Source organism: Mucilaginibacter sp., from assembly GCF_039925265.1.
GTDB lineage: Bacteria > Bacteroidota > Bacteroidia > Sphingobacteriales > Sphingobacteriaceae > Mucilaginibacter.
Map to the genome: position 1 here is coordinate 169844 of NZ_JBDSZG010000013.1, position 111550 is coordinate 281393.

General features: G+C 45.4%; 99 protein-coding genes, 1 tRNA gene and 2 riboswitches (1 of these 102 only partly in view). Of the genes, 53 read left to right on the top strand and 47 right to left on the bottom strand.

The window, feature by feature from the left end; genetic code table 11:
* From ABIX36_RS05835 to pyrE, 7 genes are all read right to left on the bottom strand, one after another.
* On the bottom strand, positions 1-218 hold the beginning of the coding sequence (locus ABIX36_RS05835) for an SRPBCC family protein (RefSeq protein ID WP_348081220.1). 679 nt of this gene lie to the left of the window's left edge; the window shows 218 of its 897 coding nt (coding positions 1-218); the start codon lies at positions 216-218; its stop codon lies beyond the left edge, outside the window.
* 68 nt (positions 219-286) lie between these two features.
* Positions 287-1576: a serine hydrolase gene (locus tag ABIX36_RS05840; RefSeq protein WP_348081221.1), complete on the bottom strand. Its 1290-nt coding sequence runs from the start codon at positions 1574-1576 to the stop codon at positions 287-289.
* A 609-nt stretch (positions 1577-2185) separates the two neighbouring features.
* Positions 2186-2261, bottom strand: a tRNA-Lys gene (locus ABIX36_RS05845).
* 58 nt (positions 2262-2319) lie between these two features.
* Positions 2320-3135: a carboxypeptidase-like regulatory domain-containing protein gene (locus tag ABIX36_RS05850; RefSeq protein ID WP_348081222.1), complete on the bottom strand. Its 816-nt coding sequence runs from the start codon at positions 3133-3135 to the stop codon at positions 2320-2322.
* A gap of 30 nt (positions 3136-3165) precedes the next feature.
* Positions 3166-4794 (bottom strand): ATP-binding cassette domain-containing protein, encoded by a 1629-nt coding sequence (locus tag ABIX36_RS05855; protein ID WP_348081223.1) that lies wholly within the window; start codon positions 4792-4794, stop codon positions 3166-3168.
* A 505-nt stretch (positions 4795-5299) separates the two neighbouring features.
* Positions 5300-5695, bottom strand: coding sequence for an SRPBCC family protein (locus tag ABIX36_RS05860; protein ID WP_348081224.1), 396 nt, complete (start codon positions 5693-5695; stop codon positions 5300-5302).
* A 3-nt stretch (positions 5696-5698) separates the two neighbouring features.
* Positions 5699-6340 (bottom strand): orotate phosphoribosyltransferase, encoded by a 642-nt coding sequence (gene pyrE, locus ABIX36_RS05865; protein ID WP_348081225.1) that lies wholly within the window; start codon positions 6338-6340, stop codon positions 5699-5701.
* On the opposite strand from pyrE, the gene ABIX36_RS05870 reads away from it, so the two are divergent.
* Positions 6339-6971 (top strand): NUDIX domain-containing protein, encoded by a 633-nt coding sequence (locus tag ABIX36_RS05870; protein WP_348081226.1) that lies wholly within the window; start codon positions 6339-6341, stop codon positions 6969-6971. The two genes, pyrE and ABIX36_RS05870, sit on opposite strands and share 2 nt — an antisense overlap.
* On the opposite strand, the gene coaD is transcribed toward ABIX36_RS05870, so the two are convergent.
* The 4 genes from coaD to nudK form a co-directional block, all read right to left on the bottom strand.
* Positions 6946-7407, bottom strand: a complete 462-nt coding sequence (gene coaD, locus ABIX36_RS05875) for a pantetheine-phosphate adenylyltransferase (protein ID WP_128534952.1) — start codon at positions 7405-7407, stop codon at positions 6946-6948. The genes ABIX36_RS05870 and coaD overlap by 26 nt on opposite strands.
* 44 nt (positions 7408-7451) lie before the next feature.
* Positions 7452-8462 carry a hypothetical protein gene (locus ABIX36_RS05880; RefSeq protein ID WP_348081227.1) on the bottom strand — a complete coding sequence of 337 codons (1011 nt, stop codon included), beginning with the start codon at positions 8460-8462 and terminating at the stop codon, positions 7452-7454.
* Between the two features lie 75 nt (positions 8463-8537).
* Complete coding sequence (locus ABIX36_RS05885) at positions 8538-8912, bottom strand: DUF4406 domain-containing protein (RefSeq protein ID WP_348081228.1); 375 nt, start codon at positions 8910-8912, stop codon at positions 8538-8540.
* On the bottom strand, positions 8909-9487 hold the full coding sequence (gene nudK, locus ABIX36_RS05890; protein WP_348081229.1) for a GDP-mannose pyrophosphatase NudK: 579 nt from the start codon (positions 9485-9487) through the stop codon (positions 8909-8911). Before nudK ends, ABIX36_RS05885 begins: the two co-directional genes overlap by 4 nt.
* A gap of 60 nt (positions 9488-9547) precedes the next feature.
* Here nudK and ABIX36_RS05895 point away from each other — a divergent pair, with 60 nt between their 5' ends.
* Entirely contained in the window at positions 9548-10300 is a 753-nt protein-coding gene (locus tag ABIX36_RS05895; protein WP_348081230.1) for a DeoR/GlpR family DNA-binding transcription regulator, read from the top strand.
* Here the strand turns inward: ABIX36_RS05895 and ABIX36_RS05900 are convergent.
* The 3 genes from ABIX36_RS05900 to ABIX36_RS05910 form a co-directional block, all read right to left on the bottom strand.
* The gene (locus tag ABIX36_RS05900; protein ID WP_348081231.1) at positions 10297-12645 is read right to left on the bottom strand and encodes an alpha-L-rhamnosidase C-terminal domain-containing protein; all 2349 of its coding nucleotides are present in this window, start codon (positions 12643-12645) and stop codon (positions 10297-10299) included. The two genes, ABIX36_RS05895 and ABIX36_RS05900, sit on opposite strands and share 4 nt — an antisense overlap.
* A gap of 227 nt (positions 12646-12872) precedes the next feature.
* Positions 12873-13421: a 16S rRNA (guanine(966)-N(2))-methyltransferase RsmD gene (gene rsmD, locus ABIX36_RS05905; protein ID WP_348081232.1), complete on the bottom strand. Its 549-nt coding sequence runs from the start codon at positions 13419-13421 to the stop codon at positions 12873-12875.
* The gene (locus tag ABIX36_RS05910; protein WP_348081233.1) at positions 13397-14209 is read right to left on the bottom strand and encodes a DUF3822 family protein; all 813 of its coding nucleotides are present in this window, start codon (positions 14207-14209) and stop codon (positions 13397-13399) included. The genes rsmD and ABIX36_RS05910 overlap by 25 nt, the downstream gene beginning before the upstream one ends.
* Before the next feature lie 66 nt (positions 14210-14275).
* Between ABIX36_RS05910 and ABIX36_RS05915 the strand changes: the two genes are divergently transcribed.
* Entirely contained in the window at positions 14276-15691 is a 1416-nt protein-coding gene (locus ABIX36_RS05915; protein WP_348081234.1) for an AAA family ATPase, read from the top strand.
* 92 nt (positions 15692-15783) lie between these two features.
* On the opposite strand, the gene ABIX36_RS05920 is transcribed toward ABIX36_RS05915, so the two are convergent.
* The gene (locus ABIX36_RS05920; RefSeq protein ID WP_348081235.1) at positions 15784-17115 is read right to left on the bottom strand and encodes a HAMP domain-containing sensor histidine kinase; all 1332 of its coding nucleotides are present in this window, start codon (positions 17113-17115) and stop codon (positions 15784-15786) included.
* A 187-nt stretch (positions 17116-17302) separates the two neighbouring features.
* On the opposite strand from ABIX36_RS05920, the gene clpB reads away from it, so the two are divergent.
* Positions 17303-19894 (top strand): ATP-dependent chaperone ClpB, encoded by a 2592-nt coding sequence (gene clpB / locus ABIX36_RS05925; RefSeq protein WP_348081236.1) that lies wholly within the window; start codon positions 17303-17305, stop codon positions 19892-19894.
* 145 nt (positions 19895-20039) lie between these two features.
* On the opposite strand, the gene ABIX36_RS05930 is transcribed toward clpB, so the two are convergent.
* Entirely contained in the window at positions 20040-20978 is a 939-nt protein-coding gene (locus ABIX36_RS05930; protein WP_348081237.1) for an alpha/beta hydrolase, read from the bottom strand.
* A 123-nt stretch (positions 20979-21101) separates the two neighbouring features.
* Here ABIX36_RS05930 and ABIX36_RS05935 point away from each other — a divergent pair, with 123 nt between their 5' ends.
* Positions 21102-21257 (top strand): hypothetical protein, encoded by a 156-nt coding sequence (locus ABIX36_RS05935; RefSeq protein ID WP_348081238.1) that lies wholly within the window; start codon positions 21102-21104, stop codon positions 21255-21257.
* A 154-nt stretch (positions 21258-21411) separates the two neighbouring features.
* On the opposite strand, the gene ABIX36_RS05940 is transcribed toward ABIX36_RS05935, so the two are convergent.
* The 3 genes from ABIX36_RS05940 to ABIX36_RS05950 form a co-directional block, all read right to left on the bottom strand.
* A complete protein-coding gene (locus tag ABIX36_RS05940; RefSeq protein ID WP_348081239.1) occupies positions 21412-22611 on the bottom strand; it encodes an MFS transporter in 1200 nt (399 codons plus the stop codon).
* 125 nt (positions 22612-22736) lie between these two features.
* Complete coding sequence (locus ABIX36_RS05945; protein WP_348081240.1) at positions 22737-23102, bottom strand: hypothetical protein; 366 nt, start codon at positions 23100-23102, stop codon at positions 22737-22739.
* Positions 23103-23419: 317 nt separating this feature from the next.
* Entirely contained in the window at positions 23420-24289 is an 870-nt protein-coding gene (locus ABIX36_RS05950; RefSeq protein WP_348081241.1) for a YitT family protein, read from the bottom strand.
* Positions 24290-24536: 247 nt separating this feature from the next.
* Between ABIX36_RS05950 and ABIX36_RS05955 the strand changes: the two genes are divergently transcribed.
* The 5 genes from ABIX36_RS05955 (at position 24537) to ABIX36_RS05975 (ending at position 33173) form a co-directional block, all read left to right on the top strand.
* On the top strand, positions 24537-28085 hold the full coding sequence (locus ABIX36_RS05955) for a two-component regulator propeller domain-containing protein (RefSeq protein ID WP_348081242.1): 3549 nt from the start codon (positions 24537-24539) through the stop codon (positions 28083-28085).
* A 143-nt stretch (positions 28086-28228) separates the two neighbouring features.
* Positions 28229-29533 carry an ATP-binding protein gene (locus ABIX36_RS05960; RefSeq protein ID WP_348081243.1) on the top strand — a complete coding sequence of 435 codons (1305 nt, stop codon included), beginning with the start codon at positions 28229-28231 and terminating at the stop codon, positions 29531-29533.
* Positions 29534-29544: 11 nt separating this feature from the next.
* Positions 29545-31722: an ATP-binding protein gene (locus ABIX36_RS05965; RefSeq protein WP_348081244.1), complete on the top strand. Its 2178-nt coding sequence runs from the start codon at positions 29545-29547 to the stop codon at positions 31720-31722.
* 21 nt (positions 31723-31743) lie between these two features.
* Positions 31744-32127, top strand: coding sequence for a response regulator (locus tag ABIX36_RS05970; protein WP_348081245.1), 384 nt, complete (start codon positions 31744-31746; stop codon positions 32125-32127).
* 2 nt (positions 32128-32129) lie between these two features.
* Positions 32130-33173: an adenylate/guanylate cyclase domain-containing protein gene (locus ABIX36_RS05975; RefSeq protein ID WP_348081246.1), complete on the top strand. Its 1044-nt coding sequence runs from the start codon at positions 32130-32132 to the stop codon at positions 33171-33173.
* A gap of 78 nt (positions 33174-33251) precedes the next feature.
* On the opposite strand, the gene ABIX36_RS05980 is transcribed toward ABIX36_RS05975, so the two are convergent.
* A complete protein-coding gene (locus ABIX36_RS05980) occupies positions 33252-34340 on the bottom strand; it encodes an AI-2E family transporter (RefSeq protein ID WP_348081247.1) in 1089 nt (362 codons plus the stop codon).
* Between the two features lie 103 nt (positions 34341-34443).
* Positions 34444-34878 (bottom strand): hypothetical protein, encoded by a 435-nt coding sequence (locus ABIX36_RS05985; protein WP_348081248.1) that lies wholly within the window; start codon positions 34876-34878, stop codon positions 34444-34446.
* A gap of 33 nt (positions 34879-34911) precedes the next feature.
* On the opposite strand from ABIX36_RS05985, the gene budA reads away from it, so the two are divergent.
* A complete protein-coding gene (budA, locus tag ABIX36_RS05990; protein WP_348081249.1) occupies positions 34912-35691 on the top strand; it encodes an acetolactate decarboxylase in 780 nt (259 codons plus the stop codon).
* Between the two features lie 51 nt (positions 35692-35742).
* Here budA and ABIX36_RS05995 read toward each other — a convergent pair whose 3' ends face one another.
* The 4 genes from ABIX36_RS05995 to ABIX36_RS06010 form a co-directional block, all read right to left on the bottom strand.
* Entirely contained in the window at positions 35743-36666 is a 924-nt protein-coding gene (locus ABIX36_RS05995) for a bestrophin family ion channel (RefSeq protein ID WP_348081250.1), read from the bottom strand.
* 37 nt (positions 36667-36703) lie between these two features.
* Positions 36704-37204: a hypothetical protein gene (locus ABIX36_RS06000; RefSeq protein ID WP_348081251.1), complete on the bottom strand. Its 501-nt coding sequence runs from the start codon at positions 37202-37204 to the stop codon at positions 36704-36706.
* Positions 37205-37828: 624 nt separating this feature from the next.
* Complete coding sequence (locus ABIX36_RS06005) at positions 37829-39244, bottom strand: HAMP domain-containing sensor histidine kinase (protein WP_348081252.1); 1416 nt, start codon at positions 39242-39244, stop codon at positions 37829-37831.
* A gap of 4 nt (positions 39245-39248) precedes the next feature.
* Positions 39249-39920 carry a response regulator transcription factor gene (locus ABIX36_RS06010; RefSeq protein WP_348081253.1) on the bottom strand — a complete coding sequence of 224 codons (672 nt, stop codon included), beginning with the start codon at positions 39918-39920 and terminating at the stop codon, positions 39249-39251.
* Between the two features lie 208 nt (positions 39921-40128).
* On the opposite strand from ABIX36_RS06010, the gene ABIX36_RS06015 reads away from it, so the two are divergent.
* The 7 genes from ABIX36_RS06015 (at position 40129) to ABIX36_RS06045 (ending at position 51978) form a co-directional block, all read left to right on the top strand.
* Positions 40129-41517, top strand: a complete 1389-nt coding sequence (locus ABIX36_RS06015; RefSeq protein ID WP_348081254.1) for a serine/threonine-protein kinase — start codon at positions 40129-40131, stop codon at positions 41515-41517.
* A gap of 170 nt (positions 41518-41687) precedes the next feature.
* Positions 41688-43082, top strand: coding sequence for a protein kinase (locus ABIX36_RS06020; protein WP_348081255.1), 1395 nt, complete (start codon positions 41688-41690; stop codon positions 43080-43082).
* Positions 43083-43166: 84 nt separating this feature from the next.
* Positions 43167-44129: a hypothetical protein gene (locus ABIX36_RS06025; protein WP_348081256.1), complete on the top strand. Its 963-nt coding sequence runs from the start codon at positions 43167-43169 to the stop codon at positions 44127-44129.
* A gap of 95 nt (positions 44130-44224) precedes the next feature.
* Positions 44225-45691, top strand: coding sequence for a protein phosphatase 2C domain-containing protein (locus ABIX36_RS06030; protein WP_348081257.1), 1467 nt, complete (start codon positions 44225-44227; stop codon positions 45689-45691).
* A complete protein-coding gene (locus tag ABIX36_RS06035; RefSeq protein ID WP_348081258.1) occupies positions 45678-49754 on the top strand; it encodes an FtsW/RodA/SpoVE family cell cycle protein in 4077 nt (1358 codons plus the stop codon). Before ABIX36_RS06030 ends, ABIX36_RS06035 begins: the two co-directional genes overlap by 14 nt.
* Positions 49755-49815: 61 nt before the next feature.
* On the top strand, positions 49816-50604 hold the full coding sequence (locus ABIX36_RS06040) for an FHA domain-containing protein (RefSeq protein WP_348081259.1): 789 nt from the start codon (positions 49816-49818) through the stop codon (positions 50602-50604).
* Positions 50605-51978: a serine/threonine-protein kinase gene (locus ABIX36_RS06045; protein WP_348081260.1), complete on the top strand. Its 1374-nt coding sequence runs from the start codon at positions 50605-50607 to the stop codon at positions 51976-51978.
* A 39-nt stretch (positions 51979-52017) separates the two neighbouring features.
* On the opposite strand, the gene ABIX36_RS06050 is transcribed toward ABIX36_RS06045, so the two are convergent.
* Positions 52018-52440, bottom strand: a complete 423-nt coding sequence (locus tag ABIX36_RS06050; protein ID WP_348081261.1) for a hypothetical protein — start codon at positions 52438-52440, stop codon at positions 52018-52020.
* A gap of 113 nt (positions 52441-52553) precedes the next feature.
* Between ABIX36_RS06050 and ABIX36_RS06055 the strand changes: the two genes are divergently transcribed.
* From ABIX36_RS06055 to ABIX36_RS06070, 4 genes are read left to right on the top strand one after another with little or no spacing between them, the layout of a single operon-like run.
* A complete protein-coding gene (locus ABIX36_RS06055) occupies positions 52554-53243 on the top strand; it encodes an amino acid racemase (protein ID WP_348081262.1) in 690 nt (229 codons plus the stop codon).
* Positions 53244-53295: 52 nt separating this feature from the next.
* Positions 53296-54615 carry an MFS transporter gene (locus ABIX36_RS06060; RefSeq protein WP_348081263.1) on the top strand — a complete coding sequence of 440 codons (1320 nt, stop codon included), beginning with the start codon at positions 53296-53298 and terminating at the stop codon, positions 54613-54615.
* Between the two features lie 10 nt (positions 54616-54625).
* The gene (locus tag ABIX36_RS06065; protein ID WP_348081264.1) at positions 54626-55354 is read left to right on the top strand and encodes a (Fe-S)-binding protein; all 729 of its coding nucleotides are present in this window, start codon (positions 54626-54628) and stop codon (positions 55352-55354) included.
* A complete protein-coding gene (locus tag ABIX36_RS06070; RefSeq protein ID WP_348081265.1) occupies positions 55351-55776 on the top strand; it encodes a hypothetical protein in 426 nt (141 codons plus the stop codon). The genes ABIX36_RS06065 and ABIX36_RS06070 overlap by 4 nt, the downstream gene beginning before the upstream one ends.
* A 53-nt stretch (positions 55777-55829) precedes the next feature.
* On the opposite strand, the gene ABIX36_RS06075 is transcribed toward ABIX36_RS06070, so the two are convergent.
* The 3 genes from ABIX36_RS06075 to ABIX36_RS06085 all read right to left on the bottom strand — a co-directional run bounded on the left by ABIX36_RS06075 (position 55830) and on the right by ABIX36_RS06085 (position 60201).
* Complete coding sequence (locus ABIX36_RS06075; RefSeq protein ID WP_348081266.1) at positions 55830-57230, bottom strand: MBL fold metallo-hydrolase; 1401 nt, start codon at positions 57228-57230, stop codon at positions 55830-55832.
* A gap of 185 nt (positions 57231-57415) precedes the next feature.
* Positions 57416-59248, bottom strand: a complete 1833-nt coding sequence (locus tag ABIX36_RS06080) for an ABC transporter transmembrane domain-containing protein (protein WP_348081267.1) — start codon at positions 59246-59248, stop codon at positions 57416-57418.
* A gap of 176 nt (positions 59249-59424) precedes the next feature.
* Positions 59425-60201 (bottom strand): SAM-dependent chlorinase/fluorinase, encoded by a 777-nt coding sequence (locus tag ABIX36_RS06085; protein WP_348081268.1) that lies wholly within the window; start codon positions 60199-60201, stop codon positions 59425-59427.
* A 101-nt stretch (positions 60202-60302) separates the two neighbouring features.
* Here ABIX36_RS06085 and ABIX36_RS06090 point away from each other — a divergent pair, with 101 nt between their 5' ends.
* From ABIX36_RS06090 to ABIX36_RS06105, 4 genes are all read left to right on the top strand, one after another.
* A complete protein-coding gene (locus ABIX36_RS06090; protein WP_348081269.1) occupies positions 60303-61268 on the top strand; it encodes a PhoH family protein in 966 nt (321 codons plus the stop codon).
* Positions 61269-61408: 140 nt separating this feature from the next.
* Entirely contained in the window at positions 61409-62353 is a 945-nt protein-coding gene (locus ABIX36_RS06095) for a phosphoribosylaminoimidazolesuccinocarboxamide synthase (RefSeq protein WP_348081270.1), read from the top strand.
* A 54-nt stretch (positions 62354-62407) separates the two neighbouring features.
* Complete coding sequence (locus ABIX36_RS06100; RefSeq protein WP_348081271.1) at positions 62408-62785, top strand: STAS domain-containing protein; 378 nt, start codon at positions 62408-62410, stop codon at positions 62783-62785.
* 17 nt (positions 62786-62802) lie between these two features.
* Entirely contained in the window at positions 62803-63720 is a 918-nt protein-coding gene (locus ABIX36_RS06105; RefSeq protein ID WP_348081272.1) for a ribonuclease Z, read from the top strand.
* Positions 63721-63846: 126 nt separating this feature from the next.
* On the opposite strand, the gene ABIX36_RS06110 is transcribed toward ABIX36_RS06105, so the two are convergent.
* Together ABIX36_RS06110 and ABIX36_RS06115 are read right to left on the bottom strand one after the other, a co-directional pair.
* On the bottom strand, positions 63847-64791 hold the full coding sequence (locus ABIX36_RS06110; protein WP_348081273.1) for an MlaD family protein: 945 nt from the start codon (positions 64789-64791) through the stop codon (positions 63847-63849).
* A 17-nt stretch (positions 64792-64808) separates the two neighbouring features.
* Entirely contained in the window at positions 64809-65729 is a 921-nt protein-coding gene (locus ABIX36_RS06115; RefSeq protein ID WP_348081274.1) for an N-acetylmuramoyl-L-alanine amidase, read from the bottom strand.
* A 103-nt stretch (positions 65730-65832) separates the two neighbouring features.
* Between ABIX36_RS06115 and ABIX36_RS06120 the strand changes: the two genes are divergently transcribed.
* Genes ABIX36_RS06120 through ABIX36_RS06130 form a run of 3 tightly spaced genes read left to right on the top strand, consistent with a single transcriptional unit; the run spans position 65833 to position 71387 of the window.
* The gene (locus tag ABIX36_RS06120; protein ID WP_348081275.1) at positions 65833-68508 is read left to right on the top strand and encodes a putative LPS assembly protein LptD; all 2676 of its coding nucleotides are present in this window, start codon (positions 65833-65835) and stop codon (positions 68506-68508) included.
* Position 68509: 1 nt separating this feature from the next.
* Entirely contained in the window at positions 68510-69757 is a 1248-nt protein-coding gene (locus ABIX36_RS06125; protein WP_348081276.1) for a competence/damage-inducible protein A, read from the top strand.
* Positions 69758-69800: 43 nt separating this feature from the next.
* A complete protein-coding gene (locus ABIX36_RS06130; protein ID WP_348081277.1) occupies positions 69801-71387 on the top strand; it encodes a dihydrolipoamide acetyltransferase family protein in 1587 nt (528 codons plus the stop codon).
* Between the two features lie 74 nt (positions 71388-71461).
* Here ABIX36_RS06130 and ABIX36_RS06135 read toward each other — a convergent pair whose 3' ends face one another.
* From ABIX36_RS06135 to ABIX36_RS06145, 3 genes are all read right to left on the bottom strand, one after another.
* Complete coding sequence (locus tag ABIX36_RS06135; protein WP_348081278.1) at positions 71462-72697, bottom strand: homoserine dehydrogenase; 1236 nt, start codon at positions 72695-72697, stop codon at positions 71462-71464.
* The gene (gene metX, locus ABIX36_RS06140; protein WP_348081279.1) at positions 72697-73752 is read right to left on the bottom strand and encodes a homoserine O-acetyltransferase; all 1056 of its coding nucleotides are present in this window, start codon (positions 73750-73752) and stop codon (positions 72697-72699) included. Before metX ends, ABIX36_RS06135 begins: the two co-directional genes overlap by 1 nt.
* Positions 73753-73847: 95 nt before the next feature.
* Complete coding sequence (locus ABIX36_RS06145; RefSeq protein WP_348081280.1) at positions 73848-75161, bottom strand: O-acetylhomoserine aminocarboxypropyltransferase/cysteine synthase; 1314 nt, start codon at positions 75159-75161, stop codon at positions 73848-73850.
* 233 nt (positions 75162-75394) lie between these two features.
* A riboswitch (SAM riboswitch) is annotated at positions 75395-75506 on the bottom strand.
* A 117-nt stretch (positions 75507-75623) separates the two neighbouring features.
* On the opposite strand from ABIX36_RS06145, the gene ABIX36_RS06150 reads away from it, so the two are divergent.
* The gene (locus ABIX36_RS06150; protein WP_348081281.1) at positions 75624-76433 is read left to right on the top strand and encodes a hypothetical protein; all 810 of its coding nucleotides are present in this window, start codon (positions 75624-75626) and stop codon (positions 76431-76433) included.
* Between the two features lie 297 nt (positions 76434-76730).
* On the opposite strand, the gene ABIX36_RS06155 is transcribed toward ABIX36_RS06150, so the two are convergent.
* Positions 76731-77846, bottom strand: a complete 1116-nt coding sequence (locus tag ABIX36_RS06155; protein WP_348081282.1) for an aminotransferase class I/II-fold pyridoxal phosphate-dependent enzyme — start codon at positions 77844-77846, stop codon at positions 76731-76733.
* Between the two features lie 100 nt (positions 77847-77946).
* Here ABIX36_RS06155 and ABIX36_RS06160 point away from each other — a divergent pair, with 100 nt between their 5' ends.
* The 15 genes from ABIX36_RS06160 (at position 77947) to ABIX36_RS06230 (ending at position 92513) form a co-directional block, all read left to right on the top strand.
* A complete protein-coding gene (locus ABIX36_RS06160) occupies positions 77947-78471 on the top strand; it encodes a hypothetical protein (protein WP_348081283.1) in 525 nt (174 codons plus the stop codon).
* Positions 78472-78687: 216 nt separating this feature from the next.
* Positions 78688-79881, top strand: a complete 1194-nt coding sequence (mqnE, locus tag ABIX36_RS06165; protein WP_348081284.1) for an aminofutalosine synthase MqnE — start codon at positions 78688-78690, stop codon at positions 79879-79881.
* A 90-nt stretch (positions 79882-79971) separates the two neighbouring features.
* A complete protein-coding gene (locus tag ABIX36_RS06170) occupies positions 79972-80625 on the top strand; it encodes a histidine phosphatase family protein (RefSeq protein WP_348081285.1) in 654 nt (217 codons plus the stop codon).
* Positions 80597-81340: a menaquinone biosynthesis protein gene (locus ABIX36_RS06175; RefSeq protein ID WP_348081286.1), complete on the top strand. Its 744-nt coding sequence runs from the start codon at positions 80597-80599 to the stop codon at positions 81338-81340. The genes ABIX36_RS06170 and ABIX36_RS06175 overlap by 29 nt, the downstream gene beginning before the upstream one ends.
* A gap of 286 nt (positions 81341-81626) precedes the next feature.
* Positions 81627-82436 carry an SDR family oxidoreductase gene (locus ABIX36_RS06180; protein ID WP_348081287.1) on the top strand — a complete coding sequence of 270 codons (810 nt, stop codon included), beginning with the start codon at positions 81627-81629 and terminating at the stop codon, positions 82434-82436.
* Between the two features lie 288 nt (positions 82437-82724).
* Positions 82725-83201 carry a hypothetical protein gene (locus ABIX36_RS06185; RefSeq protein ID WP_348081288.1) on the top strand — a complete coding sequence of 159 codons (477 nt, stop codon included), beginning with the start codon at positions 82725-82727 and terminating at the stop codon, positions 83199-83201.
* A gap of 246 nt (positions 83202-83447) precedes the next feature.
* Positions 83448-83645, top strand: coding sequence for a cold-shock protein (locus ABIX36_RS06190; RefSeq protein WP_348081289.1), 198 nt, complete (start codon positions 83448-83450; stop codon positions 83643-83645).
* Positions 83646-83763: 118 nt separating this feature from the next.
* Complete coding sequence (locus ABIX36_RS06195) at positions 83764-85008, top strand: MFS transporter (RefSeq protein ID WP_348081290.1); 1245 nt, start codon at positions 83764-83766, stop codon at positions 85006-85008.
* Between the two features lie 91 nt (positions 85009-85099).
* Entirely contained in the window at positions 85100-86008 is a 909-nt protein-coding gene (hemF, locus tag ABIX36_RS06200) for an oxygen-dependent coproporphyrinogen oxidase (RefSeq protein WP_348081291.1), read from the top strand.
* A 1-nt stretch (position 86009) separates the two neighbouring features.
* Entirely contained in the window at positions 86010-86414 is a 405-nt protein-coding gene (locus ABIX36_RS06205; protein WP_348081292.1) for a hypothetical protein, read from the top strand.
* A 173-nt stretch (positions 86415-86587) separates the two neighbouring features.
* Positions 86588-89215 carry a DNA gyrase subunit A gene (gene gyrA, locus ABIX36_RS06210; protein ID WP_348081293.1) on the top strand — a complete coding sequence of 876 codons (2628 nt, stop codon included), beginning with the start codon at positions 86588-86590 and terminating at the stop codon, positions 89213-89215.
* A 4-nt stretch (positions 89216-89219) separates the two neighbouring features.
* The gene (locus tag ABIX36_RS06215) at positions 89220-90329 is read left to right on the top strand and encodes a hypothetical protein (RefSeq protein ID WP_348081294.1); all 1110 of its coding nucleotides are present in this window, start codon (positions 89220-89222) and stop codon (positions 90327-90329) included.
* A 59-nt stretch (positions 90330-90388) separates the two neighbouring features.
* Entirely contained in the window at positions 90389-91639 is a 1251-nt protein-coding gene (locus tag ABIX36_RS06220; RefSeq protein WP_348081295.1) for a tetratricopeptide repeat protein, read from the top strand.
* A 353-nt stretch (positions 91640-91992) separates the two neighbouring features.
* On the top strand, positions 91993-92349 hold the full coding sequence (locus tag ABIX36_RS06225) for an SDR family oxidoreductase (RefSeq protein ID WP_348081296.1): 357 nt from the start codon (positions 91993-91995) through the stop codon (positions 92347-92349).
* Positions 92350-92378: 29 nt separating this feature from the next.
* Complete coding sequence (locus ABIX36_RS06230) at positions 92379-92513, top strand: hypothetical protein (protein WP_348081297.1); 135 nt, start codon at positions 92379-92381, stop codon at positions 92511-92513.
* Between the two features lie 90 nt (positions 92514-92603).
* Here the strand turns inward: ABIX36_RS06230 and ABIX36_RS06235 are convergent, their stop codons facing one another.
* A complete protein-coding gene (locus tag ABIX36_RS06235) occupies positions 92604-92810 on the bottom strand; it encodes a coproporphyrinogen III oxidase (RefSeq protein ID WP_348081298.1) in 207 nt (68 codons plus the stop codon).
* A 172-nt stretch (positions 92811-92982) separates the two neighbouring features.
* Here ABIX36_RS06235 and ABIX36_RS06240 point away from each other — a divergent pair, with 172 nt between their 5' ends.
* From ABIX36_RS06240 to ABIX36_RS06255, 4 genes are all read left to right on the top strand, one after another.
* On the top strand, positions 92983-93462 hold the full coding sequence (locus ABIX36_RS06240) for a DUF4442 domain-containing protein (RefSeq protein ID WP_348081299.1): 480 nt from the start codon (positions 92983-92985) through the stop codon (positions 93460-93462).
* Between the two features lie 16 nt (positions 93463-93478).
* The gene (locus ABIX36_RS06245; protein WP_348081300.1) at positions 93479-93919 is read left to right on the top strand and encodes a GNAT family N-acetyltransferase; all 441 of its coding nucleotides are present in this window, start codon (positions 93479-93481) and stop codon (positions 93917-93919) included.
* Between the two features lie 10 nt (positions 93920-93929).
* Positions 93930-94553 carry an ATP-binding protein gene (locus tag ABIX36_RS06250; RefSeq protein WP_348081301.1) on the top strand — a complete coding sequence of 208 codons (624 nt, stop codon included), beginning with the start codon at positions 93930-93932 and terminating at the stop codon, positions 94551-94553.
* Positions 94554-94668: 115 nt separating this feature from the next.
* Positions 94669-96036: an MATE family efflux transporter gene (locus ABIX36_RS06255; RefSeq protein ID WP_348081302.1), complete on the top strand. Its 1368-nt coding sequence runs from the start codon at positions 94669-94671 to the stop codon at positions 96034-96036.
* On the opposite strand, the gene ABIX36_RS06260 is transcribed toward ABIX36_RS06255, so the two are convergent.
* The 7 genes from ABIX36_RS06260 to ABIX36_RS06290 form a co-directional block, all read right to left on the bottom strand.
* Positions 96033-96935, bottom strand: a complete 903-nt coding sequence (locus tag ABIX36_RS06260) for a histone deacetylase (RefSeq protein ID WP_348081303.1) — start codon at positions 96933-96935, stop codon at positions 96033-96035. The genes ABIX36_RS06255 and ABIX36_RS06260 overlap by 4 nt on opposite strands.
* Positions 96936-96942: 7 nt before the next feature.
* Positions 96943-97800, bottom strand: a complete 858-nt coding sequence (locus ABIX36_RS06265) for a bestrophin family protein (protein WP_348081304.1) — start codon at positions 97798-97800, stop codon at positions 96943-96945.
* Positions 97801-97806: 6 nt separating this feature from the next.
* The gene (gene kynU / locus ABIX36_RS06270) at positions 97807-99093 is read right to left on the bottom strand and encodes a kynureninase (protein ID WP_348081305.1); all 1287 of its coding nucleotides are present in this window, start codon (positions 99091-99093) and stop codon (positions 97807-97809) included.
* A gap of 283 nt (positions 99094-99376) precedes the next feature.
* Positions 99377-99874, bottom strand: coding sequence for a pyridoxamine 5'-phosphate oxidase family protein (locus ABIX36_RS06275; RefSeq protein ID WP_348081306.1), 498 nt, complete (start codon positions 99872-99874; stop codon positions 99377-99379).
* Between the two features lie 39 nt (positions 99875-99913).
* Positions 99914-100516 carry a DNA-3-methyladenine glycosylase gene (locus ABIX36_RS06280; RefSeq protein ID WP_348081307.1) on the bottom strand — a complete coding sequence of 201 codons (603 nt, stop codon included), beginning with the start codon at positions 100514-100516 and terminating at the stop codon, positions 99914-99916.
* The gene (locus ABIX36_RS06285; protein WP_348081308.1) at positions 100513-101169 is read right to left on the bottom strand and encodes an alpha/beta hydrolase; all 657 of its coding nucleotides are present in this window, start codon (positions 101167-101169) and stop codon (positions 100513-100515) included. Before ABIX36_RS06285 ends, ABIX36_RS06280 begins: the two co-directional genes overlap by 4 nt.
* On the bottom strand, positions 101169-101645 hold the full coding sequence (locus ABIX36_RS06290; RefSeq protein WP_348081309.1) for a GAF domain-containing protein: 477 nt from the start codon (positions 101643-101645) through the stop codon (positions 101169-101171). The genes ABIX36_RS06285 and ABIX36_RS06290 overlap by 1 nt, the downstream gene beginning before the upstream one ends.
* A 73-nt stretch (positions 101646-101718) precedes the next feature.
* Here ABIX36_RS06290 and ABIX36_RS06295 point away from each other — a divergent pair, with 73 nt between their 5' ends.
* Both ABIX36_RS06295 and ABIX36_RS06300 read left to right on the top strand, forming a co-directional pair.
* The gene (locus ABIX36_RS06295; RefSeq protein ID WP_348081310.1) at positions 101719-102462 is read left to right on the top strand and encodes a DUF3291 domain-containing protein; all 744 of its coding nucleotides are present in this window, start codon (positions 101719-101721) and stop codon (positions 102460-102462) included.
* Positions 102463-102479: 17 nt separating this feature from the next.
* Positions 102480-102728, top strand: a complete 249-nt coding sequence (locus ABIX36_RS06300; RefSeq protein ID WP_348081311.1) for a hypothetical protein — start codon at positions 102480-102482, stop codon at positions 102726-102728.
* 207 nt (positions 102729-102935) lie between these two features.
* On the opposite strand, the gene ABIX36_RS06305 is transcribed toward ABIX36_RS06300, so the two are convergent.
* From ABIX36_RS06305 to ABIX36_RS06320, 4 genes are all read right to left on the bottom strand, one after another.
* A complete protein-coding gene (locus tag ABIX36_RS06305; protein ID WP_348081312.1) occupies positions 102936-103652 on the bottom strand; it encodes a diphthine--ammonia ligase in 717 nt (238 codons plus the stop codon).
* A 79-nt stretch (positions 103653-103731) separates the two neighbouring features.
* A complete protein-coding gene (locus ABIX36_RS06310) occupies positions 103732-104415 on the bottom strand; it encodes an NAD-dependent deacylase (protein ID WP_348081313.1) in 684 nt (227 codons plus the stop codon).
* A 117-nt stretch (positions 104416-104532) separates the two neighbouring features.
* A complete protein-coding gene (locus ABIX36_RS06315; protein ID WP_348081314.1) occupies positions 104533-105105 on the bottom strand; it encodes a DUF6580 family putative transport protein in 573 nt (190 codons plus the stop codon).
* Between the two features lie 50 nt (positions 105106-105155).
* Entirely contained in the window at positions 105156-107105 is a 1950-nt protein-coding gene (locus ABIX36_RS06320) for a TonB-dependent receptor (RefSeq protein ID WP_348081315.1), read from the bottom strand.
* Positions 107106-107204: 99 nt separating this feature from the next.
* A riboswitch (cobalamin riboswitch) is annotated at positions 107205-107399 on the bottom strand.
* 320 nt (positions 107400-107719) lie between these two features.
* Here ABIX36_RS06320 and ABIX36_RS06325 point away from each other — a divergent pair.
* Together ABIX36_RS06325 and ABIX36_RS06330 are read left to right on the top strand one after the other, a co-directional pair.
* Positions 107720-108829, top strand: coding sequence for an AAA family ATPase (locus ABIX36_RS06325; protein ID WP_348081316.1), 1110 nt, complete (start codon positions 107720-107722; stop codon positions 108827-108829).
* Positions 108830-108962: 133 nt separating this feature from the next.
* Positions 108963-111550, top strand: a 2588-nt coding sequence (locus ABIX36_RS06330; RefSeq protein ID WP_348081317.1) for a COR domain-containing protein, incomplete at its 3' end; no start/stop codon positions are given.

The following is a 111550-nucleotide window of genomic DNA, read 5'->3' on the forward strand; positions in this document are numbered from 1 at the left end:
AGCGCGCAATGCCCGGTGATACCGCGGTTAAGCAGGTAGCCGCCAGCGCCAATTTTAATGATGCTTGCAAAGGGACTTTTGAAAATGCCTTTTAGGCCGGACAGCGCCAGTTTAGTGCCGCCGGCTATTGACAGTGTGCGCTCAGCGCTGGATAAATTGATGCTTTCGCCCTGGTCTTTTGCCGGGCCTTTATATCTGTTTATGGTAGCTGTTGTCATATAGGTAATAATTGTTTCCCCATTTAACAGCTACAATAGCCCGAAGTTTGCTTTTAGTTAAATAAAATTCACTTAGTGTAAACAAATTTAAATTTCGACAGGTCGGGGAGGTGCTTTTTAGGGCGTGTTAATTCGTACTGCATAATTACCCGGCCAAGGTTTTTCATAAAGGGCAGGCACGCGGTTTTGTATTCGTATTTATTATCGTTCAGGATGCCGTCCTCGTTGGATTGCACTACGGCGCTCAGCATAAACTCTACCTTGTTTTTAGTATCTATAATGTAAGCGTTATCAATATCGTACCCATACGAATCGCCTATCTTATTGAAGATCCGCACATCGGGGTTTATTACCGCGAGGCTATCGCTGCCATAATAAAGGAACTTGCAGTACGCGGGGTAGTATTCGGGTGGGCTGTAAGTCGGTTTACTGTTTTCCGTCGGGAACATACTCATGTATTTGTAAATGAACTTGTAATCATCTTTTGTGAGATTAAAGCGCTGCGCTGCCGGGAAAGTCTCCGGGAATAATAACCGGCGCAATACCATTTGCTGGTTTTCGATGGTATAAACGTTCAAATTAGCAAAGCTGAAGGGCTGCAGAATGAGGCTGTCTTTACGGTTGAGGTAGCCTTTGCCTTGTATCATATTCTCCAGCGTCATGGGGTAATTAAGGCTGTCGCGCATCAGCGGCTTGCTGTAGAGTAGTTTTTTGCCATCGTAAAAGCTTACCGGGTTGGTATTGCGGGCACTTTCACCACCATCGCCAACGGCTAAACGACCAATAATGCGGGTATTGTTCAATTCATATTTCTTTAGTTTTTTGTTGATCTCGTCGCGGCCAATAAATTCATAAAGGCGGTTGTACGCATCATTATCGCTTACCAGCAGTATTTTTTTGATGTAATTATTAACCGATGGCAGCCCCGTTAGCGACGAGGTATCCGTAAGTACTTTGCTTTGCCCTGTGAAAGCGCTATCTGTGATCATGTCGGCAGCCTTTAGTTTTTTTAGGCCAAGCTCGTTTATTTTCTCCAAGGCGAAGATGGCGGTCGGCAGTTTTACCGTGCTGGCAGGGTAGAAGTATCGATTTGCATTCAGGCGATAACTGTAGGTAGTAAAGTGCGGTACGTTGTTTTTATCGCGGTCTATCTGCGTGTACAGTATCTGCACTTCGTTTTGGGTAGGGTGGTTGAGGATGCCGCTGAAAAGTTCGGGGTGCGATTGAAGCATCTTCTTTAAAAATACCGTGTCTGTTTGTTGTGCCGAGACGGAGATGCCGGTTATTAGCATAAAAAACATCACTAATGCTGGTATTTTGTTAAATTGATCTTGGCAAATGGCCTTAAGTTGAATCATATTATTGTTGAACAGGTATATCGATTTATAGTGGTGAACCGCTCGCAGTGGACTCACCCCGACGGCACTATGTGCGTCGACCCTCTCTGCTTCGCAAAGAGGGTGAGGAGGTGTATTTCACTATAGCGATGGGTTTGAAACCCATCGCTATTTTTTCCAGTATTTTTAACCCTCTTTACCGCAGGTAGAGAGGGTCGAACAGAGTAGGCCCAACTATTGTTGGGAGGGTGAGTCAACCGCCAGTAGTTGTCATACGCTAAATATACACCAAACAAACACATCCCAATAATTTTTCGGATCTATCTATTTTATCAAGAGGCCATTCGGATTTCACCAAATTGCGCTGAGGCAACTGACATAGGGTGTGCCAAAAAAAGTGTTTCATCTTGTTTTGAGTTGAATTTCTATTCTGGTTAAACGCTTTATTGTCAGAAACTTATAAAGATTACTTAACGTACAGGGGTGTTCCAAAGTGTTTCACTAAAAACTGTAAAACGCTGATGGTCAATATTGTTTTAAAAATAAGTGTTCCACATTTAAAAGTGGAACACCCTGCAAAAAAAGGCATGAAAAAAAGCCTCCCAACGTAAGTTGAAAGGCTTTTTAATATGGTGACCTGGGAGAGGATCGAACTCTCGACCCACTGATTAAGAGTCAGTTGCTCTACCGGCTGAGCTACCAAGTCGTTTTTTTCCGGGTTGCAAATATACGCCTTTATGTGATGTTACAAAATGGATTTGTACTTAATACTCTGCCAGCACATTAAACCCTACACCTGCTATACCTTCTTTTTCCCATTTTGCCTGGCTGGTTTCGCGCGATATCACAGCGCTGCTAAACAAACTTGCCGAAAACATAATGCCGTGCCCGCGCGAGTTTTGGATCCATTCCAAGCTTACAAAAAACTTATCCTCCACCACTATAAAATAGGGTTCAAGGTCTACGGCTATTTTTTTGTCGCCTTTTTTTAAGGTAACAAAAATGCTTTGCAGCTGTAGGGGCTTATCGGGCAAACCATCCTTCACCGTGTAAAAGTTAAGACGAAGCTTTACGGAATCGGTGACATCGCCGGCTATTGAAGCGTTGAATTGTTTAAGGTAACTCGGCGCACGTTTTATTTTAATGATGGCACCGATCTCGTTACCCAGCTTATTGCTGGTGAACCCTGCATTGGTAGATTGCGATTTGGTGGTATTACCCAACACCACCTGTTTCCATTTGTGGTTGGTAACACGCACCTCCTTTATTTCGCGCAGATCGGGCTGTAGGCTGATAATTTTATAGGTGCCGTACTCTTTTCTGAAATCGGCAACTAAAAACGATTGCGGGCGATAGCCTATCATCGAAATACGCAAGCTGTCGGCATCACGACCTGTTAAGGAAATACTGTATTTACCCTCCGCGTCAGAAACGGTACCTATCGCCTTGCCAATAATCCCTACGTTAACATAGGGCAGGGGCTGGTTGGTTTTCCCATCTTTTACAATGCCATCAAACACCTGCGCATTGGCAAATAATGCTGTAAAAACAAACAGGACAACAAAACCTAAATATTTCATACTTGCAAGACGGATCAAAACAGAAAATAGTTACGCCAAAGCATACATTTCTTCGCGTTGTTTTTGTACTACATCACTGTTGATGTATTCGTCGTAAGTCATTAGTTTATCTATTACGCCGCCCGGTGTTATCTCAATGATACGGGTTGCAACGGTTTCCACCAGTTCATGATCCCGTGAGGTGAACAGGATAGTGCCACGGAAGTCTTTCAGGCCATTATTAAGCGCTGTGATCGATTCCAGATCGAGGTGGTTGGTTGGTTCATCAAACATCAATAGGTTGGCTTGTTGCAGCATCATACGGCTAAACATGCAGCGCATCTTCTCACCACCCGATAGTACGTTGCTTTTCTTCAACACTTCTTCGCCGCTGAAAAGCATCCGGCCTAAAAAACCGCGGATGAACTGATCGTCCTTTTCGCCTGGCGAATACTCGCGCAACCAGTCGATCAGGTTCATGTCTTTACCCTTAAAGTATTCAGCGTTGTCGATAGGGATATCGGCAGCGTTAATGGTAACCCCCCATTTAAAGGTGCCTTTGTAATCATTGTCGCGGCCGGTTAAAATATCGTACAGGGCCGATGTTGCCAAGCTGTTGTTGGAAAGGATGGCAATTTTATCGCCTTTGTTTACCAACAGGTTTATGTTTGAGAACAACACCTCGCCATTGAGGCTTTTACTCAGCTTCTCAACCTGCAATATCTGGTCGCCTGCCTCGCGGCCAAGATTGTTGAAGATAATGCCCGGATACTTGCGGTTTGATGGTTGGATCTCATCCAGGTTTATTTTATCCAAAGCCTTTTTACGACTGGTAGCTTGTTTTGATTTTGATGCGTTGGCGCTAAAGCGGCGGATAAATTCCTGCAGTTCTTTCACGCGGTCCTCGGTTTTCTTATTCTGGTCGCTGCGTTGTTTCAGCGCCAGTTGGCTCGATTCGTACCAGAATGTGTAGTTACCGGTATAAATGGTCATTTTAGAGAAGTCGATATCCACCACGTGGGTACAAACGGTATCCAGGAAGTGCCTGTCGTGCGATACCACCAAAACAATGGCCTCGTACGATGCCAGGAAATCTTCCAGCCAGGTAACGGTGTGGATATCCAAATCGTTGGTAGGCTCATCCAGCAGCAAAATATCGGGTTTGCCAAATAAAGCCTGCGCTAACAGCACACGTACTTTTTGGGTGTTATCCAGATCTTTTACCAGTTGGTAATGGAATTGCTCTTTAATACCCAAGTTGCTCAGTAGGGTAGCGGCATTGCTTTCTGCGTTCCAGCCATCCATTTCCGCGAACAGGTTTTCCAGTTCGCCGGCGCGTTCGCCGTCGGCATCGGTAAAATCCTCCTTCAGGTAAATGGCGTCTTTTTCCTTCATCACGGCGTACATCTCTTTGTGCCCCATCATAACGGTTTCCAAAACGGTGTACTCATCAAAAGCGTAGTGGTTTTGGCTTAGCACAGCCATGCGTTCACCAGGCGTAAAACTCACCGATCCGCTGCTTGGATCGATCTCTTTTGATAGTATTTTTAAAAAAGTTGACTTACCCGCGCCGTTTGCGCCGATTATACCATAGCAGTTACCCTGTGTAAACTTAAGATTGACGTCTTCGAACAGCGTGCGTTTGCCATAACGAAGGGATAGATTAGAAACCGTGATCATTGCACTTATAATTTCGGCAAAAATACGGTTAAATACTTAATTTATTAGCATGAATATGTGTAGTGTATTGCTAACATGAAGAGATTTTAATGCGTGTGAATAGTACACTTTTAATTTCGATAAAAATTCAGCTAAAAATCCTCGCATTTAGCATAAAAATCATCCGTAGATTGCTAAGAAAAAAGTTTTTTAAGGTTCCTGCTGAAATTCCCCAAAAAGTGATGTTTTGTGTGTAACTTATTACACAAATTACTTTTGATATTGAAAACTAAATGTATTTTTAGGTCGTTATTAAACACATAAACCAATCTACCTTTTTGGAACAGCCTTTGACTTGTAATTGTAAGAGTGTACTTAATTTAAACCGATTTTATTTAAAAGTTATGGGATCTGTGATTATCTGTTTAGTTGTCATCAACATTGTGATGGCCTTGCGCAACAACCAAGAACGAGAAGTATATTAATATCATATAATACACTTTGTGCCCCCAAGCAAGCCCAAAGATCAGCTGAAAATCTCAGTTAGTCTTTGGGTTTCGTTTTCTGCAAGCTTTTGTAACGGGCCCGATGCCATCATTTTCATCAGCATGTTTAAGTTAGCTGTTATGGTAAAGGTGGCTTCTGTATCGGCACCGCTCTCGGCGAGCAGCCATTTCAACTCCATATCGAACGGTGGTTTTTCGGCAGGGATAATGATGATTTCACGATTAGTTATCCGGTGGTGTATTTTGAGGCTTAGCTTAGTGATGTTTTGGATCTCAAAACTCGCCACGTCGGCGTCCGATGTCCAGCCAATCACGTTCTCGGGCATTAGCTTGCCATGATTATTCATATCTGCCAGGAAGGCGTACACATCGCTTACCGGTTTTTTTACCAGCACTTTACTCTCAAATACACTCATGTGTTATTGTCCCCAGGTTGACGGCTCTTCACGCCATTTTTTTAATATTGCTATATCGCTTTCAGAAATATATTGCTTCTCTTGGGCGTACTTCAGTAGAGCGCTGTAGTTAGATAAAGTTACGAACGGACATTTTGCATTTTTAAAATTCTCTTCCGCCAGGTCGAAACCGTAGCTGAATATGGCAGCCAGGCCTGCAACGTTATAACCGGCATCGCGCAGGGCGGCAACAGCCTGTAAGCTGCTTTTACCTGTAGAAATAAGGTCCTCAAGTACCACAACGCGTTTATCGGTTGATATTTCGCCCTCTATTAAGCTGCCTGTGCCATGTTCTTTTGCTTTAGCACGAACATAAATAAACGGCAAACCCAATTCCTGGGCTACCAATGCCCCCTGTGGGATACCCGCGGTAGCTACACCGGCTATACAGCCCACAGCACCAAATTTCTCCTGGATAACAGATGATAATTGCTGCCTGATATAGGTACGGATAGTAGGGAAAGAAAGGGTGATACGGTTATCGCAGTAAATTGGCGATTTCCATCCCGAGGCCCATGTAAAAGGATTATTAGGTTGTAATTTTATTGCTTTAATTTGCAGCAGGAACTCGGCAACCTGCTGTTCGGTCTCACTATTGGTAAACATGGCTCAAAAATACAGAATTTATATTAACGAAAAAGTGATTTTGCTAACCGCTGAGGCGCCTGAGCAAACAGAAAAATTTCAACAGATTGATGCTGAGCATTTTGATCTGAAATTAATTTATCCGTGGGTGGATAATCATCCCGGAGCGTACTTTTATGTGCTGACGGATGACTCGAAGGATTTCCTTAAAAAAGCGACCAAAACGGTTAAGTTGGTAGAGGCTGCGGGCGGTTTGGTGCAGCATGAGGATGGTACCCACTTGTTCATCTATCGGAACGAAAAATGGGACCTGCCCAAAGGAAAAATAGAAAAAGGTGAGAAAACCAAAGTTGCCGCCGTGCGCGAAGTAGAGGAGGAGTGCGGTATCAAGGTAAGCAAGATGGAAGATAAGATCTGCAAAACTTACCACATGTACCAATGGAAAGGCAATACCGTGTTAAAGAAAACACATTGGTATTTAATGAAACATAAAGGCAAAGCCAAATTGGTACCACAAATAGAAGAAGGCATTACCGCCGTGCGCTTTTTTAACCGCGAACAGGTGGCTGCCATTGTAAGCAATACTTTCCCATCTATTATGGATGTATTGGAAAAAGCGGAGCTGATTAAAGAAAGGGAAGTGCCTCTTTAGGCATAAACTGAGTAACATCGCCGTTGTAGCGGATAATTTCGCGTACGATGCTGGAACTGATAGACGAGTAGCCCGGCTTGCTCACAATAAAAATGCTTTCAATTTCGGGCTCCAGGGCGTGGTTCATCTGGGCGATGGCTTTTTCGTATTCAAAATCGCTTACGGTACGTATCCCGCGGATCATATAGTCGGCGCCAATGCTTTTGCAAAAATTTACGGTAAGGCCTTCGTAAGCGATAACATGGATGCGTTCATCATGAGCGAAAACAGCTCGCAGCATATCTTCGCGCTTGCCTACGCTAAGCAGGCCTTGTTTATTGGTATTTACCCCTATACCAATGTAAAGCTTATCAAACAGACTTACGCTCCGTTTTACAATATCCACGTGGGCCTTGGTAACAGGATCGAACGAACCGGGGAAGAGCGCAATTTTCATAAGCGGGATTTACGCAGGCAAATATAAGCGATACTTTATTATCCTTATTTTAATTTTTGTATGAAGCCATAATGCTTTACCAAGGTTTTGCCATCGGGTATTTGGTTAAAGGCCTGGTAAATTACATAAGCCTTATCTTCGTCAATCCCTTTAAATGTGCCGCCGATAACTTTCTGTATTGCGTTGTTCTCTACCTTCAGGGCTACTGTATCGGCAATATTTATGGCCGATTGGTATTTAATGATAGGGTATACGCCTTTGTATTGCTCTTCGCCTAAAAATTGCGGACTGATAGCAAAAACCTTCGGTGCAGTTTTCACCTGCGTTAGACTTACCGGGAATTTATATTTGGTGTTGGCCTCATCGAGCATCTTGTTATAAAAAGGCTGCATTTGAGTTTGCACTTTATAGGTAAGGTACTTATCGCCCGGTGCCCTCAACTCGGCCGCCATAAACATTGTATTAGCTGCATCAATTATACTTCCTTTATTATAAAGCTTTAGTGCCTCGGCGTAATAATCGGGGGCGGTTTTGCCCAAAATAGTATATTCACCAACATGCAGGATGTTTACTTTCCAGCCATCATCATACTTGCCGTAAATAGCCAATATCATACAGTTTACCGAAAGGCCTTTGGGTGCCAGTAGCGAAACGTACATCTCCTTGTTTAATGCCGTATAATTAAGCGTGTAATCGTTATTATTACCCTTGTTGGATGGTAGCACAGTGTTGATGCCGGTAGTGGTGTTTTTCGTGTAATATTCGTCTATAACATCATAATTCGCGGCCTGGAATGACTCGCCTACGGCATTAATGATGGTATCAATTTTTACGCCCGTTTGCGCAAGCAGCGCGGGCGACATTAGTTGTTTCCCTGCCGCTATATCTCTGGCCATAAATGCTTGGAAAAGTTTTTTGTTCAGCGCGTGGATCTCGGTGCGTACGCTCTCGTCTATATGGTCGTTAGCCCAGGTTCGGTTGCCGCCGAGATAGCAGCTTTGAAAAACGATACAGGTTATAAAGGCAAATAAAATGAGGGCAAAGCTTTTTTTCATTACTGAGTTAGATGTGTTTTAAATAAAGGAATGAAAAAAATGCTTTCCGTGCTAATGTTTTAACAAATAATGGGGTCAGGCTTCGATACAGTTTAAAATATCATCCAAACTATAATAGACTTTCAACCCTATACCTTCTGCAAACTTCACATCGCCATCGGCGCCTTTGGATGCGCCTTCAATTCTCAAAATGGCATCACAACGGGTAATTAAGCGGCGGGCAATAGGATAGGAGATCTCTTCATAAATTTCATCACCGGCGTATTTACAACCTGCTTGCTTTAGTAAGGGCAGCGCAAACCATTCGCCAATGATAGGAATATGCCCCGCACGGAATAAGGGTAAAGCAGCTTCTTCCATACGCTGTAAGTTTTGTGCCATCAGAATCGGGTCGTCATTGGTGCCGGAGCGATAGGGGCCTGCAATAAGGATTGTTAAGGATTTTTTCATGATAGTAAATTATTGATCTGTGCGTATTGTAAAAGCATTATGGTCTTGGCATCGCGGATCGCCCCGGTTTTGATCATCGCTAAAGCGTCCGCAAAAGGCAGTTCCATTACCTCTATGTTCTCGTGTTCATCAGCGGCGCCACCGCCTTCGTTCACCTTCATACCGCTGGCGTATTCGGCAACAAAAAAATGAAGGATCTCGGTAACCGAACCGGGCGACATGTACACCTCAAATACCTTTTTTGCCGATGATAATTTATACCCCGTTTCCTCTTCCGTTTCGCGCCTGATGCATTCCTCCGGGTTATCATCATCCAGTAAACCGGCACAGCACTCTATCATCATGCCGTCTTCATTTCCATTAATGTATGTTGGGATCCTAAATTGTTTGGTGAGAATGACTGTACCTTGCAGCTTGTTATAAAGCAGTATGGTAGCGCCGTTACCGCGGTCGTAAGCTTCGCGTACCTGCGTAATGGTGGTGCCATCATTTTGGGTAGCCTCAAAGGTAAGTTTCCTGAGCGTGTACCAGTTATCGGAAAGGATCTCGGTTTTAAGTATATTGATATTTTTCATTTACAAAATGACCAATTATGATTGATATTGATTATATTTGAACAAATTAATGCAAATAAAATGAACTTTCAAAAAAGGAAGCAAAAAATATTGGTGGAGCTGGAAAAGCAGGGCGAAGTAGATATAAAAAAACTGGCTACAGAGCTTGCCATATCAGAGATCACCGCCCGGCGCGACCTAAACCAACTGGCTGCCGACGGTCTGCTTTATCGTACGCACGGAGGGGCCGTTAAAGTAAATCCAAACGAAAAGCCGCATACCTTCGCCAACAAAACCGCGCAGAACGCAGCCGTAAAAGACGCCATTTGCCGCGTAGCCGCAGCGCAGATACAGGATGGCGATATCATTTTTATGGACTGTGGTAGCACCGTTTTCCGCCTGTGCCAGTTCATTAAAAACAAGAGGATAAAGGTAATAACAAACTCGTTGCCTGTAGTTTATGAATTACAGGATAGCGCTGTGAGTCTTAATATTATAGGTGGCGAGCTGGATGCCGAACGGCAGGCCATACACGGCACAACCGCCAATGAGCACATTGCCAAATATCGCGCAACCAAAGCGTTCTTAGGGGTAGATGGGATCTCCCTTAACGGTCTTTTTGCCAACAGTGAGAAAGAGGCGGGTATCACCACCACCTTCGCTACCAATAGCGCTTATACTTATATGCTGTGCGACGCGGCAAAGATCGGTAAGGAAACCTATTTAAACTTTGCCGGGCTCGATCTTATTAATGCCGTCGTCACCAACGCAAGTGCGGATAAACTCGCCGGGTTCGAAGAGCAGGGCATAGCGCTGCTCTTCGAACGATTTTAAATCACAAATGAGTTGTTGCCGGCTTTTAAAGGGTATTGCTTTGCCTTCCACACAAACATTCCTGTTGTTGCTTTTGGTAGGCTGATATTTATCGTCCACTTGCCCTTCTCCAATTTATAACCGGCGGCAACTTTACCGTTAGGGTGCGGAATCTCGCCGCTGATATCGGTAAGCATACCTAAATGCGGTTCTATCTTTACTTTGCTAAAACCCGGCGCATAACTGTCTATCCCTAATACCGTTCTGAAAAACTCAATGTTTGGGCTTGCGCCCCAGGCATGGCAATCTGAGCGGGAGGTGTTTACGTCCGAGTATTCGGCCCAGGTAGTAAGGCCCATGGCCATATTTTCGCGGTAGATGCCCAGCCAATTCATGTAATCGTTGCCCAAACCGGCCTTCACCAACGCCTGGTTCAGGTAATATTTAAAGTAAACCGAGCATTGGGTTAAGCTGGTATCTTTCAATAGGCCATTTGCCACGGCTTGCATGGTAGTGCCGCTAACCATACCGGTTAGTATCGCCAATGAGTTGGCATGTTGCGAGTAAGCTCTTTTTCCTATGTTATCGGCATATAAGTTTTTAGCAGCGACCCAATATTTGCGCTGTATGGTAACTTTTAACTGTGTAGCTTTTTGCTTGTATAGCTTGGTATAATCGGCCAGGCCAATTTTTGCTTCCATGTCTGCCGCCCATTGATATGCTAACAGTAACTGCAGATCGTAAATGGCAGCGCTGCCGTCCTTGCCGTTTATACCGCCGGCCATATTGCCCGCCCAGTCCACAAAGGCCCAATAAGGGGTGTCTTTTAGCGAACCATCCGCCTGTTGGTACTTGCTGAAAAAATCCAGCACGCCGCGTTCGCCAAGGAGTTTGTTACGGATAAAATCGTTGTCGCCGCGGTACATCCAGTAATCGTGCAGCATCCCGATGTACCACAACGAGAATGGAGAGATCACCTGCGTGCCCCTTGAGGGGTAGCAACTGGCGGTGATGCCTTCCGGTAAGCGCGAATGATCCATCTGGTTGAGGGCATTACGCGCCAGCCGGTCGTCGCTGGTGTTGTAGTAGGATACCATGGCTTGGATGCGGGTATCGCCAATGTATTGCAGTTGCTCGTAGTAAGGGCAGTCGGTATAGGTTTCCCAGGCGTTAAGCCTTGCCGTTAGCCAGCCGATATCCAGCATTTTCGTCAATTCGGTATTATCGGTATTTAAAACAGCGGTGCGTTTAAACGGATAACCGGTAAAAGTGCCGTAGAGATCGTCAATAACCAGCGGCTCATCTTTGGTTCTAACGATGAGTCTGATATACCGGTACGTACGAAAGTTTAATGTAGTGAACGATTGCTCCGCGCTCCCGTCTGCTGTAAGGCTGTCTACCCTCGCTACAAATTCTTTTCCTTCCACATCATTACGGTTACCTTTAATAACGCCGTTGCTGCCTTTTTTATAGAGCGATTCCGCATAGCCAAGGGAGATCCCGGCATCCTTGCCACCGCTAAAATTTAAGGTGACGTATGCGTTTGTTAAAAAAGTTTGGTCGAGTATTAAGGTTGCAAATGTGTTTGCCGGAATGGTTACTGGTGCTTTTTCCGCAGGAAATGCAGTCGGCGCGTTTACACTAACGGCATGGCGCACTTTAACGAGGCGTTGGTACACCATATCCCTTGCCGGGAGCGAAGAAGGCACCAACGCCCATTCTATTCCCCAAGCCGTGCCTTTAGCCCTTCCATCGGCCAGTTTCGAGGTCGACGGCCAGGCAGCATCAACAAATGCCGGGGCCGTCCAATCGCCTTTAACAGCCTTATTCATATCTACCATCTCGCCTTTGCTGGCAGCAAAAAAGTAACCCGGAACGGGCTGATGGCCAATATCTCGTATTCCTTTCCAGGTATCATTCGTATTCAGTATTTCCTCTGTTGGTGAATTGCCCTGCAAAATAAAACCTGTACGTACACTGATCTGCGCCGCGGGACTATAATTAGCCTCGTTCCAAACCAGTGCGGCTACGGTGTTTTTTCCCGCCGAGAGATACGGGGCGAGGTCTACCGTTTCATAGTTCCAGTAATAAGTATCGCCGCGCGCGGGGCCCAGCGAAACCAGCTTACCGTTCACATACAGCTTATAGCGGTTATCTGCCGATACGTGCACAACGAAAGAACCCGGCTTTGCAGCCAGTTCAATATTCTTCCTGAAATAGAAAACGCCGTAGCTGGTACCGTTGTCGCCCTGCGCGGCTATCCAGTACGAGTGCCATTGTTTTGGGGCGACAGGTGTACCGGCTGTTTGCGCAACAGAGAATTGAACCGAAAAAACTAATAATAGTAATGTATATAAGGCTCTCATGGAGATTATGAATTGGATTGACAATAATAAGAAAAGATTTGATAAATCGATTTAGCAAAATGAAATATTTTATTTGAATCAGAATTCACAGAATTAGAGGATTTCAGAATAAGAACTCCTATGCAATTTAAAGCCTTTTATTTATAATGCTACTGCGGCTTATTCTCATCTAACCTTACCATGCGTGGCAAAGCATTCTGTGATTCTAAAATTCTGCCAATTCTGATTCAGACAGACAGCTCCGCTGACTTAAAAAAGGAAAAGGAAGAATGCCCGTACTTACGCTGCTCTACAAAAGCAGGGTGGTTGCTCAGATTCTGCATAGATTGGTGCTCCACAATAAGCAAACCATCTGGTTTCAGCAGGTTTTTTGCGAAAACTATTTTGGGGATCTCGGGGATCTTATTGAGGTCGTAAGGCGGGTCGGCAAATATAAGGTCGTATTGCTCGGTTTCCATCTCCAGGTATTTAAATACATCGGCTTTAAAGGTTTGTACCTGGGTTAAGCCGTGCTGGCGGGTGGTATCCTTCAAATAAAAAACACATTGCTGGCTGCGGTCTACACTGGTTACCTGTGCGGCTCCGCGCGAGGCAAATTCCATGGAGATGTTTCCCGTGCCGCTAAAAAGGTCGAGCACGGTGATATCTTCAAACTCTATTTGATTGAGCAGGATATTAAAGAGCGCCTCCTTGGCCATATCGGTGGTTGGGCGTACGGGCAGATTCTTTGGCGGGTTAAGCCGCAGTCCCTTTAGTTTTCCTCCGATGATGCGCATAGCGATAAAGCGGCAAGGCTGAGTATTTTGTGAGGAACAACCTGCTCGGGCAATACAAGTACTTGGGTATCGTTTATTTTCACCTTGCCAAAAAACTCTGCCAGGTAGGTAAAGCTTTTATCAGAGGCATTTACATCGCCGCTAAGCACCAAGGTGAGGCTTTCGGGACTCATTCCCAACTCATCAGCAACAAAGGCGCTGAAATAGGCCAGTTCCTCGTGGTTTTTATAGGGGAACAGGTTGTAAAAACGCAGTTTATCGTAGTTGAAATTCAAAATTTCTACCGTACCGTTCTCAATATTCAGGTAAAGATCGGTGCTGGTGGGGTAGTTGTTGGCAACGGCGATTATCCAGCCTTTTGCCCGGTATACAATGGTTTCATTCTCAAAAACGCCCTGCGCGGCGGAAGCGGTTTGGTCAACCTTGTAAATAATGGTGTTTTTGCTGTCCAGAGGCTGCGCGTAAACACTGTCGGTTTCGGCAACATCCAGCAGGCGGGCAATATTGGCGGCGTACTCGTTATCAAACAATGCCTCGGGCATTAGAGTAAAGGCACCGGATGTTAAGCCGGTAATTACCTGTTTGTAGTTGGCCGTTAAAACCTCCTGTAGTTCCTGGGGATTAGCTAACTCGCCAAGCGGACAATTTTCGGCCCAGGCTAAAAGCTTCTTTTTATAGGCAATAGCGTAACTAAAGCTATGCGGATCAACTTGTAATAACAAATTGTAGTTAGCGGCCTCGTTAAGGCTCAGTTGCTCGTCGGTGTATTTGTAGTTATGCTCGCTCATGCAGGTTTAACAAAAGTAATATTTTTTCGCAGTACTTAATTAAGATACTTATCAGCATTTTTGCGCGTGCCTTCATCAGAACAAATATCCTCTTCCTTCCCGCATCAGCCTAATGCCCAGCAGGCAGAACTGTTTGGTAAGCTGCACCGCTTTCTATTAAGCGATGATGGCGACGAGTGCTTTATCCTGCGTGGTTATGCCGGTACGGGTAAAACAACCGTGGTGGGGGCACTGGTGAATGCATTAAGGAATTATGAATATAAATCCGTACTACTCGCGCCCACGGGCCGTGCTGCCAAGGTGATCACCAATTACAGCGGGCGCAAGGCTTTTACCATTCACAAGCGTATCTACCGCAAAAAATCGGCAGTGAATATGGATGAAGCCTTTAAGCTGAACGACAACCTGCAAACCAACACCCTTTTTATTGTGGATGAGGCCTCCATGATCTCTGATGAGCATAGCGGCTTCAACGGCAGCACCTTATTGCAGGACCTCGTAAGCTACGTGTACAATGGCCGCAATTGCAAATTGATGTTGGTTGGCGATACCGCCCAACTGCCGCCCGTTGGCTCTATAGACAGTCCGGCGCTGGATGCCAAACTGATGAAGGATAAATTCATGATGGCTATCCACGGTTACGAACTAACCGATGTATTACGCCAGCAGCAGGACTCCGGCATCCTATTCAACGTTACCGAAGTGCGCGATATCATCCGCCGCGAAGGAGAGGAATATCCGCAAATTGTTACCGATGGCTTTAAAGACGTGATCCGCATGACCGGCGCCGACCTGGAGGAGGAGTTAAGCACCGTTTATCACAAATACGGTTACGACGGCACGCTCATCATTTGCCGCAGCAACAAAAACGCCAACCAATATAATATGCAGATCCGCAACCGTATTTTAATGCGGGAGGAAGAGCTCACCGGCGGCGATCAGCTGATGATCGTGCGCAACAACTACTTTTGGCTGCAAACCGAGGAGGAGGGCAGCACCGCCTTCATCGCCAATGGCGATATAGTGAAATTGCGCAAGGTGCGCCGCATGGAAGAAATGTACGGTTTCCGTTTCGCGGATGTGCAGCTGGAGTTTATAGATTATGCCGAAGACCCGGTGCTGGATTGCAAGATATTGATAGATACGCTGTATTCTGAAGCGCCCGCGCTAACGCCGGATAAGCAAAAGCAGCTGTACCTGGAGGTGATGAAGGATTATGACCATATCCACAACAAACGCGAAAAACACGAACAATTAAAGCTAAACCCATATTACAACGCCTTGCAGGTGAAATTTGCCTATGCCATTACCTGCCACAAAGCCCAGGGCGGCCAATGGGAAGCCGTTTTTGTAGACCAGGGCTACCGCACCGAAGAAATGGTAAACACCGATTTCCTCCGCTGGTTCTACACCGCCTGCACAAGAGCGACCGAGAAATTGTATTTGGTGAATTTTAATGAGAAGTTTTTTGTTAGTTCATAGATGATGGTTGATAGTTCATAGCAGCGCTCTGGAGGATGTTATGGTAGCTCAATCCGGCTATGAACCATGAACTATCACCCATGAACCAAAATCTATTCCGCCTGCGGCAGCTCTATGGTGAACATACTGCCTTTGCCTTCTACGCTTTGCACGTATATTTTGCCGTTGTGGCTCTCCACTATCTGTTTTACAATACTGAGCCCGATGCCGGTAGATTGCTCGCCGTTTAAGCCGGTACGGCCAGCGCCGCTAAAGCGGTCGAAGATTTTGGGCAGCATCTCTTTTGGGATTCCTAAGCCGTGGTCAATTACTTTGATAATCACACGTTCTTTTATCCTGTTGAGGTAAATCTCCACCTTGTCGTTCTCCTTAGAAAATTTGAGGGCGTTGCTCACCAGGTTATCAATCACCCGTGGGAATTTTTCGTGGTTGATCATCACGTGAACGGCCTTAATGTCGCTATGTAAAACCACTGTATTTTTACCTTTTTGCTGTATGTGCCAGGTGTTTACAATTTCCTGCAGCATTTGGTTAAGTTCGGTACGGCGGGTATCAAAACCAGCCTCACCATCGCTGCGCGCGGCTTCCAGCAGGTCGTCAATAATGGTACGCGCCTTCACGCAGCTTTCGCGCATCATGTTCAGGTTATCCTGGGTATCCTCATCTATATCCTCCAGTTCCATCATCATCGCCAGCGATTCTACTGCGGCAATAGGGTTACGCAGATCGTGCGCAACGGTGCCCAACACCTGGTTCTTAAAGATGTTGGCTTTTTCAATAACCGTATTCTTCTCGCGAATCTCGACGATCTGCAGGTAATAACTTGCCTTGTAGGAGAAAAAATACCGCGACGTTAAAAAGAAACCCGCCAGCAATATCATGGATATCATTTGGTTATAGGTCATCTCGGTAGCATCGGCCTGCGCGTGGAAAAGCAGAATGGTAAACAACAGCTCAATACTCACCAACAACACTACTGTTTCGTAATACTCAAACACAAAAAGTACGCTAACCATACTCAGTGCAAGCAGGTAAAGGGTAAGGGCGTTGCTTGGGTCGGCAGTGGCAATAAAGCTGGAGTACATGCCGCAGATGACGATATAAAGCGAAAATGAAAATACGAACAACGCCATCCCTGCAGATCCTCGTTTGGTTTCCCGAAACCTGTTGACAAGCAGGTGGCTGGTTAGGTAAAAGAAAGGCGTAATAATAATATAGATCCAATTGGTAAAACTAAATTCGGGGAAGTTTTGGGCCTTTGTTAAGCTTTCCGGGAAGATGTGATAAAGGATCCTGAGGATGAGGTTCAGTATCAGGAAAATAAAACTTGCGGTACGCACGCCCAGCAAATTCTGATACGTGTAATAATTGCGATAAGCATTACCATACCTGGCCGGCAGTTTAGAAAAAAAATGAGTATCCAAGATTAAATTAGTAAGGGTTCCCCAAAAGTACCATTTTGTAATCAAAAATAATATTTTTCCGTTTAAAGCAATACAATATGGCCGATTATGAGCATAGTGGTTGCCAAAATGACCGACCGCAACAAATTTCAATGTCAAATTTTCCTGAACGCATCCGTGGCAATAGTTTTGAGCTTACCTTGATACCATGAATTTCAACAATTTTACCATAAAAGCACAGGAGGCCGTGCAAAAGGCATCCGAAATAGCAACCGGCAACCAGCAGCAGGCCATAGAGACCGCGCACCTGCTAAAAGGGCTGCTTTTGGTTGATGAAAACGTAATAACCTACCTGCTTAAAAAGCTAAACGTTAACTTAAACCGGTTAAACGAAACGCTCGACGCGCAGATCGCATCGTTCCCAAAAGTGAGTGGGAGCAATGTATATCTGTCCTCAGCAGTGAACGGCGCTTTACAAAAAGCGCAATCATATCTTAAAGAATTTAAAGACGAATTTGTATCGGTGGAGCATTTATTGCTGGGCGTATTAGCTGCCGGCGATAAAACGGCATCGACATTAAAAGATTTCGGCGTAAACGAAAAAGACCTGAAAAAGGCTATAGTTGAACTACGCGGCGATAATAAAGGTACCGACCAAAACGCCGAAGCCACCTACAACGCGCTTAACAAATACGCCCGCGATCTGAACGAGTACGCCGAAAGCGGCAAGCTCGACCCGGTGATCGGCCGCGACGAGGAGATCCGCCGCGTGATCCAGATCTTATCGCGCCGTACCAAAAACAACCCGATACTGGTTGGTGAGCCCGGCGTTGGTAAAACCGCCATTGCCGAGGGTATTGCCTTCCGCATCATCAAAGGAGATGTGCCCGAAAGCCTGAAAACCAAAACCGTTTTCTCGCTGGATATGGGCGCTCTGATAGCCGGTGCCAAGTATAAAGGTGAGTTTGAAGAACGCCTTAAAGCTGTTATTAAAGAAGTTATCCAGAGCGATGGGGAGATCATCCTTTTCATCGATGAGATCCATACCCTGGTTGGTGCTGGCGGTGGCGAAGGTGCCATGGATGCGGCTAATATATTAAAACCGGCCTTAGCCCGTGGCGAATTAAGGGCCATTGGCGCAACCACGCTAAACGAATATCAAAAATATGTAGAGAAAGACAAAGCGCTCGAGCGTCGTTTCCAAAAGGTGATGGTGGGCGAGCCGGACACTGCCGATGCCATTTCTATTTTGCGTGGCTTAAAGGAGCGTTACGAGGCACACCACAAGGTACGCATTCGCGATGAGGCTATTATTGCTTCGGTAGAGATGTCGCAACGCTATATATCCGACAGGTTTTTGCCGGACAAAGCTATCGACCTGATGGACGAAGCAGCCTCTAAACTGCGTTTGGAAATGGATTCGGTACCGGAAGCGGTAGACGAATTGGAGCGCCGCATAATGCAATTGGAAATTGAGCGCGAGGCTATTAAACGCGAGAAAGACGACCGAAAGGTTGCTGAACTGAGCGAAGAAATTGCTAACCTGTCCGCCCAGCGCGATTCGCTGCGTGCCAAATGGCAGGGCGAAAAGGATATTGTGGATGGCATTAACCAAAAGGTTGAGCAGATAGAGAATTACAAGCTGGAAGCTGAGCAGGCAGAACGTGCGGGCGATTACGGTAAAGTAGCCGAACTGCGCTACGGTACCATTGTGCAGGCCCAGCAGGAAGTTGAAAAACTAAAAGCTGCCCTTGCCGAAAACGACGACGACAGCCGGATGCTGAAAGAGGAAGTTACTGCCGACGATATTGCCGGTGTGGTAAGCCGCTGGACAGGTATCCCGGTGAGCAAAATGATCCAGAGTGAGCGCGAAAAGCTGCTGCACCTGGAAGAAGAACTGCACAAACGCGTAGCGGGGCAGGAGGAAGCCATAGAGGCCATCAGTGATGCTATTCGCCGTAGCCGTGCCGGTTTACAGGATAAACGCAAGCCAATAGGTTCGTTCATTTTCCTGGGCACTACGGGCGTTGGTAAAACGGAACTGGCCAAGGCTTTAGCCGAGTATTTGTTTAACGATGAAAACTCGCTGGTGCGGATAGATATGAGCGAGTACCAGGAACGACACTCGGTATCGCGGTTGATAGGAGCGCCTCCGGGTTATGTTGGGTATGATGAAGGCGGGCAGTTAACCGAAGCTGTACGCCGCAAACCGTATAGCGTGGTATTGCTGGATGAAATAGAGAAGGCTCACCCCGATGTATTCAATATTCTGCTGCAGGTTTTGGATGACGGACATCTGACCGATAACAAAGGCCGTGTGGTGAATTTTAAAAACACCATCATCATCATGACCTCCAACATCGGCTCCAATATTATCCAGGAGAATTTCCAGGATCTGGAGGACAAGAACCGCGACGAGGTGATCGCCAAAACGAAGAGCGACCTGTTCAACGTATTACGCTCCACCATTCGTCCTGAGTTTTTGAACCGGATAGATGAGATCATCATGTTTACCCCGCTTAGTCGCGACGAGATAACCGACATTGTGAAACTGCAGTTTAAACAATTGCAAAACACATTGGCCGAACTGGGCATCACCATAGAAGCATCCGAAGAAGCTTTAGACTGGCTGGCGCAGTTAGGTTACGATCCGCAATTTGGCGCAAGGCCATTGAAAAGGGTGATACAGAAAAAGATAATGAACGAACTGTCGAAACAGATCCTATCCGGTGCGGTAGATCGCGACAGCAAAATAAAACTGGATATGTTTGATAACAACTTTGTGTTTATGAATTCCTGAGGCGGAGTTGTAAGTGGTAAATAGTGAGTGGTGAGGAGCTGCGAACACCAAGGTTCAAAATAAGTTCAGAATGGAGAGCTGCCTGTGAGGGTGGCTCTTTATTGCATGAGGACACGTAAGGCAAAGAGACGATTAGAGTGCTGCATTAGTTTTTTCCAGCTTCCTTTAAAAAGAAATCCGTCATCTTTTTAAAAGTATTTTCATTGAATGTGATCGGTCCGTGCTGACCTTGAGAAACAGTAATAAACTCAGTTAATATTCCCCGTTCTTGCAACGCTTTGGCAAAAAGTTCACTTTGGCAATAGGGTACAACATTATCCGCATCGCCATGAATTACGATAAAATGAGGATCCGTTTTGTCCAGAAAGCTGATGGGGTTGAGAAGAGCTATCATATCAAGATTTTCGACCGGATTGCCTCTAATAAGTGCTCCTTCGGGAGAGTCTGCTCCTTTAGGTTTATTACACCCATCCATGAGGGCCATGTCTATAGGGCCGAACCAATCCACTGCCGCATTCACAGAACTGCTGGTTGCGGTATAATTTCCAACATTTCCTTCTATATCAACTTTTACTTTTCCTATTGTAAATTCTTTAACAGAATTTGATGTAGCGGCGAGCGAGGCAAGATGTCCACCTGACGAATAGCCTGTAATGCCAATAAATGAAGCATCAATTTGATATTTACCGGCATTTGCCCTCACATACCGTACCGCAGCTTTTACATCATTGATTTGAGCCGGATAAGGAGCATCGCCACTTGACCTGTGGTTAATGGCTATAACCGCAAAACCGCTGTCAAGCAATGATTTTCCAAAAGCATCAAATGCAGCTTGTTTCAAATTATTGCCATACCATGCGCTACCGTATATTACAATAATTGCCTTATAGGTGGGTTTTGCTACTGTGGGCAAATGGATGTCGAGGTTATGATACTCTTTGCCATCATCGGCATAATTCAAATTGAGCCATTGCTTAACTACAGAAGATGGAACAATTACGCTATCTTTTGTTAATTGCTGATTTTTTTTGCAGCTAAGAAGTAATACAACAAGAGTTGAAAAGGCTAATCTTAAAGTGGTCATTTAATCTGGTTTAGGTCAAACATAGGATTAGTATTTTATATGCTCAAGCTTTACCAAAAAATAAGGCAATCCATGGCCAAATACTTAAAGAGGTCACTGAAACGTTTGATGTAGAAAAAGATCATGAACGAACTATCGGAAAAGATATTGGCCGGTAAGGTAGATCGCGACGACAAGATAAAACTGGATATGAGGAACGAAAAGCTGGAATTGGTCGACGCGCCCCAAAGGGATGCCCTATTCTCAAAAGAATATGTATGGTTACGCCATGGTAGATAAGGACCTATTTGTTAATGTGCACCTTTCAAAAAATGGGGTATACAGCAGCCGACTACATAGAAATGATGGGGATATTAAAGTCGTTAACCTTAAAAAAGCTGGCGGGTTCAAAATAACCGAGTTCTTGAGCTGTCTTTGTAAGTGATGGAAAACCCTACGCCAGCACCTCGTTCTCCACTGCTTCCACCTTTTTAACAGGTTCGCGGCGCAGGAACATGTAGGCGAGCGCTATTACGGTAATACCGGCAGTGGCGTAGATGATGTACGGTACCTGGCTTATCACATCCTGGTAATACCAGCCGGCAACCCATGCACCAAGTCCGATTCCGGCTTCTAAGGATATATACATGGTGGCTATGGCTTTGCCACGGTGGTTGGGTTGGCTCATGTCAATTGTCCAGGCGTTGAGGGCAGGGGATAGTATACCCTGTGACACCCCATAAAGCGCCGCGCCAAGCATTAAACCGGTAACTGTATGCGCATAGGCAACTAATACCAGCGCCAGCACAAGCAACACTAACCCGACCTTTATAACCACTAAGCGACCGTATCTATCAGATACCTTGCCGGCCACAAAACGGATGATAAGCGAAGCAATGGTGAACACCATAAAAAACAAACCTTTATTAGCGATGCCGAGGTGATGGCTCCAGTCCGGGATTAGGGTAAGGATAGCGCCGTAAGACATATAGGATAACAGCGTTACGATGGCCGCAGGCAAAACCTCCACGGCGATGATATCCTTACGGGAGATCTTAAACATGCCCAGGTTAAAACGCTCCCGACTTTTCAGGGTCTCGCGCATGTTCATTAATATCGCTATCGACATCAACGCAAAGAACGACGATGTATAAAAAAGTGTATTCAACGAATGCGACATCCGAATAGCGCTGCCTATGGCCGGGCCAATAGCCATGCCGGTGCTAAAGCAAATACCGTGCATGCCCAAAGCTTCGCCCCAGCGTTCTTTTGGTACTATGTCGGCTACGTAAGCAGCCGTGGCTGTAGGTTTAAAGCCGGTAGAAAAGCCATGCAGTAATCTCAAAAACAAAAAACCCGAAACTGTGCTGAGCACAGGGTACAAAAAGCCGCAGATAAAACAAACCACACTGCCTACAGCCATTACCGGTACACGGCCAAGCTTATCGGTAAGGCGACCACTGAATGGGCGCGATATGCCCGCAGTAAGCGTGAACAAGGCGATGATAAGGCCTTTATGTTCGCCACCGCCCATACTGCTGAGGTAGGCCGGCAACTCGGGGATGAGCATGTTATAACTCGCGGAAAACAAAAGCGAACTGAGGCAAACCAACCCGAAATGAATAGTATAGATAGAATTTATGGATTTAGCCATCAACCTTTATGCGTGTAATGGCGCAATTTAACCTTTCTGTTTTATTATTGACGATTGAAATTCGTGCAAAAATAAAAAACGCCCCTGCTTTCGGCAGAGGCGTTCGCCATTATTACACTTAATAATTACTGCAAAAACACAAAGGTCTTTTCGCCGAATTCTTTGTAAACACTCAGTTGTTTGGTAACCACTTTGTTATTTGATGTTACCGCCATAGTGTAATTACCATAAGGCAATTGCGACAGGTTGTAACCTTTTTCTATTGATTCCTTACTTGGCAGGTAATCGGTCATTACTTCGTTGTTATCGCTATCGTAAAACTTTACGTAAGCGCGGCCGGATGTTTCTTTTTGGATGGTAACGCCAACCACTAAGTTTTTAGCAGATGCCTGTACGGTTATTTCGTCTTGTTTGGTTTTTGCAGGGGTTGCAGCAAAAACACTTGTGCTTACTAATAATAAAAGGGTTGCTAATTTGATTGAATTTTTCATGATATTTCTTAATTTTTGATTGTTAAATAAACTGTTTTCGTTTGTTTCAATAGCCAAAGCAACAACAATAAATTCAACCCCAAAAACCAAATAGACCAGCGCGGGGAATATATAGACGTACTGCCGATAACAGTCGTTAAAGCTTAATTATCAGCATTTAGGATGTAAAATTGCTTTTATCGACCGCTTTTAGCGGTTCGTCGGGCAGGAGCAGGGACTCATCGAATTTAGGGCGATTTTCATCAACTTTTAATGCAAAAAAGCCGGAAGTATTTTTACATCCGGCTTTCCATATTCTTATACAATAATTTACAAACTTAGTGCCTTGCCCGTTTCTTGAGCACGCCGCCGGCAGCTTCTTTAATAGTGCTGGTAAAGATGAAGGCTTTAGGGTCTATCTCGTGTACCAGGTTGCGCAGGCGCCTTACCTCTAAACGGGTTATTACGGTAAAAACAATATCTACCGGCTGGCTGATGTCAAAGCTATCCTTTAAAAAACCGCGCTCGCCTTTGTAAACGGTGATACCGCGGCCAAGTTCCATTACCAAACGTTCTTTTACAAACTCGCTTTGGGCAGATATAATAGTCACCCCGGTATATTCCTCCAAACCTTCTATCACAAAACTAATGGTTTTGGATGCCGTGTAGTAGGTCATGATGGAATAGAGCGCGGTTGGCAGCCCCAGTTCAAATGCGGCTATCAGGAAGATGACGATATTGATACCCAGGATAATTTCGCTGATGGTAAAACTGATGCGCTTGCCGGTATAAAGCGCCAAAACCTCAATACCGTCCAGCGCGCAGCCCCCGCGAATGGCCAGCCCAACACCAATCCCCATAAATACTCCTCCGAAGATAGATACCAGCAATTTATCGGATGTTATTTGCGGGTAAGGCATAAACTGCAAACATAATCCAAGCAGAATAATAGCCGCCAGTGTTTTGGCCGCGAAGGTTTTATTAACCTGGTAAGCCCCCATAATTATGAAAGGAATATTGGCCACTACAATAACCCAGGCTATGTTAAAGTGGTTAAGCTCGTGCACCAAAAGCGAAATTCCCGTTACGCCACCATCAAAAAACTGGTTAGGAATTAAGAAACTTTTAAGGGCAAAACCGCAGAACAAGATCCCCGTTAAGGTGTATGCAATATCGGTTAGCCATTGTGCAGTAGTAGAGTTCTTCATTCAGTATGCTGATTTACTTAACCTTAGATGTGATAATTAAAGCGTTTAAACCAAAAGGGTATTGGGTAATTGCCCTGTAAGTTTTAAGGGCTAAGATATTAAATGTTTATTTCTTTGCCTTGTTAAGTTTTCAGTTTTCATAAATTAGAAAAATATAGCCTTCCGCACAGTGTATTAGACCAGCACCATTTGATATTTACCATATTAATTAGTTAATTAACCAATTAATTAAAACCAATTCTTTCCCATGAAAAGAACCTTGTTGATCGTATTGCTGCTCGTAGTGTGTGTTTACAGCAAGGCGCAAACTTCTCATGTTTATTTTGATAAGTTGGATATCAAAAAGGGGCTGCCCGAATCGTATGTACGATCGATGGTGGAGGATAGCGAAGGTTACATGTGGATAGCTACGCAAAACGGGCTGGTGCGTTACGATGGGTACAACTATAAAGTTTATAACCTGGGCAGCGATAAGCTTAATGTTGGGGCCGTAACCAATGTACTAAGCATTGCCAAAGGCGCTGATAAAAGCCTTTGGGTTAGTGTAACAGCCAACGGGCTGTTTAAATACAACAGGGCTAAAGACAGTTTCGACCAGTTTATTTACCCGCCCAGTAACACTTATCAATATTTTGGTATAAAGTTTATAGATAATGATGGAAACGTTTGGGGCAATGTGAATGATCTGAACGGGGTGAGTATTGCGAAATTTAGCCCTCAAACCAAAAAGTACGAGTTTTTTGGCAATAAAGTTAAAGGAAACAACCATATAGACGCCGACCTGTTGATGAACGTGCAAAAAACTGCCGACGGTAAAATATGGATAGGCACCACTAACGGTTTATTTAATTACATGGGGCCGGGCAGGCCATTTAAAGCGTACCTCTCCACTACCGATACCTCAAAAATGGTTGGTGCGAACCCTGTTTATGAAGCACCGTCGCAGCCCGGGCTTTTATGGATAAACCTTTTTCATGGCAACAACATCAACCTAAGGGAGAGTTGCTTCGACACAAAAACCGGTAAGATCATCAAAGAATACCACGCGTCGAAAAACCTGGACAGTATTTTAGACGCCGGTATAAATACTATTTATGAAGATAAGAAGCAACGTTTGTGGTTTAGTACCGAGACGGGACTGTCAAAACTGGATAGGCAAACCGGTAAATTCACCAATTATTTAACCAACGATACCGCGATAACACAGTTAAGCAGAATTGTAGAAGATAAAAACGGCAAACTGTGGATCTCCCCATTAAGCAGCTTGCTCTATTTCGACCCGGAGACAGCGCATTTTGAATATTACAAGCCAAAACTTGCGCAACCCGGCGCGCTGATATCCGACGATGTTACCGTAAAACTGGTAGACCGCGCGAATAACTTATGGCTTGGATTTGGGTACGGCGGCGTAAACAAAATCAGCAAGGTAAAAAGCGCTTTTGAGAATATTACACAGAGTAACGATAACCTTAATGGCTACCCGGGCGGTTCGGCGCATGTTGTTTCATCAACCAAATTGCGCACAAAAATAAAAACGATTAAAGGCGTATTCAACTGGGATATGGCAACAGGGCGCTTTACTAAACTATACGCCGCTTTACCCGGGCAGGTGATCAGCACTGTTTGGGAAAACGGTAATATACTTTATATCGGCACCAGCACGGGTTTTGTGGTTTACAATGTGGCAACCGGTGTAAAAGTAACTTACCGCAACAACCCGGCAGACGCCTCAAGCATACCCGGTGATTTTATATCCACTGTTTACCAGGATCATACCGGCACAGTTTGGCTGGCCATAAATGACAAAGGGGGCCTCGGGGTTTGTTCATTTGAGCCAACTACCAAAAAGTTCACCCGGTATCCCTTTCACAGCGATTTTAACAATCCGTTTAAAGTCAACGATGGGGCGCTGGACGATGCGCGTGCAATTACCATCTACGAGGATATGCAAAACACGCTGTGGGTAGGTACCAACGCCGGGAGTTTGAATAAATTCGATCGTAAAACCGGCAAGTTTTTCTCGTACCTCAATGTGCAAAACAAAAAAATGACCTGCGTATCTGAGATATTTGAGGACCGGGCAGGCAGGCTGTGGGTAGGCACCTACCAATCGGGCTTGTTCGAGTTCGATCGTAAAAAGTGTACCTATACCCGGCAGATAAACGAAAAGTCTGGTCTGTTATATAACGGCATCATCGGTATAAAAGAAGATTCGGCAGGACGCATATGGATAGGCACCGATAGAGGGCTCACCCGTTTAGACCCTAAAACAATGGTGCTAAGGAATTATATGCTGGATGATATACTCCCCGGTGCAGAGCTGGCGCACCTGGAAGCCAACAATTTGGCCGATGGCCGTTTTGCGTTATCAACGAGGACCGGGCTTGCCTTGTTTAACCCTAAAGATCTCGATGATGACGAGTACCCGCCCGTGGTACATATCGAAAGCATCAGGTATAACAGCCCCGGTACAAACGATAGCCTTGCCACACAAACCCTAACTTATGGGCTTGGCAAATTGGAACTTGCCCATAACCAAAACAGCGTGCAGTTTAACTATATAGCACTCCATTACGAAAACCCGGCAGCCAACACTTACGCCTATATGCTGGAAGGTTACGATAAACAATGGGTACAGGCAGGCACCAGCCGTACCGTAACTTATAACAACCTGCCGGCAGGCGCTTACACTTTTAAAGTAAAAGCCGCCAATAGTTCTGGCGTGTGGGGCGAAAAAGGAGACAGCGTTGTAGTGGTTATTAGTCCCCCGTGGTGGTTTACCTGGTGGGCATGGGCGCTTTACGCGGTACTTTTGGCTGCGGCCATTTACGCGTATGTACAGTACAGATCGCGTCATCTAAAAGAGGAAAACCAGCTATTGGAAGAAAAAGTACAGGAGCGTACCGACGAACTACAGGTTGTTAATAAAGAACTAAGCGAACAGCAGTTAGAGATCACCTCGCAGCGCGATCAACTGGCAGCTACCGTAAACGAACTGAAAGCGGCGCAACAGCAGCTTATCCAGTCGGAAAAACTGGCCTCGCTTGGTGAGCTTACTGCCGGTATTGCCCACGAGATACAAAACCCGTTGAATTTTGTAAACAACTTTTCTGAAGTAAGTATTGAGCTGGCCATTGAAATGAAGCAGGAACTGCGCAGCGGCAGTAAAAAGGAGGCTCTATCCCTTGCTGACGATATTGTACTAAACCTGGAGAAGATAGTCCTCCATGGCAAACGTGCGGATGGCATCGTAAAGAACATGCTGCAGCACAGCCGTACCAACACAGGCGAAAAGCACGAAACGGATATGAACGCCCTTGTTGATGAGTACCTGCGTCTAAGCTATCACGGCCTGCGTGCCAAGGATAAAAACTTCAATTCCGAAATGGTGCTGGATCTTGATCCCGACCTGCCAAAACTGAAGGTTATACCACAGGATATTGGCCGGGTGATGCTCAACTTGTTCAATAATGCATTTTATGCCGTGCAACTGAAAAAGAAAACCGGGGGCAAAAAGTATAAGCCGTTAGTGGAAGTATCAACCAGTTTATTTACCCCGCCAAAGGGCAAAAGCGAGATCCGCATCTACGTGAAGGATAATGGCAACGGCATCCCAGAGGCAAATAAGGAGAAGATAATGCAGCCATTTTTCACTACCAAGCCGGCAGGCGAAGGCACTGGGCTGGGCCTATCGTTAAGTTACGATATTGTAGTAAATGGGCATCGCGGTAAAATGGATATGAGCAGCAAAGAGGGGGAGTACACCGAGTTTACTATACACTTGCCGGTAGCGTAACGACGCTATCGGCAAGGCCAAATTTCAGCCGGGTGATGCAAATCATCAAGATTGCCCGTGTGCTTATTTAGTGGAATGCGATAGCGTAACCTTTTACTAAAAATATTATCTTTAGTGCCATAACTTAATCCATTTGCCTAAGCATGTTTATTTTTCTCTTTTTAGCGGCGTTTTTACTTTTAAGACGCATTATTAAAGTAATCAAATTCACGCCCTTAAAGCCTAAGTGGTCAACCATCCTCAATGTTAGTAGTGGGGCCATTTGGATAGTTGTTTATTTGGTGAATTCTGAATTGGAAGAACCTTACCAAACACTGGTAGGCACTGCTGTTTTAGGCGGGATGCTATATTATATTAGGAAAGAGCCGGATTTTGACATGATGCGTTTTTACGCGGAATCGCATTATCCCTTAGTTGCAGTTTGTTTGATAGACGTATTTTTTGAGTTCTTTTTCCCCACAATTGTAGATGCGCACGAAAGCATTTTTGTAATAGCCATCCTCCTCGCATTCTCCTGGATCTTTGTGCGTTGGGCCAGTTCAAAAAAGCAGGAGGAAGAGTTTAGGGCCATTAACCAGCAAAACGTTATTTTAGATAAGCTGGTAGCCGAACGCACTGCCGAACTTACCAAACAAAAAGACGAGTTACAGGAAGCTGTAAAACTGCTGCAAACCACTCAGCAGCAGCTGATCCAATCAGAAAAACTGGCTTCGCTTGGCGAGCTTACCGCGGGTATCGCGCACGAAATTCAAAACCCGCTCAACTTTGTCAACAATTTCTCTGAAGTGAGTATGGAACTGATAGACGAGATGGGCGAGGAGCTTGCCAAAGGCGATACCGAAGAAGCGATGGCGATAGCTAACGATATCAAACAAAACCTGGAAAAGATACGCCACCACGGCAAACGGGCAGATGGCATTGTAAAAGGCATGTTGCAGCATAGCCGCGCCAGCAGCGATATACAGGAACCAACCAACGTGAACAACCTGGCCGATGAATACCTGCGCCTGGCCTACCACGGCTTACGTGCAAAGGATAAAAGCTTTAATGCCGAACTGGTTACCCATTTTGATGACACACTGCCATTGATAAAGATCGTTCCGCAGGATGTGGGCAGGGTATTGCTTAATATGTTCAACAATGCTTTTTATGCGGTACAGCAAAAGCAAAAAACAGGCCTTGCTGGCTATAAACCAACGGTAGAGGTAAACACGTTAAAAAGCGGACAGTTTTTAGAAATAAAGGTAAAAGATAACGGCATCGGCATCCCCGAAGAAATAAAGGACAAAATTTTGCAGCCCTTTTTCACCACAAAACCTACCGGTGAAGGTACCGGGCTGGGCCTTTCTTTAAGTTATGATATTATTGTGAAAGCGCATGGAGGCCAAATAGATATCGACTCGGTTGAGGGCGAGTATACCACGTTTATTATTAAATTACCGCTGTAAACGAGCCAGTTATGACGAAACTTTATCGACTGTGCTTTTTATTTATCCTGTTACCGCTTTGCCTGCGAGCTCAAACGGTACTACCTCTGGCTTATAATATTAAAACCGACAGCGCAGAAAATACCTGGCTTGGCAAACAGTACTTCCAGATACTGCCAGATCCATCAGAAAAACTCACCCTGCAGCAGGTTAGATCCATGCAGTTTCAGCAGGTTAAAACTGAGGGATTCCGCGTTAAGGATTTTAACACGAGCGCATATTGGTGCAAATACAGTTTCAAAAACACGCTGCCCACACCGGTAAATCTGGCCATCACAGGGTCCATATCCCAACTGGATGTTTTTGCAATTGACAGCGCAGGCGCGGTTACCCGAAAAACGACCGGGTATGATGTACCGTGGTCGCGGAGATCTGGTTTAAAGCGCTTTAAACAGGCCGTTTTTACTTTGCAGCCGGGGCAGCAAATGGCCTTTTACGAACGGCAATCCATCGACTTTAAATTAGACAGGCGTGCCACAATAGTCCCCGTATTTAAATTATTGAAAAACGAACAGCGGGACGCGATTGATTTTTATGAAGACAGGTTAAAAGATGTTGGCATCATATCATTCCTGTGCGGCATCCTCATCCTTGCGGCACTGGTAAACCTGTTCTTTTACAGCGTAAGCCGCGAAAAGGTCTACCTGTATTTTGCCCTGTTTGGTTTTTTTTATACGCTGCTGGCAGGGAATTTTACGTTATACGACGTTTTTCTGAAAGAAATACCGGTGCTTGCGCGGTTCAGCCAATTGCTGGCCCTGTTTTGCTGCTTTTTCCTCTGGAAATTCCTGTCGATATTTTACGAGGCACCAACTCTTTATCCCCGCTGGTATAAGGTAAGCAACTATCTCAGCTATACCATTTCCCTTTCGGCTGCCACACTGATATCACCGCAAATAATGGGTAAGCTGGCGTTATCCGCTACTTTGGCTGGCATAGTTGGCATATTTGTTTTAAACTCATTGGTCATACTTTCTTTCAGTTTGTTCAAAAGCCGGCAAGAAAAAGTTTTCAAATTGGTTACAGCGCTGCCCTTTTTATTTATTGGCATCATTTACCTCATTGCCGATATTATTTACGGCACAGGGGCTGGTGATAACACCTTCGTAAGGGTTGTGCACACCCACGGCGGCGATATTACCCTGCTTTGCTTTTACTGGCTGGTGATATTGTTTTTGTGGAAGATGATTCAGCGTTTTCAAACTCTGCAAAAACAAGTATTGCAGGAAGCGCTCGAGAGGGAGCAAATGGCCCGCGAAAATGAGGCCGAACGCTTAAACCTTATTGCATCGCAGAAGGTAGAACTGGAGCAGCAGGTAACCGAGCGCACGGCAGAATTACACCAATCGCTTAACGATTTAAAGCAAACGCAAAACCAGCTCATCCAGTCCGAAAAAATGGCCTCCCTTGGCGAGCTGACCGCCGGCATTGCGCATGAGATCCAAAACCCGCTCAACTTCGTCAACAATTTTTCGGAGGTGAGTGTAGAATTGCTTGATGAACTGGAGATAGAGCTCACCAACGGCGATAAGGATGAGGCCATAGCCATTGCGAACGATGTGAAGCAAAACCTCGAAAAGATACTGCACCACGGCAAACGCGCCGATGGCATTGTAAAGGGCATGCTGCAACACAGCCGCGCCAGCACGAGCGTTAAAGAGCCAAACGATATAAACAAACTGGCCGATGAATACCTGCGCCTGGCTTATCATGGCCTGCGGGCGAGGGATAAAACCTTCAATGCCGAACTGATAACTGATTTTGACCAAAGCCTGCCCATGGTGAACATGGTACCACAAGATATTGGCAGGGTGCTGCTTAATTTATTCACCAACGCTTTCTACGCGGTTCAGCAAAAACAGAAAGGCGGGCAGCCGGGGTATAAGCCAACTATCCGGTTAAAAACTTTTGCTCCCCCTTCAGGGGGCTGCGGGGTGGCGGTTCGTGATAACGGCACGGGGATTCCCGAGAGTATTAAGGATAAGATATTGCAACCCTTTTTTACCACCAAGCCAACGGGCGAGGGTACCGGGCTGGGCCTGTCTTTAAGTTATGATATTATTGTGAAGGCACACGGCGGCAAAATAGAGATAGACAGCAAGGAGGGGGAGTACACAGAATTTGTAATTTCCATCCCGGCTAAAATTTAAAAGTTTATATTTACACAGCTTATGAAAATATTGGTAGTAGATGATGAGGCGGATGTTCAACCGCTTTTTTTACAACGTTTCCGCAAAGAGATCCGCAATAACGAAATAGAATTCAGCTTTGCGCAATCCGGCGAGCAAGCCCTCAATTACCTGCACGAAAAACAATCTGAAGTGGTGTTGATCCTCAGCGATATTAATATGCCGGGCATGAGCGGTATTGAGCTGCTCACCCACATCCGCGAGGATTTTGACACCCCACCGCCACCCGTGGTGATGATGATAACCGCTTATGGCGACGAAGAGAACCACCGCCAGGCAATGGAAAAAGGCGCTAACGACTTTTTAACCAAGCCGCTGGATTTTACCCTGTTAAAAGAAAAACTTAAAACCTTTACCGATCAATAATAATGGCCAAGATATTAGTGGTGGATGACGAGGCTGATTTGGAACTGTTGGTAAAACAAAAGTTCCGGAAAAAGATAAGAGAGAACATTTACGAATTTGTTTTCGCGCAAAATGGCGAAGAAGCACTCGAACGGATAAAAGAACACCCCGATCTGGATATTATCCTGAGCGATATTAACATGCCTATAATGGACGGGCTTACGCTGCTTAGCCGCCTGCCCGAGGCAAACCCAATGATAAAGGCTGTTGTTGTTTCGGCTTATGGTGATATGCAAAATATCCGCGTGGCCATGAACCGTGGCGCCTTTGATTTTGTAACCAAGCCGGTTGATTTCGAGGACCTGGACCTTACTATGGAGAAAACCATCCTCCACGTAAAGCAACTACAGGAAACCATCAAAGCTATCAAAGAGAACAACATCCTAAAGATGTATGTGGACGAGAACGTGCTCAACTTTATGACGCACAAAGAGTTTGAGAACAGCCTGCTGAAGAACGAGGTGGTTAACGCCACCATTATGTTTGTAGATGTATGCGGTTTTACAGCTATTACCGAGAATGTGCCGGCCAATACCGTGGTAACGCTTATCAACAGCTTGTTTGATAAAATTGTAAAAGAAATAGTTGCCCAGGGTGGCCACGTAGATAAATTTATGGGCGATGCCGTAATGGCTGTTTTCCGCGGGGATTACCACCTGGACAGGGCTATTGACGCTGCATTAGCTGCCCGTGCGCACATCGCGCAAATGGATGCTGTACACGCCGGGGAAAAATCATACCAGCCACAAATAGCCGTAGGTATCAACTCCGGCGAAGTGGTATCTGGTAATATCGGTTCCGCATCCTTGAAACGGCTGGATTATACCGTAATTGGCGATGCCGTAAACCTGGCACAGCGCCTGCAATCGGCAGCCAAAGGTGGCCAGATCATCATCTCCGAAGAAACTTACCACAAAGCAAAGGAATCCTTCAGCTGCGAAAAAATAGGGGATGTGAACCTCAAGAACAAAGCCAGGGCGGTAACTATTTACGAAGTACTGGAGTGATTTTTTGTTAAAAGTTGAAGGTTAAAAGTTTAAAGTATGGAATCTCCCAAATGACTTTTAACCTTAAACTATTCTTCCTCAATCCGCCAGTGGCACATGTTTGGCATCTACGTGCGGTTTTGGGTTATCTTCATTTATCTTCTTCACGTACAGTTCATCTGCCAGTATCACAATAATGGCCAGCAGCGGTACCGCTAAAATGATCCCCAAAGCACCCGATAACGTACCCATAATCACCTGGCTGATAATAGTTAAAGCAGGGGGAAGGTTAATGATTTTATTTTGAATGATGGGTGTTACAATATTACTTACAACGGTTTGCGATACGATGTAGATCAGCGTCACAATTATGGCGGTATTGGTGCTCACCGTTAATGCCAGCAATACCCCCGGTATCATGGCAACCAGCGAGCCAAAGTTAGGGATAATCTTCAGCATCGCCGCTATCAGCGCCAACACCAGCACAGCGGGTATCCCCATAATAGTGAGGCCTATCGTCAGCATAATAAATATCAGTACAATGGATAGCAGTGTGCCTTTCAGCCAGCCTTTTAGCGAAAAATTAACACGATTCATGATGCACTGCCAAAGTTCCTTTTTATCCGGCGGGATGATGATCATAAAACCGTCTTTGTAAACCGTGGGACTAACGGTAAAAAATATCCCCAAAAACATAATGATGTAAATGTTGCCAAGTACCCCAAAACTGGTACTAAAAAAGTGCTGAGCGGTAGTAAATATCTTGCCCGAATTATCATCCAGGTAAGTAAGCACCTGCTGGCCAACCGGTGTTTCGGCAAGTTTGCCGCGCGCGGCATTAATGGTATTTGGCAGTGTGTGGCTCAACTGCGCCACCTGGTGCTGAATTTTTGTACCCATAAACCACAGTAGCACCGCTAAAATGGCAAAGGAACCCCCAACAGAAAGTATCATAGCCGGTTTACGGCCCCATTTAGTTTTACGCTGAATAATATTGCCCAGCCCATGGAAATAGGTGGAGATAAGCGTAGCCGCCAGTATCATCAGCAATACATTAAAGGCCACCCTTGCTATAAGCACTACAATTACCAGCAGGGCGACAATGCCCACCGTATGCCATACTTTTTGGATGTAGGTAAGTTCTCTCTTAGGACGGGGGGGATTTTTCGGCGGTGTTGTATCTATCATATCCTTCACGTAGTTAAGGACAACGTTTACTCCCAAATGTTTTGATATGTTTTACATCACGAACATGCAGTTAAAAATAAATTGCCTAAAACCAATCATGTCGTCAATAGGAAAACGTCTCTACATGCAACACCTTTTCCTCGTATTGCAAAAGGTATTCGGCGTCCTCGGGGTAATATTTAGCTTTCTCATAGTCGTCACCGGCGAATTTTTTAATATCCTCGTATGATCGCCATTTGGTGACTGTCCAAAAATGGCAGATATCGTCCTCCAGCTTTCGCCATACTTCAATGGAAAGATTTCCTTCGGTATTTTTATAATCTGTTAAACCACTTTCCTCCAAAAAGGTAAGGTAAGCATCGCTATGTTCGGCTTTTGTGGTGCCGTGCCAGATGCGGGTAATAATTTTAGGCATGTGTAATAGATTCTTTTGCTGATGTTTATAGGTTCCTCGTTGTTTATTCTGCCAATCAGCATACCACAACGAGAGCGTATTTAAAACGCCCATAATCGCATTAATATTTTCATAGCGTGCCATTTATAAATATATTAGGCCATATTTCACAACCGCATGAAAACCTTATTCGCATTATTTTTCTCCCTGCTTACCTTGCAACTCAGCGCGCAGCATAAAAAATATAATCAATTCTATCAATACGGCATTGCCGATGCATTTTTGGCCGGGCTTTATCACGGTACTTTAACCGTGAAAGAAATGAAGCCGCATGGCGACTTCGGGCTGGGCGCTCCAGATATGCTTGATGGTGAACTGATGATACTCAACGGCAAAGTTTATCAAAGCCGCTCAACCGGTGTTACCACTATTATGCCCGATACCGCAAAGGTGCCACTTGTACTGTCTACCAACTTTAAAGCGGATACTGTATTTTACATCAATACCGCTGCAGATAAAAAGGGAACCTTCGCCCAAATAGATCAATACCTTACCAAAGCTAACGGCCTGTATGCTATCCGTATCACCGGCGATTTTGCTTTGGTAAAAACACGGGCTTTCCCACCTGTGGAGAAAGAACCGTTTTTGCCATTGGCCAGCATGCTGGAACGCCAAAAGTTTTTCACTACCGAAAACGTTAGCGGCACGCTGATGGGTTTTAAACTCCCAACCTACTTAAGCAGCGTAACCATTGCCGATTACCATTTTCACTTCCTCAGCGCCGATAACACTAAAGGCGGCCACGTCACCGATGTTAAAGTGACCAGGGTAAAAGTGGAGATAGCGAATTTAACGGGCATGAACATTGAGATACCGCAGGATGCCTACTACCAAAACTTCGACTTTAAAACCGTTAAAAAAGGCGACGCGCTAAAGGCCGAAACCGGAATTAAATAAACAAAGCCTCCCCGATTAAAGGGAGGCTTTTGCCATAGTATAAACATAGGGTTAAAGGATGTAGAAAACTTTATCCTGTTCACGGGCGGTTTTTGCCAGCGGGATTGCCTCGGGATGGCTGTCGTTCAACATCTGTTTCAAATCGCGCTCAATGCTTTGCGATATGGCCGTTGTGGGCGTATCGCTTGGTTTGTTCTCAAACGGATCCTGCAGGTGGATGGCCATTTTCTCTACCAGTAAAAACGCAGCGGCTATGGCGATGATCAGCGGCACCTCAAAGATCCCGAAGTATTCTATCAGCCCGAAAGGCAACAGCGTAATGAACAGGTAGAGGCAAAAATGAATGTATAGGCTGTAGGTAGATGGGAATATGGTGTTTTTTATCCGCTCGCACTTGCCCATGGCATCGCATAAACGGGTAAGCGTACGGTCTATTTCCACCTGCTGATAATCGTTCAGCCAGCCATTTTTGTAGGCCAGTTGCGTATCAAGGCCGTGCAGTTTTAACAGGGCGTTGGGCATATTAGTAAACCGGCGGGTAAACTTCACCTCTTCGTCCACCAAAAAATCAACACTACGGATATAGCAGTTTTGCCCTCTTAACGATTGGCTGAGGCTGTAACACCAGGCGATCTGCCTTTTTACAAACCGGTTTTTAAAATGATCTGCTTCTTCGTTGCCATTATCCAAAAAAGTAATAAGCTGGCGGGTAAGCGATCTCGATTCGTTTACGATGGCGCCCCAGATGCCCCTGGCTTCCCACCAGCGATCATAAGCCTGGTTAGAGCGAAAGGCCAGTAACAGCGATATAATGGTAGCCAATATAGACGGAACAGCTATAGGTATAGATATGCGCAGATCGGGGAAGAAATGGTGGAAAGCCGCTATCAAAACAGCATAGGCCGCCACCAGGAATAATTCGTTCTTTATTTTCCCAACAACATATTTTACGGGGATATTATCTTTTAGTAACATAAGTTTTTCGTTTAAAACGGTAAATGATTGTGTTAGTTTAAACCTGCTGCAACTCCAGCTGATCTACAGTGTATAAAGCCTTTACTTTTGCGGGCTGTGGCAATATGTAAGGCGCCAGGGTTATTACCTTGCATTTGCTGCGTTCCAGCAGGGTGCCGGGTTCGTAGCTTAGTGGCGTTAGTTTGGCGTAGGTGTGGTCCTTTAAACGGGCAACCTGGTCTATCTCCCGCGCCTCTAAATAATTTTTGAACACTGCCACCGTATTGCCGTAAAAAAACTCTGTTGTTAAGTGCTCTATCTGCCCGCTGTACTCGCGCGATAGGCGGGTGCACTCATTTAAAAATTCCTGGGTAACATGTTCATATTCCCTGCTGCGGCGCGAGAGCATTAGTAGTTCGGAGATAGAATCTGACAGGCCAAGAAAGTTCACCAGCGTGATCTTGAATTTTTGGCCGGGCTGCTGTTGTATTAATGCAGGGATAGCTTTTAACGATGCCAGGCTAAAATCGGTTGGAATTAAGATGTTTGTAGTTTTCATGGTAGTGCTTTTTTATTGTTTGATACAATAGTCGGCACCCGGCATTAGAACGATATAAGAGGAAGATTAGAATCTGATTAGAGTTTGAAAAAATGCTTAACCCTGCCATCTTTGGGAGAGGATACTCGCTTTTTTGGAACGGAGAAAAAACTTATGTCTCGTTCGGGACTACCTATTTGTAGTTAGGGGTTATCATATCCAATTCAGGTGGCTACCAAGCAAATTAGGGTTGCACCTACGGAGCACAATAACTTTTTTTTACAAAATGCTACAAACAGGTAACCCCTCACGGGGTATGGAAAAGATATGTGTACCCTTCACTTTCCAGTGGACAGGCCACTAAAATAATCTTTAAGTCCTCACCTTTGGAGAGTAATAGCCCATTAAAAGACAGCATATTCAATTTTGTAAGCCCTTCCATGAATTGCTTTAATTTCGCCCTCTTTTACTAACCATCAAGCATCGGTGATTAGGAATTAGGGTTAACACAACTTAACACAATTTCAAAATTATCAATATAAAATATTGATAATAAGTATATTGCATTTTTATAGGGTTAACATAAAAACGACTTTTTTACTTGGCTTAAAACTTAAAATTTTTATTATAAACCCGTAACGAAATTTAATAAACACTGTCTTCTGATGGGCTATTACCCTTTGGAGAGGACTTAGGTGAGGCCTTCACATGCACCGGCAACATCACCCTGATGGTGGTACCTTCATCCACTTTGGATGCGATAGCAATACTCCCTTTATGCAGGCGTACAATATTCAGGGCAAGCGGCAGGCCAACGCCATGCCCTTCGAATTTCCCGGTATTAGATGCCCGGAAGAAAGGCTCGAAAATATGCTGAACATCCCCCTCGGGGATGCCAATGCCCTCGTCTTTTATACTGAAGATAACGCTTCTGTTCTCTGCGAAGACTTTGATAGTTACAGACTTGTTATCAGAGTATTTACAGGCATTCAGCGCTATGTTGCTCAACGCCAGCTTAAGCAGGTTTATATTGCCCATAATAATGAGCCTTTCATCTTCCTCGGGCAAGCCGGAAAGATCGATGTCCAGATTATTTTCGGGTACGATGTGGTCAACCGCTTCTTTTATCAGCCAAACCAGTTCGTCGGCGCGGATCTGCTCCCAGTTTTGTTTTTTGCCATCGAACCCCGTTTGGGCAAGCCCCAGCAGGCTTGTCAAAATATCCTGCAGGCTTTGCGCGCTAACCAATATATGGTTTAGTGTTTTCTGTGGATCGGCACCGGGCCTCTCCATATTTTTTAAAGCAAGCTCGGCCTCGCCTTTAATAACGGCAAGCGGGGTACGCAGCTCATGCGAGGCGTTGCTGATAAAATTGTTCTGGGTTTCAAAGGCGGTTTCCAGCCTGTCCAGCATATCGTTAAAGGTCTGCGTCATTTCGGCTATCTCATCCTTGCCGTCGTAGCTTTCCAGCCGCAGGTGCAGGTTGCTGGCCGTAATAGTGTTCACCCTTTTTATGATCTTCCGTACGGGTTGAAACGTTAGGTACGAGAACCGTTTACCAATAAGGTAGGCAATAAGCACCGAGATCATAAAGCCTATGATAAGCACACGCTCCAGGTTGTTCAGTTCGTTTAAGCCGTATGGGTCGGTAGCCGATACGATGATCATCACATCACCATCTTCAAACCTGAATATGTTACCCGCGTAAAAAATATTATCTGTTTTATAGCGCGTTTTGCCATCACTCAGAATGCTGCTGATCAGTTCCTGCGGGATACCTGTGGCTTTTCCGTTAGCATAATCGGCAGGTTTTAGGGTGTACTGCCTTTCTGCGGGTAGCTTTTCGAGGTAGCGCTGCCTGATGTCCTTAACCATCCCAACGCTGTCCTTATCGCTGAGGTGGTATATCTGCGAGGCGATATTCACCCGGGCTTCCAGGCGTTTATAAAAATCCTCAAAGGTAAACTGGTGTACAAAGTAAAATATAGCCCCGCTGAGGATGAGGATGATAGATACAGTAAAGGCCAGGAATAAAAGGGCTACTTTTCGTTGGATGCTCATCTGCTTATTTTAAGATATAGCCCATGCCCACAACCGTGTGGATCAGCTTCGGCTCAAAATCTTTATCCACCTTTTTGCGGAGGTAGTTGATGTACACATCCACCACATTGGTACCCATATTAAAATCGATGTTCCAAACGTTTTCCAGGATCTCTATGCGCGATAGCATGTGGTTGCGGTTCTTTACCAAAAACTCCAGCAGGCGGTATTCGGTAGCGGTTAATTCTATCGTTTTTCCACCCCGCATTACCGACCGTTCGTTGGTGTTAATAACCAAATCGGCCACCTGCAACAGGTTAGGGGCGGAGGCGTTGCTGCCGTTACGCCGGGCAAGGGTACGGATGCGGGCGTTCAATTCGGCAAGGCTAAAGGGCTTTACCATATAGTCGTCGGCACCGCTATCCAGCCCAACCACTACGTTCTCGGTAGTACCCAATGCAGTCAGCATTAAAATGGCGGCCTGCGTATTGGCCTGCCTTAACTGGCGGCATACCTCCACGCCGTTGATACCCGGCAGCATAATATCCAGGATGATCAGCTGAAAATCGCCCTTCAACGCCATTTGCAAACCAGTTGTACCATCCAAAGCAACGCTTACTTCATGCCCCTCGGCAGTCAGATCTCGCTGAATGATGGATACCAGTTTCGCTTCATCTTCTACCAGCAGTATCTTCATTTGGGCAAATATAATTTAACCGGGTCAACAAAAAATAAAATAGGTTGTTTGAATCAGAATTTTCAGAATTAAAGAATGAACAAAATGTGATGGCAGCATGAAGTTGTGGCAAACCATAACGTCCAATTCTTATTCTGAAAATTCTAAAATCCTGTAAATTCTGATTCAGGCGGTATATATCCGTCCGTTGAGTATATTAGCAACATAAATGAGCAAAGTATTTACCATTGCAGAAGGCCTGGAAAACCTCGGTGCGCTGCGCAGCGGCGGGCAGGGGTCGGTATATAAGGGCAAACGAACCGGTGCCATCTACTCCGCTATTAAGCTCATCCCAACGCCCATTTATGCAGAGAACGAGGATGATAAAAATTACCGCAATTTCCAAAACGAGGTAGCCAAGCTGCAAAAGGTAAACGAGATCCCCAATCCAAACATCGTAAAGATCCTAAGCTCCGGCCTTACCGAAAGCGGCTCGTTCCCGTTCATCGAGATGGAATTTATTGATGGACCCGACCTGAGCGAACTCCTGCTGCCACCACATCAAAAGATCTTCACACTAAAAGAAACCCTGAAAGTTGCCGACCAGCTGGCCAGCGCCCTCGCGCATTGCCACCGGCTCGGCGTAAAACATGGCGACCTGAAAAGCAACAACGTAAAATATAATATCCACAGCGGCAACTATGTTCTGCTTGATTTTGGCCTCGCCATCATGACCGAAGAACAGCGCCGCAGTAGTATGCGAAACGCCGGCGCGGTAGAATTTATGGCACCCGAGCAGTACGACGGCAAAATGCTGCTGCAAACCGATATCTACAGCTACGGCGTTATCCTTTACGAATTGCTGGCAGGAGAGGTCCCCTTTGTATTAACCGGCGATGGCGAAAGCGGCCGCAACGCCGTAATGCTGAAACATATGGAATCGGCGGTGCCCGATCTGCTGGAAAAACGCCGGGCCAACCTGCCCGATGTCTGGACAGAGCAAAAAAAGGCCAGCGAAATGCAGGTGCCCGATTGGATGCTGAAAGTGGTGACCAAATGCCTGGAGAAAAAGGCCGAAGCTCGTTTCACCGATGCATTGGAACTTTATGAAGCCCTGTCGGTACATCAAACGCGGATGGAGCCGATAGCGCTCGTTGGTGAAACGGATAAACAATATGCCGATATCGAGTGGTCGTTAAAGCTGCAACTCATCAAAAACCAGCTGCAGGATAGGCTGATCTCGGAAATGATATTGCTCTATAACACCAACCCATCGGCCACCCTGGCCGATGAGAACAAAGCCTACTACTTGCATGACCAGGTAAAACTCCATCACAGCCGTTTGAATGAATTACTTCGCGAAAACGGAAAGGCAGATAAACTGCGGGAAGACGACATCCAGGCGGCGATGGATAAAATGCAGGAGACCGAACTTTTGGCTCGACCATCTAAATTATATGTCTCCAAAATAGCTCTATATGGTTTGCTCGCAGCGCTTGGAGCCTTACTGTTCACCACTATTTTGTTGTGGCAGGCTTATAAGCACGATGCAACGGCAATGAAAATCATGAGCCATATTTCAGCTGTTCTAAAAAGCATTTTTTCGAGCAAAAAATAGCGCTAAAAGGCGGAAAAAACGACCGAAAAATCGAGCAAAAGGGTAAAAAAATGGAAGTTTTAGCAAATAATTTTTCATTATTTTGAGTTGGCCACAACAAAGCGGCCACTTTATTGTAATTTCATAGCAGGTTCACCGTTATACGGGCAGCGGTAATTTTAACACGATAAATGAGTAAAGTATTTACAATAGCAGAGGGCTTGGAAAACCTTGGCGCATTGCGCACAGGCGGCCAGGGTTCAGTATATAAAGGCAAGCGAACGGGTACCATTTATTCGGCAGTAAAGCTGATACCCACACCCATACATACCGAAAGCGGCGACGACAAAAACTACCGCAACTTTCAAAATGAAGTAGCCAAACTACAGAAAGTCAACGAGATACCAAACCCAAACATCGTAAAAATATTAAGTTCAGGGGTTACGGAAAGCGGCTCATTTCCATTCATTGAGATGGAATACATTGATGGCCCCGACTTGAATGAACTCCTCGCGCCACCTCACGAAAAGATCTTCACGCTTAAAGAATTACTTAAAGTAGCAGATCAATTAGCCTGTGCATTAGCGCATTGCCATAAAGTAGGAGTTAAGCACGGCGATATCAAAAGCAATAATGTAAAGTATAATATCCATACGGGTAACTACGTTCTGCTCGATTTTGGGCTGGCCATTATGAGCGAGGAACAGCGCCGCAGCAGCATCCGCCACGCGGGCGCCGCCGAGTTTATGGCACCCGAGCAGCATGAAGGTAAAATGCTGTTACAGACCGATGTATATAGTTATGGCGTTATCCTTTACGAACTTTTAACAGGCGATGTACCTTTCCCGCTAACCGGCGAGGGCGATACCGGCCGCAATGCCGTGATGCTGGGCCACATGGAATCGGAAGTACCCGATCCCATAAAAGCCCGCAAGCTAAACCTACCGGAGGAATGGACTGAACAAAAACTGCGTCAGGAGATGCAGGTGCCGGCATGGCTTATTAACCTGATCAGTAAATGCTTACAAAAGAAACCCGAAGACCGTTACGCAGATGGGCAAGAGCTGCACGATGCTATTGTTACGGGCAGCATCTCGGCATCCACTGGCAGTAGCAGTGTTGGAGGTGTATCTAAAGCTAATATAGAAGCGTTAAAAAGCGAGAATAAAAAACTTCAGCAGCAGGTACTGGAACTGCAATCAGAAAATTCGGAAGCAGATGGAAATGGACCTGCCGTGCCGGATGATGAATCGAAAATGATAGTATCTAAGCTGGCATTCAACGCGTTAGTAGCTTTACTGGTGTTGTTTGTCGGTTTTTCGGTATATGCGGCATTCTATAAAAAAGATGCCCGCCTACCTAAAACAATCCCTCAGGATTCCCTCCAAACGGTTCGGGATACAGCCCAGATGGCTAACCCTCAAGAGGATGTACCTGCAAACCAGTATTACAAAGAACGCCGGCAACGGGCTGATTCCATCAAAAGAGTGCGCGATAGCCTGATAAAAGCGACTATCGACAGCACCACTGCTGCAAGGGCGGCAGCAAGGGACAGCGCGACAATAGATACATCGTCTAAGCCATAAACAACATTAAAATTATAGCTGAACAGGCAAAAACATCTTTTACAGTTTTATGTTCAGTAATCATATTTGAATCTTACATCACAAATGGAATCAAAACCAAATTTTTGGCAGCGTATAGGTATACAGGATTGGTTTTTGACCAAAGAGGGCACCGGCGTAAACGGCAAGATCCCCGCGCTGACGCCCGATAGCGTTTACGCCTACATCGTCGAAAAATTTCAAGACTCGATAAAAGACCTCTCCTTTGCCGACCGTGTAGTTTTCTACCATGAATTCATCATCAGCTTTAACGCAGACGATTACAAGGAGTTCATCGAAAACAAGCAGGGTTTGTTCGGCCTTATCGTACAGGAAACCGTAAAAAAATTCTACGAGATACTGAAAGAATACCGCATCGCCGGCAAAAAAGTGGAGCCCTCGGGCTCTAAATGGGTATTCCGCCTGGTATCTCACCCCGATTACCAGCGTGGGGATAAAGGCTTCATGGGCAAGCTGTTACCCGATAACAACAATCAACCCGCCAAGAAGGAGGAGAACCTGAGGGTAACCTTCATTCCGCGCCAAACGGGTATCGCCCAAACTTTTGATGTGAACCAGGATATTCTGAAAGGCTTTATCTATTATAGCGAAGGCTATTTTGAGATCCCTTACCAGGAAGACCTTGAATACAGTGAGAAAGAAGCTATTAAGCAAGATAAAAAGAGCATCGCCCGGTTCGAAACCATCATCCCAGATAAACAGTTCGCCGGTAAAAAGGTGGAATACCTGATGAAGGATGATGATATCATCGTATCAGGCAGTGATGAAGAGCGCGAGGAGCAAAGCGTATTTAAGATCCCCAGCGAATGGGTGAACACACCGCATTTACAGGTGCGTTTTAACAAAGCGGATGCTAAATTCTACCTTGCATCCTTCGGCGAAATGACCACGCTGAACGAAATGGCGGTACCCACCAGCGATATTAACTCGCCCAAATGGGTGGAGCTGCCGGTAAATTCCCGCATATTACTAAATGGCATTATTGGCTTAAACCTGTTTAAATCGTAAAGGCATGTCGCAAATATTATCTATAGGCTTATTGGTAATGGTGGTTTGCCTGCTGGCAACACACTTTATCGATATTAAAAACTCCGGTAAAACTAATGGCTGAAAACTTTTTTGGATTAACGGATACCGGTAAGGTACGGAGCAATAACGAGGACACTTTTATTGCCCAGCGCTTGAGTAGCCAACTTATTTTGGCCAGCGTTATTGACGGCGTAGGCGGCTACAACGGCGGCGAAGTTGCTGCGGCCATAGCCCGCGAACAAATGTTGGATTACCTGAGCGATAAGCTGGGTGATCCCATCCCCGCGATGATTGAATCTTTTAAGCTGGCGAACAATGCCATTTCTGCCAAAAAACAGGAAGTTAAAGAACTGGACAGCATGGCCTGCGTAGCAACGATGGCGCTGGTGGATATTGAAAACAACCTGTTTTACTATGCCCACGTGGGCGATACCCGCCTGTATCTGCTTCGCGATACCACGCTGGTGAAGATCTCGAAAGACCATTCCTTTGTAGGTTTCCTGGAAGATTCGGGCCGGCTTACAGAGAAGGAAGCGATGGATCACCCCAAACGCAACGAGATCAATAAAGCTCTGGGCTTTACCAGCCAGATAGATGCCGACGAGAGCTTTATCGAAACCGGGCAGTCGCCATTTTTACCTGGCGATATGTTGCTCCTTTGCAGCGACGGCCTTACCGATATGGTGAACAAAAGTGATATTACCGATATTATTACCCAAAAGATCTCCCTGCAGGAGAAAGCCACCCGGCTAATCCATACGGCCAATAAAAACGGCGGGCACGATAATGTTACCGTGGTACTGGTGCAAAATGATAAAGCATCGGCTAACCAGGTGCAAACTGCGCCGACTGTCGACATAAAAAAAAACGCTGAACCAGCCGTGGAGGTAAAAAAAGAATACCAGGCTGTTAAAGCCGTTATAAACCCCGATAAACAAAAAGCCATGCCTCAAAACAAGAGCAATTTACTGAGCGTGATACTTGCCATATTGTGTATCGCCTTTTTAGGTGCCGCACTCTACTACTACCTGCAATGGCAAAAGGAATTAACTAAGCCGGCACCAGAGCAAACAACTGCGGTTACCTCAGAAAAAGCGCCCCGCAACGCGCAGGAGATCCAACTGCAAAACGCTATTAATATGGCAAAAGGCGATACGCTTACCCTTGTAGATACGCTTTTCAAACAGCCCATCATTATTAGTGACACATTGGATATCAGTAAATTACGCCTGTTTATTAAAGTAAAAGGCAACTTAACTTTACAATGCGATACCGCTTATAAAGGCCCGGCATTTTCGGTATTTAAAGGCGCTAAAGCTATTGGCTTAGAGAATATTAAGCTACAAGGCTTTACAGTTGGTGTAAGCACTTATAATACCGACCTGCACCTGAAAAACGTACAATTTGCAAACTGCAATACACCTGTGCTTCGTTCATTTACGCTGCCCGCCGGCAAACCCGTAAACGAGGGTTTCCCGGTTACAGTGCTATATGCCGATTCTGTAAGTAAATCCACAAAACCTGCTAATGGAACAAGGTAAACCGCAAGAAATTACTCCCGGCCGCGGCAAAGAACGGATCTTCCTGTTCGTAGTGGCTATACTATTCTCCGTGCTGTTTTACAGGCTTTACACGGTTCTGCAGCTTCGCTTTAAGGATGTAGATAAGCGCCTCGCCGAGGGCACCATGGTGAACCTGAACGATAAAGACCCGGCAGGAAAGATCCATGATCTGCTTACTAAAGGCTACTATTTTGAAGACAGGAAGGATATAGAACTGATCACCAAAACAGTAGGTAACAACATTGGCACCGGCGTAAAAATTGATAACGTTGGCGAACTGAACAAAAAGAAATATTACGTAGTGGCCGATGATGCCTTCGTAAGCGGCGGCGAATCGTTTAAAAGCAGGGTTACCGCGTCGCGTTCATTATTAGGTTATACCGGCGATGATTCGCTGCTATTTGCGAGTGAACGTACCGCGCAAATGAAATTACCCGCCCAAACCGACTTGGCATTGGGCAACTACAGCATCAGCGGCAGCATTTTAAACAAAACCGCGCCGGTACCCGGGGTATTGGTGCGATTGGATATGATCATCCCGCAGGACAGCCTCTACAGCGATGAAGAAACCGACGAGGTGAAAACAAAGGTTGAAACTGGTGACGGCTTCAAAAAAACGTTTTACGCGGACAGCGGCAGTACACCAAAATTACAGGAGCTAACCGCATACGCCCGTACGGATGCATCAGGCACTTACCATTTTAAAAACCTGCCCAACAACAAAGCATTTAAAGTTTTACCGCTGCAACCTGGTTACCAGTTTGGTACATCGCAGGGGACTGTGGATCTGGATGAAGACGCGATATTTAATTTTAACCAGTCACCGCATACGGTCCGCTTATTTTCCACCCGCGATTTTAACATCCTAAAAAAGGAGCGTTCGCTTATCATCCGCACACCGGCAGAATTTAATAGCTGGTTTTGGATCATCGCGGGCAGCTTTATAGGCGCGTTCCTGTTGGTGCATTTGATATTATCATGGCGTTTTAAGGCCGCAGATCAATTGATATTGCCGGTGGTGATGATCTTAGCCGGGTTATCATTTATAACGCTGCTGAGTCTACAAGACCCATTACGTGACCGTTTCCTGGCCAAAGACTCCTTAATATATTTAGGAATTGGATTGATTGCCATGCTGGTAATGCTTTTCTTCAACATGCGCCGCTTTACGGCAGATTCATGGTTGTACCGCCTGGTATTCTTTAAAAACACTCAGCGCGCCGCCAATGGCTGGCCGTGGGTAGTTATTGCTGCCGGGTTATTGGCCATGACCATTAAATTTGGTACCGGCCCCGAAGGTAGCGGAGTAAAGGTTAACCTCTTCGGTTTTCAGCCGAGCGAAATTGTAAAATATCTCATTATTCTTTTCCTGGCGGGCTTTTTTGCCGCTAACGAAAAACTCATCAGCGAATATACCAGCTGGTCGAAACGTTGGTCGTTCTTCGCCTTCGCGTTGATAGCCATCGTGGTAACCTTATTGCTCTTCTTATTATTGGGCGATCTTGGACCGGCAATGGTGGTGTGTTTCACTTTTATCGCCTTATTCTCCTTCTCCCGGGGCGATTTTATGTTCATGGCTATAGCGGTGGTCATCTATGTGCTCTGCTCTTGGGTATTAAAGAACGTTTGGCTCTCGGCATTGGCTACCGCTGTAATAGTAGGCTTACTGATGTTGTTCCAACGCCGGAAATTGAGCGAATCAGCTATTATGGTGTTAGTCATTATGGCGGCTTTCTTAACCATCGACCAGATCCCATACTTGGGTAAAATCTTTCCGGGTCCGGTGCAGCGTTTGGTCGATAGGAAAGCTATCTGGCAAGATCCATGGAATAATGAAGTATACGGTGGCGACCAGGTAGCCAACGGGCTTTGGGCCATGAGCAGCGGCGGTGTATCTGGCCAGGGCGTGGGAGAGGGCTTTGCCAAAACCATCCCCGAGGCACATACCGATATGATATTGCCTGCGATGGGTGAAGAATTTGGCTGGACGGGGATCGTCTGCATCTTCCTGTTGTTCTTGCTTTATCTGCACCGTTCAATTATCATCGGGCGGCGAACGGGTACACCCTTCCTGTTCTATTTATGCGCGGGCGTGGGCATTTCCACATTTGTGCAGTTCCTGCTGATAGCGGGCGGCTCAACCGGCGCGTTGCCATTATCGGGGGTATCGCTGCCTTTCCAAAGCTATGGTGGTTCCTCATTAGTAGCCAACTTGCTGGCATCCGGGTTTTTATTATCAGCATCATTGGTACGCGGCTCTACGGTGCAGATGAAATACATCTCTAATCAACAGGATAAAAATTTGGTGCCGGCGCTAATCGCGGCAGTGATGGGTGTTACGTTATTAACTGTAAGCGTATCAAGATATTTGTTCGACAATAAAAAATGGGTGGTACAACCCGCTTTGGTGGCCGATAAAAGCGGCGCGCGGATGTTCAGTTATAACCCCCGGATCGCTATCCTGATGAACAGGCTGCAGGCTGGGTCGATATATGATCGCGACGGCGTATTGCTGGCTACCAGCAAGCCCGAAATGGTTAAAAAACAACTGGGCAAGTTAACCGGTGCAGGCGTGGGTAACTATAATATTGATTCGGCCATGCACAAAAGGCTGGACAGGTATTACCCTTTCGAAGAGCAGATGTTCTTTTGGACGGGCGACGATAACTCCGGCGTATTCAACGGCAGCAGTAACGGCTACTTCGCCGAATACGAACACGCGGCGGAACTGCGCGGTTTTAAATTGCCAACTACCAATTATAATGTAACCGCCAACCGCTACCGCGAGGACAGGTTCCTGGCACGTGGCGTAAAAGAAATGACCGTAGTAAAACGCGATTACAGCGCGCTATCGCCATTATTATTAGCCGGGTTGAACAGCACAGCGGTAGATTCGTTCAAAAACCGTAACCGAGATGTGCAGTTAACCATGGATGCCGGCCTGCAAACCAGCATCCAAAAATCAATGGAAACGGATACTTCACTGCTGGATAACCGGGTATCGGTTGTGGTGATGGAATCCAATACCGGCGACGTGCTTGCCTCGTCCTTATATCCACTGCCACCCGTACACGATTGGGAAAAACTTACCATGAGCTACGCCGAGCAAAACCAGCTCAGTAACTGGATGACCACTACCGACCTGGGATTCACCTACGCGTCGCAACCCGGTTCAACGGCCAAATTGATCACTTCGCTGGCATCGTTCAATAAACTGGGGCTCGCGGCAGCAAATAAAAAATTCCAGGTAAGCGATTACGAACGCATCCGCACCAAGGGCATCGAGCCGGATGAAACAGGTTTAATTACACTGGAACGCGCGGTTGTAAAATCAAACAACGTGTACTTTATTAAGCTGGCCAACGAGGAGCATTTACAGGAAGATATGGCAACGCTCTACTTAAAAACCGGGATGTTTTTGCGTGGAGTGGGTGGTTACTATTATGGCCGCCAGCAGGAAAATGCCGCACAGGAGGAAAAATGGCGTACCGTATGGCGTAAAACCGAGTTCAACACCAAGCCAAGGTACGATCCTAATAACATTCGCCGTACTCGCGCAAAGGGTATTTCGGGTATGGCTTGGGGGCAGGGTGAGCTCATCGCAACGCCTGCTTCTGTTGCAAGGCTGGCATCGGGCATTGCAAATGGCGGCACTATGCCCGGCAATCGCTATGTGTTAAAGTTCAGCGATTCGGCAACATCGGTAAAAGCGGGCATCAAACTGGTTAACGATCCAAAGTACGCACAACTAATGCGCCGGTACATGATAGAACAAAGCGCGCCAAAAGCCTACACGTTGGGTATTTCTGTCGCAGGTAAAACCGGTACGCCGGAACGGATCTGGAAGAAACAGCAGATAAACGATGGCTGGTACGTATTCTTCGCGCCAAAACAAAAGGGCAGCGGCAATATTGTGGTCTGCGTGCGTATAGAATCTACAAAAGGTTCTTCTGACGCTGTTAAACTGGCCGGAAAGCACGTAATACCATTTTTGTTGAAAAAGGGTTATATAAAAAGCATTGTTGAGCAAACAAATGAATAATGGTAAAGGTTAAAAAGAGTGTCGGCAAGGCACAGTTACACATAAAATTACAAGTATTAGCATGATATTTAATTTGTTCAGCAACGAGGGGAAAAATCGCCCGGATGACGTGAAAAGCCTGCGCCATGCTTTACTTCAGTTCATCAAACAAGAGTTGCAAAAGGCAGAGGGGGGAGAAGGTTCCAATATTAAGGGTCTGAGTCTGTACCTCAACTGTAGCGCTACCGACAGGCATATGTACGAAGCCGCGGTTTACGCCGAGCAGCCGGATGTTTTTAAAGACGAAATTCAAAAGATAGCCGACGACTTCGATCTTGGTTTACCAGCACGCTGGACGCTGGATGTGCTGTTCGACGAAGAAGTGCCTGAAGAAGCGGTTAAGCTACCAAACCTTGCTGCCGCGTTTTTCATTAAAACCAGCAAACACTTTGTTAAGCAAACAGCAGTGGCATACATCCGTGTTTTAAATGGCGAAACCGAGCTGAAAGAATATACACTTTCATCGGGCGCAGATAAAATAAACATAGGCCGCGATAAAAGAGCGCAGGCCGATGATGGCTTTTTCCGCACTAATCAGATCGCTTTCCCATCAGAAAGTGGCGATGTAGCCAATAAATACGTAAGCCGCCAGCACGCCCACATCGAATGGAACGTGGAGGCACAGCGCTTTATGCTTTTTGCCGATGACGGCGGTGTCCCGCCGAGGAACAAGATCAAAATAAAGGAAGATAAAAGCGATAAAGTAATTAAGCTGCATTCAGCCGCGATAGGCCACCCTTTGAAGGAGTGCGACCAGATCATCTTAGGCGAATCGGCAGTGCTGGAATTCAGCTATCAACCCCTAACCTAAATGAGTAAAGTTTTTACAATAGCGGATGGATTAGAGAATTTGGGCGCACTGCGAACGGGCGGCCAGGGTTCCGTGTATAAAGGCCGGCGAACCGGGGTGATCTACTCCGCCGTAAAGCTGATACCCACACCCGTTTACTCCGAAAGCGGCGACGATAAAAACTACCGCAATTTCCAAAACGAAGTTGCCAAACTGCAAAAGGTAAACGAGATACCTAACCCCAATGTTGTAAAAATATTGAGTTTCGGTATTACCGAGAGTGGCTCTTTTCCATTCATAGAAATGGAATACATTGAGGGCCCCGATCTGAGCGAGTTTCTACAGCCACCGCATGAAAAGATCTTCACGCTGAAGGAACTGCTTAAAGTTGCCGATCAGCTGGCCTGCGCGCTGGCCCATTGCCATACCGTAGGCGTAAAGCATGGCGACGTAAAAAGCAATAACGTAAAATATAATATCCACACAGGTAATTATGTACTGCTCGATTTTGGCCTGGCAATTATGAGCGAAGAGCAGCGTCGAAGCAGCATACGCAATGCCGGAGCCGTGGAATTTATGGCACCTGAGCAGCAGGAGGGCAAAATGTTGCTGCAAACCGATGTGTACAGCTACGGGGTGATCCTGTACGAATTACTTACAGGGCAAGTGCCATTCCCATTGGATGGGAATGGAGATACCGGTCGCAATACCGTAATGGTGCGCCATCTGGAAGCCCCGGTACCCGATGCGATGAAAACCCGCAAGGCCAACCTTCCGCAAAGCTGGGATACTGATAAACAGGCATTAGAAATGCAGGTACCTGCCTGGCTGCTTAACCTTGTAGAAAAATGCCTGCAAAAGAACCCCGATGATCGCTTTGCCGATGGTAACGAACTACACAACGCCATCGTAAGCGGCAGCCTGGCATCGGCAGATAACGGCTTGATGGGTATTGGCCCGGCTACCTTATTAAACGAGAACGAAAAACTGCAAACCCAGCTGCAAGAGCGCAGCGACCCCGAAAAAGTAGGCATCCTAAAAATGGATGGGGGCGTAGTGCATATGCACAAAACCGTATTTAGCGGCCTGCTATTTTTGACGGTGCTGTTTATAGGCCTGTTTGCCTATTCATCGCTTACCAAGAAATCGGACGGTGAAGCATACAACCCTGTAGTCGCCGAAACTAAGATGAAGCCTTATAAATCGGTGCTTTTTATCAACTCCTATAATTTCGACAGCGTAAAAAGAGCGCGACAGCGGGCCCGTTTAAAGGCCGATTCCATCGCCAAAGCCAAGGCGGAAATTATAAGGCAGCAAGCAGCCGGCACAACGGAAATACCCCCTGCGGGCGAAAAACCTAAAAAGAAGAGAAAGAAGTTTTTGGGATTATTTTAGCAGGGAAGAAGGGGTTCGAGTCCCTTCTTCCGCACTTAATTATAGTTTTACCGGCTCCACGGCAGCTATATACCCGCAGCCCACCGGTACATACTTATCCTTTACCTGTAGCAAGTAAATAAATTTTGATGTGCTGCCGCTATCGAAGAATACATGCACAATAGTGCCTGTATCACCTTTGGCAGGTTTGTATTTTTTCCAGCCGCTTCTGCCGGCAAGTTTTTTCATTTCGGCGGTGGGCCATTTAAGGCTTTCGCTATCATTCAGCGTTGAATAAACGCCACCCTCTTTATCTATTTTGGTTTGTTTGCCTATAAAGCCGAAAGCTGTTGCGCTGTCTATCTTACAATATTCTGTTTTATTCGCCGCCGAATCCGGCAAAGTGGTTTGGGCGCTGCCACTGCCAGCATAAAAAACAAAAAAGAGGCTAAGGGCGCTTGTAAGCTTAATAATTTTGGTCATGGTAAACAGTATTATTGGTTTCCGAAGGCAACATAGTTACCCGGGTAACGACGAGGAACAAAAAATGAGCCATAAGCGCTCACTCGTTCCTGTTTATTTATATTTTTACCCGTATGAAAAAATTAGGCCTTATCGGCGGTACCAGCTGGGTATCCACTATCGATTATTATCGCTTTATTAACCAGGGTATTAACAATCGCCTTGGCGGCGTACAGGCAGGGGAGTTGCTTATCCATTCCTTCAACTATGCCGATATTGTTAAGAATCTGGATGCTAACAATTGGGATGCTATTTTAAAAATGATTGTTGATGCCGGCATCAACCTCAAAAACAGCGGGGCCGAAGGCATCATACTTTGCGGTAATACCACTCACCTGGTAGCAGCCGAAGCGCAGGCGCAAATAGGTTTACCCATCATCCATATTGCCGAGGCTACGGCATTCGCCATCAAAAAAGAAGGTTTTAAAACCGTTGCGTTGTTAGGCACGCGTTTTACCATGGAGCACAATTTCTTTGCAGATAAACTTAAAGCAGCAGGTATAGAACCTTTGACGCCTGATAAAGCCGACCGGGATTTTATACACGAAACCCTGCTGCGCGAAATGGGCAAAGGCATTTTTAAACCCGAAACCAAAGTCGCCTACCTGCAAATAATGGAAAAGCTAAAGCAGCAAGGTGCCGAAGGTGTGATATTAGGCTGTACCGAAATTCCGCTACTGATACAGCCTGCCGATACCGATTTGATGCTTTTTGATACCGCCGCTATCCACTCGGCCGCCGCGGTAGATTTTATTTTAAATTAGGACCGTCCACCGCTATTATTTAACACTAAAAATTGCATACTTTTAAAACGTTATGCAAGTAAAAAACGACAAAAAGGTCATCCGCGCCTGGGCCATGTTCGATTGGGCCAACTCGGCTTATAACCTGGTGATCACAACCACTATTTTCCCGGCTTACTACGTTGCCATTACCACCAATGATGACAACGGGAACCAGGTGCATTTTTTCGGTCATAACTTCATCAACACTGCTCTGCAAGACTATTCACTCGCATTCGCTTATCTCATCATGGTGCTGCTGTTGCCCATCCTCAGCTCCATTGCCGATTATCGCGGCAACAAAAAGGTGTTTATGCAATTCTTCACAATACTGGGCTCGCTGGCCTGCTGCGGGCTTTTCTTTTTTGATGCCGAACACATCGAACGGGGTATCATTTGCTTCGCTTTAGCAGCCATTGGTTACAGCGGCGGTTTTGTTTTCTACAACTCATACCTGCCCGAAATAGCTACTGTGAACATGCAGGACAGAGTGAGCGCGAAAGGTTTTACTTATGGCTACGTAGGAAGCGTTTTGCTGCAGCTGATATGTTTTGTATTTGTACTGATGCCCGATAAATTTGGTTTAACAAAGGGGAGCGCCGCGCAATTGTCATTCTTACTGGTAGGCGTTTGGTGGATAGGTTTCGCTACCATACCTTTTAGAATTTTGCCAAAGGGCAGTCCCAACGCACGTACGCACCAACACAACATTATTAAGGGCGGTTTTATAGAATTGGGTAAGGTTTGGGTAAAAATAAAGCACATGCCTATGTTAAGGGGCTATTTACCGGCTTTCTTCTTTTATTCGATGGGGGTACAAACTATTATGCTGGTAGCTACCGCTTTTGGGGCCAAAGAGTTAAAAATGGGTACCTCGCAACTCATTTCCATCATTTTAATTATACAGATCATCGCCATTGTCGGCGCCACGGTTATGTCCCGCTTATCGGGCAAATATGGTAACGTCCGCATCTTAATACTGGTAGTATTTATTTGGATAGGGGTTTGCATCGCGGCTTATTTTACTACAACCGTTACCGAGTTTTATATGATAGCTGTAGTAGTTGGCGTGGTGATGGGGGGGATCCAATCGCTTTCGCGCTCCACCTATTCTAAATATTTGCCGGAGGATATTACCGATACGGCGTCGTTCTTTAGCTTTTACGATGTTACTGAAAAACTATCGATCGTAGGTGGTCTGTTCAGCTTCGGTTTTATAGAAGAATTTACGGGCAGTATGCGCAACTCCACGCTGGTGCTCTGCGGCTTTTTTATAATAGGGCTGCTATTTCTGTTTTTGTTGCTCAGAACCGAGAAGAAAGTTCTAAAAAATTCGGAATTTAGCGCGGTATAATTTTGTGCAGATGATTGTAGAGTTGTTTATTCCGTGCTTTGTAGACCAGTTATATCCCGATACCGCTTTTAATACGGTGAAAGTGCTTGAAAAAGCCGGATGCGTGGTAAACTACAACCCGGCGCAAACCTGTTGCGGTCAGCCTGCTTTTAACGCTGGTTTTTGGGATGATGCCAAAGCCGTAGGCAGCAAATTCCTCAACGATTTCCCGGAAGACAGCGTTATTGTGTCGCCATCGGCATCCTGTACGGGCATGGTGCGCAATTACTACAACGACCTCTTTACCAACACTACATCGCACAACAAGTGCCGCAATATCCAAAGCAATATTTACGAGCTGAGCGATTTTTTGGTGAACATACTACAGGTAGATTATTTTGGTGCCGAACTGGAGGGCCGCGCCGTTTACCACGATAGCTGCGCCGGCCTGCGCGAATGCAAGATCAAAGAAGAACCCCGCAAACTGTTATCCAAAGTATTGGGGCTGGAACTGGTAGACCTGAAAGACGGTGAAACCTGCTGTGGTTTTGGCGGTACCTTTGCCGTTAAGTTTGATGCCATTTCTACCGCTATGGCGCAGCAAAAGGTTTACAACGCCATCGATGCCAAGGCCGATTACATTATCTCTACCGATGCCTCTTGCCTGCTGCACATGCAGGGGTATATCGATAAAAACAACCTCCCTATCAAAACCATCCACATTGCTGATGTGCTGGCGCATGGGTGGGGGAATGTATGATGTTAACGCTTAAGCCTAAATATCAAATTGAGCAAATTACGCTCCTTGATATTGATGTGGTAAAATTAAATCTTTTTGCCATATTAAAGGATAAAGAGTACAGGCTCCTTACTTCAATGCCTAACGAAATTAACTTTGATTCAGGTCCTCCTTTTGCACTAAGAGGAAATTGGGAACCTACTCAATTGAGCGGAGGGGTTTTTCACATTGTGCAAAAGGCCAATCAAGTTGTGGTTACACTTGATTACGCAATTTCTTTTTGGTGGCCTGTTTTTATGAGTTCGTTAGTTGTGATGATTGCCATTTTTGAAGATCCGTTTGTGTTGTTTATGCTGGGATTTATCATCATTGCCGCCTGTGTACATTACTATACTCATCATCGTAAAGCGCGGCAATTACTCGCTGCTTGCCTGCCTCAATAGTTAAAAGCTGACTTTTTGAGCATTACGAGTTGGAAATCCGCAATCGCCAAGCTTTATAGTTCGTAAACCACACTCTTCTCCGGTATCGTCACCTTATAACCCTCAGGCTCTAACGCATCGGCTAATGCCTGCATACTCGCGGCTTCGCCATGCACCAGGAACACGCCCTTCAGCTTGTTTACATCTTGCTGCATGATATTATTCAACAGATCGTCATGGTCGCCATGGGCGCTTAATACATCCGTTTTTTTGATGGTGGCGTAAACGGACAGGTCGCGGTCTTTAATGTGCACGATAGGGTCGCCGCGTAATAAACGGTAGCCCAAAGTACCTTTTGCGCAATATCCAATGAACAGGATGGTACAGTAGTAATTCTGGATATTATAAAAAAGGTGATCCTGTATTCGGCCGCCTTCCAGCATCCCTGCCGAAGATATGATGATACAAGGTTCGTAATAGTTAGAAACCTGGCGGCTATCCTTAAGCGTTTCTACATACGTGAGGTTATCAAACTCAAATTCGTCGCCCTGCTTATTGTAAAACTCCTGCGCCTCGGGGTTTACCAGGCTATGATGCTTGCGGAAAATGTCGGTAGCACGTGTGGCCATCGGGCTATCTACAAAAATGGCAACTGGCGGCAGCAAACCCGTGCTAAAGATCTTGTTAAGCGCAAACACCAGCGACTGTGTACGCCCGATGCTGAATGCCGGGATAATTAACCGGCCCTGTTCTTTAATACAAACCTTATCTATCGTTTCAACCAACGTTTCCTCTACAGATTTGCCCTTGGTATGCATCCGGCCACCGTAGGTAGCTTCACTTACTATATAATCTACAGGAGGCAGAGGCTCCGGATCGTTCAATACCGGGTAATTTTTACGGCCAATATCGCCGGTGAAAGCAATTGATTTCTCGACGCCGTCTTCCATCACCTTAAATACAGCTGCGGCAGCGCCCAGTAAATGGCCCGCCTGGATAAAGGTGAGTTCGATATCGCCGTTGATGCGGAACGGGCGATTGAAACCAATAGTTACAAAGCGTTCCACCGTGTCCATCACATGTTTTTGCAGGTACAATGGCTGCGGCCCGTTACCACCGCTATGTTTATGACGTTTGCGGTTGCGCCTGCCTTTATCTGCTTTACTTAAAAAAATATTTACCGAATCGATAAGAAGGAGTTCGGTAAGATCAGCAGTGGGGGGTGTGCAAAGTATTTGGCCTTTAAAACCCATGCGGACAAGCGTAGGCAGGTTGCCCGAGTGGTCGATATGCGCGTGAGTGAGCACCACCACATCAATTTGCTCCGGGTCGAAGCCGAAATCTTCGTTCACCTGCAAATTGTGGTCCTTTTCGTAATCAAGCCCGCAATCGATCAGTATTTTATATTGGCCAACCTGTAGCAAATGCATACTACCGGTTACCTGCCGGGCCGCCCCGTGTATAGTTAGTTTCATTTTTTTAGTTCATTGGTTCATTAGTTCATTAGTTCAGTTGTTCATTGGTGCATAGTTTGTTACTGTGTCGCCAATAATTTATTAGGACTAAGAACTCGTTTGGTAATTGCAAAATAGGTAATTGTTCGTGTGTTCTTGCAGATTGCAAGTTCATCAGCTTTGCGCCAATGAACTAATGAACAACCCTACTGCACATCATATTGCAATTGGCTCAAATACCGGTACAGACCCTGCTCGTTTGCTACCAGTTCCTGGTGGGTGCCGTTCTCAATAATATTGCCTTTTTCCAGTACGATAATTTTATCCGCTTCGCGGATGGTGGATAAACGGTGAGCAATAATGATGGATGTACGCCCTTTCATCAGTTCCTCCAAAGCTTCCTGCACCAAGCGCTCCGATTCGGAGTCTAATGACGAGGTTGCCTCATCGAGGATCAATATAGCAGGATTTTTTAACAATGCGCGTGCAATTGCGATGCGCTGGCGCTGCCCGCCAGAAAGTTTTACGCCACGTTCGCCTACAACTGTTTCATAAGCCTCGGGGAATGAGGTGATAAACTGGTCGGCATTGGCGCGTTTAGCGGCTTGAATTATTTCTTCTTTTGTGGCGTTTAACTTGCCGTAGGCAATATTTTCCATAATAGTACCGCCAAACAGCAATACATCCTGCGGAACAATGGCCACCTGATTGCGGATATCCGTCAGGGCAAATTCGTCCGCAGGCCTGCCGTCGAATAAAATAGTGCCGCTTTGCGGATGGTAAAATTGTAGTATCAAAGCGGCTGTGGTAGATTTACCGGAACCACTCGGCCCAACTATAGCTACGCGCTGGCCAGCTGCTGCATCGAAGGAGACACCGTTTAAAACGGTGAGTTCGGAACGGGAAGGGTAGGCGAAGTGAACGTTGGAAAAGGATAGATTACCATGTATCGTTTGCTTTATTTCATTGTCGCTGGCGTTGATGGAAACATCTTCGCCTGTTTCGCCTAATATCTCCAGCACACGCTCTGATGCGCCCACCGCTTTTTGTAAATTGGCATACAGATCTGGCAAACTGCCCATAGCCGCGCTGATAAAAGCAGCGTAGACGATGAAGTTTGTTAACTGCCCAAATGTTAAGCCTTTATCATGGATAGATACAAGGTACGAGCCGTACCATATTTCGCTGAACACAGTACCGAAGAGGCAAAAAACAATAAACGCCCCGAACATGCCACGGTACTTAGCGCCTTTTACGGCGATAGTAACCACACGCTGCAGAGTTTTATCATACCGACCGGCCTCAAAGGCTTCGTTTACGAAGGCTTTTACATTGGCAATGCCTTGCAGTGTTTCTTCTACAATGGTGTTCGATTCGGCCAGCTGATCCTGCGCCTCGCGGGAGATCCCCCTAATAAATTTACCAAATACAATAGCGATTACGATGAGCACAGGCAATATCACTAACAGAGCGATGGTAAGTTTCCACGAGATAATGACCAGTAGGGTGATACCACCAACAAGGATAATTACCTGCCGTATGATTTCGGCAAAGGTGGTGGTGAGTACTTCCTGGATCTGCGAAAGATCGGCAGAAATCCGGCTGTTCAGTTCGCCAACCCTGCGGTTAGCAAAAAAGTTCATGGGGAGGGTGATGAGTTTAAAATAGGTATCGCGGCGGATAGCGGCCAACGACCTCTCGGCGACCTGCACAAACCAGGTAATGCGGAAGTAGGATACAAAGCCCTGTAAAAAAAGCACCACAATAGCTACTTCGCCTATTTTTTTAAGGTCGGCAGGTATAAAGCCAAAACGTTTTACACCTTGCGAAGCATCAATTAGCGCACCAAAAAAACCGGGGAAGGCCAGCCCAACCAAACTGGAAATAACCAGGAACGTCAACCCGCCTGCAAACTTTATCCTGTATGGTTTAATGTAGCTTAACAGCTTACCCACATTGCGCAGGCTTTGCGTATTTATTTTCGCCTTGGGTAACTCAGCTTCTGCCTTGCTGCTACTATTCAATCGTCCTCGTGCCATGGATCAGTTTATGATTATCAACCTGCAAAACTAAGGGTTTATAGTTCCATTTATACTATGGGGATAAAAATTGACGCAGGGGTGAAAAGGTGTGTCTGAATCAGGATTTTCAGAATTAAAGAATTTTCAGAATTACCGTAGAGACGCGAAGTATCGCGCCTCTACGAAAAAAAGCTTTATTGAAAATCAATAATCACACTATCCCCAACATTCAACCCCAATAATCCGCTGGCGTTGCCCTTGTTAATGGCAATCTCCAGATGGTCGCTGATGCCGAAGAGGCAAAGCTTTTCGCCCTCGGGCACTTCATTGTAATGCCAGCTGAGGTGGGTGATGGTTTCGTTGCGTTTAAAGGATAACACGAATCGGCGCCCCTGCTGCACGCGGTTAAAAAACTCCTTGGTAACATTAGTGATCACATTCTGGAAGGAATCGATATAAATGACCGCGCCGCGAATTAAATTATTGTCGATAACCGGGTGCAGGTTCGTTTTGTTTTCCACATTGGTAACCGGCAAACCTATTTTGGCCAGTGTACCGCCGTTGGCTAAATGGCAGGCGGCTTTTACAAAAATATCCGCCAGCGGAAAATGGAGGAATTTAAGGTCCTGCATAATGTTTATTTCCACAATTTCCTCTGGCTCAGCATCAAACATCAGCGAGAAAATGCCGTTATCGGCACCCACAAAAAAATGGTTCTTATAGCGTACGGCAAGGTAACGGGTAGCATTGTTGTAAACGGTGTCTATTCCTATCAGGTGCACCGTATTATCGGGGAAGTAGTAGAAGCTATTCTTTAATATAAAGGCAGCCTGCTGCACGTTAAAAGCGGCAACATTGTTAGTAATATCTACAATATTTACTGTTGGCAGTAACTTTAAAATACTACCTTTAAGGGCAGCCTGATAAATATCTTTATCGCCCAGGTCAGTAGTTAAAGTTATAATTGCCATTAATTTTATAATATTTATTACTAATCTTGTGTGAGCATTTAAAGGTGCAAATATTAAATTTTTAATTCATAAAAATCTGCAACTGAAAAAATCAATTAGTATTGAACGAGCTAAAACTATCAATTGACCAAGTAAACCCCGCCGTTTTATGGGGCCCGAATAATGATCATTTCGAGATCATTAAGAAGCAATATCCTAAGCTTAAAATAGTTGCGCGTGGCAGCGAAGTAAAGGTACTGGGCGATGAACAGGAGTTAACCTCCTTCCAGGAAAAGTTTGATCGTTTGGTGCAGCATTTAGAAAAATATGAAAGCCTTACCGCAAACGATGTAGAGCGGATACTGGGCACCAAGCCTAAACCGGCATCATCTACCGGCGAACCGGCCGCGGCAGATAAGTTTGCCAGTGGCGAAGTATTGGTTTTTGGGCCTAACGGCATAATGGTACGTGCACGTACCACCAACCAGCACCGTATGGTAGATGGCATTGGCAAAAACGACATCCTGTTTGCCATTGGCCCCGCAGGTACCGGAAAAACCTATACCGCTGTTGCACTGGCCGTACGCGCGCTCAAAAACAAAGAAATTAAACGTATTATCCTTACCCGCCCGGCGGTTGAGGCAGGGGAGAACCTGGGCTTTTTACCGGGTGACCTGAAGGAGAAGATAGACCCCTACCTGCGCCCGCTTTACGACGCGCTGGATGATATGATCCCGGCTGAAAAGCTGAAACTTTACCTGGAGAACCGCACCATAGAAATTGCCCCACTGGCATTTATGCGCGGCCGTACGCTGGACAATTGCTTTGTGATATTGGATGAGGCGCAAAACGCTACCGATATGCAATTAAAGATGTTCCTGACCCGTATGGGCCCATCGGCAAAATTCATTGTAACCGGCGATGTAACCCAGATAGATCTGCCCAAAAAGCAACAATCGGGCCTGTACACCGCACTACGCATCTTAACCGACATCAAAGGTATCGACATAGTTTACCTGAGCGGAGAAGACGTGGTTAGGCACAAACTGGTACGCCGCATTTTGGAGGCTTACGGGGACATACAGTAGAAGATTTGAGATGTTAGATATGAGATTTGAGATTAGCTCAAGTTCGGTTTAACATCCATAATGTAGAATTTAGCTGTGAAGATTGGCTTGGGGCAAAAATTTGTCTCAAATCTCATATCTCACATCTCATATCTAAACAAATGGACGCAATAAAAGAAACACATTTCAATTTCCCATCGCAATCGGCTTATTATAAAGGTAAAGTGCGCGATGTATATACCATTGCCGATAAATACCTGGCCATGGTGGTTACCGACAGGATCTCCGCTTTCGACGTGGTATTGCCGGAACCTATTCCGTTTAAAGGACAGGTGCTGAACCAAATTGCCGCTAAATTTTTAACAGCTACTGCAGACATTGTACCCAACTGGGTATTGAGCGTGCCCGACCCAAGCGTTACCATTGGCCGTATCTGCGAGCCCTTTAAGGTAGAAATGGTGATCCGGGGTTATTTAGCCGGCCATGCCGCCCGCGAATATGCCTTGGGTAAACGCGAGGTTTGCGGTGTTAGCTTACCCGAGGGATTAAAAGAGAACGATATACTTCCTGAGCCTATCATTACGCCAACTACCAAAGCATCGGTAGGGCACGATGAGGATATCTCTCGCGGAGACATTTTGGCCAAAGGCATCGTTAGCGAAGCAGATTACGTTCAGTTAGAAAACTACACCCGCCAGCTTTTTACCCGCGGTACCGAGATAGCGGCAGGGCAGGGGCTGATACTGGTTGATACCAAGTACGAATTTGGTAAAGTGGGCGATACCATTTACCTGATAGACGAGATCCACACCCCGGATTCTTCACGTTACTTTTATAGCGACGGTTATGCCGAGCGCCAGGAAAATGATGAGCCTCAAAAACAACTTTCCAAAGAGTTTGTACGAAAATGGCTGATAGATAATGGATTCCAGGGAAAGGACGGACAAACAGTACCCGAAATGACAAGGGAGATCGTTCTGTCCATATCTGAACGATATATAGAACTATACCAGCAAATTACCGGCGAAGCTTTTGTAAAACCCGGCGATGAAGATGTTTTGCAACGGGTAGAGCGCAACATCATTACCGCCCTGGCCGAACTGTAATTTTTTTAATTAAACGTAAAATAAGTTATATCTTAGCTTTTTAATACTTCAAAAATGAAATATACGGTTGATAAGCACGAGAAATACATCCTTATTAAGCTTAACGAATCAAAATTAAACTCGCTGATAACCCCTCAGCTTAAATCAGAGCTTATTCTGATCAACACCGAAGGGCAGAGAAATATCGTTCTCGATCTTTCGCAGGTAAAGTTTGCCGATTCATCTGGCTTAAGCAGCTTATTGGTTGGCCATCGCCTTTGTAAAAATGCAGGCGGATCGTTTATTTTAACAGGGCTTAATGATGCTGTTGCCCGTTTGGTTACCATTTCGCAGTTAGATAATGTACTTTCTATTGTTCCCTCTTCCGAAGAGGCTATCGACCTTGTTTTTATGGAAGAGATAGAAAAAGAACTAAGAAGAGAAGTAAGATAATTTTTGGGGCACCCGGTATGAAATTCGAAGTAACTATACTGGGCAGCAGCTCCGCTACACCCATTTTTAATCGAAACCCAACAGCACAGGTACTAAACATCAACGAGAAGTTGTACCTGGTTGATTGCGCCGAAGGAACGCAACAACAAATGCTGCGTTTTGACATTAAAGCCAGCCGGATAGATTACATTTTCATCAGCCACCTGCACGGCGACCATTACCTGGGTTTAGTAGGTTTGCTATCATCCCTGCACCTTAACGGCCGCAAAAAAGCGCTGAAGGTATTCTGCCCCGCGCCATTAAAAGAGATCATCGACCTCCAGCTTAAATATTCCGAAACAACCCTGCATTACCCTGTAGAGTTTGTTTTCACTTCGGACGAAAGACCCGAGGTGATACTGGATAACCAGGATATTATTGTAGAAACCATCCCGCTGGATCACCGCATCCCAACTACCGGTTTTTTATTCAAACAGAAAAAGCGGCAGCGCAAACTTATCAAAGAGAAGCTGGAAGAATTGGAGATCCCGGTACCTTATTACACCGCACTAAAAAAAGGGCGGGATTACGAGGCACCGGACGGTACCATCTACAAAAACGATACACTTACCATTGATTCGAACGAGCCAAAAACTTACGCATATTGTTCCGATACGCTGTATACCGAAAAGTATTTTGAGCAAATAAATTCGGCATCGCTATTATACCACGAATCTACCTTTTTGAACGATATGCTGGATAGGGCTTTAATAACCCACCATACCACAGCATTGCAGGCAGGCGAAGTGGCTTTAAAAACAAACGCGACTAAACTCATCATCGGGCATTTCTCCGCCCGCTATAAAACTTTAAATGAGTTGCTGGATGAAGCCCAAAGCGTGTTCCCTAATACTGAACTTGCCGTAGAGGGAAAGACGTTTGTTATAAGTGAATAGACACGATTGCAAAGTTGCCACCATGCTTAGCGGAAATGTATGGCGGTTACCTGCCGTGTGAGGTGCTGAAACAAGTTCAGCAAGACGTTGGCAATTAACTATTCACCACTCACCACTCACTAACCCTTAATTCCCCTTTTTACCAAATACCGAGAAGTGTACATAACGGCTTGGGTGAGCCTTCAGGTCTATCATCAGATTATCGAGGTTTTTAGAGGCGTTATTTAAGTTATCGTATAGCTTGGTATCATTCATCAATAATCCTAACGAACCATCTGTACTGTTAACTTTGGCCATAGTTGCCTGTAACGAAGACACCGCTTTGTTGGCATTATCTAAAGTTTCTTTAATATTAGAATTAGCCAGGTCGCCGCTAAATTTTTGAAAATTGCCGGCGATACCATCCAGCCTGGCTGTGCTCACTTTAAGGTTGCCCGATGTGGCTTCCGCATTAGCCATTATCTGGTTAATATGCCCGCTTTGTGCGCCTACCAATGCATCCAGTTTCCTGGTTGTGCTTTCCAATGTTTCCAACGAATTGGCTATACTGGCAAAACTCCTGTCTACATTTTTTTGAAAGTTAGGGTTCAATATCCTGTTGATAGCGCCCATAGCAGAATCAACCTTATTGATCAAAACTTCCGCTTTACGTTGGATAGGCTGCAGGCTTTCGGCCAAACTGCCCTGTATATCGGCGCGCAGGGTGTCGCCATCCACGGCCAGGCTGTCACTTTTGCCCAACTCAAAAACAATGGCTTTACCACCCAGCAAGTCGGTACTTTCCAATTTAGCTAACGTGTTCACGGGTATATTATACTGACTGTTTATTTTAAATTCAACAGTGGTGCGCCCGTCACCATGAAGCTGCATCTTAGATACCCGCCCTATCTGGAACCCGTTAACCAACACTGGTTTGGATACAGTTAGGCCCTCAACGCTGCGATAGATCGCGTAAAATTTATTGGAACCCGAAAAAACATCGTTCCCCTTTAAAAAACTGTAAGCGAGTATAAGTATAGTAATAGAGACAGCGGTTAGTGCCCCAATTTTGGTTTCGTTTGATATTTTCAAGGTAGGTATATGTTTATTTAATTTGTAGTGACTCCTTCAATTTGATTTTTGTAGCTCTTTATGGCCCGCACTATCGATTGAACAATTTCATTTTGCCCGTCTTCAGAATTTAAATATTCTTCTTCATCAGGATTGTTAATGTAACCGGTTTCAACCAATACCGACGGCATGGCGCTATGACAAAGTACATAGATCCCTTGTTCGCGCAATCCCTCACTGCGTCTTCCGTCATTCCCAACAAGTTCATCGTTAATAAAGTTTGCAATATTCACGCTTTGTTTACGGAATTTTCGCTTATACTCGTTTGTAAGGATAATAACAGTGGGGTCGTTAGGATCAAGCGCGTCGCCGTTGATATCAGAATCGTCCTCCACCTGGTTACTTTTAATGGCATTCTCTTCCTCGCGCGAGCGGTGCAAACCATAAATAAGCATCAGCACACCTTTACCGGAGCGGTCCGGAACCCTAACAGACCGGTAAACCGGTTTACGCTTTTTAGTACCCACACGTTCGCGTACTACTCTGTCTGATAATGAATTGCAATGGATAGATATAAACAGGTTCCCCTTGGCCTGGTTGGCTATTTCTGCCCGGTTCTCAAAAGACACATCATTTGCCGTGGTACGGGTTAAAACCGCCTTTACACCATTAACATCTTTTTCAATTGCTTTTTGCAATTTTAGTGCGATGGCAAGCGTTACATTCCTTTCCGAAGAAAAAGATCCATCTGCACCACGCGAATAATGCCCCGGAGGCGAACCCTCTGCTTTTACACCGTGGCCTGCATCTATAACAATAGTTTTAAGTTTAAAACTATTTACTATGGTGTCTTTTTTTGTGGAAGCTTCAACCTTAAATGAAAACAACGATAAGCATATAAATAATGCCGCCGAACCCGAAATCAACTTTTTCAACCTGTTCAATATTTTATTTTTCATTATGTTTGAACGCTGTTAACTGTACCTGCAAAAATACTATTCATAATCAATTTTGAAATTAGTTAGCCTTTTTTTTCTGTTTGCAATTATCTTAATAGCAAGTGTGGCGGCGTCTGCAAATAGCGCGCATGGCAAAACTTCCGCTAAAGATACCATTATAAAACTTGATTCTGTACGAGACCGTAAGCTGCTTAAGCTAAAAAAGCCGGCAAAAGATGCAAAAACCATCAACGGTACAGGTTATTCTAAGGCACAACGAGACACCACCCCCAAAGGCTCGGGCTTAAAATCCATCATCAGGGCTACTGCCGAAGATTCCTCTTATACCGATAGGGTGAACAGACTTTCGTACCTGTATGGTAATGCAAAAGTTGTTTACGAAGACTTTGAACTGAACGCCGAATACATCCGCATCGACGAAAAGAATCATTTGATATTCGCCCGCGGCATCATCGATCCCAAAAAACGATATGGCCCCGGCAGGCCCATATCCAAATCGGGGAGTGAGAAGCCGGTGAAGTCCGATTCGCTGATGTTTAACTATGATACCAAAAAAGGTAAAATTTGGAACCCGGCGACCGAACAGGATGGTAATTACATATCGGGAGGTTTGGCAAAAGTATTACCGCACGATGAGGTGGCTTACCGCAACGTTATATTCAGTACCTGTGCGCTGCCCTTCCCCGATACACATTTTGGTATTGTAATTACCAAGGGTATCGGGCAAAAAAGCAGGATCATATCAGGCCCGGCCTACCTCGAAGTGGAGGGTGTGCCATTGCCATTCGCTATACCTTTCGGTTTCTTTCCAAAACCAAACACACGTACATCTGGTGTTATATTGCCAACTTTTGGCGAAGACCAGAAACTGGGTTTTTATCTGCGTAACTTAGGTTACTACGTAGGCATCAATGATAATATTGATATAACCTTCATGGCATCGCTATACTCAAAGGGTTCGTACGAATTAAGCGCCAACTCGCGTTATTTAAAAAGATATAAATACGGCGGTAACTTAACGCTCAGTTACGGCTCGCACAACTACGGGCTGGTAGGCGACCCTGCACGTAAGGATTTCAATATCACCTGGTCGCACTCGCAGGATCCGAACGCGCACCCCGGCACAACGTTCAGCGCATCGGTAAACGCCGGTACATCAAGCTTTTACCAAAGCACCCGCGCGCAGGATAGCTATAACCTACAGTCCTTAACACAAAATAACCTCCGTTCCAGTATCAACTACGGCAAAACATGGGCGGGTACACCGTTCAACTTAAACGTAAGTTTGGGCCACTCGCAGGATCTTACTAAAAAAACAGTAACACTGGAACTACCTACCTTCAGCTTCAACATGGCCACCATTAGCCCATTTGACCCTAAGGACCGTGTTGGCGAACAAAAATGGTATCAAAAATTAAACGTGGGCTACAGTTTGGTGGGTACCAATAAAATAAACAACGTACCCGAGTCTGAACTATTCTCAAAGAATACGCTCACCAAAAGGCTGCAAAACGGTTTTCAGCACACTATTCCCGTATCGCTTAACATAAACGCTTTTAAATATTTTCAGTTTAGCACCGGTGGCAATTACGTAGAGCGGTGGTATTTCCAAAGCATCCGCAAAAGTTTTGACAGGGGGAGTATCAACGGCTCGCTTACTCCAATTACCGATACAGTGCCAGGCTTTGCCCGTGCCGGCGAATATAGTTTAAACGCTGGTGTATCAACCAAAGTTTACAGCACCATACAGTTTAAGAAAGGTAATTTAAAAGCCATCCGTACAACCACTACGCCGCAGCTGAGCTTTAGCTACCGCCCCGATTTTGGCGACCCGAGCTATGGCTACTACCGCACAGCTGTAAGTACAGCAAGCGTGCCTTATCCTTACACTTCGCAACGATATTCCATTTTCGAGCAATCGGTATACGGCGGGCCATCTTCCGGTAAGCAGGCGGGTATCGGTTTCTCGCTGGATAACACCATCGAAGCTAAAGTAAAACCCAAGAGCACGGATACATCCGGTGTAGACAGGAAGGTGCCTATATTACAGGGGCTTTCGCTATCTACTTTTTACAACTTCGCGGCCGATTCGCTTAAATTATCAAACATCAGTTTATCCGGGCATACATCCATATTAAACCAGAAAATAAATATCAATTTTAGCGGCACATTTGACCCCTACAGCACGCTTATACGCGACTCCATCACCAACGGCAGCGTGCAAAACTATATCCGCCGTGTAAACCGCCTGAGCATACGCGATGGCAAATTCCCAACGCTGCAGAACTTTAACATGTCCATGAGCGCCAGCCTGAACCCATCAACCTTCAGGCCCAAGCAGCAGCAAAATGTGAATGGTACAATGGCAGCTATGAACCCTGATCAGGCACAACGCCTGGCACTCATCAACAGCGATCCGAGCGCTTATGTCGATTTTAATGTTCCCTGGAACTTATCCGTCAACTATAGCTTCAACTATCAAAATAATATCATCAGTAGCAATGTGACCAACACCATCATGCTCAGCGGAGATGTGAGTATTACGCAAAAGTGGAAGGTACAATATAATACCACTTACGATGTGCGCGCCGGGAAACTAAGCAGCGCCACCTCGTTCGCCATTTACCGCGATTTGCATTGCTGGGACCTTTCTATCCAATGGTTACCGTTCGGGTACTATAAATCGTACAATGTTACGCTGAAAGTAAAAGCTTCTATTTTACAGGATCTGAAACTGAGCAAACGTAACGATTACACAAACAACCAATCATTTCAATAAAATGCTGGCAGAAATTATAACCATAGGCGATGAGATCCTGATAGGGCAGATAGTGGATACCAACTCTGCATGGATGGCCGAACAGTTAAACCATGCCGGCATCCGCGTTAAGCAGATCTCTTCGGTATCCGACAATCGCCAGCATATCCTCGCGGCACTTGCCGAAGCTGCTACCCGTGCCGATATTATTTTGATAACAGGCGGCCTTGGGCCTACCAAGGATGATATCACCAAGAAAACACTGGCCGATTACTTTAATGTGGACATGGTTTTAAACGATGCCGCGCTGGAGAATGTAACCAGGATCTTTGAAAAGTACAACCGCCCCTTGCTGGAGGTAAACCGCAAACAAGCCGAAGTGCCATCCAATTGCGAGGTGATCTTAAATAAAAACGGCACCGCGCCGGGGATGTGGTTCAATAGCGATGGTAAGATATACGTATCAATGCCGGGGGTGCCCTTTGAGATGAAATACATGGTAGAGGAGGACGTGATACCTAAGCTGAAGGCTCAGCTTAAACTGCCGGTTATTATTCATAAAACGATACTTACAGTGGGAGAGGGAGAATCCTTCCTGGCCGAAAAAATAGGTGATATTGAAGATTCTCTTCCCGAAAATATAAAGCTTGCCTATTTGCCAAAACTTGGCCAGGTGCGCTTACGCCTGAGCGCCGATGGTGATGATGCGGCCTTGTTACAAAAAGAAGTGGACCTGTACGCGGCTAAAATTGTAGAACGTATAGGCCAATCCGTAGTGGCCGAAAATGATATTCCGCTGGAAAAGGTGGTGTTGAATTTAATGGCCCGACAGGGCCTTACTTTATCTGTTGCCGAAAGCTGTACAGGGGGGTATATCTCTCATTTAATCACCCAGCATGCGGGTTCGTCGCAGGTATTTTTGGGTGGTGCGGTATCCTATTCTAACCAGTTAAAGCAAAGTGTTTTAGGGGTAAAAACCGAGACATTGAATGATAACGGCGCGGTTAGCGAGCAAACTGTGAGAGAGATGGTTGAGGGCGCTTTACGCAATTTTAGTTCGGATTATGCGGTTGCCGTAACGGGAATTGCAGGCCCGGATGGGGGAACGCAGGAAAAACCGGTAGGCACTGTATGGATTGCGGTGGCAAATGCAAATAAAACTGTTGTAAAGAAATTCACATTTGGCACCAAACGGCTGCAAAACATCGAAAGGAGTGCCGTGTGGGCATTTTTTATGTTGATTACTTTACTTAAAGAATACAAAAAGTAAACGCCAAAATCTATAATTTTGACCAAACCAACGATACTTGTGTATGGCCAAATACCAATTGTTACTGCCGAAGATGGGGGAAAGTGTTGCGGAGGCAACTGTGATCAAGTGGACCAAAAGTCTGGGTGATCGCATCGAGATTGACGAGGCAGTGATGGAAATTGCAACCGATAAGGTGGATTCTGAAGTCCCCTCACCGGTAGCTGGTAAATTAATAGAACAACTTTACAAAGAAGACGACGTAGTACAGGTGGGTGCTGTTATCGCGGTTATAGAAACCGAAGCAGATAAAGCAGAAGCGTCCGCGCCAACCCCGCCACCCGTAGCCGAAACAATTCCACAACCTGTTGCTTATACCGCACCTGTGGCAGCGCCAACTCCGCCGCTGATACCAGAACCTGTGGCAGCGCAATATGTTGCGGTAGCAGCTCCGGTTCAACCGCCGGTAGTTGCAGCTCCTGCACAGGAGATCCCCGGCGTCAGCCAATTAGAGCAAAAGCCGGCCCCAACCGTTAGCAACGTTAAATTCGATAACCGTTTTTACTCGCCGCTGGTTAAAAGCATAGCTATACAGGAAGGCATTGGCAACGATGAGTTGGATCACATCCCGGGCACCGGCGCTGATGGCCGCTTAACAAAAGACGATCTTTTAGATTACATACAACACAGGCCCGCTAAAGCTGCTACAGCACCTGCTCCGCAAGCCGCGCCGCCAAAACCTGTTGCCGAGCTCGAAAAACATTCGGAACCGGTTATTACTTACACCGCGGCCGTACCACCGCCTTATACTCCGCCGCCTGCACCTGTTGAACAACCTGCTTCGGCAGTAGCTGAGGAACCGGTAACAGAACCTGCGGCAACGCCAATAGCCGCGCCTGAAGCAGCAAAACCTGCTCCGAAACCGGCCGTATCGGTATCTGGTGGAGACGAAATAATAGAGATGGACCGTATGCGCAGGCTGATAGCCGACCATATGGTGTACAGCAAGCATACTTCGCCACATGTAACCTCTTTTGTTGAGGCCGATGTTACCGAACTGGTAAACTGGCGCGAAAAAATAAAAGGCCCGTTTGAAAAACGCGAAGGGCAGAAATTAACCTTCACCCCGATATTCATCGAGGCGGTTATTAAGGCCATCATCGCATTGCCGATGATTAACGTATCGGTTGTAGGTACGCAGATCATCAAAAAGAAGAATATCAACATTAGCATGGCAACCGCCCTGCCAAATGGTAACCTGATAGTGCCTGTAATTAAAAAGGCTGATGAACTGAGCCTGCTGGGTATAGCCAAAGCCGTAAACGATTTGGCACACCGAGCCCGCATAGGTAAACTGCTGCCCGATGACGTAAAAGATGGTACGTTCACCATCACCAACGTAGGTTCGTTTGGTAATGTGATGGGCACGCCGATCATCAATCAGCCGCAAGTGGCCATATTAGCTGTTGGCGCTATCAAGAAAAAACCTGCCGTAATAGAGACCCCTCAGGGCGATGCAATAGGCATCAGGCATATGATGTTCTTATCCTTATCTTACGACCATAGGGTAGTAGATGGCGCGTTAGGCGGCACGTTTGTGCGCAAGGTAGCCGACTACCTCGAAAACTGGGATATAAGCCGAAATATATAGTTAATTAAATGTGAATTCTACAAAAAACAAAAGGCCCGTAAAGGGCCTTCTGTTTTTTGTGCCTGAAGAATCTACTAAAAAACTTCGGCGGCATGTATTTTTGCCGGGGCTAAACTGACCCCTGTTAGCTGATCGGCAAATGCTACGAATGCCTTGTTATCAGATATACGTTGTTGGTTGTCTATCAGTTTTTGCAAGTTGATCTTTCCGATGACAAACTTGTAACTGCCTGAGTAATAACTTTCTTTTATATGCTCAAAGCCAAGTGCTTCTACCAGGGCATCGTCCTCGTAGCGCAGGTAAATATTTATCTCTATGTTGTTGGTAAAGTGCAGGTCCTTAATCTCTTTTGCCTTTTTGTATTCATAACCATAATCGTAGCGAAGAGCCGCGATATCAGATAATACAGCCGAACCGGTAGGGTGGCCACCCGCGCCTTTCCCGAAAAAGAATTGCTGATCGGCAAACGCTGCCTGTACTGTTACGCCGTTGTATTCGTACTCCACATTGTATAAAAATTCGCTTTCGGTCACAAATTTAGGGAGCACAAACATGGCCACATTACGGGCATCCAATTCTTTGGCCACGGGCACCAGTTTTATCTTCAGGTTCTTTTCACGGGCGTATTGCAAATCGTTAGCGCTCAGGTTTTGGATCCCGATGTTGAGTACCTTCTCCGGTTCCACAATCACGCCGTATGCATGTGCCGCTGCTATAATAAGCTTAAACTTAGCATCGTAACCCCCAACATCCATAATTGGGTCGGTTTCAGCGAAGCCAAGGTCCTGCGCTTGCTTAAGGGCGCTATCATAATCTAAATTCTCCAAAAAACCTTTCGATAGAATGTAGTTGGATGAACCGTTGAAGATTCCGCTGATAGAATGCAGCAACTCGTTGTCGTAATATTCCTCCAGGTTGCGGATGATGGGGATGCTCCCGCAAACAGCGCCTTCGTATAGCAGCGAAGTACCATGTTTCTCCTGCAATTCAATCAATTCCTTCAAATAAATAGCGATCATCTTTTTACTGGCCGATACCACGTTTTTACCAGACGACAATGCGCGTGATACTATTTCAAACGCGGCTTCGGTATCGTTTATCAGTTCAACAATGGTATTTATCTCTGGGTTGTTCAGTATCTCATCCCGGTCGGTAGTGAACAGCTCCTGCGGCAATGTGCGCAGTTTGCCCGGGTTTTTGATGGCTATTTTCTTTATTTCGAGGTTGAGGTTTTTGGTACGGATAATATCGTATAGTCCCTGGCCTACCACTCCAAAACCGAAGAGGCCAATGTTTAGTTTCTTACTCATTAAGCAGTTTTTTGCAATTCTATAATTTTTCCTTTTACATCAGTTTTAAAAAACGATGTGATAATGTTGGTGAGGTCTTGTGTTTCAATTAAAAATCCATCATGTCCGTAAAACGAATCGAGCTCGGCAAAAGCCGATTTTGGGATGTGCCTGAATAAGTATTGCTGCTCCTCAATGGGGAACAATACGTCAGATTTGATACCGATAACCAGCGTGCGGGCTTTTACCAGGCTTAGCGCTTTATCTACACCGCCACGGCCACGGCCCACGTTGTGCGAATCCATCGCTTTGGTTAAATACCAATAGCTATAGGCATTGTACCTGTTCACCAGTTTTTCGCCCTGGTAACCCTGATAGCTGGATGCTTTAAAGTTATCGGTAAGGTTGTTATCGTTTTCCTGCTGGGTAATATCGTAGGTTTTGTATCCGCGATAGGATAGGAGTGCTATGCTGCGCGCCGCTTTGAGCCCTTTGCTGCCGCCATCGGGCGAGTTTGCATAAAAGGTACGGTCGGCTGTAATGGCCAAACGTTGCGACTCGTTGAAGGCAATGCCCCATGGTGAGTGGCGGGCATTGGTGGCGATCAATATCAGGTTTTTGATGCGCTGCGGTTCTATAATGCTCCATTCCAAAGCTTGTTGTCCGCCCAAAGAGCCGCCCAATAAGATCTCGATATGGGTTATCTCTAAATGGTCGGCCAGTAATTGATGCGCTTTTACAATATCACGGATAGTAAAATCGGGGAAAGCAAGGTAATAAGGCTGCCCGGTTGTTGGGTTAGTACTAAGCGGACTAACCGTGCCATACGGCGAACCTAATATATTGGCACAGATCACAAAATGCTCCTCAGGGTTAAAATGGTCGTTTGCTCCAAAAAAACCTTTCCACCAATCAAAAACATCTGAATTTGCAGTAAGCGCGTGACATACCCAAACCACGTTATCGCGGTTTTTATTAAGGGTGCCGTAAGTATTGTAGCCTATTTGCAGTTCTTTTATTTTACTGCCGCTTTCCAGCTCGAATGTACCTGTGTATGTAAAACTTTGTAAACTCATTTCTGTACTTTTCGTTAATCGGGAGCAGTTGGCTAAAACAACTACTCCCTCATAACATCACTTATAAAAAACTAAAAAAAAACTAAAAAAAAACTTTATGCTAACTCCAACTCGGCCACTTTGGCAAATGCCTGGGCAAAGTCGGCTTTAATATCATCAATATGTTCAATACCAACCGCAACGCGCAGCGAGGTAGGTGTTACGCCGGCAGAAAGCTGCTCGGCTTCGCTCAATTGCTGGTGCGTGGTAGCCGATGGCTGAATGATCAGCGTTTTTGCATCGCCCACATTGGCCAGGTGGCTCACCAGCTTAAGGCTATCTATCACCGCCGAAGCCAGTTGCTTATCCCCTTTAAGTTCAAAAGAAAGTACCGCGCCAAAACCATTTTTAAGGTATTTTTTGGCAAGTTTATGCTGCGGCGACGACTCCAGGCCCGGGTAATTTACTTTGGCCACCTGAGGATGCTCTTCCAGCCATTTGGCCAGTTCCAAAGCATTATCTACATGGCGTTGCACGCGTAGCGATAGTGTTTCCAGCCCCTGTATATTCAACCATGAATTGAAAGGTGATTGTGACGGACCGAAATCGCGCAGCCCTTCTACACGGGCGCGGATAATGAACTGGATATTACCGAATGGCCCGTTTACCCCGAAAACATCGGCAAAAACCAAACCATGGTAGCCTTCAGACGGCTCGGTAAACTGCGGGTATTTGCCATTTCCCCAGTTGTAATTGCCACCATCAATAATAGCGCCGCCAATACTGGTGCCATGCCCGTTGATCCATTTGGTAGTAGATTCTACCACAACGTGCGCGCCATGCTGCAAAGGGCGGAATAAGTACCCACCGGCAGCGAACGTGTTATCCACGATCAGCGGCAGATCGTGCTTATTGGCCAGTGCCGCTAATTTTTCAAAATCGGGAATGTTAAAGCCGGGGTTACCAATGGTCTCCACATAAAGGGCTTTTGTTTTTTCGTCTATATGTTTCTCTATTGCTTCGGCGGAATCGTCGGCAGCGAAACGAGCATCAATACCCAGGCGCTTAAAAGCAACCTTAAACTGGTTGTAAGTACCGCCGTATAAAAATGGCGAGGTAACAAAGTTATCGCCCACCTGCAAAATGTTATTTAACGCGATGAATTGCGCCGCCTGGCCCGATGCTGTGGCCAAAGCCGCAACACCGCCTTCCAAAGCTGCAATGCGTTTCTCAAACACATCGGTAGTGGGGTTCATCAGGCGGGTGTATATATTGCCAAATTCTTTCAGGGCGAATAGGTTTGCACCATGCTCGGCACTGTTAAAAACGTAAGAAGTGGTTTGGTATAAAGGCACCGCACGCGCACCTGTGGTTGGGTCAACTTCCTGGCCGGCGTGTAGTTGTAAGGTTTCGAATTTTAAGCTTGACATAATCTGTAGATTTAAAGGTTTTTGAATGAAAATGTATAATTACGACAGGATATTGCTATCCTTTAAGGTATCACGTGTGCTTTCAGAAAATTAAAAGGGGGAACGTGTTACAGGATCAACAGCAGCAACACATACAAATACAGCCAATAATTTGGTTGTATGCAGAAGATTGTCCCGGTTGGGATTGCTGTGTGTGTTGTTGAACTACGTAAGTTGTACTTTTCATGATTTTAAATTTATATCCCCCGGGTATACTTTTTCCGGGACAGGAATTGGCACCTTCTCCATTTTGGAGGGTTGCCAGCGGGTTTTCGAGCCTGATCTCTCGCCGCTTCTTTATAAACCAAAATCCTTTTGAGGGGAATTGATTAAGGCATTACTACCGATTAACGTGGGCAAATATAGGTGAATGGCATTTTAATATCCAAATAATATTTTAATTTTATTGTCATTAAATATTTCATGATAAAAATTCACATCGTAGCGCTACTGCTTATTTCTTCAATTGCAACATTCACCCAGGACGAAAACATAGATTACCGAGAGGTGCGACAGGATTCCATATTTATAGCCAACACAATAAGTATCCTCAAAAAAGATCCGGCGAATATAACAATGGTAACCGCCCAAAACAATCGGCAAGAAAAACAGAATTTAGGTTACGGTTACACACTTTCCTCAGTTGGTACCGGGAGGGGAAACGCAATTTTTGATTATACTCTTATTACTTATAAGGGTAAACTTGTGGGTTACCAATTAATACCTCGTTTACCTTATGATCAACGACTTGCAAATAAATACAGGGGTTTTTATTCACGTTTTTTTTATATTCGGGGTACCGACCAAATTGAGCCCTATCAGTTTAATTACGCGAGTGTAGCTAAGCCTGTAAATGCTTTTAAAACAACCACAGCCGATAAGTATTTTAGGTACTTGATGACTCCCTATAGCGGGACGATCTACGGAGGTCGCGGTGGGTACAATGGTAGGCTGCTCACAAATCGTGAGCTTTTCGAAAAAGTTAAGAAAAATATAAATCCGGCTGCATTCGAAGAATTATTATATAGCATCAACCCCGCCACCAGGCTACTTGGTATTGAATATTATCACCAAAAAGGACGATTTATATTACCGAACAAGGCATCTATAGAAAAAAGGATTGATGAGATATTCAAAGAGATGCAGTCTATTAACACAATGGACGGTTGCTTATTACGCACTCAAAACTCAAGAGATTTAGTTGCTTATTACGCCGCAAATCCTGTGCACTGATCTTACCCCAACGCCTGTTTTCGCAGCCGCGAGATTAGCGCAGCCTACCTCGTGTTGTGGCATGCATGGCTAAGTATTATGCTCGCGGCTAAATGGCAAAAAAGTGTGCCAAAAAAAGTGTTTCACATTGTTTTGAGTCGAATTTTCATTTCTGGTTAACTGTTTCATTATCATAAGTTTACAAGGATTATTTAACGAACAGGGGTGTTCCAAAGTGTTTCACATAAAACTGTAAAACACTGATAATCAATATTGTTTTAAAAATAAGTGTTCCACATTTAAATTGGAACACCTGCATTAACCTAATGCCTGCGCCATATCCGCTATCAGGTCATCTATATGCTCTAACCCAACTGATACCCGCAATAAATTGAACGGTGTTTTGGTATCGGGCCCCTCTACGGATGCGCGATGCTCTACCAGGCTTTCTACCCCGCCAAGGCTGGTGGCCTGGGTAAACAATTGCAGGGCGTTTACAACTCTTTTGGCTTCTTCTTCGCCGCCTTTAAGCAGAAAGGATAATACAGCACCAAACCCGGTCATTTGTTCCGTAGCTATTTCATGTTGCGGGTGCGATTGCAGGCCCGGATACAATACCTTTTCTATTTTATCGTGGTTATCCAGATATTCCGCCAGCAATTGCGCGTTCTTTACATGTCCGCGCATCCGGTAGGGCAGCGTTTTTATACTGCGGGTAAGGTAGTAGCAGTCGGTAGGCGAGGGGATAGCACCTCCCATGGTTTGTACATTGCGGATCTTTTCCCACCAGTCGCTTTTCTTGACCGTAATTAACGCGCCACCCATCAGATCGCTATGCCCGCCAAAGTATTTGGTGGTGGAGTGCATCACCAAATCGGCACCCAAAGCCAACGGTTGCTGGCAAAGCGGCGTAGCGAAAGTATTATCGCAAACTACTTTTATATCATGTTCCGCAGCTATCGCTACTACCATTTTTATATCGGTTACCTTTAAAAGCGGGTTAGATGGAGTTTCCAGCCAAATGAGTTTGGTGTTGGGTTGGATATGAGATCTAAGCACAGCGCTATCGTTCACATCCACAAAATCGAACTCCAGGATGCCTGCAAACAGCGTTTTCAACTGATTGCGCAAGCCGTGGTACATATCGTCCGGCGCTATAATGTGGCTTCCCGGCTCCAGGGATTGAAAAACCGACATGCCCGCCGCGTTGCCCGATGAAAATGCAGCGGCTTCTTCACCGCCTTCCAGCTTTGCCAATACGTTCTCTAAAGAGGCACGGTTAGGGTTCGACGCCCTGCTGTAGATGTGGCCACCCGGAAAACCGCCGTCTTCGCCGCGTTCAAAAGTGGTGGCCGTTACAATAGGTTGTACTACTGCGTGCGAGGTTGGGTCGATATGGTTGCCGGCGTGGATGGCGATGGTTTCAATTTTCATGGCTGGAGATGAACTTGTGTTCTTCAAAATAAATGCAAATTTTTGGTATTTGCTGTAGCGAATATAAATTTGGCTGCGTAATGTTATAAAATCCCTGTCAATGAGATACCTATCCTTACTTATCCTGGTTGTGTCGCTTGCCTTATCAGCCTGCAAAAAAGACGGCGTAGACACCGATTACGATAAAAGCTATTCGGCCTGGCTGTCGTTTAAAAAATCATCCAACAATTCGTATAGTTATATTGCCTATGGCGGGTCCTGGGTAGGCACGCATGCCGAATCGAAAATAACGGTACAGAATGGAAAGGTAGTTGCCCGCGATTTTGTATTTAGCCATTACGCCCAGGGCAGCACCAACCTGATTGTTGATAGCACTTGGGCCGAAAGCGGTGTCACACTAAACACTCACGAAAATGGTTTTGACGCCCTCACGCTCGACCAGGTTTACGCCAAAGCAAAAAGCGAATGGCTTAATGTAAACAAAGACGCTAACTATATCTATTTTGAAACGGCTAACGAAGGTATGATATCTACTGCCGGCCACTTCCCTAAAAATTGCGCGGATGACTGCTTTACAGGGATCAAAATGAAAGAGCTTAAGGTTTACGTTAAAGAGATCAAATGATCATCTTAAGCGTTAGAAAACACCGGGATCTGTTTGCTAAAGGATGTATGTGTTAATACTTCAGTAGGTGTAAGCACCAGCGATATCAGTAGACTATGGGTAGTTTGTCCCTCTGTAAAACCATCGTCATTTTAGGTGTTTAAACACGGGTATATAAATACTGCTCTTACAAAATTGCTGTATTTTGCTACCTTTGCCTAAACTCTTTTTCTAAAAATGGAAGTATCAGAAAATTTCAGGATACTATTAAACAACCCGCAGCTTTTACCCGAACTTAAAGCCATCGCGCAAAAGGTACTTGATAAACAACGTATAACTTTTGATGAAGGCGTTTTGCTTTACGAGAAGGCCGAACTGGGCTACCTGGGTATACTTGCCAACTACTTACGCGAAAAAAAACACGGTAATAAAACGTATTTCAACCGTAATTTCCATATAGAACCAACCAACCTTTGTGTTTACGATTGTAAGTTTTGCTCTTACTCCCGTCTGCTTAAGCAAAAATCGGAAGGGTGGGAGTACACGATGGAAGAGATGCTGGATATCGTTAAAAAATACGACGGACAGCCGGTTACCGAGGTGCATATTGTAGGCGGCGTATTACCGCAATACGATGTGGCTTTTTACAGCGAACTTTTCACCCGAATTAAAGAGCACCGGCCCGATCTGCATGTAAAAGCATTAACCCCTGTTGAATACCACTATATATTTAAGAAGGCGAAGATAGATTACGCCACCGGTATGCAACTGATGAAGGATGCCGGTTTAGAATCGATACCCGGAGGAGGGGCGGAGATCTTCCACCCCGAGGTGCGCGAACTAATAGCTAAAGATAAATGTACCGGCGACCAATGGCTGGCCATACATGAGGAATGGCATAAAATAGGAATGCGCTCCAACGCTACCATGCTTTACGGCCATATTGAAAAATACTGGCACCGGGTTGACCACATGGAGCGCCTGCGCGAATTGCAGGACCGGACGGGCGGATTCCAAACCTTTATTCCGCTGAAATTCCGCAACCAGGATAACCAGATGAGCAATGTGCCCGAATCTACCGTACTGGAGGATCTGCGTAACTACGCTATCTCCCGCATCTACCTGGATAACTTCGACCATATAAAAGCCTATTGGGCCATGATCAGCCGCACCACCGCGCAGCTATCGTTAAACTTTGGGGTGGATGATATTGACGGTACATTGGATGATACCACCAAGATCTACTCGATGGCAGGTGCAGAAGAACAGCACCCGGCCATGAGCACCAAACAACTGGTAGACCTGATAAAAAATGCTGGCCGCTACCCGATAGAGCGTGATACGCTATATAATGTAGTTACTGATTACAACGACTTCCAGTTTGAAGAAACCGAAAAACCGAAGTATTACAAGCTGCCGGTAATAAATTAGTTCATTGGTTCACCGGTTCATTAGTTTGTTGGTAGTAAGCCGGCAACTATTAACCACCATGTACCAATGAACCAATGAACTATTGAACTAATGAACAAAACACTATACATCGTCCGCCACGGGCAAACAGATCTTAATAAGCAAGGCATTATTCAGGGCCGTGGAAAAGACACCGACCTAAACGATGAAGGGCGCCTTCAGGCAAGGCAATTCTTTGCAGCTTATAAAGATGTGCCCTTCGATAAGATCTACGTATCCGCTTTAAAACGCACGCAACAAAGCGTCCAGCCATTTATCGATACCGGCCTCCCTTATGAGAAACTTCCGGGACTTGACGAATTGGCCTGGGGCATCCACGAAGGACAGGCGGCATCGCCTGAGTTAAGGGCCGATTTTTTGGAAGTAATGCGCAATTGGGTTGCCGGTAACCTGGATGTTAAATTCGAAGGCGGCGAAAGCCCCAATGAAGTAAAAGTACGCCAGCTGGAGGCCATGGAAGTGATCATGAGTCACCCTGAAGAGGAAACCGTATTAATATGTATGCATGGCCGCGCTATGCGCCTGCTTTTGTGTATCCTTACTGATAAGCCCCTTACCGAGATGGACACCTTCCCGCACCAGAATTTGGTGCTTTATAAACTGACCTATGATGGCAGCAAGTTTACAATCGTAGATTTCAACAACGCGCTCCACCTAAAAACTCCTGAACAGCTAAGTGAAAAAGATCAGAATATCCGCGGTTAGCTATACTAACACCAAGCCCTTTTTATACGGATTACAACACTCAGATATCATCAACGATATCGACCTGAGCCTGGATATCCCTTCCGACTGTGCACAAAAACTCATTGACGACAGAGCCGATATTGGGCTGATTCCCGTGGCTGCCACGCTCGATCTGCCACAGTGGGAAATCGTTTCGGCCTATTGCATTGGCGCCGTTGGTGCCGTGAACTCTGTATTTATTTTCAGCAATTGCGCTATCGAAGATGTAAAAACCATACAACTCGACCCGCAATCGCGCACATCCAACAATCTCGCCCGTGTACTGCTCAAAAACTTTTGGCAGGTACAGCCCAAGTTGGTTAAAGATGCACCCGATTATGCCGTATCGACCGAGACAGCTACCGCTTTTGTACAAATAGGCGACCGTACCTTTGGCAAAGCCGATCAATACCCTTTTGTGTACGATCTTTCTGCCGAGTGGCTAAAATTTACGGGATTGCCTTTTGTTTTTGCCGCCTGGATAGCAAACAAACCGATCCCTGCAGATTTTATAACAGCCTTTAACAACGCTTTACGCCTTGGCCTCGCTCACCGCAAAGAACTCCTGAGCGAACTACCCCATCGCGCCGATTTCGACCTGGAAGATTACCTGATGCACAAATTGGATTTTGATTTGACGGAAGATAAAAAGAAGGCGTTATACTTGTTTTTGGATTATATAAAGGCGTTGTAATAATTTTGGCCAGTTTACCTGCTCCGATAGGAGCTATCGCTTTGTAGTTAAAATTCTCATGTTTTTGCGTGCCGTAGGTATGCACCCAACGTTTGCTATTCAAGGCACATGACTTCGTTATTGCAATTTTCTAAAATTCGTTTGCCACGACAGCAAACTTCGCCGCCTTCGTTAGCGTTCATCTCACTTATAACTTACCCAATTAGCTGGGCATAACTGCAAATTTTTTGATAAATTGCTGTAAGATAAAAACTATATCACCTTTAACTCTCTTTCCTTTATCAACATGAAAACACCACAAAAACTAAAAGCACAATCTGCCATTGTAACCGGCGGGGATAGCGGCATAGGCAGGGCAGTAGCTATCGCGTTAGCAGAGGCAGGCGCCAAAGTACTTGTAAACTTTGCGCATAACCACGATGCAGCCGATGAGGTGGTTAAGATCATTAAGGATGCAGGTGGAAAAGCGTTTGCTTTTCAATGTGATGTAAGTAAGGAAGACGAAGTGAAGGCGATGTTTGCCGCCGCCATTAAAAAGTATGGCACGGTAGATATATTGGTGAATAATGCCGGCCTGCAGAAAGATTCCAAATTTATAGACATGACGCTGGAACAATGGAACACGGTGATCAACATTAACCTTACCGGGCAGTTCCTGTGCTCGCGCGAGGCAGCTAAGGAGTTCATGAAGAGGGGAGTAGTAACAAAACGAAGTGCCGCCGCCGGTAAGATCATTTGTATGAGCAGCGTTCACGAAATTATCCCATGGGCGGGGCACGTAAACTACGCGGCCAGCAAAGGCGGCATCAGCATGTTTATGAAAAGCATCGCGCAGGAACTGGCACCACATCAGATACGTGTAGTGGGGATTGCACCGGGCGCCATACAAACGCCTATAAATAAGCCAGCCTGGGAATCACCCGCAGCCCTGAATAAATTATTAAACCTGATCCCTTATAACCGTATAGGCCAGCCTGCAGATGTTGGAAAATTGGCCGCATGGCTGGCTTCTGATGATGCGGATTATATTACCGGCACTACTATTTTTGTAGATGGGGGCATGGCTCTATACCCGGGCTTTGCCGATAATGGTTAAAAAATAGCTTAAAAATCTTATTTTGTCAGGTAAATGTCACAAACAATGAACTTTTCTATCCAAATTTTACTTAGTGTATATTTTACAATAAGCCTGTCGCCAATTTATTAAGATATTGTAAATTATACACTAAGTATCACCTATGTTTTTTACATTTTTATATTATTGGCGCTTTATTTATGATATATTCATAAAAATTGATAATAATTTTGAATATATTCAACCATTCCGTACTTTTGTTATGTAAATTAAAATATAACACAACACATAATATAAAATTTAAACAACATGAAAAAGATATTTGTAACCATCGCAATCGCTGCCAGCTTGTTTACTACTAACATATATGCTGCAACCAGCGCAACAAAAACTGATGACGGTACTGAGAACGTTTCTTACGCTGCCATCCTTAAATTCAACAACGATTTCGCAAGAGCAGAAAACGCTACCTGGAAAGTTAACCCTAACTTCCAAAAGGTAACTTTTACATTAGATGATGTAAAAATGTCAGCTTTCTACAACCTTCGCGGCGAGTTGATCGGCGTAACTCAGAATGTGCAATTCAAAGCATTGCCTGAGAAAGCTAAAAAAGAGATCGCTACTAAATACGAAGGTTATTTCGCCAAAGAAGTTATCAAATTAGAAAGCGGCGACGATAGCTTTGATAACACAGTTTACTTTGTAGATCTTGCAAAAGATGGTAAAGAACTTTTAGTAAGGGTAACCCCATCTGCAGGTGTTTACTTCTTCCAGGACGTAAAATAATTCAACCAGGCAACCATAACAATTGCTTAACAATAAAAGCCACCCAACTGGGTGGCTTTTATTGTTTTAACCTGTTTTTTACATTTTTTTTACCGCCACAAATAATTTTATTTGGTTATTAATAATTTTATATATTTGAAAAGATAGTTGTACATTCTATAATTGAATATTAAACCATTTTTATACTCAGTTGAATTACTTACTGATCGGCTAAACAAAATTATTTAATACGATTATATTAATATTATGAAAACTGGAAAAGTAAAATGGTTTAACACCCAAAAAGGTTACGGCTTTATTGTTACCGACGATGGTAAAGACCTGTTTGTTCACTTTAAAGATGTACAGGGCGGCGTAAACGCGATCAAAGATAACGACAACGTTGAGTATGATGTTGAAGAAGGCAGAAAAGGATTACAGGCGGTAAACGTAAAAAAGGTTTAAACCACCACAACCATATTATAAACCTCTGGTATGTGCAGGGGTTTTTTTATGCAAAAAAATTAGGCAAAATTCTCCCCTTTATCTACATTAGCCACGCCATTATAACCTCTCATCCATCATGACTGATACTGCTCCAGATAAAGTTTCAAAAAACGTTATCTTCCTGGTAATTGTAGCCTCGCTGGGTTACTTTGTTGACATATATGATCTGCTGGTATTTTCTATTGTACGCAAGGACAGCCTGCATGATATTGGCGTAGCCGAAGCAGACATGCTCTCCAAAGGGCAGTTCATCATCAACGTACAAATGTTTGGTTTGCTGCTTGGAGGCCTGCTTTGGGGCATCATTGGCGATAAAATGGGGCGCATAAAAGTGCTGTTCGGTTCCATCTTGCTTTACTCCATAGCCAATTTTGCAAACGCTTATGCCTATGATGTTAACTCTTATGCCCTTATCCGCTTTATAGCCGGCATTGGCCTGGCAGGAGAGCTTGGCGCAGGTATCACCCTTGTATCAGAAACGTTAAGTAAGGAAAAACGCGGCTACGGTACCATGATAGTAGCGGTGGTAGGTTTATTTGGCGCAGCCGCGGCTTATGCTGTTGCTAAGTATGGCTGGCAAACAGCCTACATGGTTGGTGGTGGATTGGGTATTGTGCTGCTGCTGCTTCGCGTGGGTACATTCGAATCGGGGATGTTTAAAAATGTACAGGAAAGTAAAGTATCCAAAGGTAATTTCCTGATGCTTTTTACCGATTTTAAACGTTTCAAAAAATATCTCTATTGTATTTTAATAGGGGCACCACTGTGGTATGTAGTAGGGGTACTGGTAACTTTTTCGCCTGAATTTGGGGTTGCTTTAAAATCTAAAGAAGTTTTAAGCGCCGGCGAAGGGGTACTTTATACTTACATAGGTATCGCTATCGGCGATATATTTGCCGGTCTGCTGGCTCAGGTCACCCGGTCGCGAAGGTTAACCATGATGGTTTTTCTAACGCTCTCACTTGTTAGCGCCTTTGTGTATTTGCGATCGGAAGGCATTACGCACGACAAATTTGTGTGGATCTGTTTCTTTATGGGCTGCACAGTAGGTTATTGGGCAACTTTTGTAACCATTGCTGCAGAACAGTTTGGCACCAACATACGCGCTACTGTAACTACCACCGTGCCCAATTTTGTGCGTGGTTCACTCATTCCCATCACCATGGCATTTAACGCGTTTAAGGCCAATTATGGGATGATAACCAGCGGATACATTATGATGGTCATCTTAACTGTGATAGCGTTATTCTCGCTTAGCCAGTTAAAGGAAACTTTTGGTAAAGATTTAAATTATATAGAGGAAGAAGCCGGAGTAAGTTAATTAGTGATTAAGAACATGTTTAGCTTAATCAATACTTTGTTTAGTTTTGCTGTTGTGAAACACTAATTCACTAAATCATAATTTTAAATTAATGATTAGTAAGGAACAAATAGCTGCAGGTTACCGCGAGATACAGGACGAGATATGTGCAGCCCTCGAAGCTACCGACGGGCTGGCCAAATTTGAAGAACAACTTTGGGAACGCGAAGGTGGAGGCGGAGGCCGCACCCGCATTATCCAGAACGGCAATATATTTGAAAAAGGCGGCGTTAATTTCTCTGCTGTGCATGGCAAGCTGCCGCATACCATGAAAAAGGCGCTGAACGTGGAGCAGGAAGATTTCTTCGCTACCGGTATCTCCATTGTGATACACCCCAACCACCCGTTGGTGCCTATCATCCATATGAACATACGGTACTTTGAAATGCCAACCGATACCGGCGAAACACCTGTACACTGGTTTGGCGGAGGTATTGATCTTACACCGCATTATGTGGTAGATGAGGATGCCCAATTCTTCCACCAGCAAATAAAAAACGTATGCGACCATTTTAACGATGAGTTTTATCACCGTTTTAAGGTTTGGGCCGATGATTATTTCTTTATTAAACACCGCGACGAAACCCGTGGCATAGGTGGCATTTTTTATGACAGGCTTACCGCCAACGAGGATATGAATTGGGAGATGATCTTCGAATTCTCTAAAGTGCTGGGGCGCTCGTTCATCCCAACCTATACGGAACTTGTGAACCGCAGCCGCTACAAAGAATTTACGCCGGAGCAGCAGCAATGGCAATACCAGCGCCGCAGCCGTTATACCGAATTTAACCTGGTTTACGATGCCGGTACCCGTTTCGGGCTGGAAACCAACGGCCGTATCGAATCTATTCTTATGAGCCTGCCGCCAACGGCCAAATGGGTGTATGATTACCATGCGCAGCCCGGCAGCGAAGAGGAACGCACCTTATCTTTACTCAAAAAGGGAATTAACTGGGTTTAGCATGGTCAGGAAAACTGTATTATCCTTAGCGCTTTTGTCTGTTATACTTTTGTCTTTTCGTTTACAGGGCACGCTCTCTGGCACCTATGTATACGCAGGAGGCGTTTATAACGGTAAGGCAGATGGGCCATCCAAAGATTATAAACTACAGCGCCGGTACAGCGATTCGGAGTATGAAGCCACCTTTATAGAGCCCGGGCAGGATACCATCGTATACGAGCAGGGCAAATACAAATTGCAGCAAGATACCTGCCTGGAAACGCAGACCTACAGCCGCGAGCCATCTAAAACACTCAACATCAGCGTGCGTTATGTGTACCACATTAGCAACGACACGCTCACCTTTAGCGGGCTATTACCCAACGGCACAACCGTACAGGAATACTGGAAAAAGGTAAAGCCCTAACGCCCTTTTGTAACACATTTTTGACTCGTTTTTTACCCTAAAAACGTTGATAAAAGTCTCGAATGTTAGTAAAAAAGACACTTTTTTGTGTTAATTTTTTTAACTTCGCAGGTCGTATAAAAAAACCAATTTTACACACGAATACTGATTATATTTTCCACTAAGAAAAACAAATGGCTGAAGGAACTGAAAACGATAATCCACAACAAGAAGACAGAATAATTTCAATAAATATTGATGAGGAAATGCGATCGGCCTACATTGACTACTCAATGTCGGTTATCGTATCAAGGGCGCTGCCCGATGTGCGCGACGGTTTAAAACCGGTACACAGGCGCGTATTGTATGGCATGCTCGATCTGGGTTTGTACAACAACAAGCCCTACAAAAAATCTGCACGTATAGTAGGTGAGGTACTGGGTAAGTATCACCCGCATGGCGATACATCGGTATACGATGCCATGGTACGTATGGCACAGGACTGGAGCTTGAGGTACCCATTTGTTGAGGGCCAGGGTAACTACGGTTCTATAGATGGTGACCAGCCCGCGGCAATGCGTTATACCGAAGCAAGGCTTGAAAAAATTGCAGAGGAAATGCTGGCCGATATCAATAAAGATACCATTGATTTCCAGCTGAACTTTGACGACTCGCTGCACGAGCCAACCGTTCTGCCTGCAAAATTCCCTAACCTTTTGGTTAACGGAGCGAGCGGTATAGCGGTAGGTATGGCCACCAATATGGCACCGCACAACTTATCAGAAATTGTTGATGCTACCATAGCGCTGATAGATAATCGCAACATAGAAATTGCGGAACTGATGACCTACGTTAAAGGTCCCGATTTCCCTACCGGTGGTATCATCTACGGGTTTGAAGGCCCGCGCCAGGCCCTGGAAACGGGCCGCGGACGTATTGTTATCCGCTCCCGCGCTGAAATTGAAACTTATAACGGCGAACGCGAACGCATCATCGTTACCGAAGTACCTTACCAGGTAAACAAGGCGCTGATGATTGAGCGTACCGCTGAGCTGGTTAACGAAAAGAAAATAGAGGGCATCACCGCCATTCGCGATGAAAGTAACCGCGAGGGGATCCGCGTGGTTTACGAAATAAAACGCGATGCGAATGCCGCTATCGTACTCAATAACTTATATAAGTATACTGCGCTGCAAACATCGTTCAGCGTAAATAATATCGCGCTGGTACATGGCAGGCCGATGATGCTGAACCTAAGGGATCTGATCCATCATTTTGTTGAGCACAGGCACGAGGTGGTTATCCGCCGTACCAAATACGAACTGGCAGAGGCCGAGAAACGCGCGCATATCTTAGAAGGTTTGCTGATAGCGCTCGATCACATTGAAGAAGTTATCCGCCTGATCCGAGCTTCATCCACTCCAGACGAAGCACGCGAAGGCTTGATGGCAAACTTCCAGCTGAGCGATATACAGGCACGTGCCATTTTGGATATGACCTTAAGGCGCTTAACAGGCCTGGAGCGTGATAAGATAAAAGATGAGTACGATGCTTTGATGAAAACCATCGATTACTTAAAATCTATCCTTGCGGATGAAGGCCTGCGGATGCAGATCATAAAAGACGAATTATTAGATATAAAAGCCAAATACGGTGATGAGCGTAAAACCGAAATGGTACACTCATCGGCAGAAATGCAAACCGAAGACTTTATTGAAGATGAGGATGTGGTGATCACCATCTCGCGCGAAGGCTATATCAAACGCACCTCGCTTACAGAATACCGCAGGCAGGGCAGGGGTGGTAAAGGAAGCTTAGGCAGCAACAGCCGCGATGCCGACTTTATTGAGCACCTGTTCATTGCATCTAACCACAATTATATGCTGTTCTTTACCGAGAGCGGGCAATGTTTCTGGTTACGCGTATTCGAAATTCCGGAAGGCACACGTACCTCTAAAGGTCGTGCTATCCAAAATATCATCAATATCCCTAAGGAAGAGAACATTAAGGCTTACATCAAGCTAAAATCGCTGAAGGATAAAGATTACCTGGAGAACAACTTCATTATTATGTGTACCAAAAAAGGTGTTATCAAAAAAACATCTTTAGAGGCATACTCACGCCCGCGTGCCAATGGTATCAACGCCATCAACATCAACGAAGGCGACTCTTTATTAGAAGCAACATTAACCACCGGCAGCAGCGAAATTGTAATGGCGCTGCAATCGGGCCGTGCTATCCGCTTCAACGAATCTACTGTTAGGCCGATGGGGCGTACTGCAACGGGCGTACGCGGTATCAGCTTAGATAGCGATAACGACGAAGTAGTTGGCATGATCGCCATCGACGATAAAGAGACTACCGTATTGGTGGTATCTGAAAAAGGCTACGGTAAACGTACCGATATTGACGATTACCGGGTTACCAACCGTGGTGGTAAAGGTGTAAAAACCTTAAACGTTACCGAAAAAACAGGAAAACTTGTTGCCATAAAAGGTGTTACTGATAAAGAGGATCTTATGATCATCAACAAATCGGGTATCATAATTCGTATTGCCATTGCCGAGCTGCGTACCATGGGTCGCGCTACGCAAGGTGTAAGGTTGATCACACTGAAAGGTAATGATGAGATAGCTTCGGTAGCAAAGGTAGATCATGACGAGGACGAGGAACTGGATAATTCGGCAGTATCGGCTGAAGACGGTACCGAAACCGCAGCATCAACTGACGCCGCACCGGCAGCCGAAATAACAAGTACAGAACCAACTGATAATACCGATGCAGCAGGAGAGGAGCCTGAAGCAGACGACAAAACAGAATAAACATATGCAGCATAACCGTAAGATAATATTACTGGTTTTAGGGTTGTTTACTACATCTTTAGCTTTTGGGCAATCAGAAGCATTAAAGGCAGTGGTAAACAACCTTGCTTTTTACAAGCAAAAAAATGACCTGGCGTATCTTGCCAGGGCAAAAAAATCAGCCGATAGCTTAATTGTTACCCGGTCAGACTCAAGCGACCTGACGAAGAATGTTTACCGCCTCATTGTTTATTCCAGTATCCTCAATACCGATACTTTAAATAAGATGAACCAGCCGGAAACGTTTATCGATCAAACATCTGCCTTGCTTGATAAACTTTCTGCCAGGCAAAAAGCTTACAAATTTCAGCCGGAGCTTGATTACTCCAGGCGCTGCCTTACCAACGCTTATATCCGCAAAGGTTTTATGGCCACTACCAACAACGATTTTGTCAAAGCTTCCGCAGCTTTTCAAAAGGCAAAATACTACGCGCCTTCCTTTAAACCCGTTAACGCGTATATGGCTTATGCCAATAATAAGCAGGGCAATTTACAGGAAGCGGCCAAAAACTACAGCAATTTAATAGCTACCGACAGCACCAAGCTGGAGTATTTTCAAACTGCATCATCCATCTACAAATCAATTGGAGATACCGCCCGGGCGCTACAAATATTAAGGCGCGCACGTAGGATCTTGCCGGCGGATAAGCAGCTGCTGCAGGACGAGGCTAATATTTACAATAACAAAAAAGACTATAAAGCGTTAGAACCACTAATAGGCTCACTGATTGATAATAACGCGAACAATGCTGATATCACCTTTGTGGCTGCAAATTGCTACGATAATTTAAATCAGTACGATAAAGCAGAATCTTTATATCTTAGAGCCATTGAACTTAACGGCGCGGCTTACGAACCCGTGTTTAACCTCGGGTTGCTTTATTTTAAAAGGAGTGCATTAAAGGATAACGACGATAAAAACATCACAAGCGCCATATTATGGCTGGAAAAAGCCAACGAAATGGCACCGCGTGATAAAAACTGTTTAGCGCTTTTACAACTGGCTTACAAAAAAACGGGCAACCAAAACCAGTTGGATAGGGTGAATAACAAATTACAGCAAGTAACCAACTAATATGAATAGCCGCCGTTTGGCCGCAGGTTCATTACACTTAAATACAAAAACTATTTAAAATGAAAATTAAATTTTTTATGGCTGGCGTGCTGGCCTTTGCTTCGGCAACAACCTTTGCACAAAAAAAGGAGTTGAGCAACGCACAAAGCGAATTTGAGAAATACCAAACTATAAGGCAGGGCCAATTGGCTGTAACAAGTCTTAACAACGCCAAAACTTCGATAGATAAGGCTGCAACAGATGCAAAAACTGGTACTTTACCGCAAACCTACGCACTTAAAGGTGCTATTTACGCAAGCCTTGCCATTTTAGATACTGTAACAACTACTTCAGCGCCTTTATTTGCAACCGCAGAGGAAGCCTTGAAAAAAGCTAAGGAAACTGATGCAAAAGGCGAAAACAAAAAACTGATAGATGATGGCGGCCTTAGCTTAGCCCAATATCAGTTATCGGCAGGGGTAAAGGCTTACCAGGGTGCCAAATACGAGGTAGCGTACAAGGCATTTGATTACTACCGCAGTATTTTGCCTGAAGATACTACCGCTATATTCTACACTGGCCTTGCGGCGTACAACTCTAAAAATTACCCGGCTGCAATAAAAAATTACAGCAAGCTGGTTACCACTAAATACTCAAATGGCGAACGTATTTATGACGAGCTATCGGGCATGTACCTGGTAAGTAAAGATACCGCTGGTGCATTAAAATCGTTAGGTGAAGGCTTGGTAAAATATCCTAACAGTTCAACCCTGCGTAAAAAAGAGATAGAGATCGCTTTACAAACAGGCAAATCAGAAGAGGTGCTTTCTAAAATTACCGCGGCCATAGCCAACGACCCTAAAAACAAAGCGCTTTATTACTACGCCGGCTTGGTTTATTCACAAACAGGTGATGCCGCTGCTGCAAAAGTAAAAACCACTAAAGATGCTCCGGGCAAAGCTGCATTAAAAGCAAAAAAGACCGAAAATTACGACAAGGCCGCCGAGATGTACAAAAAAGCATTGGAATTAGATCCTAACTATTTTGAAGCGAACTTAAACCTTGGTTATATTTTGCTTGCACCGGCTATCGAGTCATTCAACGCAGCCAATAACTTACCAGGCACTGCAAGCGCTCAAAAACAATACGATGCGTTCATGGCAAAATCTGCCGTACAGTTTGATGTAGCAAAACCATTCCTGCAAAAAGCTGTAGATCTTAAACCAGGATCGAGAGATGCGCTGGCTAACCTGATAACTTATTACCGTGGTAAAAAAGATCAGCCAAACGTTGATAAATACACCAAGCTAATGGACGCTGCTAAAGAATAACCCAGCACCTGTCAAAGCATATCAAACGCCATCTCGGAAGAGGTGGCGTTTTTGTTTTATACCTATAGTACAAGCTTATTTTAAATCATTACTTAACATAATGTTAATTATGAGACTATTTACTGTTTCCGTTATTTAAGCGTTGCACTGTCAATCTTGAACCATAATTCGTTTGATACAATCGGTTGTGCCATAGCAAATTATTAGCAGCCGAAGGCGGACGTAATTGTAAATGGCCGTGGCGTTGATCGAGTAACTGCCACCGTTGAAAAAATAATCGCGGAAACGGGCAATCCAAACCTTACGGGCATAGCCGCTGATTTTGCCCAGATAAACCCAACCTGATAAAAGAATTGCCAAAGGTTAATATCCTGGTGAATAACATCGGCATATTCGATCCTAAAGAATTTAAAAGCATCCCGGATGAAGAATGGTTTAAATTTTTCGAGGTGAACGTAATGAGCGGCGTACGCTTATCAAGGACTTATTTTGATAAAATGCTTGCTAAAAACTGGGGCCGCATTATCTTTTCCAGCGGGTCGGGTGTGCAGATTCCCGCGGAAATGATCCATTACGGCGTAACAAAAGCGGCCCGGATATCGGTAGCACGTGGCCTGGCAGAACTTACGGCCAGTACTGGTGTAACGGTAACACCGTGTTGCCTGGCCCAACTGCTTCTGAAGGTGCCAGCAAGTTTATTGAAGCCGTAGCCAAAGAACAAGGCTTTACTGATGCAGAGATGGAATTTCTCACCAACATGCGCGGCACATCCTTATTAAAACGCTTTATAACACCAAAGGAAATTGCCAATATGGTGGCTTATATCGCCAGTCCGCTACAAATGGCGCTACACTGCGGGTGGATGGAGGTGTAATTAAAACTGCTTTTTAAACAGGCAGATCTGCCTAAAACAAAAACGCCCGGCAATTTGCCGGGCGTTTTTTATGTAATAACTAACCTGGTGTTATTGAGGAATCTTTTTAGTAGTATCTCTCTTCACCGTGTCGGTTTTGGCGGTATCAGTTGTAGTTGTTGGTGTGCTCATCACAGCGGTCGAATCTGTTTTGGTGCTGTCAGACCCTGAGCTGGTATCTTTTGTTGAACTGCAACCTGTGGCGATAGCGCCGATCATTGTCGCGACTAACGCGAAACTTAAAATTTGCTTTTTCATAATAGATATGAGTTTTGAGTGACGTTATTAATGTTTACTCTTTATTAAACCCCTTGCTACACAAGTTGTTTTAATTAATTCCCTTAAGTTTTGCAAACACAGCGCCACAAATCGTAATATTCGTGTTGTAAAAGCTGCATTTTACCCGATATTTTTCTGATATTTAACGGTAATGGTAGTATCAGAAAACACGTTGAAATGGGTGATGCGCCTCTACCCTCCCCTCCTTTTTCAGCGGATCTGGGTGATGGGTTTCGACAAGGGCTTCGCAGGTGTGCGGGTGAAAGTGAGCAAGAGTTTGCTCAATAAAAACTATAACGGCTCTATTTTTGGCGGGACGATATTTGCAGCGGCCGACCCTTTTTACCCTGTATTGTTTCACCAGATATTAAACGCAGATGGTAAAAGACGCCTTGCTATCTGGTCTAAATCATCAAAGATCGACTTTTTAAAGCCAGCAATCAGCAACCTGTTTTTTGAGATAAAATTAAGCGAAGCCAATATTGCCGAGGCGAAAGAAACGTTAATAGTGACAGGGAAGTATGAGAAGCTGTTCCCAATAGATATTTATAACCAGGCCGGAGAAGTTTGCGCCTCGCTGATGAACGAAGTTTACGTACGCGACCTCGACCTGCCTAAAACATTAATATAACACAATGGCTGTTTTTATGAACGATACCGCCTTCCTGAAAAAAGGCTACGAAATCTCTTTAGACAAAGCAAAACTTGATTTTGACGCGATATATAGCTATCTTACTACCACCTATTGGGCAAAAGGGATGCCTGCAGAGAAGCTGAAAACCGCGCTGGAAAACTCTATGTGCTTTGGTTTGTACCATAATGGTTCACAAGTCGGGCTATCGAGGGTAGTTACCGACCAAGCAACATTTGCTTATTTGTGCGATGTTTATGTGCTGGAAACGCACCGCGGAATAGGTCTTTCCAAATGGATGATGCAGACCATACTGGCCCATCCCGACTTGCAGGGCCTGCGCCGCTGGAGCTTAGCAACTGCAGATGCGCAGGGGCTCTATAGCCAGTTTGGATTTACGCGGATTAACAATCCTGAAAATTGGATGCAGATACATACGCCTTATAAAGCGGACTAAACTATCGGAAATGAATTTAAAACGACAGATCTTTGAAGGGGAAGGCGTATCGCTCGATTTTAAAAAAACCATTACCAGCTGCGAAAAGATCGCCAAAACCATGGTGTCCTTCGCCAACAATGTTGGCGGCAGGCTACTTATTGGCGTACTGGACGATGGCACTATAAAAGGTGTAAAATCTGAAGACGAAGAGCGTTACATGATAACCAAGGCCGCCCATTTTTATTGCCGCCCCGCGCTTGAGCCTGTGTTTGAAGAAATTTATTGGGACGATAAACTGGTAGTAGTAGTTGATATCCCCGTGAGTACCGAAAAACCCCACTATTCCCTTGCCGAGGATGGCAAATGGTGGGCATATATCCGCGTGAAAGACAAAAGCGTACTGGCAAGCAAAATTGTTTTAGAAGTACTAAAGCAATCGGCCAGCAACGACGGTGTGTTGATAGAATATTCCTCCAAAGAAAAAGCCTTGTTGGAGCACCTCGATAAAAGTGAACGAATCAACATCAAACAATTTTGCGAATTGCTGAATATAGGCCGCCGCCGTGCCCAACGCATCCTGGTGAATTTGGTGCTCACCGGTGTTATCCGCGTGCATACTACGGAGAAAGAAGAATTTTATACGGCGAATTAGCGTAGGTGGATTAATCAGTTGACAGGCCGTACTTACCCTATGTCAATTTCATTCCGGGCGGTTAAATAAGCGTCTCCCGTGTCAACATTATCATTATTTTTGCCTGCCCGAAATAATGAAAGCCATTTACCACAAATACAAACCTTATTATACTGATAGCCTGAAACTGGCTATTCCGGTTGTGATATCACAGCTGGGGCATACGCTGGTACAGGTGTCCGATTCCGTTATTGTGGGGCATTTCGCGGGGACTACCTCCCTGGCCGCCGTATCATTAGTAAGCAGTTTGTTTTTGGTACCGTTGGTGGTAGGTATTGGTATCAGCTATGGCGTTACGCCGCTCATCGCCCAAAACCACGGTCGCGGAGATTATAAAGAATGCAGCAAGCTTCTTTCCAACAGTTTATTGCTGAATATAATTACGGGCATGGTTTTGTTTTGCGCCATTTATTTTGGCGTGATGGCGTTTATCGATCAGTTAAAACAGTCGCCTGCTGTGGTGGAACAGGCCAAGCCCTTCCTGTTTTTACTGAGCTTGTCGCTTATCCCCTTGATGGTATTCAGCACCTTTAAACAATTTGCCGAAGGATTGGGCTTTACCAAACAGGCTATGATGGTGTCCATCTGGGGTAACGTATTAAACATTTGCCTCGGGGTAATATTTGTAAAAGGCATGTTCGGCATCGCACCTATGGGCATCCGCGGGGTGGGTTTAAGTACGCTGATAGACCGTTGTGTAATGGCCATCGTAATGGCTTTTTATGTACTGCGCTCCCCTACCTTTCGCAAATATTTACAGGATTTTGCGGTACGCAATGTCGACCGGATCCGCGGCTTGCAGATCCTCAAGATAGGTGCACCGGTGGCTTTGCAATACACTTTTGAGGTGAGCGCTTTTGGGGCAGCCGCTATCCTCATCGGAGTTATCGGCCCTGTTCCGCAGGCGGCGCACCAGGTGGCAATAAGTTTGGCGGCCATTACCTATATGATGGCGAGCGGCATTTCTTCGGCGGCAGCCATTCGTTCGGGCAATTATTTTGGTTCGGGAGATCATCACAACCTGCGGCTTTCGGCTATATCAAATTACCATATTGTTATCGTTTTTATGAGCTGCACCGCGGTTATATTCACACTATTTAATCATGTGCTACCGTATATTTATACTACAGATGAACGTGTATTATCCATTGCATCACAGCTACTTATCGTTGCGGCTTTCTTTCAGTTGTTTGATGGAACACAGGTTGTTGGGCTGGGTGTGCTGCGTGGCATAGGCGATGTAAATATTCCTACCATCATCACTTTCGTTTCTTATTGGATAATAGGTTTGCCTATTGGATATCTGTTGGGCATCTACCTGGACTTAGGTGTGCTTGGCGTTTGGTATGGCCTGGTTTGCGGTTTAATATCGGCATCTATCATGCTCTTCCTTCGCTTTCAAACCATCAGCAAAAGAAACAAGTTGAAAGTGATAGCAGATTAAAAGTAAAGCTGGTTGGCCACGCGGAAGGTATTGCAATGCGCTTCTACAATATCTTTGATGTCCGGCGAGTAACCGCCGCCCATGCTCACCTGTATCGGGATCCCACGACTCTTGCATTGCTCCAGCACAAAACGGTCGCGCTCTTTGCAGCCTTCCCTGCTAACCGACAACTTCCCTAATTTATCCGACACCAAAATATCTACGCCCGATAAGTAAAAGATAAAATCGGGCTGACACTTATCTATCAACCCGGGTAAGGTGCTTTTTAACAGAGCAAGATACGCCTCATCCCCTATACCATCATCCAGCGGAAGATCCAGATCCGACCGTTCCTTGCGGAACGGGAAATTCTTATCCCCATGCATCGAAAAGGTAAACACCGCCGGTTGCTGCTCAAAGATCTGCGCGGTCCCGTTCCCCTGGTGTACATCTAAATCAATGATCAAGATAGATTGAGATAAACCTTTATTTAACAAATAATTAGCAGCAATCGCCTGATCATTCAGCATACAAAAGCCTTCGCCCCGCTTACTGCCTGCATGATGGGTACCCCCCGCCACATTAAAGGCTATGCCGTGCTCAAAAGCATAATGGCAGCCGCCAACGGTCCCTTTCGCTATGCGGGTCTCACGTTCTACCAACTGTGCCGAAAGTGGGAAACCGATGCGCCGCTGTTCCTTTGGCGGCAGGGTAAGATCGCGGAGTTCTTGCCAGTAAGTTTTATCGTGGGTGAGCAAAATGGTGGCTTCATCCAGCTCGGTTGGCGAAAACAGGTTGGCTTCAGTTATCGTCCCCTCGTGCAATAACTGCGCGGGTATCAGCTCATACTTCAGCATCGGGAAACGGTGCCCCGGTGGCAAAGGGTGCGCGTAAATGGGGTCGTAAGCTATTTTAAGCATAGCGGTTTTAAGTGGAAAATATCTCACCGATGTGTTTCTCTATGTTCTCGCAGATATTGTCTACCGGCAGATCATTGGCATCGTAACCAAAGGGATCCTCAATTTCTTCCGCTATCAGTTCGATACTGGCGAACACGAACAGGATAAACCCGATGATGGGCATGATAAAATACTTCAGATCGAATGCCCACGTGAAGGGCAATGTCATGATGTAGGTGAAGATGAATTTTTTGATGAAGACACTGTAAGAAAACGGTATCGGTGTTTTTTTGATGCGCTCGCATGCACCACAAACATCTGTAAATGAAGTAATTTCGGCGGTTATACTAACCAATTGCTCCGGGTTGATCTGCCCCTCCCTGTTTAAGCGGTAGATCTGCTTGATAATTTCCGAAGCCACCTGGTTCGGCACGTGCTTGTGCGGGTCTATAGCGACAAAGTTTTGCTGTTCACTTGAATAGGTATCACGCAGGTGATCGCGCAGCGTTCGGGCGTAAAGCGGGATGGTATAGCTAAAGAACGCGAACTCTTTTTCGTTGATCAGGTGTCTGAGTTTAATAGCCAGGTTACGGCTGCTGTTGGTAAGGCTGCCCCAGATCTTGCGCCCCTCCCACCAGCGGTCGTATGCGGAATTGATGCGGAAGGCCAGCAGTAACGAGAACACAAATCCAATGGTTTGATGCACATAGATCACCTTTTTAAGGATAGTGGTTTCGGGAATATGGAAAAAATCAATAAGGAAGAACGTAACGACACCTGCGTAAATACTCACACAGGTCATTAGCGGAAAAAGCTCGCGTAGCGTATCGGCCTTGTTAAAACGGAATATAAGCGAGAACCATTGCCTGGGATTATAGTATATCATTTTGTATTATTTAACAGCTGTAAGGGCTTTAAAAAGGCATTCTGAGGCTTTGTAAACATCGGCAAAGGTATTGTAAAGCGGTACGGCGCTCAGGCGGATCACATCCGGCTCGCGCCAATCGCCTATAACGCCATTATCTGCAAGGTAATTGAAAATAGCCCGGGCATTATTTTTGCAAACTATCGAAAGCTGGCAGCCCCGCTCGGCGGCGTTGCCCGGTGTAATGATGTGGTACACATCGTCGCCCGCTTTTTGATTGATGTTGTTTATTAAAAATTCAAAGTACGCCGTAAGCTGTTCGCTTTTGGCACAGAGCTTTTTAAGCCCGCCTGCGCGTTCAAAAATATCCAGCGACGCCTTGTGTATGGCAAGAAGCAAAATAGGCGCTGTGCTCACGTTCCAGCCCTCTGCGCCCACCTCCGGCTGAAAGCCCGGTGCCATCAAAAAGCGTTTATCATGACGGTACCCCCACCAGCCGGCAAAGCGGTCAAGCGTGGTATCATTAAAATGTTTCTCATGAACAAAAGCACCACTGATCCCACCGGGACCCGAATTCATGTATTTATAGGAGCACCAGCAGGCAAAGTCGGCATCCCAGTCATGCAGTTTTACGGGCACATTACCTGCCGCATGTGCCAGGTCAAACCCTGCATAAGCCCCGGCCTCGTGGGCCGCTTTGGCAATGGCTTCGAGGTCGAAGAATTGCCCGGTGTAATAATTTATCCCGCTGAACATCACCAAAGCCAGTTCATCGGCGTTATCTTTTATCTGCTGCAGGATGTCTTCGGTACGCAAAGTTACTTCGCCATCGCGGGGTTTTACTTCAATCACCGCGTCGGCCTGTTCAAAGCCATGGAATTTCACCTGGCTTTCTACCGCGTACTGATCCGAAGGGAAAGCGCCTGCTTCCAGCAGTATCTTATAACGTTTATTGGTTGGTTTATAGAAACTTACCATCAGCAGGTGAAGGTTCACTGTAAGTGAGTTCATGATGGTAACCTCGGCAGGCTTCGCACCCAAAATATCAGCCAGCGTAGGGATAAGCTGTTTATGATAGCTCAACCATGGGTCGTTACCCATAAACCAGCCCTCCACGGCGTTGTCCTCCCAGGCGGTTAGCTGCTGCTGAATGTACTGCTTTGCCGCGCAGGGTTGCAGCCCCAACGAATTACCGCAAAGGTATATAGCATCTTCGCCATGATGTTTAGGAATAAGAAATTCGCTGCGGAACTGTTTCAGCTCATCCTGCTCGTCCTGCAGTAAGGCAAATTCTAATGTGGGTTGAAAAATCATTAGCCAATAATAAGGAAAAGATAAACACGAATTGAGTAAAACACGAATTTCACGAATGAAGCGAATTGAAACTATAAAACAATGTCATTTCGAACCCTGAAGCGTGGGAAAGAGCGATTGAGTGTGAGAAATCTTATACGTCTGGCTTGCACGTCAATCGATAACCGCCCGCCAAACCCGGATGCACATTATATAAGTCCTCTCCTCGCCTCTGCGCACATCACCCACCCGCTCGTTCGAGATGACATGGTGGGTACAGAGTGAGGGCTACTGAACTTCGCTTCTATAAGGCTATCGTTCCATGTGCGCCTTCATCATAGCGTTTACTTGTTACGGCAGCTTTCAACACATTGAAAAGCACCACCATGCTGCTGCTATTGCTATCCCAGTATTCGGCATCGGTTGGGGTTATCTTTAGTAAGGTAAGCTTAGGGTCATTTACGCCCTCGGGGAAAAACGCCTGTACAAAAGGGTTCCAAAGCGCTTTCATCTTAGCCCTGTCGGCCACCAGTTCGGCTTCGCCAATGATACTAAGATAAGTATGGTTTTTGGGGTCGGAGTACGTTAGCGAGATGGTGTTCTCTACTGATATTTCGCTGGCCTTGGCAGAGTCTTCGTTGGTAAAGAACCAGATGTTGCCATCGGAATCCACATCGGCTGTACCCATTGGCCGGCTGCTAAAACCTCTTTCGGAGTTGTAAGTAGTCAGCATTGCTGTTTTAACTTCGTTGATCTCATCGCGGAAGTATTTCAGGCTTTCGATTTTTGATTGCTCGCTCATCGCTGTAGGGGTTTAGATGTGCAATAACAAACCAGCGGTTTATTTGTTGGGCTTACTTACAAAAATATTTCCTTTAACATAAAAGCGGTATGGCAGCAGCGCGTCATCCCCGGCATAGTCCACCCCAATTCGCGGGCCCGCAACCACTTCGGTATCCGGGAAACTTAGTCCCCTGTCTTCCACCCAAATGGTATCGCCCTGTAAACTGAAGGCATTTATTTTGCGCGAGATACCCAGCGCTTTAGCTACCGAGCCGGGGCCTTTGGTGATGTTGGGCTTCAGCGTTTCCATATTGCGGCGCTGCATAATAACGTCGAGCCCGTCCGTAGGTACTACGGCCCGGATGAGTATAGCATGTGGCTGCCCACCAACGGAGGTTACGATGTTAAACATCTCGTGTATACCATAGCACAGGTAAACATAAGCAATGCCACCCTGCTCGAACATGGTTTTGGTACGTGGCGTTATCCGGTTGCCATAAGAGTGGGACGCCCTATCGATGATGCCATTATAAGCTTCTGTTTCAACAATATAACCCCCGGTAGTTTCACCATCAATGCAGGTGAACAGGTACTTGCCTATCAGGTCGCGGCTTAACGCGACTACATCGCTGCCGAGGTAATATTCTTCTGGTAATTTCATGGTTGTTGCAGTATATCGGCCAGTAATTTATTGATCTCGCCGGCTCTGTCAAACACCATAATATGCGTGCCACCTTTGATGATGGCGGTTGGATCTTTTATCTTTTTCCAGGGAAACACCTGGTCTTTATCGCCAATGATGTGGAACAGGTTGGAAATTGGCTCCATATTGTTGAAATACAGCACCGCGTGCATGGCCCATTTTAAAAACACCGGAGATGAGTTTGCAAGCATGCTTTGAAAGATTGTCAGATCTTCTGTGCTCATGTTGCCAAATACCGGTTTCACCATAAAGCCAACCTTAGTCATGATACTTGCGGGGATAGGTTTATAAACCGGCACTTTCTGAAACAGCTTAAAATACCAGGGTGCCTCGTCGGCAGTTTTGATGCTGGATATCAGGATAACCTTTTGCAGCTTCACCTGTTTGGCTATTTCCACCGCGATCATGCCACCAAGCGAATCGCCAATAGCGATATCGCCGGACTGTATATTGTATTGTTTTACAAGCTTTTGCGCATAGGTGGTTAAAGTATCAAGGGTATCAGGCGCTATCCAATCTACGAGTAGCCGCTCAAATACTTCGGGCAAAACAATGTTCTTGTACAGCCGGGTATCAGCACCCAAGCCGGGTATCAGGAAAACCTTCGTCATTAAAATTTAATGAGCTTTACTATCTCGCCAAGATATTTTGCGTCCACCTCGTCAAATTCGGCAAGTTCCGAACTATCTACATCCAGCACCCCCACTACTTCGCCATCATGAAACAAAGGCAGTACAATTTCCGAGCGAGACAAAGAGCTGCAGGCAATATGTCCGGGAAACTCTTCTACATCGGGCACCACTAAAGTTTGTGCCCGCTGCCATGCCGCGCCGCAAACGCCTTTGCCTAAACCTATCCTTGTACAAGCCACAGGCCCCTGGAAGGGGCCGAGCACCAATTCGTTATTCTTCACTAAATAAAAGCCCACCCAAAACCATCTGAACTGCTCTTTAAGCGCGGCAGCCACGTTGGCGAGGTTGGCCACGAGGTCGGGCTCGCCAAAAAGCAAAGCTTCAATTTGAGGGATGAGTGATATATATTGTTCGGTTTTATTTACCGACGTGGTTATCGTAAGGTCTTCTGCCATGGTGTAAAAGTAAGGATGAACGTGTAAAACTAAATAAGCCGAATATCATATTTAATATTTTATTTCGCAGTAGATGATCGTCAGCCTCACTATTATACGTTACCGGAAAGCGCTTGTACCTTTCGCCCTGCTGGCTATGGCCATCCACCGCTTGCCTATGTGGCTGCAGCAGGGTTGTACTTTCTGGAAACTGTTAGGCAGTGGCCGCAACGGCACGTTCGACCTGCAGCCCGACTGGCAGCAATGGGGCCTATTGGCCGTTTGGGGAAACCGCGAAGATTATGAGCAGTTCCAGCAAAACTCCTTTGTGAGTAAATGGTGGAAGCTTTTGGGCAGCGAGCAATGGACGGTACTTTGCCAGCCCATGCAAAGCCATGGCAAATGGGACGGTAAGGAACCCTTTGGCAAACCGGACTTAAAGATAGCTGATGGCCCAATGGCCGTGCTCACCAGGGCGACCATTAAAATGAGCCGTTTGAAAAACTTTTGGAGCCACGTAGATGAAGTGGCCGAACTAATGGCGACAGCACCGGGGTATATTACCTCCATCGGCGTAGGCGAAGCACCCGTTTACCGGCAGGCCACTTTTTCGGTTTGGGAAAGCATGGAGCACATGCGAGCCTTTGCCTACGGCAGTAAGCGACATGCCGAGGTGATCAAAAAAACGCGAAGTGAAGGGTGGTACAGCGAAGAACTTTTCGCCCGGTTTACCATTTTGGAAAGCAACGGGACGATCGACGGGAAAAACCCATTGGAAGAATTTCGAAATTCGAATGTCGAATTTCGAAATCAGGAAAACGATACATTGAACTTTTAAATTCGAAATCAAAAACTATGAGAATAATAGCAGAGCTACCCCACCCGGAATTTAAGATCTCCATCCTCAGCATGAACCAAAAATTCATCGTAAAGATAGAGCAGGGCACCCTGGAGCAGACTTACAAGATCCCGGAAATGGACCTGACCGATGGCGTGAACAGCGTTTTTGAAATACTGGACGAAGCGTTTTTAAAGACCGTTTCCGCCCGGTTTGCTGAAATGGGCAAGGACTATAAGGATGCATTCTATCGCTACAACTATTAGCGTCAATATGCTGTATTACAGGTAGTTGATTTATTAAAAATTCATTTTCGGAATTATATTTGGCAAAATGGCTCGTTTATCAACTAAAAAAACCCTCTATATCATTTCATTCATTAATTAAAATACATAAAACACTGATAGTTATATAATTTATGTATTCGCGTAAATTTTAATTTGGTGGCCTTAAATGCCAAACAAATGGGAGGTTTAAGCTAAAATAAGGTCTTGATACCAAAAACCGTCGGGTTTCGTATCGGTATTGATAACACAATTATCGTCGTTATTTTTGGGGGCCTTGTATTCCTTAAACACCTTCTCCCCTGTTTTGTATCTTATATCATTTTTGAAGATCGGGCCCTTAAACGTGAAGGTATGAAACTCGCCGTTCTCGCCGCAAACATCCACCCCATCCGGTAAACTGGCGATAAGTTCTTCCCCTATTTCACGGCCTACAAATTCCTCCAGCCGTTCCTGCACGCAAGCGATAACAGTTCCAAAACCCAGGCCCAAAAACTCGCCGATCAACTCGTGCGTGTCGCGTTTCCAGAGCGGGTAAATGCCGGTCAGGCCTACTTCGGCAAGGCGGGCATCGCGGTAGTTTTTCAAGTCCTCTAAAAAGATATCTCCGAAGATAGAATGGCTTAGCCCCTCGCTTTTAAAATGCGCGAGGTGCCGGCCCATCACCGCATCATATTCTTGCATGCCGGGCATTTCCGGCAGGCGGATCTGGTAAAGGGGTATGCCTATCTCCTCTGCCTGCCGCAGCAATAATTCGGTGCGTACGCCATGCATCGAGATCCTGTCGGCCGCATTACTGATAGTGGTAACCAGGTAACGGATATCAAGGTCGGGGTTTTGCAGGCAATGGTAAAGGGCGAGGGCGCTGTCTTTACCGCCGCTCCAGTTGAAAATGCAAGGAGTCATTTAGGTGAATAGAGAGTGGTGAGTGGTTCAGAAGTGGCGGTTGCTTTAGTTTGTTGCTGATTGCTTTTAACTTTGTTAATTAGCCTTGCATCAGCTGATCTACCAGCATGGGTACACCGATGGTGGCTTTATAAGGCATCTCCACTACCCCCGGGCTGGAGGATACCGGAATATTGGGATCGATGATATAACGCGTCACATCCTGAGGCACGTAGTTGATCAGGCCAGCCGCAGGGTATACCGCGAGAGAGGTTCCTACCAAAATAAAAACTTCTGCATCGGCACAAATTTGCGCGGCGGTTTCAATCATCGGCACAGCCTCGCCAAACCATACCACATGCGCACGCAATTGGGATCCCAATTTGCATTTTTCGCCCATCTTAATTTCCCAGCCATTAATAGGGTAAGTGAGTCTCGGGTTTACGCTGGATTGGGACCGGGTGATAATGCCATGCAGGTGGACTACGTTGGTAGAACCCGCGCGCTCATGCAGGTCGTCGATATTTTGAGTGATAATGGTGACCTGGTATTTTTTCTCCAAACGGACAAGCGCCAAATGGGCAGCATTGGGGCTGGCCTCTAAAACCGATTTGCGGCGCTCGTTGTAAAACTGCTGAACCATTTCGGGGTTGCGGGCCCAGGCTTCGGGGGTGGCAACATCCTCGATGTTGTAGCCTTCCCACAATCCATCGCTATCGCGAAAGGTTTTTAGGCCGCTCTCAGCACTGATTCCCGCGCCGGTAAGGATAACGATCTTTTTCATTGGTGGTTTTAAAGACAGTATCAGACGCGAAGTATCGCGTCTCTACAAGAATAAATTAAAAATAAAAGCGGTTCTGCCTAAACAAAACCGCTTTTAAAATATCTGGATAAACCGACTTTAAAGGGCCAGTTGTTTTTTACTCTGTAAAACAGTGTATTTGCTTTTGGCCAGTTCAAACCCTCCGAAAAGAAGCGTACCAAACAACAGGTCGCCGTATACCATATTCATCTCGAACGGGATGGCGGCAACTAAAGATGCACCGTAACCGGCCAGCGTGTGCGGGTATAAAGTACCGTATAACCATGGCAGATCCATAATGAGCCAGTGGATAAGAACCGACACCAACGATGCCAGGCCTACTGTACCAACGTTCACTTTCTTAATAAAAGTACCAACCAACACCATCAGTGCGAAGCACAGGTACATCCAGATAGAGCCACTGTAGTACAGCACCCATTTGGAAGTATACAGGTAGTTAATAAAAATATCACTCACAAAAAGCGCGGCTAAAGGCACCAGGTAAGCTTTCCATTTATCGGTAAAGTATGCACCACCAAATAAAGCGATGGCCCCTACCGGCGTAAAATTGCTTAGTACCGGAAATTTATAGCTCACAAAGCGCATGGCCACCGCAGCAACTATCATCAGGATGAGTATGGTGTTGCGGGTGTTTATTTTTTGTAGTGACATAGTTTTATATATGAAGCAAATTTATTGATTATCCATTGTAAAAACGAAAACTATTTAAACCGGTAATTTGCCCCCAGCATAAAATTGGCGCGGCGGGTGTTGTACCCTAACCAGTCTACATACTTTGTATCCAGCAGGTTGTTTACGTCGCCAAAAAAGCTAAGCTCTTTGGTTGCGCTATATTGTAGGTGCAGGTCTACCAGGTTGTATTGTTTTAAAACTACCACTACCGGTGCAAAAGTATTCGGGTCGAAAGTTAGGTCGGTGGCGTTGCCTGTGTGCTTGTAATTTACACCGAAAGAAAAATCGGCAGTCGCCTGGTACGATACATTTACACCAAAAGTACTTTTTGGCCTTCGATATAAGTTATTAGTTTGCAATCCGTTTGCATCCGTTAGCTTACCGGTTACATAAGCATACCATGCCGAGGCAGTCAGTTTTTTATTATGGTATGTCAACTCGGTTTCGAAGCCTTTATCTTTCTGCAAAGTTCCGTTTTTGTAGTAAGATTTGAAAGGAGATACCGGCTGCGAATAGAAATAAATTACATCCTTAGCATTGCGTTTGTAAAACGATGTAGTGAATGACAAGGTGTTTGCTACAACTTCCCAATCAAACCCGGCTTCGTAACTGTGGGTGTATTCGGGCTTTAACGCACTGTTACCATATTCTGATGAAAGCTGGTATAAGGATGGCGCTTTAAAAGCTGAAGCAATTGTACCGAACACTTTAAACTGATCGGCAAGTAGCACCGATGGATTGATGGTATATGTGAACTTATCTCCAAAAGCACTATGACGATTATACCTGCCACCCAACTCCATGTGGAAGATATCCGATTTGAAGAACAACGACGTATAAACGTTGCCAATATCGTTATGGGCCGTGGTATCGCTCGGGCCAGGGTTATAACCCGGCACTTCGTATAGGCTGTGCTGGTTGGTGTAGCTGTATTTATAGGCCGCGCCGCTGGTGATATCAAAATACTTGCCCAGGTTGTAAGTTAAAACAGCTTCGGCATTGGTTATGCGACCAATATTTTTGGTTTCCTGGTGGGTTCCGCCGTTATCCGGAGGCAGGTTGATGAAGTTATTGTGTACTGTATTTTGACTTAAATTAAAATTTAGCAAGCCTTTTCGCAAGCGGATCTTTGCGCCTAAGCCACTAAATACAAAGGTATTTTTGTAGTCGAAATTCTTATCGTCGGCAAATGCGCCATATGGCAGGTTTCCGTTGTTGCGGCTGATCTGCAGGTTACCGTTAAGGGCAAATTTATTAGTGATCTGCTGGTCTACATTCACACTGGCCGAACGCTGGTGAAAGCCGTCCTTTGTAAAATCGCCGGTGCCCGAAGCATCCGTTGCGGCAGCAAAACCTTTAGAATCGGTGTTAGACAAGTTGATAGCGATACCTGTTTTATTCAGCCTGCCATTCAAACCAGCCGCTTCCTTAAACGTTCCGTAACTACCGCCCACGAACTGCAGGTTACCTTTCAGCCCCTGCCCTTGCGGGTGTTTGGTGATGATATTGATCACACCAGCAACCGCATCCGATCCATATAAGGTAGATCCGCTTCCTTTTAGTATTTCGATATGGTCTATCTGATCTAAAGGGAAAGCGTTCAGGTCGTAGCTACCGTCAATAGAGCCCGCGTTATTTGCCGGGAAACCATCAATCAATATTAAAGTATTGCCTGATGATGCGCCGCGCAGGAAAACCGAGGTGCCGATACCCGGAGCATTTTGAGCACCCGAAAAGGTGATGCCCGGAATAGTGTTCAACAGCTGCGGTAAGCTTCTACCCTGCGAGCGTTCAATTTGCTGCGCAGAGATTATGGTAACCACCCGGCCTATTTCGCGTTGTTTTTTTGGTGAGCGGGTGGCCGTGACTACCACATCGCTAAGTACCCGGGCGGTATCCTGGGCGCGGGCTGCAGTACTATGCAGCGCCAGTTGTGCAAGCCCCAGGCCTGCAGCAACAATTACGTAATTTTTTTTCATGTTGTTGTGAGTAAACCCCACAGCATACAAGAAATGAACAGAATGGAAATACACTGCAAAGAAGAGCATTCACATTCAAGCTTCAATCCCCGAAAGCTATGAATAATTGTATGCTGAGGCAGGTATTCTGACTTGCTCCCCTTTGCCCTGTCTTCCCATCCGCGCAAAAACGGGCAGTGACTTTAAGATTGGGCCTCGGTTGATAGAGCTTACAGCTGCGGGACAGTTACAGATTTTCACTGTATTCCCTTTTAATCCCGGTTTAAGCCGGGAACCTTAAGCGGCGTAAAAGTACAACAACATTTATCATCCGCAAATAGAATACCATGAGTTTATGCCTGTAGGTGTCCCACTTTTAAAGTGGAACACTTATTTTTAAAACAATATTGATAATCAGTATTTTACAGTTTTTCGTGAAACACTTTGGAACACCCCTGTTGTTTAAATAATCATTGTAAATATCTATATATTAAGTATCTATAAAAAATTCGTATCATCGGTTAAAACGCCGTGAAATATTTTTTTTGGAACACCTATCAGTACCCTACTGACAAAACAGCGCCACCATTTGCCTGCCGGTTTTTGGCGAACTTGCGTCATTAATCCCAAATTTCATGAGCTACAGATCAACGGATGAACCACTATTTGAACGCCCGCCCGAAATTGAACTCATCCGGTCGATGGCGCGGGGCGTTAAGCTTACTGCCCGGCAGCGCAAGCAGGCGCGCCAACCGGAAGCCAGCGCGGTAACTGCCGACGAAGCCTTCATCATAAAAAAGGCCGACGACTGGCTCTGTCTTCCACCAGATGAAAGTGCAGCCGGCGAGATGCTTTTTGGCGGTTTGTGGTTTAAAGGCGAACTGTGCATTTTATTTGCCGATACCAATGCGGGCAAATCTACCCTCGCGGTGCAGTTGGGCGATGCCATTAGCCGCGGCGAGGCGGTGGGCGACCTGGCCGTGCAGCAGCAGCCCGGGCCGGTGCTTTATTTCGATTTCGAGCTGAGCGCGGCGCAGTTTGCCAAACGGTATACCAGCCCCGATGGAGAACTTTACCGCTTCCCGCCAAATTTTTACCGGGTTATCATCAACCCCAACGGGGGCAACGAGCGCAAATTCGCCAGCTATCACGATTACCTTATCAACTCCCTCGAGAATATCATCGTCAGCACCGGCTCGCGTACGGTCATCATCGATAATATTACCGCCTTGCGCAGCAGTACCGAGAGTACCGCCGCCGCCGTGCAACTGATGCGCAGCCTAAATACCATCAAAAATCGCTGGGGGTTATCCTTACTGGTGCTGGCGCATACGCCCAAGCGCAACCCTGCACGCCCTATTAGCCGCAACGATCTGCAGGGCAGCAAAATGCTGATGAACTTTGCCGACAGTGCCTTTGCCATCGGCGAAAGCCATGCTACACCCGGGCTGCGCTATCTTAAACAGGTAAAACAGCGCAGCGGCGCGCCTGCATTTAGCGCAGGCATGGTTCAGTTTTGCCGCATAGTAAAACAGGGCAGCTCGCTCCATTTTGTGTTTGAGGGCCAGGGCAGCGAAGCGCCTCACTTGCTCATCCATACCGCCCGGCAGCGCGATGCCCTCGAACAACAGATCCTCCGCCTCCACGCCGAAGGCCACAGCGTACGGCAGATAGCCAGCCAGGCAGATTGCGCGAAGAGTAATGTGTGCAGGGTGATTAAGCGGATGGAGAACATGGGGGTTTGATTGCGGGTAATGTAATGCCAAAATCAGCGTAGCCATCGCTAACGTTTTTGTATACTCGCATCAGCGCATCAAGTGTAGTTTATATTGTAATGTAATTTTATTAGATTTAAAATCACAATTTAAGTTTAACAAAATGCCTAAACCCAAAGAAGATTTTAACGGACAATACACAGGTTCCCGTCCAAATGAGATGGGATTAACTAAATATGAAATTGTTGAAAAACGAATTTCCGAATGGAAAATCGTTTCAAAAGATTTTCGAAAAAGCGAAGGTTCACTTAACTTATCCGGCTTAAATTTAGAGTCGCTTCCAGAAATCATTCGTCAATTAAAAAATGTCAAATCAATTAATATTTCAAATAACAAAATATCTGAAATACCCAAATGGATAGGCGAATTAAAGGATTTAACGGCATTAGATGCATCTACCAATCAACTAAAAGCATTGCCACGTCAAATGGGTGCATTAAAAAACCTTGAACTTATCTTCTTACAAAATAATGATTTATACTATCTTCCTGAATGGCTATCAAAACTGCCATTAATTAATATTCGATTACAAGGTAATTTTAGATTAGAGTTACCCAGCAGTATTTTAAGACTAACCCCGCCAGAAATCCTAAGATATTACTTCGAATCTCGTTCTGATGATGGTTTACCTCTTTTGGAGTTAAAACTTCTCCTCGTCGGCCGGGGAAAAGCAGGAAAAACGACTTTGGTAAAACGCTTATCTGGGGAAATTCCTGATGAACACGAATCCGAAACTCATTCTATTTCAATAAGAGAATTGACGTTTAAATGTCCTGATGGAATGGTACGAACCCGTGCTTGGGATTTTGGTGGGCAAGAGATTCTTCACTCTACTCATCAATTTTTTTTAACAGAGAGGAGCTTGTACTTAGTTGTATTGGAGCCAAGAACTGGGTTAGCTCAACGGGATGCTGAATACTGGCTTAAGTTAATAGAGAGCCAAGGAAATGGCTCACCAGTGATTGTAGCTTTAAATTGGAGCCATAATCATAAATGGACTGTTGATCGTGTAAAACTCGAGAGAAAATTCCCATTTATAGTCGGCTTTATTCCTGTTGATGCATTAAATAATTATGGCATATTTGAATTACAAAAACTGATTATACAAACTGTTCAAATAAAGATGCCTGACGTTTGGCTTCCATTCCCAAAGCATTGGCGACAGATAAAAGATGCCGTTGCAGGAATGAAAAGTAATTTCCTTAGTTTCGAGCAGTACGCTGAACTTTGCGAACAATTCGGGGAGAATCGTACAGATGCACAAGCCGATCTTGCCGGAATTCTTCATGCACTAGGGCTAGCTCTTTACTTCGGAAAAGATCCAAGGCTTCACGATACGAGGGTGTTAAACCCAGGGTGGGTTACAGGCGGCGTTTACGCAGTAATTCGTTCTAGATATGTTGAGGACAACGACGGGCAACTTTCGCTATCTGATATGCTTAAAGTTTTAACAGAGGCACAAGAACTAAAAGTCATTGAAGTAAATGATTACCCATTTGAAACACACCGTTTTATTTTGGAGTTGATGCGCGCTTTCCAACTTTGCTATGCAAGTGAAGAGGTTAATGGAAAGCCATCGAGATATTTGGTTCCAGAACTATTACCTGAATTTGAACCTGAAATGGGCGAAGCATGGAATCAAGCACAGGTTTGCTTACGTTATCATTACACCGTTTTACCCCCCGGCTTAATTTCCCGGTTTATTGTACAAACACACGCTTTAAGCGAAGGAGCATCCCACTGGCGTCATGGTGTCGTGTTAAATCATGCAGATGCCAAAGCTTTGATAAGAGATGAAATTGAAAGCTCTGATTTACAGGTTTTTATTTTGGGAGAAAACGATGATACACGAGGATTATTAGTGGCAATCGTTCGCAGGGAATTAGCGCTTCTTCACAAAGCAATGAAGATACAACCTGTCGAAGAATTAGAGCTTACTGGCGATGGCGAGCAATGGATAAGTGTAAAGTCTTTGCGCGAGGTAGAAGAACAAGATAAAGTAACACAGAAATTACCGGTACAACCAGAAGGTACCGCAGAAGTTAATGTGCCTCTTGAGTTAGATAAATTGATACCCGCTGCCGCCAGAGCAATTGATCGCGACAATTCTGTCCAACCTGAACCAGTGAGGTTATTTGTTAGCTATGCACACGGTGATGAACGACAACTGAAGCGACTGGACGCTATACTCGATGTCTTGGAGCAGCAACATGGATTAAGTTCGTGGAATGACAAACGCCTGATTGCCGGTGATGAATGGGACGAAGAAATTCGCGCCAGGCTGGAGGATATGGACATTTTTCTTTTTATCGCAAGCCAAACCTCTCTGGTGAGCCCCTACATCAGGGATACTGAAATTAAAAGAGCTTTAGAACGAAGGGACTTAAAAGAAGTAGAAATTGTAACCGTAAAACTCGAACCTTGTGCTTGTGACGATGATGCCAAACTCGGCAAAATGCAGCGTTTGGCATCAAAAATAAAAAGCGTAGCTGAAGTGTCTCCAAAGTCAATTGCATGGGAGCAGGTAAGAAAAGACTTGTTGCCCGTAATTAAAAAAATTCGTGGGGTCTGTAAAATAAACTGTGTCATGCCCAGTCAGGCTTCGGCCCCATGGGGCCGGAGCCTGACTGGGCATGATTGCTACATCAAATCTAATATCATTCTCCCAGGAAACCAAATGGCCAGTTTCTG

Bases quoted from the DNA above. Each gene is read 5' to 3' on its own strand.
- ABIX36_RS05840 (WP_348081221.1), bottom strand. From the start codon at position 1,576: ATGATTCAACTTAAGGCCATTTGCCAAGATCAATTTAACAAAATACCA.
- ABIX36_RS05850 (WP_348081222.1), bottom strand. From the start codon at position 3,135: ATGAAATATTTAGGTTTTGTTGTCCTGTTTGTTTTTACAGCATTATTT.
- ABIX36_RS05855 (WP_348081223.1), bottom strand. From the start codon at position 4,794: ATGATCACGGTTTCTAATCTATCCCTTCGTTATGGCAAACGCACGCTG.
- ABIX36_RS05860 (WP_348081224.1), bottom strand. From the start codon at position 5,695: ATGAGTGTATTTGAGAGTAAAGTGCTGGTAAAAAAACCGGTAAGCGAT.
- ABIX36_RS05870 (WP_348081226.1), top strand. From the start codon at position 6,339: ATGGCTCAAAAATACAGAATTTATATTAACGAAAAAGTGATTTTGCTA.
- pyrE (WP_348081225.1), bottom strand. From the start codon at position 6,340: ATGTTTACCAATAGTGAGACCGAACAGCAGGTTGCCGAGTTCCTGCTG.
- coaD (WP_128534952.1), bottom strand. From the start codon at position 7,407: ATGAAAATTGCGCTCTTCCCCGGTTCGTTCGATCCTGTTACCAAGGCC.
- ABIX36_RS05880 (WP_348081227.1), bottom strand. From the start codon at position 8,462: ATGAAAAAAAGCTTTGCCCTCATTTTATTTGCCTTTATAACCTGTATC.
- ABIX36_RS05885 (WP_348081228.1), bottom strand. From the start codon at position 8,912: ATGAAAAAATCCTTAACAATCCTTATTGCAGGCCCCTATCGCTCCGGC.
- nudK (WP_348081229.1), bottom strand. From the start codon at position 9,487: ATGAAAAATATCAATATACTTAAAACCGAGATCCTTTCCGATAACTGG.
- ABIX36_RS05895 (WP_348081230.1), top strand. From the start codon at position 9,548: ATGAACTTTCAAAAAAGGAAGCAAAAAATATTGGTGGAGCTGGAAAAG.
- ABIX36_RS05900 (WP_348081231.1), bottom strand. From the start codon at position 12,645: ATGAGAGCCTTATATACATTACTATTATTAGTTTTTTCGGTTCAATTC.
- rsmD (WP_348081232.1), bottom strand. From the start codon at position 13,421: ATGCGCATCATCGGAGGAAAACTAAAGGGACTGCGGCTTAACCCGCCA.
- ABIX36_RS05910 (WP_348081233.1), bottom strand. From the start codon at position 14,209: ATGAGCGAGCATAACTACAAATACACCGACGAGCAACTGAGCCTTAAC.
- clpB (WP_348081236.1), top strand. From the start codon at position 17,303: ATGAATTTCAACAATTTTACCATAAAAGCACAGGAGGCCGTGCAAAAG.
- ABIX36_RS05930 (WP_348081237.1), bottom strand. From the start codon at position 20,978: ATGACCACTTTAAGATTAGCCTTTTCAACTCTTGTTGTATTACTTCTT.
- ABIX36_RS05935 (WP_348081238.1), top strand. From the start codon at position 21,102: ATGAACGAACTATCGGAAAAGATATTGGCCGGTAAGGTAGATCGCGAC.
- ABIX36_RS05940 (WP_348081239.1), bottom strand. From the start codon at position 22,611: ATGGCTAAATCCATAAATTCTATCTATACTATTCATTTCGGGTTGGTT.
- ABIX36_RS05945 (WP_348081240.1), bottom strand. From the start codon at position 23,102: ATGAAAAATTCAATCAAATTAGCAACCCTTTTATTATTAGTAAGCACA.
- ABIX36_RS05950 (WP_348081241.1), bottom strand. From the start codon at position 24,289: ATGAAGAACTCTACTACTGCACAATGGCTAACCGATATTGCATACACC.
- ABIX36_RS05955 (WP_348081242.1), top strand. From the start codon at position 24,537: ATGAAAAGAACCTTGTTGATCGTATTGCTGCTCGTAGTGTGTGTTTAC.
- ABIX36_RS05960 (WP_348081243.1), top strand. From the start codon at position 28,229: ATGTTTATTTTTCTCTTTTTAGCGGCGTTTTTACTTTTAAGACGCATT.
- ABIX36_RS05965 (WP_348081244.1), top strand. From the start codon at position 29,545: ATGACGAAACTTTATCGACTGTGCTTTTTATTTATCCTGTTACCGCTT.
- ABIX36_RS05970 (WP_348081245.1), top strand. From the start codon at position 31,744: ATGAAAATATTGGTAGTAGATGATGAGGCGGATGTTCAACCGCTTTTT.
- ABIX36_RS05975 (WP_348081246.1), top strand. From the start codon at position 32,130: ATGGCCAAGATATTAGTGGTGGATGACGAGGCTGATTTGGAACTGTTG.
- ABIX36_RS05980 (WP_348081247.1), bottom strand. From the start codon at position 34,340: ATGATAGATACAACACCGCCGAAAAATCCCCCCCGTCCTAAGAGAGAA.
- ABIX36_RS05985 (WP_348081248.1), bottom strand. From the start codon at position 34,878: ATGGCACGCTATGAAAATATTAATGCGATTATGGGCGTTTTAAATACG.
- budA (WP_348081249.1), top strand. From the start codon at position 34,912: ATGAAAACCTTATTCGCATTATTTTTCTCCCTGCTTACCTTGCAACTC.
- ABIX36_RS05995 (WP_348081250.1), bottom strand. From the start codon at position 36,666: ATGTTACTAAAAGATAATATCCCCGTAAAATATGTTGTTGGGAAAATA.
- ABIX36_RS06000 (WP_348081251.1), bottom strand. From the start codon at position 37,204: ATGAAAACTACAAACATCTTAATTCCAACCGATTTTAGCCTGGCATCG.
- ABIX36_RS06005 (WP_348081252.1), bottom strand. From the start codon at position 39,244: ATGAGCATCCAACGAAAAGTAGCCCTTTTATTCCTGGCCTTTACTGTA.
- ABIX36_RS06010 (WP_348081253.1), bottom strand. From the start codon at position 39,920: ATGAAGATACTGCTGGTAGAAGATGAAGCGAAACTGGTATCCATCATT.
- ABIX36_RS06015 (WP_348081254.1), top strand. From the start codon at position 40,129: ATGAGCAAAGTATTTACCATTGCAGAAGGCCTGGAAAACCTCGGTGCG.
- ABIX36_RS06020 (WP_348081255.1), top strand. From the start codon at position 41,688: ATGAGTAAAGTATTTACAATAGCAGAGGGCTTGGAAAACCTTGGCGCA.
- ABIX36_RS06025 (WP_348081256.1), top strand. From the start codon at position 43,167: ATGGAATCAAAACCAAATTTTTGGCAGCGTATAGGTATACAGGATTGG.
- ABIX36_RS06030 (WP_348081257.1), top strand. From the start codon at position 44,225: ATGGCTGAAAACTTTTTTGGATTAACGGATACCGGTAAGGTACGGAGC.
- ABIX36_RS06035 (WP_348081258.1), top strand. From the start codon at position 45,678: ATGGAACAAGGTAAACCGCAAGAAATTACTCCCGGCCGCGGCAAAGAA.
- ABIX36_RS06040 (WP_348081259.1), top strand. From the start codon at position 49,816: ATGATATTTAATTTGTTCAGCAACGAGGGGAAAAATCGCCCGGATGAC.
- ABIX36_RS06045 (WP_348081260.1), top strand. From the start codon at position 50,605: ATGAGTAAAGTTTTTACAATAGCGGATGGATTAGAGAATTTGGGCGCA.
- ABIX36_RS06050 (WP_348081261.1), bottom strand. From the start codon at position 52,440: ATGACCAAAATTATTAAGCTTACAAGCGCCCTTAGCCTCTTTTTTGTT.
- ABIX36_RS06055 (WP_348081262.1), top strand. From the start codon at position 52,554: ATGAAAAAATTAGGCCTTATCGGCGGTACCAGCTGGGTATCCACTATC.
- ABIX36_RS06060 (WP_348081263.1), top strand. From the start codon at position 53,296: ATGCAAGTAAAAAACGACAAAAAGGTCATCCGCGCCTGGGCCATGTTC.
- ABIX36_RS06065 (WP_348081264.1), top strand. From the start codon at position 54,626: ATGATTGTAGAGTTGTTTATTCCGTGCTTTGTAGACCAGTTATATCCC.
- ABIX36_RS06070 (WP_348081265.1), top strand. From the start codon at position 55,351: ATGATGTTAACGCTTAAGCCTAAATATCAAATTGAGCAAATTACGCTC.
- ABIX36_RS06075 (WP_348081266.1), bottom strand. From the start codon at position 57,230: ATGAAACTAACTATACACGGGGCGGCCCGGCAGGTAACCGGTAGTATG.
- ABIX36_RS06080 (WP_348081267.1), bottom strand. From the start codon at position 59,248: ATGGCACGAGGACGATTGAATAGTAGCAGCAAGGCAGAAGCTGAGTTA.
- ABIX36_RS06085 (WP_348081268.1), bottom strand. From the start codon at position 60,201: ATGGCAATTATAACTTTAACTACTGACCTGGGCGATAAAGATATTTAT.
- ABIX36_RS06095 (WP_348081270.1), top strand. From the start codon at position 61,409: ATGGACGCAATAAAAGAAACACATTTCAATTTCCCATCGCAATCGGCT.
- ABIX36_RS06100 (WP_348081271.1), top strand. From the start codon at position 62,408: ATGAAATATACGGTTGATAAGCACGAGAAATACATCCTTATTAAGCTT.
- ABIX36_RS06105 (WP_348081272.1), top strand. From the start codon at position 62,803: ATGAAATTCGAAGTAACTATACTGGGCAGCAGCTCCGCTACACCCATT.
- ABIX36_RS06115 (WP_348081274.1), bottom strand. From the start codon at position 65,729: ATGAAAAATAAAATATTGAACAGGTTGAAAAAGTTGATTTCGGGTTCG.
- ABIX36_RS06125 (WP_348081276.1), top strand. From the start codon at position 68,510: ATGCTGGCAGAAATTATAACCATAGGCGATGAGATCCTGATAGGGCAG.
- ABIX36_RS06130 (WP_348081277.1), top strand. From the start codon at position 69,801: ATGGCCAAATACCAATTGTTACTGCCGAAGATGGGGGAAAGTGTTGCG.
- ABIX36_RS06135 (WP_348081278.1), bottom strand. From the start codon at position 72,697: ATGAGTAAGAAACTAAACATTGGCCTCTTCGGTTTTGGAGTGGTAGGC.
- metX (WP_348081279.1), bottom strand. From the start codon at position 73,752: ATGAGTTTACAAAGTTTTACATACACAGGTACATTCGAGCTGGAAAGC.
- ABIX36_RS06145 (WP_348081280.1), bottom strand. From the start codon at position 75,161: ATGTCAAGCTTAAAATTCGAAACCTTACAACTACACGCCGGCCAGGAA.
- ABIX36_RS06150 (WP_348081281.1), top strand. From the start codon at position 75,624: ATGATAAAAATTCACATCGTAGCGCTACTGCTTATTTCTTCAATTGCA.
- ABIX36_RS06155 (WP_348081282.1), bottom strand. From the start codon at position 77,846: ATGAAAATTGAAACCATCGCCATCCACGCCGGCAACCATATCGACCCA.
- ABIX36_RS06160 (WP_348081283.1), top strand. From the start codon at position 77,947: ATGAGATACCTATCCTTACTTATCCTGGTTGTGTCGCTTGCCTTATCA.
- mqnE (WP_348081284.1), top strand. From the start codon at position 78,688: ATGGAAGTATCAGAAAATTTCAGGATACTATTAAACAACCCGCAGCTT.
- ABIX36_RS06170 (WP_348081285.1), top strand. From the start codon at position 79,972: ATGAACAAAACACTATACATCGTCCGCCACGGGCAAACAGATCTTAAT.
- ABIX36_RS06180 (WP_348081287.1), top strand. From the start codon at position 81,627: ATGAAAACACCACAAAAACTAAAAGCACAATCTGCCATTGTAACCGGC.
- ABIX36_RS06185 (WP_348081288.1), top strand. From the start codon at position 82,725: ATGAAAAAGATATTTGTAACCATCGCAATCGCTGCCAGCTTGTTTACT.
- ABIX36_RS06190 (WP_348081289.1), top strand. From the start codon at position 83,448: ATGAAAACTGGAAAAGTAAAATGGTTTAACACCCAAAAAGGTTACGGC.
- ABIX36_RS06195 (WP_348081290.1), top strand. From the start codon at position 83,764: ATGACTGATACTGCTCCAGATAAAGTTTCAAAAAACGTTATCTTCCTG.
- hemF (WP_348081291.1), top strand. From the start codon at position 85,100: ATGATTAGTAAGGAACAAATAGCTGCAGGTTACCGCGAGATACAGGAC.
- ABIX36_RS06205 (WP_348081292.1), top strand. From the start codon at position 86,010: ATGGTCAGGAAAACTGTATTATCCTTAGCGCTTTTGTCTGTTATACTT.
- gyrA (WP_348081293.1), top strand. From the start codon at position 86,588: ATGGCTGAAGGAACTGAAAACGATAATCCACAACAAGAAGACAGAATA.
- ABIX36_RS06215 (WP_348081294.1), top strand. From the start codon at position 89,220: ATGCAGCATAACCGTAAGATAATATTACTGGTTTTAGGGTTGTTTACT.
- ABIX36_RS06220 (WP_348081295.1), top strand. From the start codon at position 90,389: ATGAAAATTAAATTTTTTATGGCTGGCGTGCTGGCCTTTGCTTCGGCA.
- ABIX36_RS06230 (WP_348081297.1), top strand. From the start codon at position 92,379: ATGGAATTTCTCACCAACATGCGCGGCACATCCTTATTAAAACGCTTT.
- ABIX36_RS06235 (WP_348081298.1), bottom strand. From the start codon at position 92,810: ATGAAAAAGCAAATTTTAAGTTTCGCGTTAGTCGCGACAATGATCGGC.
- ABIX36_RS06240 (WP_348081299.1), top strand. From the start codon at position 92,983: ATGGTAGTATCAGAAAACACGTTGAAATGGGTGATGCGCCTCTACCCT.
- ABIX36_RS06245 (WP_348081300.1), top strand. From the start codon at position 93,479: ATGAACGATACCGCCTTCCTGAAAAAAGGCTACGAAATCTCTTTAGAC.
- ABIX36_RS06250 (WP_348081301.1), top strand. From the start codon at position 93,930: ATGAATTTAAAACGACAGATCTTTGAAGGGGAAGGCGTATCGCTCGAT.
- ABIX36_RS06255 (WP_348081302.1), top strand. From the start codon at position 94,669: ATGAAAGCCATTTACCACAAATACAAACCTTATTATACTGATAGCCTG.
- ABIX36_RS06260 (WP_348081303.1), bottom strand. From the start codon at position 96,935: ATGCTTAAAATAGCTTACGACCCCATTTACGCGCACCCTTTGCCACCG.
- ABIX36_RS06265 (WP_348081304.1), bottom strand. From the start codon at position 97,800: ATGATATACTATAATCCCAGGCAATGGTTCTCGCTTATATTCCGTTTT.
- kynU (WP_348081305.1), bottom strand. From the start codon at position 99,093: ATGATTTTTCAACCCACATTAGAATTTGCCTTACTGCAGGACGAGCAG.
- ABIX36_RS06275 (WP_348081306.1), bottom strand. From the start codon at position 99,874: ATGAGCGAGCAATCAAAAATCGAAAGCCTGAAATACTTCCGCGATGAG.
- ABIX36_RS06280 (WP_348081307.1), bottom strand. From the start codon at position 100,516: ATGAAATTACCAGAAGAATATTACCTCGGCAGCGATGTAGTCGCGTTA.
- ABIX36_RS06285 (WP_348081308.1), bottom strand. From the start codon at position 101,169: ATGACGAAGGTTTTCCTGATACCCGGCTTGGGTGCTGATACCCGGCTG.
- ABIX36_RS06290 (WP_348081309.1), bottom strand. From the start codon at position 101,645: ATGGCAGAAGACCTTACGATAACCACGTCGGTAAATAAAACCGAACAA.
- ABIX36_RS06295 (WP_348081310.1), top strand. From the start codon at position 101,719: ATGATCGTCAGCCTCACTATTATACGTTACCGGAAAGCGCTTGTACCT.
- ABIX36_RS06300 (WP_348081311.1), top strand. From the start codon at position 102,480: ATGAGAATAATAGCAGAGCTACCCCACCCGGAATTTAAGATCTCCATC.
- ABIX36_RS06305 (WP_348081312.1), bottom strand. From the start codon at position 103,652: ATGACTCCTTGCATTTTCAACTGGAGCGGCGGTAAAGACAGCGCCCTC.
- ABIX36_RS06310 (WP_348081313.1), bottom strand. From the start codon at position 104,415: ATGAAAAAGATCGTTATCCTTACCGGCGCGGGAATCAGTGCTGAGAGC.
- ABIX36_RS06315 (WP_348081314.1), bottom strand. From the start codon at position 105,105: ATGTCACTACAAAAAATAAACACCCGCAACACCATACTCATCCTGATG.
- ABIX36_RS06320 (WP_348081315.1), bottom strand. From the start codon at position 107,105: ATGAAAAAAAATTACGTAATTGTTGCTGCAGGCCTGGGGCTTGCACAA.
- ABIX36_RS06325 (WP_348081316.1), top strand. From the start codon at position 107,720: ATGAGCTACAGATCAACGGATGAACCACTATTTGAACGCCCGCCCGAA.